We start from the raw sequence: 115343 nt of genomic DNA on the forward strand, positions 1-115343 counted from the left end.
CCCAGGCTCCCGCCAAGGCACCTCCGCCCGCGCCCCGGACCGCGTCGGTGCCTGGAGCCCCTCCGCCCATCCCCCGCGCGTCGAGGGCGCAGCCGCTGCCGCTCTCCTTCCCGCAGGAGCGGCTCTGGTACCTCCAGCAGTTGGATCCGGCGAACGTCGCCTACAACAACGCCGTCAACTTCCGCCTCACGGGCGCGCTGGACACGAAGGCCCTCCAGGCGGCGCTGGACGAGCTGGTGAAGCGGCACGAAGTGCTGCGCACCACGTACGCGCTGTCGGAAGGCGGCCCGGTGCAGGTGGTCCAGCCGACGGGCGGGCTGCCCATGCCGTTGGAGGAGATCCCGGGTGACACGCGCGAGGAGCGCGAAGCGGAGCTGCTGCGCCGCTGCCGGCAGCTCGCGGACATCCCCTTCGACCTGGCGCGGGGGCCGGTGGTCCGTGCGCGCCTGATGCGGCTGGGCGCGGAGGAGCACGTGCTGGGACTGGTGCTCCACCACGTCGTCTCCGATGCGTGGTGCACGCTGGTGCTCGCGCAGGAGCTGACCGTCCTCTACGCGTGCTTCGGCGCGGGCCTGCCTTCGCCGCTCCCGGCTCTGCCGGTGCAGTACGCGGACTTCGCGGTCTGGCAGCGCAAGTGGCTGGAAGGCGCGATGTTGGATGAGCAGCTGCGCTGGTGGAAGGCGCAGCTCACCGGGGTGCCCGCGCTGGAGCTGCCGACGGACCGGCCGCGTCCCGCCGTGCAGTCCTACGCGGGCGACGTGCACCGCTTCCACATCCCCCGGGAGGTGTCGGAGCCCCTGCTCGCCCTGGGGCGCAAGGAAGGCGCCACGTCGTTCATGGTGTTGATGGCGCTCTACCAGACCGTGCTGGGGCGCTACGCGAACCAGGACGACTTCGCGGTGGGCACGCCCATCGCCGCGCGCACGAGGCCGGAGGTGGAAGGCCTCATCGGCTGCTTCGTCAACACGCTGGCCTTCCGCGCGAAGCTGGAGGGCGCACCCACCTTCCGTGAGCTGGTGGGCCGCGTGAGGCAGCAGGCCCTGGGCGCGTACGCGCGCCAGGAGGCCCCCTTCGAGCGACTGGTGGACGTGCTCCAGGTGCCGCGCGACCAGAGCCGTACCCCGGTCGTGCAGGTGCTGCTCAACGTCCTCAACACGCCCGACTCGGACGCCGCCGCGCCCCAGTCGCTCCAGTTGAGCCAGGTGGAGGTGCCCACGGGCACGTCGAAGTTCGACCTGGGCCTGGACGTGTACGAACAGCGCGCGGGCCTGTACTGCCGGCTCGAATACGCCACCCACCTCTTCGACGAGGCCACCGTCGCACGCCTCGCCGGACACCTGACCCTGCTGGCCCAGGCCGTCGTCGCATCGCCGGACCTGCCCCTCTCCCGCGTGCCCCTGCTCACGGAGGACGAGCGGCAGCAGGTCCTGGTGCGCTGGAACGACACGCGCGTGGAGTATCCGCAGGGCGAGCGCATCCACGACCTCTTCGCGCAGCAGGTCGCGAAGACTCCGGACGCCGTCGCCGTCGTGTTCGAGGGACAGCAGCTCACCTACGCGCAGCTCGACGCGAAGGCCAACCAGCTCGCGCACCACCTGGGCTCGCTCGGAGCGGGCCCCGAGTCCCTGGTGGGCGTGTGCCTGGAACGCTCGCTGGAGATGGTCGTGGCGTTGCTGGGCGTGCTCAAGGCGGGCGCGGCCTACGTGCCGTTGGATCCGGCCTACCCGCGCGATCGCCTCCAGTGGATGTTGGAGGACACCGCGGCCCCCGTGCTGCTGGTGCAGGAGCACCTCGTCTCCAACCTGCCCCTGAAGGGTTCGGGGACCCAGGTCGTGTGCCTGGACACCGGCTGGGAGCGGATCGCACGTCACCCCACGACGCCTCCGGCGCCGCGCGCCACCGCCGATTCACTGGCCTACGTCATCTTCACCTCGGGTAGCACGGGCCGTCCGAAGGGCGCGATGAACGCGCACGCGGGCGTCGTCAACCGCCTGCGCTGGATGCAGCAGGAGTACGGCCTCACGTCGGAAGACACGGTGCTGCAGAAGACGCCGTTCAGCTTCGACGTGTCCGTCTGGGAGTTCTTCTGGCCGCTGATGACGGGAGCGCGGCTGGTGGTGGCGCGTCCCGGTGGCCACCAGGAGCCGGCGTATCTGGTGCGGCTCATGGCCGAGCAGCGCATCACCACCGCGCACTTCGTGCCGTCCATGCTGCGCGCCTTCGTGGAGGAGCCGGGCCTGGAGGGCCTGACGCACCTGCGCCGCGTGGTGTGCAGCGGCGAAGCCCTGCCCGCGGACCTCGTGCGCCGGGCCCACGCGCGGCTGCCCGTCGCGGAGGTGCACAACCTCTACGGCCCCACCGAGGCCGCGGTGGACGTCACGTACTGGCACTGCCCGCGCACGGAGGACCTGCGCCGCGTGCCCATCGGTCGTCCCGTGGCGAACACGCGACTCCACGTGCTCGACCGCCATGGCCAGCCCGTGCCAGTGGGTGTGCCCGGTGAGCTGTTCCTCGCGGGCGTGCAGGTGGGCCGGGGCTACTGGCGCCGCCCGAACCTGACCGCCGAGCGCTTCATTCCGGATCCGTTCAGCCCCACGCCCGGCGCGCGCATGTACCGCACGGGCGACCTGGCGCGCTGGCTGTCCGACGGCACGGTGGAGTACCTGGGCCGCGCCGACTTCCAGGTGAAGCTGCGCGGCTTCCGCATCGAGCTGGGCGAAATCGAAGCCGCGCTCCAGGCGCACCCCGGCGTGCGCGAAGCCGTGGCCGTGGTGCGCCCGGATGCCTCTGGCGACGCGCGACTGGTGGCGTACGTCACGGGGGACGCGGGCCCGCTGGAAGCGGCGACGCTGCGAGCCTTCCTGCTGGAGCGCCTGCCCGAATACATGGTGCCGTCGGTCTTCATGCACCTGGGCGTGCTGCCGCTCACTCAGAGCGGCAAGGCGGACCGCAAGGCCCTGCCCGCACCGGAGGTTCAGGTGACCCAGCGAGGCCGGTACGTGGCCCCGCGCGGCGCCGCCGAGCAGACGCTCGCCGGAATCTTCACCGAGGTGTTGGGCGTCGAGCGCGTGGGCGTGAACGACAGCTTCTTCGAGCTGGGCGGACACTCGCTGCGCGCGACCCAGGTCGTCGCGCGCGTGCGCACGGCCTTCGGCGTCGAGCTGGGCCTGCGCGTCCTCTTCGAGGCGCCCACCGTGGCCGCGCTAGCGCAGCGTCTCCAGGCGCTCCAGGATCCCAGCCGTCCGGCGTTCGTGGCCCCTCCGCTGGCGGTCGCGGACCGGAGCGCGGTGCTTCCCCTGTCCTTCGCGCAGCAGCGCCTGTGGTTCATCCACCAGCTCGACCCGACGGACACGACGTACAACATCCCCGCCGCCCTGAAGCTGGAGGGCACGCTGGACGTGGGCGCGCTCCAGCGCAGCTTCGAGGAGCTGGTGCGTCGCCACGAATCCCTGCGGACCACCTTCCGCACCGAGGCGGGAGAACCCTTCCAGGACATCCACTCGCCTGCGCCGCTGTCGCTCCCGGTGACGGACCTGACGCACCTGCCCGATGCGCCCTCGCGTCAGGCGGAGGCCATGCGCCTCGCCACCGCGGAGGCCCGCGGTCCGTTCAACCTGGAGCAGGGACCGCTCCTGCGCGCCCTGCTCCTGAAGCTGGGCGACACCGAGCACGTGCTGGTGCTGAACATCCACCACATCGTCTCCGATGGCTGGTCCGTGGGCGTGCTGGTTCGGGAGATCGCGGCGCTGTACGCGGCCTTCCTCCAGGGCCGTTCCTCACCGCTGCCGGAGCTGCCGGTGCAGTACGCGGACTACTCGGCGTGGCAGCGGAACTGGCTGCGGGGCCCGGTGCTGGACGCGCAGCTCGACTACTGGCGCGGACAGCTCACGGGAGCCTCTCCGCACCTGGAGCTGCCCACGGACAAGCAGCGTCCGGCGCGGCAGTCCTTCCAGGGCGCGGTGGTGCCGGTGCGCCTGCCGCGAGCGCTGAGTGACGCGGTGGAGGCCCTGGCGAAGCGAGAGGGGGCCACGCCCTTCATGGTGCTGCTGGCGGCCTGGCAGCTCGTGTTGCAGCGCTACTCCGGGCAGGAGGACATCTCGGTGGGTTCGCCCATCGCGGGTCGCCGGCACGTGGAGTCCGAAGCGTTGATCGGCTTCTTCGTCAACACGCTGGTGCTGCGCGCGCACGTGAAGGGCGACGCCAGCTTCCGCCAGCTCCTGGCGCAGGTGCGCGACACCACGCTGGGCGCGTACGAGCACCAGGACCTGCCGTTCGAGAAGCTGGTGGAGGTGCTGCATCCGGCGAGAGATCTGAGCCGCAGCCCGCTCTTCCAGGTGCTCTTCGTCCTGCAGAACGCGCCGGTCTCCGAGCTGTCCCTGCCCGGGCTCACCCTGCGGGCCGTGGACGTCAACAGCGGGATGGCGAAGTTCGATCTGGACCTCACGCTCCAGCGAGAGGAGCAGGGCTTCACGGGCAGCCTCACCTACGCCACCGCCCTGTTCCAACCGGACACCGCGGCCCGCATGGTCACGCACCTGCAAGTGCTGCTGGATGCAGCCATCGCCGCGCCGGAGCTGCCGCTGTCCCAGCTTCCGATGCTGACGCCGGAGGAGCGGCACACGCTGCTCGTCGAGTGGAACGACACGCGCACCCAACTGCGTCGCGGCCTCCTCCACGACCTCGTCGCCCAGCAGGCGGCTCTCACTCCCGACGCCACCGCCCTCGTCGTCGGCACCCGGCGCCTCTCCTACGCCCAACTGGACGCACGCGCCAACCAGCTCGCCCACCACCTGCGCTCCCTCGGCGTCGGGCCCGAGGTCCGCGTCGCCCTCTGCCTCGAGCGCTCCGAGGACCTCCTCCTCTCACTCCTCGCCATCCTCAAGGCCGGCGGCACCTACGTGCCCCTCGACCCCGCCTACCCCCGTCAGCGCCTCGACTTCACCCTCGCGGACTCCGGCGCACGGCTCCTGCTCTCCCACCAGTCGCTGCTCGACTCCCTCAAGCTCGACACCCAGGGGCTCGACACCCTCTGCCTCGACGCGCTTCCTGAAGCCGTCGCCGCGCGGCCCACCTCCGCCCCGCGCTCCGACGTCTCCGAGGCCAACCTCGCCTACGTCATCTACACCTCCGGCTCCACCGGCAGGCCCAAGGGCGTCTCCATCTCCCACGCCAGTGCCTCCGCCTTTCTCGACTGGGCCCTGCGCACCTTCTCCCCGGCCCAACTCAAGGGCACCCTCGCCGCCACCTCCGTCTGCTTCGACCTCTCCGTCTTCGAGCTCTTCGCGCCCCTCTCCTGCGGTGGCGCCGTCCTGCTCGCTGACAACGCCCTCGCGCTGGCCGGCCTGCCCGCCGCCTCCGAGGTGACGCTCATCAACACCGTCCCCTCCGCCATCGCGGAGCTGCTGCGCCTCGGCGCCATTCCTCCCGCCGCGCGCACCATCAACCTCGCCGGCGAGCCCCTCCCGGGCACCCTCGCTCGCGCCCTCTACTCCACCGGCTCCGTCGAGCATGTCCTCAACCTCTACGGCCCCACCGAGGACACCACCTACTCCACCTTCACCCGCGTCCCTGAAGGCCCCGCCGAGCCCACCATCGGCCTGCCCCTTCCCGAGACGAGCGCCTACGTCCTCAGTCCCCATTTCTTCCCGCAGCCCATCGGCGTGCCCGGGGAGCTGTACCTGGCGGGCGCCGGCCTCGCGCGCGGATACCTTGGACGAGCGGACCTCACCGCCGAGCGCTTCGTCCCGGACCCCTTCAGCTCCACGCCCGGCGCTCGCATGTACCGCACCGGAGACCTCGTGCGCCGTCGCGCCGATGCGCAGCTGGAGTACCTGGGCCGCACCGACTTCCAGGTGAAGCTGCGCGGCTTCCGCATCGAGCTGGGCGAAATCGAAGCCACCCTGCGCCAGCACCCTTCCGTCCAGCAGGCACTCGTCCTCGCTCGCCGAGATTCATCCACCGGGGACCCGCGTCTCGTCGCGTACGTCGTCGCGTCCAACGCCAACCCCAACGAACTGCGCACCCACCTCCAGCAGAAGTTGCCGGAGTACATGGTGCCTTCCGTCTTCATCCCCCTCGCGGCCTTCCCGCTCACGCCCAACGGCAAGGTGGACCGCAACGCCCTTCCCGCACCGGAAGCTGGCGCCGCGCAGCGCGAGCGCTACGTCGCGCCGCGCACGCCGACGGAGCAGCATCTGGCCGCGCTCTGGGCCGAAGTGCTCCGCGTCGAGCGCGTGGGTCGGGAAGATCATTTCTTCGAACTGGGAGGCCACTCGCTCCTCGCCACCCAGGTGGTGGCGCGCGTCCGCTCCACCTTCGGCGTGGAGCTGCCCCTGCGCGCCCTCTTCGAAGCCCCGGTCCTCGAACAGCTCGCGCAGCGAATCGATCAGGCCGGGACCACCACCGCGCTGCCCGCCCTGACGTCCACGCCGAGGACGGACGAGGCCCTGCCCCTGTCCTTCGCGCAGCAGCGCCTCTGGTTCCTGGATCAGCTCCACCCCGGGTCCGCGGCCTACAACATGCCGTTCGCCCTCCGGCTGGACGGATCCCTTGACGCAGCCGTGCTGGAGCAAGCGTTCACGGAGCTGGTGCGGCGCCACGAAGCCCTGCGCACCACCCTGGGTGATGAGGCCGGCACGCCCGTGCAGCGCATCCACGCGCCCGCGCCGTTCCCCCTCACGATGAGGGATCTGCGCACGCACGAAGCCCCCGAGGGTGAAGCGCGCCGACTGGCCCGCGAAGATGCCAGCCGTCCATTCGATCTCGCCCGGGGCCCGCTGCTGCGAGCAACCTTGTTGCGCCTCGCCGAACGCCGGCACGTGTTGTTGCTCAACCTGCACCACGTCATCTCCGACGGCTGGTCCACCGGAGTGCTGGTGCGTGAAGTGGCCGCCCTCTACGAGTCCTTCCGCCAGGGCCAGCCCTCGCCCCTGCCGGAGCTGCCCGTGCAGTACGCCGGCTATGCCACGTGGCAGCGCCGGTGGCTGGCGGGCGACGTGCTCGCACGGCAGGTCTCATGGTGGAAGCAGCAGTTGGAAGGAGCGCCCACGCAGTTGGAGCTGCCCACCGACTTCCCCCGTCCGCCGGAGCTCTCCGGTCGAGGCGCCCGGTTCCCGGTGCGCCTGTCGCGCGAACTGAGCCGGGCCGTCGAAGCGCTGGCGCAGCGCGAAGGCTCCACCCCCTTCATGCTGTTGCTGTCCGCCTTCCAGCTCCTCCTGTCGCGCTACAGCGGCCAGGACGACCTCCTCGTGGGCACGCCCATCGCGGGCCGCCGTCACGCGGAGACGGAGGGCCTCATCGGCTTCTTCGTCAACACGCTGGTGCTTCGCGCTCGCGTGGATGCGGCCAGCACCTTCCGCCAGCTCCTGGCCCAGGTGCGCGAGTCCACCCTCGGCGCCTTTGAGCACCAGGACGTCCCCTTCGAGAAGCTGGTCGAGGAACTCCAGCCCCGAAGGGACCTGGGCCGCTCCGCGCTCTTCCAGGCGTTCTTCGCGCTGCAGAACGCGCCCATCCAGCCCCTGTCCCTGCCCGAGCTGTCCCTGCACGCGTTCGAGGACGAAGGCGAGCCCGTCACCAAGTTCGAACTCTCCCTGGACCTGAGCGAGACGCCGGAAGGCTTCATGGGCGCGCTCAAGTACAGCGCGGAGCTGTTCGCACCGGCGACCGTGAGCCGCATGGCCCGACACTTCCAGGCCCTGCTGGAAGCCCTCACCACCCGCCCGGACGTGCGCCTCTCCGAGCTGTCCCTGCTGACGCCCGATGAGCGCCAGCAACTGCTCCACACCTGGAACGACACCGCGGCCGAGCCGGTCCCGACGACCACGTTCCCCGCCGCCTTCGAGCACCAGGCCGCGCTCACGCCGAGCGCCCCCGCCGTGCGCTACGAGGACACGGTGCTCTCGTTCGCCCAGCTCAACGCTCGGGCCAATCAGCTCGCCCGTCACCTGCGCACGCTGGGCGTGGGGCCCGAGGTCCGGGTCGCGCTGCGCATCGAGCGGTCGGTGGACATGGTGGTCGCCGCGCTCGGCGTGATGAAGGCGGGCGGAGCCTACGTCCCGCTGGATCCCTCCTGGCCCACGCAGCGCCTGGACTTCGCGCTCCGGGACAGCCAGGCCCCGGTGCTCCTCACGCAGCGCGGCCTCGTCACGTCCTGGAAGCCCGAGGGCGTCACGGTGGTGAGCCTGGATGCGAGCGAGCAGCCCGGGTCCACGCTGTCCGCGGAGGACCTGGCGCCGCTCGCCACGGCGGAGACGCTCGCGTACGTCATCTACACGTCCGGCTCCACCGGCACGCCCAAGGGCGTGATGGTGCGGCACGGCTCCGTGCTCAACCTGCGCGCCGCGCTGAAGCGGACCGTCTACCAGGGCCTGCCCACCGGCTCGCGCGTCAGCGTCAACGCGCCGCTCGCGTTCGACGGCTCCGTCAAACAGCTCGTCCAGTTGCTGGACGGTCACTGCCTGTGCATCGTCCCCGAAGCCACGCGAGTGGATGCGGAGGCGATGGTGGCGTGGCAGCGCCAGCACCAGGTCGCCGCACTGGACTGCACCCCGTCCCTGCTGCGGCTGCTGCTCCAGGCCGGCCTGTTGGAGGGAGAGAACGCCCCGACCCTGCTGGTCCCCGGCGGTGAAGCCCTCGACGAGGCCACGTGGGACACGCTGGCCGCCTCCGAGCGCACGCGCACCTTCAACGTCTACGGGCCCACCGAGTGCACCGTCGACGCCACCGCCTTCGCGGTCCGCCAGGGCACGAAGCCCACGCTGGGCGGCCCGCTGCTCAACGTGCGGACCTACGTGCTGGACACGCACCTGCAGCCAGTGCCGGTGGGCGTGGCCGGAGAGCTGTTCATCGCGGGCGAAGGGCTCGCGCGGGGCTACCTGGACCGCCCGCACCTCACCGCCGAGCGCTTCGTCCCGAACCCGTTCGGAGCAGGCCCTGGCGCGCGCATGTACCGCACCGGCGACAAGACCCGTTGGCGGGAAGACGGCACGCTGGAGTCCCTGGGCCGCATCGACTTCCAGGTGAAGCTGCGTGGCTACCGTCTGGAGCTGGGCGAAATCGAAGCCGCGCTCCGGAGCCACGCCACCGTCCAGGACGCCGCCGTCCTGGCCCGGGAAGACGTGCCCGGGGATCAGCGCCTCGTCGCCTACGTCGTGCCGGCGCCCGGCTTCGACGCGAACGATCTGCGCGCCGTCCTCAAGCAGAAGCTGCCCGAGTACATGGTGCCCGCGACCTTCGTGACGCTGGACGCCTTCCCCCTCACGTCCAACGGCAAGGTGGACCGCAAGGCCCTGCCCAAGCCGGAAGCCTCCGCCACGAGGCGCGATCACTACGTCGCCCCGAGCACGGCCACGGAGCAGCGGCTCGCGGTCCTATGGGCCCAGGTGCTGCGAGTCGATCGCGTCGGCCGTCAGGACCACTTCTTCGAGTCGGGTGGCCACTCGCTCCTGGCCACGCAGTTGGTGTCCCGCATTCGCACCGCCTTCGGAGTCGAGCTGCCGCTCCGAGCCCTCTTCGAAGCGCCGGTCCTGGAGCAGCTCGCCCTGCGAGTGGAGCAGGCCCACAGCACCACGGTCCTGCCCGCCCTGGTCGCCGCGCCGAGGACAAGCGCGGCCCTGCCCGTGTCCTTCGCGCAGCAGCGCTTGTGGTTCCTGGATCAGCTCCAGCCTGGAAGCTCGTCCTACAACATCCCGTTCGCCCTCCGGCTGGACGGGGCCCTGGACACCGCCGCGCTGGAGCAGGCCTTCACAGAACTCGTGCGCCGTCACGAGTCCCTGCGCACCACCCTGCATGACGAGGGCGGCACGCCCGTGCAGCGCATCCACGCGCGCGCGCCCTTCGCCCTCCCCGTGCGCGACCTGAGCAGCCACGAGGCTCCAGAGGCCGAGGCCCGCGAACTGGCCCAGGCCGATGCACGGCGTCCGTTCAACCTCGCGCGCGGTCCGCTCGTGCGCGCCCAACTGCTGCGCTTGTCCGCACAGCAGCACGTGCTGCTGCTCAACCTGCACCACGTCATCTCTGATGGCTGGTCCAGCGGGGTGCTGGTGCGCGAAGTGGCCGCCCTCTACGAGGCCTTCCGCCAGGGCCGTCCCTCACCGCTGCCCGAACTGCCCATGCAGTACGCCGACTTCGCCGTCTGGCAGCGCCAGTGGCTGGCCGGCGACGTGCTCGCGCGGCAGGTGGCGTGGTGGAAGCAGCAGCTCTCGGGTGCTCCCACCCAGTTGGAACTGGCCACGGACTTCCCTCGTCCCTCGGTCCCGTCCAACCGTGGCGCAAAGGTGCCAGTGCGCCTGTCCCGCGAGCTGAGCCAGGCTGTCGAGGCGTTGGCGAAGCGTGAAGGCGCTACCCCGTTCATGCTGTTGCTGTCCGCGTGGCAGCTCCTGCTCTCGCGCTACAGCGGACAGGATGACCTCCTCGTCGGCACACCCATCGCTGGGCGCCGTCAATCAGAGACCGAGGGCCTCATCGGCTTCTTCGTCAACACGCTGGTGCTGCGCGCCCGCGTGGACGCGGCCAGCACCTTCCGCCGATTCCTGGCCCAGGTGCGCGAATCCACCCTCGGTGCCTTCGAGCACCAGGACGTCCCCTTCGAGAAACTGGTCGAGGAGCTCCAGCCCCAGCGCGACCTGAGCCGCTCGGCGCTCTTCCAGGCGTTCTTCTCGATGCAGAACGTACCGGTGCAGGCCCTGACCCTGCCCTCGCTGTCCCTGCATCCGCTCGGGGACGAAGCGGAAGGCCTCGCCAAGTTCGAACTGTCCCTCGACCTGAGTGAGACGCCGGAAGGGCTCATCGGCGCGCTTCAGTACAGCGCCGACCTGCTCACGCCGACCACCGCCGGCCGCATGGCCAGGCACTTCCAGGTGCTGCTGGAAGCCCTCACCGCTAGCCCGGACGTGCGTCTCTCCGAGCTGCCCCTGCTGATGCCCGATGAGCGTCAGCAACTGCTCCACACCTGGAATGAAACGAACGAGGAGTTGCCTCCCTCCACGTTCGCCGTCGCCTTTGAGCAGCAGGCCGCGCGCACGCCGCAAGCGCCCGCCGTGCGCTTCAACGACACGGTGCTCTCGTTCGCACAGCTCAACGCCCGCGCCAACCAGCTCGCCCGTCACCTGCGCTCCCTGGGCGTCGGGCCCGAAGTCCGCGTCGCGCTCTGCTTCGAGCGTTCCGCGGACATGTTCGTCGCCCTCCTCGGCGTCCTGAAGGCCGGCGGCGCCTACGTCCCGCTGGAGCCCTCCTGGCCCGAGCAGCGCCGCGCTTTCGCCCTCCGCGACTGCGCGGCACCGGTACTCCTCACCCAGTGGCGCCTCTCCGCCTCCGGGCTTCCGGACGGCCTGACGGTGCTCACCGTCGATGCGCAGGAGACGCCTTGGGCCTCACTGGCCGAGCACGACCTGGAGCCCATCGCTGCTCCTGAGCACCTCGCGTACGTCATCTACACCTCCGGCTCCACGGGCACGCCCAAGGGCGTGATGGTGCGGCATGACTCCGTGCTCAACCTGCGCGCCGCGCTGAAGCGGACCGTCTACCAGGGCCTGCCCACCGGCACGCGTGTCAGCCTCAATGCACCGCTGGCCTTCGACGCCTCCGTGCAGCAGCTCGTCCAACTGCTCGACGGCCACTGCCTGTGCATCGTCCCCGAAGCCACACGACAGGACGCCGAAGCAATGGTGGCGTGGCAGCGCCAGCACCAGGTTGCCGCGCTGGACTGCACCCCGTCCCTGCTGCGACTGCTGCTCCAGGCCGGACTGCTCGAAGGTGAAGCCGCGCCCACCCTGCTGGTGCCCGGTGGCGAAGCCCTCGACGAGGCCACCTGGAACATGCTGGTCGCCTCCGAGCACACCCGCTCCTTCAACGTCTACGGGCCCACCGAGTGCACCGTCGACGCCACCACCTTCGCCGTCCGTCAGGGCACGAAGCCCACGTTGGGCGGCCCGCTGCTCAACACGCGGACCTACGTGCTGGACTCACGCCAGCAACCGGTTCCGGTGGGCGTGGCTGGAGAGCTGTTCATCGCGGGTGAAGGCCTCGCACGCGGCTACCTCGGCCGCGCCGACCTCACCGCCGAGCGCTTCGTCCCGAATCCCTTCGGCACCGACTCCGGCGAGCGCATGTACCGCACCGGAGACAAGGCCCGCTGGAGGGAGGACGGCACGCTGGAGTACCTGGGCCGCATCGACTTCCAGGTGAAGCTGCGCGGCTTCCGCATCGAACTGGGTGAAATCGAAGTCGCCCTCCAGAGCCATCCCGCCATCCAGGGCGCCACGGTCCTGGTCCGCGAGGACGTCCCGGGAGATCAGCGCCTCGTCGCCTACGTCGTCGCTTCCAACCCCGACCCCAGCGACCTGCGCGCGTTCCTCAAGCAGAAGCTGCCCGAGTACATGGTGCCCGCGACCTTCGTCGCGCTGGCCACCTTCCCCCTCACGCCCAACGGCAAGGTGGACCGCAAGGCCCTCCCCAAACCGGAAGCCTCCGCCACGAGGCGCGATCACTACGTCGCCCCAAGCACGGCCACGGAGCAGCGGCTCGCCATCCTGTGGGCCCAAGTGCTGCGAGTCGATCGCGTCGGCCGTCAGGATCACTTCTTCGAGTCGGGTGGCCACTCGCTCCTGGCCACGCAGCTGGTGTCCCGCATCCGCACCGCCTTCGGAGTCGAGCTGCCCCTCCGAGCCCTCTTCGAGGCGCCGACCCTCGATCAGCTCGCACTGCGCATCGACCACGCGGACCCCACCACCGCACTGCCCTTCCTACGGCCCACGCCGAGGACGGATGCAAGCCTGCCCCTGTCCTTCGCACAGCAGCGCTTGTGGTTCCTGGATCAGCTCCAGCCCGGGGATGCGTCCTACAACATCCCGTTCGCCCTCCGGCTGGACGGGGCCCTGGACACCGCCGCGCTGGAGCAGGCCTTCACGGAGCTGGTGCACCGTCACGAATCCCTGCGCACCACCCTGCATGACGAGGGCGGCACACCCGTGCAGCGCATCCACGTGCCCGCCCCCTTCGCCCTTCCCGTGCTCGACCTGAGCACGCACGAAGCCGCGGAGGCAGAAGCCCGCCGACTGGCCCAGGCCGATGCACGGCGTCCGTTCGACCTCGCGCACGGTCCGCTCGTGCGCGCTCAACTGCTGCGCCTCTCCGCGCAGCAGCACGTGCTGCTCCTCAACCTGCACCACGTCATCTCCGACGGCTGGTCCAGCGGGGTGCTGGTGCGTGAAGTGGCCGCCCTCTACGAGGCCTTCCGTCAGGGCCGTCCTTCTCCCCTGCCCGAGCTGCCAGTGCAGTACGCCGACTACGCCGTCTGGCAACGCCAGTGGCTGGCCGGCGACGTGCTCGCGCGGCAGGTGGCGTGGTGGAAGCAGCAGCTCTCGGGTGCCCCTACTCAGTTGGAACTGCCCACGGACTTCCCGCGTCCTCCGGCGATCTCCAGCCGGGGCGCCCGGATCCCGGTGCGCTTGTCCCGTGAGCTGAGCCGGTCCGTCGAAGCGTTGGCGAAGCGTGAAGGTGCCACCCCGTTCATGCTGTTGCTGTCCGCGTGGCAGCTCCTGCTCTCGCGCTACAGCGGACAGGATGACCTCCTCGTCGGCACGCCCATCGCGGGCCGCCGTCACTCGGAGACGGAGGGCCTCATCGGCTTCTTCGTCAACACGCTGGTGCTGCGCGCCCGCGTGGATGCGGCCAGCACCTTCCGCCAGCTCCTGACCCAGGTGCGCGAGTCCACCCTCGGAGCCTTCGAGCACCAGGACGTCCCGTTCGAGAAGCTGGTCGAAGAGCTTCAGCCCCAGCGCGACCTGAGCCGTTCCGCGCTCTTCCAGGCGTTCTTCTCGCTGCAGAACGTGCCCGTGCAGGCCTTCGCCCTGCCCTCACTGTCCCTGCATCCGCTCGGTGATGACGCGGAGAGCCTCGCCAAGTTCGAGCTCTCCCTCGACCTGAGTGAGACGCCGGAAGGCATCCTCGGTTCACTCCAGTACAGCACCGACCTGCTCGATCCGGCCACTGCCGGCCGCATGGCCCGGCACTTCCAGGTGCTGCTGGAGACCCTCACCACCCGCCCGGACGTGCGTCTCTCCGAGCTGCCCCTGCTGACGCCCGACGAGCGTCAGCAGTTGCTCCACGCCTGGAATGAAACGAACGAGGAGCTGCCTCCCTCCACGTTCGCAGCCGCCTTCGAGCAGCAAGCCTCTCGCACGCCGGAAGCGCCCGCCGTGCGCTTCAACGACATGGTGCTCTCGTTCGCGCAGCTCAACGCCCGCGCCAACCAGCTTGCACGTCACCTGCGCTCCCTGGGCGTCGGGCCCGAAGTCCGCGTCGCGCTCTGCTTCGAGCGTTCCGTGGACATGCTCGTCGCACTCCTCGGAGTCCTGAAGGCGGGCGGCGCCTACGCCCCGCTGGAGCCCTCCTGGCCCGAGCAGCGCCGCGCCTTCGCCCTCCGCGATTGCGCGGCCCCGGTACTCCTCACCCAGCGGCACCTCTCCACCTCCGGGCTCCCGGATGGCCTGACGGTGCTGACCGTCGATGCGCAGGAGACGCCTTGGGCCTCACTGCCTGAGCACAACTTGGAGTCCACCACCGCCCCTGAGCACCTCGCGTACGTCATCTACACGTCCGGCTCCACCGGAACGCCCAAGGGCGTGATGGTGCGGCATGACTCCGTGCTCAACCTGCACGCTGCGCTGAAGCGGACCGTCTACTGGGGCCTGCCCACCGGCACGCGTGTCAGCCTCAATGCACCGCTGGCCTTCGACGCCTCCGTGCAGCAGCTCGTCCAACTGCTGGACGGCCACTGCCTGTGCATCGTCCCCGAAGCCACGCGACAGGACGCCGAAGCAATGGTGGCGTGGCAGCGCCAGCACCAGGTTGCCGCGCTGGACTGCACCCCGTCCCTGCTGCGACTGCTGCTCCAGGCCGGACTGCTCGAAGGCGAAGCCGCGCCCACCCTGCTGGTGCCCGGTGGCGAAGCCCTCGATGAGGCCACCTGGAACGTGCTGGCCGCCTCCGAGCGCACGCGCACCTTCAACGTCTACGGGCCCACCGAGTGCACCGTCGATGCCACCACCTTCGCGGTCCGTCAGGGCACGAAGCCCACGCTGGGCGGCCCGCTGCTCAACGCACGGACCTACGTGCTGGACTCAAGCCAGCAACCGGTTCCGGTGGGCGTGGCTGGAGAGCTGTTCATCGCGGGTGAGGGCCTCGCACGCGGCTACCTCGGCCGCGCGGACCTCACCGCCGAGCGCTTCGTCCCGAATCCCTTCGGCACCGACTCCGGCGAGCGCATGTACCGCACCGGCGACAAGGCCCGCTGGAGGGAAGACGGCACGCTGGAGTACCTGGGTCGCATCGACTTCCAGGTGAAGTTGCGCGGCTTCCGCATCGAGCTGGGCGAAATCGAAGTCGCGCTCCAGAGCCATCCCGCCATCCAGGGCGCCACGGTCCTGGTCCGCGAGGATGTGCCGGGAGATCAGCGCCTCGTCGCCTACGTGGTGCCGACCTCCGCGTTGGCGCCCAACGACCTGCGCGCGTTCCTCAAGCAGCGGCTGCCCGAGTACATGGTGCCCGCGACCTTCGTGACGCTGGCCACCTTCCCCCTCACGCCCAACGGCAAGGTGGACCGCAAGGCCCTTCCCAAGCCGGAAGCCGGCACCTCGCGGCGTGCGAACCACGCCACCCCCAGAACGTCCACGGAGCAGCGGCTCGCGGTCCTGTGGGCCCAGGTGCTGCGAGTCGATCGCGTCGGCCGTCAGGATCACTTCTTCGAGCTGGGAGGCCACTCGCTCCTGGCCACGCAGTTGGTGTCCCGCATCCGCACCACCTTCGGCGTGGAGCTGCCGCTCCGCGCCCTCTTCGAAGCGCCGGTCCTGGAGCAGCTCGCCCTGCGAGTGGAGCAGGCCCATAGCGCCACGGCCCTGCCCGCCCTGGTCGCCACGCCGAGGACGAACGCCTCCCTGCCGCTGTCCTTCGCCCAGCAGCGGCTGTGGTTGCTCGATCAGCTCCAGCCCGGGGGATCGGCCTACAACATCCCGGCGGCGCTCCGACTCGAGGGTGCGCTGGACGCAGCCGCGTTGGAGCAGGCCTTCACGGAGCTGGTGCGCCGTCACGAATCCCTGCGCACCACCCTGCATGAAGAGAACGGCGCGCCCGTGCAGCGCATCCATGCGCCCGCGCCCTTCGCCCTTCCCGTGCTCGATCTCAGCACGCACGAAGCCGCGGAGACCGAGGCCCGTCGTCTGGCCCAGGAAGAAGCCGGGACGCCGTTCGATCTTGCCCAGGGCCCGCTCATGCGAGCCCGCCTGCTGCGCCTCTCCGCGCACCAGCACGTGCTGCTGCTCAACCTCCACCATGTGGTCTCCGACGGCTGGTCCGGAGGCGTGTTGGTGCGCGAGGTGTCCGCGCTCTACGAGGCCTTCCGCCAGGGCCGGCCCTCGCCGTTGCCCGAGCTGCCGGTGCAGTACGCCGACTACACGGTCTGGCAGCGTTCGTGGTTGCAGGGCGAAGTGTTGGAGCGGCAGGTGGCCTGGTGGAAGCAGCAGCTCACGGGTGCGCCTCACGCACTGGAGCTGCCCACCGACTTCCCGCGTCCGCCCGTGCAGTCCGCACGAGGAGGGGCCGTCCACTTCCGCCTTCCCGTGTCGGTGAGCCAGGCACTGGAGACCCTGGGGCAGGAGGAGGGAGCCACCCTCTTCATGGCCCTGCTGGCCTCCACGCAGGCACTGCTCGGGCGCTACTCCGGTCAGGATGACGTCGTCGTCGGGACGCCCATCGCCGGTCGTCGCTTCGCCGAACTGGAAGGCCTCATCGGCTTCTTCGTGAACACGCTGGCGCTGCGAGCCCGTCTGGACGACGCGCCTACCTTCCGCCAGTTGCTCGCCCGAGCGCGGGAGACGACCCTGGGAGCCCAGGCCCACCAGGACGTGCCGTTCGAGAAGCTCGTCGAGGAGCTGCATCCTCGACGTGACCTGAGCCGCACGCCGCTCTTCCAGGCCATGCTCCTCGTGCAGAACACGCCCACGTCGAGCCCCGTCGCGCCCCAGGGAGCGCTGTCCATCCACCCCGTGGAGGTGGAGGACCACGCGGCGAAGTTCGACCTCACGTTCGCCTTCACGCCGTCACAGCAGGGGCTGCAAGGCACCATCACCTACAGCGCCGACCTCTTCCGCGAAGAGACGATCCAGCGGCTCGTGAAGCACCTCCAGGTGTTGATCGAGTCCGCGGTCGCCAGCCCGGACACCCGGATCGTCGAGCTTCCGATGCTGACGCCGGACGAGCGGCACACGCTGCTCGTGGAGTGGAACGACACGCGCACCCAACTGCGTCGCGGCCTCCTCCACGACCTCGTCGCCCAGCAGGCGGCTCTCACTCCCGACGCCACCGCCCTCGTCGTCGGCACCCGGCGCCTCTCCTACGCCCAACTGGATGCACGCGCCAACCAGCTCGCCCACCACCTGCGCTCCCTCGGCGTCGGGCCCGAGGTCCGCGTCGCACTCTGCCTGGAGCGCTCCGAGGACCTCCTCCTCGCCATCCTCGCCATCCTCAAGGCCGGCGGCACCTACGTGCCCCTCGACCCCGCCTACCCCCGTCAGCGCCTCGACTTCACCCTCGCGGACTCCGGCGCACGGCTCCTGCTCTCCCACCAGTCGCTGCTCGACTCCCTCAAGCTCGACACCCAGGGGCTCGACACCCTCTGCCTCGACGCGCTTCCTGAAGCCGTCGCCGCGCGGCCCACCTCCGCCCCGCGCTCCGACGTCTCCGAGGCCAACCTCGCCTACGTCATCTACACCTCCGGCTCCACCGGCAGGCCCAAGGGCGTCTCCATCTCCCACGCCAGTGCCTCCGCCTTTCTCGACTGGGCCCTGCGCACCTTCTCCCCGGCCCAACTCAAGGGCACCCTCGCCGCCACCTCCGTCTGCTTCGACCTCTCCGTCTTCGAGCTCTTCGCGCCCCTCTCCTGCGGTGGCGCCGTCCTGCTCGCTGACAACGCCCTCGCGCTGGCCGGCCTCCCTGCCGCCTCCCAGGTGACGCTCATCAACACCGTCCCCTCCGCCATCGCGGAGCTGCTGCGCCTCGGCGCCATTCCTCCCGCCGCGCGCACCATCAACCTCGCCGGTGAGCCCCTCCCGGGCACCCTCGCTCGCGCCCTCTACGCCCCCGGCTCCGTCGAGCATGTCCTCAACCTCTACGGCCCCACCGAGGACACCACCTACTCCACCTTCACCCGCGTCCCTGAAGGCCCCGCCGAGCCCACCATCGGCCTGCCCCTTCCCGAGACGAGCGCCTACGTCCTCAGCCCCCACCTCTTCCCGCAGCCCATCGGCGTGCCCGGAGAGCTGTACCTGGCGGGCGCCGGCCTCGCGCGCGGATACCTCGGACGCGCGGACCTCACCGCCGAGCGCTTCGTCCCCGACCCCTTCAGCTCCACGCCCGGCGCTCGCATGTACCGCACCGGAGACCTCGTGCGCCGTCGCGCCGATGCGCAGCTGGAGTACCTGGGCCGCACCGACTTCCAGGTGAAGCTGCGCGGCTTCCGCATCGAGTTGGGCGAAATCGAAGCCACCCTGCGCCAGCACCCTTCCGTCCAGCAGGCACTCGTCCTGACTCGCCGCGACTCACCCACCGCGGATCCGTTCCTCGTCGCCTACGTCGTCACCTCCAGCCCCGACACCACCGCACTGCGCACCTTCCTCCAGCAGAAGCTGCCCGAGTACATGGTGCCGTTCTTCTACGTCCCCCTCGCGGCCTTCCCGCTCACGCCCAACGGCAAGATCGACCGCGCGGCGCTTCCCACGCCCTCGGCGGGCCTCTTCGGCCCCCCGGGGTCCTACGAAGCCCCGAGAGATCATCTGGAGCAGGAGCTGGTGGCGATCTGGGAAGAGGTGATCGGCATCAAGCCCATCGGGGTCACGAGCCACTTCTTCGAACTGGGAGGCCACTCGCTCCTCGCCGTGAGGCTCATGGCCCGCATCCGTGAGCGCATGAAGCGGGAGTTGCCGCTGGCCTCCCTGTTCCAGGCGCCCACGGTGGAGCAACTGGCCGGACTCCTGCGCAAGCTGCCCGAGCCCTTCTCGCCACTCGTGCCCATCCGGCGCGAGGGCGCGCGTCGCCCGTTCTTCTGCGTCCACCCCGTCGGCGGCAACGTGCTGAGCTACGCGGAGCTGGCGCGGGGCCTGGGACCGGATCAGCCCTTCTACGCACTCCAGTCGCCGGGGCTGGATGGGAAGCCGCTCTCACCGAGCACCGTCGAGGAGATGGCGGCGACCTACGTCGAACTCATCCGCACCGTCCAACCCCAGGGCCCCTACCGCCTGGGAGGCTGGTCCATGGGCGCGCTGGTGGCCTTCGAGATGGCCCGCCAGTTCCAGGCCCACGGCGACACCGTGGAGGTGCTGACCCTCATCGATCCGAGCAGCGCCACCGAAGCGCGCGTCAGCATCGACGTCGACGATGCCAGTCAGGTGTTGGCCCAGTTCGCCAGCGACCAGGGCCAGCTCGCCGACCAGGGCGCGTGGATTCCCGACCCTGCGTTGCTCGAACGAGGCCTGGACGCGGCGCTCGAGGACCTGATGGTCAAGGGACGTGAGTCGGGCCTGCTCGTCCCCGAGGTGCAGCTGCCGCAGCTGCGAACCCTCTTCGAGGTCTTCGCCAACAACCTGCGCGCCATGAAGCACTACCGGCCCCAGCCCCTTCCGGGCCGCATCGTCGTGCTGCGCGCCAGTGAGCGCTTGGCGGAGGAGCAGAACGACCGGGGCTGGAGCGCGCTCGCCCCCGACGGGCTCCTGCTCCTGGAAGTGCCCGGCAACCACTACAGCGCGCTGCGCGCACCGAACGTGCAAACGCTGGCGGAGCGGCTGATCCGATTGCTTACATAGACGCCCAACCCCAGACGTCGCACGCGCACGCGGCTGCCGACTGGTCGAATGAGCTCGCTTACACGGTGCGTGACGCCACCGAAGGCAACGACCGGTTCGCGGAGCACTGGCTGCGGATGAACGTGGCCCACAGCATCGAGGAGGCCACGAACGTGGAGCGCACGGTGCGGGGCGCGCCCTGGGTCAACACCCTCCTGGCGAACGCGGACGGCGACACGCGCTACGTGGACGCGTCCCCCGTCCCCGCGCTGAGCGCACAGACCGTGGAGGCCTACCGCGCGTCGCTGGAGAACACGCCGGACGCCCCGGTCTTCGCATCGCTGGGGTTGATCCTGCTGTGTGGCGCGAGTTCCTGAACGGGTTCGACCGTTCAGCCCTCACCCAGAAGAGCGTGCTCTTCGCACAGCCGTTCGATCCGCTCCAGGCCGCCACCACGCCGTCAGGGCTGACGCCAGCCCCGGCGGAAGGGCCGGATCCGGTGAACCAGAAGCTGGGTGAGGCCGTGGCGATCCTGACGCAGGCGGGCATCCCGGTGAACTCCCGCCTGGGAGACGTGCAGTTCGCGCGCAAGGAGAACCGGGTCATCCCGATGCACGGAGGCGCAGCCTTCGAGGGCGTCACCAACGTCGTCGGCTATTCCGGAGCGAACTCGACGCTGCTGCCCCAGTCCCAGCAGCAGGGAGAGCTCGTGTCGCCCGGCACGGGGCTCACCTCGAAGGAGGGCTACCTGGTCGACTTCGGCACAAGCTTCCTGATGGTGATGGAGTTCACGCCCCAGGGTCCGCGCGCGAACGCGGTGCTCTCCTACTCCGAGAACACCGACCCCGCCTCGCCCCGGTTCGCGGACCAGACGGACCTCTTCGCCGGAAAGCACCTGAGCCCCATCCTCTTCAACGAGGCGGACATCCTCGCGGATCCGGAGCGGGTGACGACCGAGCTCCAGGTGAGCAACACCTCCAAGCTGGAGTAGCGCGGGAGGGCGCCGTGGGGCCGGAAGCCGCATCCGTGCCCCGCGGCTCGCACCAGCGAGGATGGAAGCCTCCGGTGCCCTGGCGGCTCCTGGGCCACGTAGCACGGCAAGCGGTGGTGAGCGGTTCACGACCCACTGACCATGCACACCCTTGAGGTGGAGCCTTCGCGCCGTTGCCTCGTGCGCGCCCGGTGCGGCCATCCTTGCTTGCGCGCGCACGGGGAGCGCCCGCCATGGAACCCACGACCCAAGCCATCGTCCTCCTGCCCGGTCAGGTCGTCGTCTCGCTGAACTTCGACGATTGCCTGGCCAGTCAGAGCCAAGGCGCCGCCATCCTGCAGGCCCGGGGGATGCGGGGGACCTTCTTCGTCCACAGTACGCGGATGGGCCAATCCGGCCGCCTCACGCTCGCCCAGGTGCGAGCCCTCCGAGACGCCGGCCATGAGATTGGCGGCCACACGCTGACCCACCCGCACCTCAGTGAGCTTCCCCCGGACGAGCAACGCAAGGAGATCTGCAATGACCGGGTCGCCCTGCTGAACGCCGGCTTCCGCGTCACGTCCTTCGCGTACCCGTTCGGTGACAAGGACGCGACCACGCGGCAGATCGTCATCGACTGCAATTACAACTCAGCGAGGGAGAGCGGCGGCCTGCGCACCGCGACCGGCGGCTCCAGCAACCCCTACGCCGAGCCCGTGCCACCCGCCGACCCGTACGCCATCCGGACCCACGGCTCCGTGCAGGACACCACCACGCTCACGACCTTGAAGAACTACGTCCTGCGCGCGGAGGAGTCGGGAGGCGGCTGGGTGCCCATCGTCTTCCACCACATCTGCGGGCCGTGCAATCCGCCGCAGACCTACTCCATCGCGCCCGCCACGCTGACGGCGTTCGTGGAGTGGCTGGCCACCCGCGCATCGAGGGGCACCACCGTCGCCACGATGGACGCGGTCATCGGCGGCGCGCTGAAGCCGCCCGTGAGCTGGCCGCCTGCGCAGCTCTTGAAGAACCCTTCGCTCGAAACGGACCTCAATGGGGACGGGACGCCGGATTGCTGGCAGCGCGGAGGCTTCGGCTCCAACACCTTCACGTGGACGCGGACACAGGACGCCCACGGTGGGACCTGGGCCCAGCAGGTGCGCATCACGCAGATCACCAGTGGAGACCGGAAGCTCATCACCCGGCAGGACGACAGCAGCTGCACGCCCACCCCAACGACGGGGCATCACTACCGTATCTCCGCCTGGTACAAGGCCACGACGCAGGTGCGGTTCAAGGCGTACTACCGCGACAGCGCAGGCGCGTGGATCTACTGGTCCCAGGGGCCCCTCCTGCCCGCGCGCAGCAGCTACACCTTCGCCGAGTGGACGACGCCCGCTGCGCCCTCCGCGGCCCGGGCCCTCAGCGTTGGGCTGTCCATCGATCAGGTCGGCACGCTCACCATGGATGACTTCGCGCTCTCGGACGTGGAGGCGAGCGCGTCACCGTGAGCCCGTAGCGCGGGAAGACGACGGCCCTGGAGTCAGCGGTTCGCACCGGAGACTCCAGGGCCTCGCTCAGGAGGGCTATCGAAGTTTCTCCGCGAGCACATCGAGCGCTGGCGTCCGGAGGATGGAGTGGTGGTCCCCGGGGATTTCGTGCACCTCCACACCGCCTGTGGCCAGAGCGGCCCAGCCTCCATCGGCTCCTGTAGGGACCTGCGTTTCGCTCGCGCGCAGCAGGGTGACGCGGCCTCCGTAGCGGCCCGGTGTGTACTTCCAGAGGGCGCGGAGGTTGCTCTCGTAGACGCGGTACAGGGTGTGGAGCTGCTCGGACCCGAGTCCCTGGGGCAGCACGCCGGTGCTCCTTCCCAGTTCCAGCAGGCGGTCCAGCAGCACGGCCTCGCTTGTGGGTTCACCTCCGGCCATCAGCTCAGGCACGGGCAGACCCAGGAGCTGGGCCGTGAACTCCACGAAGCGTGCAGCGATCCACTCGGCCCCCACGGCCTCCGACGGACGCTGGTCGAAGGCATAGGCGTCGATGAGCAGGAGCTGCTCCACCTGCTCGCCCTGCTGTTCAAGCTGTCGTGCCATCTCGAAGGCCACCACGCCTCCCAGGGACCAGCCGCCCAGCCGGTAGGGGCCTGCGGGCTGGATGGCTCGCAGCGCCTCCACGTAGCTCGCGGCCATGGCCTCCACCCTCTCCAGCGGCGCGCGCTCTCCTTCGAGGCCCGGTGACTGGAACGCGTAGAACGGTTGATCCGGTCCGAGCCTCCGCGCCAGCTCCAGGTACGGCAGGACGTTTCCGCTGACCGGATGGACGCAGAAGAAGGGACGCCGTGAGCCCGTGCGGGTGATGGGCACCAGGGGGGACAGATGTCCCGGGGCCTGACGCAGCCGCGCGGCCAGTTCCTCCAGCGTGCCTGCCTGGAAGAGCGACACCACCGGCAGGGTGCGCCCCAACCGCTCGCGGATGAGCGACATCATCCGCATGGCCAGGAGTGAGTGGCCGCCCAGTTCAAAGAAGTCGGATGTGATGCCGATGGGCCCTGCGCCCAGCAGCTCCTCCCAGATGCGGACGAGCAACAGCTCCAGCGCGTCGCGTGGCGCGACATGCGCTCGCGTTGAATGCAGACGGAGGGCCTCCGGCTCGGGGAGCGCCTTGCGGTCCACCTTGCCATTGGGCGTCAGCGGCAGCGCGGTCAGCACCACGATGGCCGAGGGCACCATGAAGTCCGGCAGCCGCTCCTTCACGAAGCGCCGCAGGCTGGCCGTATCGGGCACGGCTTCCGGCGGGGGCACGACGTAGGCCACCAGCCGCCTGCCCTCGCTCGCCTCCTCGCGCGCGAGCACCACGGCCTCGCGCACGTCCGGGTGTCGGCGCAGGGCCTCCTCGATCTCTCCCAGCTCGATGCGGAAGCCGCGCACCTTCACCTGCTGATCGATGCGGCCCAGATACCGGAGTACACCCTCGGGCAGCCACCGCACGCGGTCGCCCGTGCGGTACAGCCTTGCCCCCGGTCGCTGGCTGAACGGATCCGGAACGAAGCGCTCCGCGGTCAGTTCGGGCCGGTCGACATAGCCACGGGCCAGACCAGCGCCTCCCAGGTACAGCTCTCCCGCCACGCCCTGGGGCACGGGCTGGCCCAGTGCATCCAGCACGTACGCGCGCGTCCCATCCAGCGGCCGGCCCACGGTGGGCTCTCGCGTGGCCCCTTGAGGTGCCAGCGCCCAGGTCGAGTACGTCGTGTCCTCGGTGGGGCCATAGAGGTTGAGCACCCGCTCCACGCCGGGCGCGGCCTGATGGATGGCTTGCACCAGCGAGTTGGCGAGCGGCTCTCCGGCCAGGTTCACCGTGCGCACCGAGTCCGGCACGGCGTTGGCGCGCACCAGCTCCGCCATCGCGGACGGCACGGTGTTGATCAGGGTCACCCGCCCAGCCGCCGGAAGCGACGGCAGCTCCAGCGCGTTGCGAGCCATGACCACGGCGCCGCCTCGGGTGAGCGGCGCGAACAGCTCGAAGACAGACAGGTCGAAGTTGAGCGACGTGGAGGCCAGCACGCAGGCCAGCTCGGACGGAGCAAAGGCCCGTGCAGTCCAGCGCAAGAAGGCCACGGCGCTCCGGTGCTCCAACGCCACGCCCTTGGGGCGGCCCGTGCTGCCCGACGTGAAGAGCACGTAGGCCAGATGATCCGGAGCGGTGACGGAGGCGGGAGCATCCCAGGACTCCGCCGCGAAGACGTGCGCCTCATCGAGCGCCACGTGGGCCGCATCCACGGGAGGCAGCGAGTCCAGCAATGTGCGCTGGCCCACGAGCACCCGGGGCTTCGCATCCTCCAGCATGAAGGCCAGCCGTTGACTCGGGTACGCCGGGTCCAGCGGCACGTAGGCGCCACCTGACTTGAGGATGCCGAGCACCGCGACCACCAGGTTCGCGTCGCGCTCCGCGCAGAGCCCCACGCGCACCTCTGGCCCCACGCCCAGCGCGCGCAAGCGCCGCGCCAGTTGGTTCGCCCTCTCGTCCAACTCGCGGTACGTCAGCGACACGTCTCCAGACACCACCGCCACCGCGTCGGGGGTGGCGGCTGCCTGACGTTCGACGAGCGTGTGGATGCATGCGTCCGCGGGCCCGCCGGAGCCGGTGTCGTTCCACTCCACCAACAGCCGCCGTCGCTCCGCCTGTCCCAGAAGCGGGAGCGCGAACACGGGGCGCCCGGGTTCGGCGGTGGCGCCTTCGAGCAGCGCCTTCAGGTGTCCCAACAGCCGCTCCACCGTCGCGGGCTCGAACAGGGCGGTGCTGTACTCCAGCCCACCGGTGAAGCCGTCCTCACCGTCCACCAAACCTAGCGTGAGGTCGAACCGGGCCACCCGGTGCTCCACCTCCACAGGCTGGAGTGACAGGCCGGACCGGCCCTGCCCTGCTGCCCTGGGTGTGCTGTCGAAGGTGAGCATCACCTGGAAGAGGGGCGAATGGCTCAGGCTGCGCTCGGGACGCAGCTCCTCCACGAGCTTCTCGAACGGCACGTCCTGGTGCGCATACGCGCCGAGCGTCACCTCTCGCACCCGGGCGAGCAGCTCGCCGAAGGAGGGATGGCCGTCCAGCCGCGTCCTCAACACCAGCGTGTTGACGAAGAAGCCGATGAGCCCCTCCGTCTCCGCCCGCGTACGGCCCGCGATGGGCGAGCCGACGCACACGTCCTCCTGCCCTGAGTAGCGCGCCAGCACCGCCTGGAACGCCGCCAGCAGCACCATGAACGGCGTCACGCCCTCACGGCGGCCCAGTGCCTGCACGGCATCGGACAGCTCGCGGCCCAGTGCGAAGGGAGCGAACGCGCCCTCCAGGGACTGCACCGCCGGACGGGGATGATCCGTGGGCAGCTCCAGCAGGCGGGGCGCTCCTTCCAGCAGCTGCTTCCAGTAGCCGAGCTGCGCCTCCAGGACCTCGCCCTGGAGCCATTCCCGCTGCCAGACCGCATGGTCCGCGTACTGGACGGGCAGTGCCGGCAGCCGCGACGGCTGTCCCTGGGAGAAGGCCTCGTAGAGCTCCGTCAGCTCGTGGACCAGGATCCCCATGGACCAACCGTCGGAGATGATGTGGTGCAGCACCAGCACCAGCACGTGCTCCTGTTCGGACACGTCGAGCAGCGTGGTCCGCAGCAAGGGACCGTGCTCCAGGTTGAACGGGCGCTGCGCGGCCTCCTGCGAGAGACGCCTCGCCTCCGCTTCACGTTGGGCTTCCGGAAGCGTGCCCAGGTTCACCCTGTCGAGCCGTGCCCTGCCCTCCGGGTCGATGACCTGCACGGGCGAGCCGCCCTCGATTCGGAAGGTGGTGCGCAGGGACTCGTGCCGGCGAATCAGCGCGTCGAGACCGTGCTCCAAGGCGGCCACGTCCAGGGTGCCGCTCAGCCTCACCACCGAGGGCACGTTGTAGACGGTGCTGCCCGGCTCCAGTTGATCCAGGAACCACAACCGCTGCTGCGCGAAGGACAGGGGGAGTGCCCCGTCGCGAGCTGCCCGCTTCAAGGGCGGAGCCTGGATACCTGCCGCGTCAGCCCGTGCGACGTCCACTCGCTGCGCCAGTCGAGCGACCGTCGGTGATTCGAACAGCTCGCGCAGCGGCAGCTCTACCTGGAGGGCTTCACGGATCCGCGAGACGAGCTGTGTCGCCAGCAGGGAGTGCCCACCCAGCTCGAAGAAGTCGTCGTGAATCCCCACCCGCTCCTTGCGGAGGACCCCAGCCCACATTCCGGCCAGCAGCTCTTCCGTGAGCGTGCGAGGCGCTTCGTAGTCACGCCGCGCTCCGGCCGCGGCGGACTCCGATGCTGGCAGGGCCTTGCGGTCCACCTTGCCGTTGGGCGTCAGCGGCAGTGCGTCCAGCACCACGTACGCCGACGGCACCATGTACTCCGGCAGCCGCCGCTTCACATGGCTCCGAAGCTCGCTGGCCTCCAACTCCGCTCCTGCGCGGGCCGTCACGTACGCCACCAGACGCTTGCCTTCGGCTCCGTCGTCTCGGGCCACCACCACGGCCTCACTGACTCCGGCGTGTTGGGTCAGCGCCGATTCCACTTCGCCCAGTTCGATGCGGTAGCCCCGCACCTTCACCTGCGTGTCCTTGCGGCCCGTGAACTCCAGCGTGCCGTCGCTCAACCACCGCACCACGTCACCCGTGCGGTACAGCCGGTCGCCTTGGCCGAAGGGATTGGGGACGAAGCGCTCCGCTGTCAACTCGGGGCGGCCGACATACCCGACGGCCAGGCCCTCTCCGCCCACGTACAGCTCACCCGGCACTCCCACCGGCACCGGCCGCATCGTCGCGTCCAGCACGTACGCCGTCGTGTTCGGAATCGGCCGGCCGATGGACACCGTCGTACCCACCTCTTCGGGTCTCTCCATCCGGTGCGTGCTGGAGAACGTCGTGTTCTCCGTCGGGCCGTATCCGTTGATGAGCACGCCTCCCGAGGCAAGCCGCTCCTTCACGCGGCCCACTGGCAGCACGTCTCCACCGGCCAGCACCTGCTTCACGTTCGCAAGGGCTTGCGGCTGACGCGCCTGCATCTGCTCGAAGAGCGCCGCCGTCAGCCACAGCGACGTGATGCCCGCCTCCTCCAGCTTGCGACCCAACTCCTCCAGCGACGGCGTCCCCGCCGGGTACACCACCAGCTTCGACCCGTGCAGCAGCGAGCCCCACACTTCCAGCGTCGAGGCGTCGAAGGAGATGGGTGCCAGTTGCAGCCACACCTCTTCCGGTCCGAAGTGCGCGAAGTCCGTTCCCAGCACCAGCCGCGACACCGCCCGGTGCGGCACGCCCACGCCCTTCGGCTGGCCCGTGCTTCCCGATGTGAACATCACGTACGCCAGATTCCCCCCGCCCACTTGGGCAGGCAAGTTGCTCACGGGCTGGCTTGCGATGAGCGTGTCCCACTCGGTGTCCACGTTCACCACCGATGTGCCTTCTGTGAGGCCCATGGGCTGGAGCAGCTTCTGTTGGCCGACGAGCAGCGTCACCCCGGCCTCTCGCTGCATCCACCGCAATCGCTCCAGCGGGTAGCTCGCATCCAGCGGGACGTACGCACCTCCCGCCTTCAGGATACCCAGCACGCTCACCACCAGCTCCAGCGAGCGCTCCACGCACAGGCCCACCCTCACCTCGGGCCCTACTCCCATCCCCTTCAGGTGGTGCGCCAGTTGGTTGGCCCGCAGGTTGAGCTGCGCATACGTCAGCCGCTGCGCTCCGTACTCCACCGCCACTGCTTCCGGCGTCTTCAGCGCCTGCGCTTCGAACAGCTCCGGCAGCGACTTCTCGCGTGGGTACTCCGCCGCCCTGCCGCTCCAGGCCTTCACCAATCGCTGCTGCTCTTCGTGACCCATCAGCGGCAGTTCCCACAGCCGCGTTTCGGGGTTGGCGATCGCTGCCTCCAACAGCACGCGCAGGTGAGCCAGCAGCCGATCCATCGTCTCGGCTTCAAACAGATCGCTGTTGAACTCCAGACCGCCCGACAGGCCTTCTTCCGATTCGCCCAGGCCCAGCGTCAGGTCGAACTTCGCCGTCTTGCCTGACGACTCCGCCGCCTCCAGCTTCAGCCCCGGCAGGCTCACCGCTGAGCCCGGCGCGTTCTGCAGCACGAACATCACTTGGAAGAGCGGGCCCCGGCTCAAGTCACGCTCCGGTTGCAGCTCCTCCACCAGTCTCTCGAATGGCACTTCCTGGTGCGCGTACGCACCCAGCGTCGTCTCCCGCACCTGCGCCAGCAACTGCCGGAAGCTCTCCTCCGGCTTCAGCTTCGCCCTCAACACCAGCGTGTTCACGAAGAAGCCAATCAGCCCCTCCGTCTCCGCCCTCGTGCGGTTCGCGATGGCAGAGCCCACGCTCACGTCCTCCTGCCCCGCGTACCTCCCCAGCACCGCCTGGAACGCCGCCAGCATCACCATGAAGGGCGTTGCGTTCTCCCGCTGCGCAAGCCCCTTCACCGACTCCCACAGCGCCCTCGGCCACTGCACCGGTCTCGTGTCTCCCCGGTACGTCTGCACCGCCGGGCGCGGCTTGTCCGTCGGCAACTCCAGCGCTCGCGGCGCTCCCTCTAGCTGGTGCTTCCACCACGAAAGCTGCGCCTCCAGCACTTCGCCCTTCAGCCACTCCCGCTGCCACACCGCGTAGTCCGCGTACTGCACCGGCAACTCCGGCAGTGGCGAGGCACGGCCCTGCGAATGTGCCTCGTACAGCGCCACCACTTCCCTCACCAGCACACCCATCGACCAGCCGTCCGACACGATGTGGTGCATCACCAGCACCAACACGTGCTCTTCCTCCGTCAGCCTCAGCAGCGTCGCCCTCAACAGCGGGCCCTGCTCCAGACTGAACGGGCGCACGGCTTCTTGTTCCGCGAGGCGCTTCGCCTCCAGCGCACGCTCGGAGGCGGGCAGCGTCCTCAGCTCCACCACCTTCAGCCGGGCCTGAGACCTGGCGGCGATGACCTGGACGGGCGACCCGCCCTCGGTGTGGAACGTGGTGCGGAGCGATTCGTGCCTGCGCACGAGGTCGTCGAAGCTCCGCTCCAGCGCTTCAATGTCGAGCGTCCCCGTGAGCTTCACCGCCACGGGCACGTTGTAGAAGGAGCTTCCTGGCTCCAGCTGATCCAGGAACCACAGCCGCTGCTGCGCGAACGACAAGGGCAGAGCCCCCTCGCGCAAGGCCCGAACCAACGGCGGCCCGTGCACTGCCAATCCAGGCCCTGACGTGCGCTCCAGTTGGTGCGCCAGCTTCTCCACCGTGGGGGCTTCGAAGATGTCGCGCAGCGGCAGCTCCACCTGGAACGCCTCGCGCACGCGAGACACCAGCTGTGTCGCCAGCAGCGAGTGACCGCCGAGTTCGAAGAAATCTCCGTCCAGGCCGACGCGCTCCACCATCAGCACTTCAGCGAAGATGGCTGCCAGCTTCTCCTCGGTCACCGTGCGCGGCGCCACGAATCGCGCGAGGGCCGTCCCCGCCACGTCGGGCGCAGGCAGGGCCCTGCGGTCCACCTTGCCGTTCGGCGTCAGCGGCAGTGCATCCAGCACCACGTACGCCGACGGCACCATGTACTCCGGCAGCCGCTGCTTCACGTGACTCCGAAGCTCGCTGGCCTCCAACTCCGCTCCTGCGCGAGCCGTCACGTATGCCACCAGCCGCTTGCCTTCGGCTCCGTCGTCCCGGGCCACCACCACCGCTTCGCTGACTCCGGCGGATTGGCTCAGCGCCGATTCCACTTCACCCAGTTCGATGCGGTAGCCCCGCACCTTCACCTGCGTGTCCTTGCGGCCCGTGAACTCCAACGTGCCGTTGCTCAGCCACCGCACCACGTCGCCCGTGCGGTACAGCCGTGCCCCTTCCGCGAAGGGATTCGGGACGAAGCGCTCCGCGGTCAACCCGGGCTGTCCCAGGTAGCCTCGCGCCAGGCCCTCTCCGCCCACGTACAGCTCACCGGGTACGCCCACCGGCACCGGCTGCATCGTCCCATCCAGCACGTACGCCGTCGTGTTCCGGATGGGTCGGCCGATGGACACCGTCGTGCCCACTTCCTCCGCCGTCTCCATCCGGTGCGTGCTGGAGAACGTCGTGTTCTCCGTCGGGCCGTACCCGTTGATGAGCACGCCTCCCGAGGCAAGCCGCTCCTTCACCCGGCCCACCGGCAGCACGTCTCCTCCAGCCAGCACCTGCTTCACCTTCGCCAGGGCTTGCGGCTGACGCGCTTGCATCTGCTCGAAGAGCGCCGCCGTCAGCCACAGCGACGTGATGCCCGCCTCCTCCAGCTTGCGGCCCAGCTCCTCCAGCGACGGCGTCCCCGCCGGGTACACCACCAGCTTCGACCCGTGCAGCAGCGCGCCCCACACCTCCAGCGTCGACGCATCGAAGGAGATGGGGGCCAGTTGCAGCCACACCTCTTCCGGTCCGAAGCGCGCGAAGTCCGTTCCCAGCACCAGCCGCGACACCGCCCGGTGCGGCACGCCCACGCCCTTCGGCTGGCCCGTGCTTCCCGACGTGAACATCACGTACGCCAGATTGCCGCCGACGACACTCGGGCTCGGGTTGCTCTCAGGGTGGCGCGTGATGGCACCCCACTCGGTGTCCACGCTCACCACCAGCTCGCCACCCGACGCGACTTCGTCCGCCAGCTTCTCCTGGGCGACCAGCAGCGCGACTCCGGCTTCGCGCTTCATCCACGAGAGGCGCTCCAGCGGGTAGCTTGCATCCAGCGGGACGTACACGCCTCCCGCTTTCAGGATGCCCAGCACACTCACCACCAGCTCCAGCGAGCGCTCCACGAACAGGCCCACCCTCACCTCGGGCCCTACTCCCATTCCCCGCAGGTGGTGCGCCAGTTGGTTGGCCCGTCGGTTCAGCTCTCCGTACGTCAGCCGCTCGCCTTCGTACTCCACGGCCACCGCTTCCGGCGTCTTCGACACCTGCGCTTCGAAGAGGCCGTGCAGACTGGAGTCACGCGGGTACTCCGCTGGCGTGCCACCCCACTCCCGCACCAACCGCTGCCGCTCTTCCTGACCCATCAGCGGCAGTTCGCACAGCCGCTTCTCGGGCTGCTCGACCGCCGCATCCAGCAGCACCCGCAGGTGCTCCAACAGCCGATGCATCGTCTCTGCATCGAACAGGTCGCTGTTGTAGTTCACCGCCGCCACCACGCCTTGCGGCACCTCCTCCACCACCAGCGACAGGTCGAACTTCGACGTCTTCCCTTCCGACTCCAATCCGGAAAGCGTCAGTCCCTGCGCCAGCTTCACCTCCGTCACTGGCGTGTTCTGCAGCGTCAACGTCACCTGGAAGAGTGGACCCCGGCTCAGGTCACGCTCCGGCTGCAGTTCCTCCACCAGCTTCTCGAACGGCACCTCCTGGTGCGCGTAGGCGCCCAGGGTCGCCTCGCGCGTCTGCGCCAACAGCTCACGGAAGCTCTGCCCGGGCGTCAGCTTCGCTCGCAGCACCAGCATGTTGGCGAAGAAGCCGATCAGCCCTTCCGTCTCACCCTGCGTGCGCCCCGCGATGGGCGCGCCCACGCTCACATCCTCCTGCTCCGAGTAGCGCGACAGCACCGTCTGGAACGCCGCCAGCACCACCATGAACGGTGTCGCGCCTTCTCTCTGTGCCAGGGCCTTCGCGCGTTCCCACAGCGGCTTGGACCACTGGTGTTCGAAGTGCCCTCCGCGGAAGGTCTGCACCGCCGGACGCGGCCGGTCGGTGGGCAGCTCCAGTGCTCGCGGCGCGCCCTCCAACCGCCGCTTCCAGTAGTCGAGCTGCGCCTCCAGGACCTCGCCCTTCAACCACTCGCGCTGCCACACCGCGTAGTCCGCGTACTGCACTGCGAGCTCCGGCAACGGCGCCGGACGTCCCAGCGAGAAGGCCTCGTACAGCGCGGCCACTTCTCGCACGAGGACGTTCATCGACCAGCCATCCGACACGATGTGGTGCATCACCAGCACCAGCACGTGCTCCTCCTTTGACAGCTTCAGCAGCGTCACTCGCAGCAGCGGGCCACGCTCCAGATCGAACGGCTGGTGCGATTCCTGCTCCGCCAGACGCGTGGCCTCCGCCGCACGGAGTCCTTCCGGCACGGGCCCCAGCTCCACCAGTCGGAAGGCCAGCACCGGCTCCGACGTGATGATCTGGACGGGCTTTGCGTTCTGGGTACTGAACGTCGTCCGCAGCGACTCGTGGCGGCGCACGAGTTCCTCGAAGCTCCGCCGGAGCACTTCGGTCTCCAGGACACCCTCGACCCGCACCACCGCGGGCACGTTGTAGAAGGCACTGCCTGGTTCCATCTGATCCAGGAACCACAGCCGCTGCTGCGCGAACGACAGCGGCAGGGCCGCCTCGCGGTCCACGCGCTGCTTCAGCGGTGGAGCCGTGAGCGACTGGCCCGCACGAGTGGCCTCGTCGATGCGCTCGGCCAGGGCCGCCACCGTGGGCGCTTCGAACAGCTCCCGGAGAGGCAGTTCGATGCCGAAGGCGCCGCGGATCCGCGAAATCACCTGCGTTGCCAGCAGCGAGTGCCCACCCAGCTCGAAGAAGTGATCCTTCGAACCGATGCGCTCGACTCGCAGCACCTGGGAATAGAGGCCCGCCAGCAGTTCCTCGGTGGGCGTACGGGGGGCCTCGTAGTCGGAGCCGGTCGTGCGATGCGCCGCTGCCGGTGCGGGCAGGGCCTTGCGGTCCACTTTGCCGTTGGGCGTCAGCGGTAGCGCGTCCAGCACCACGTACGCCGACGGCACCATGTACTCCGGCAGCCGCTGCTTCACGTGACTTCGAAGCTCGCTGGCCTCCAACTCCGCTCCTGCGCGGGCCGTCACGTATGCCACCAGCCGCTTGCCCTCGGCTCCGTCGTCTCGGGCCACCACCACGGCCTCGCTGACTCCGGCGGATTGGCTCAGCGCCGCTTCCACTTCGCCCAGCTCGATGCGGTAGCCCCGCACCTTCACCTGCGTGTCCTTACGGCCCAGGAACTCCAGACGCCCGTCGTCCTGCCACCGCGCCATGTCTCCCGTGCGGTACAGCCGGTCGCCTTGGCCGAAGGGATTCGGGACGAAACGCTCCGCCGTCAGCTCCGGCCGGCCCACGTATCCACGGGCCAGGCCCTCTCCGCCCACGTACAGCTCACCCGGCACTCCCACCGGCACCGGCTGCATCGTCCCGTCCAGAACGTACGCCGTCGTGTTCCGGATGGGTCGGCCGATGGACACCGTCGTGCCTACTTCATCGGGCCCCTCCATCCGGTGCGTGCTGGAGAACGTCGTGTTCTCCGTCGGGCCGTACCCGTTGATGAGCATGCCCCCGGAGGCAAGCCGCTCCTTCACGCGGCCCACCGGCAGCACGTCTCCTCCAGCCAGCACCTGCTTCACCTTCGCCAGGGCTTGCGGCTGCCGCGCCTGCATCTGCTCGAAGAGCGCCGCCGTCAGCCACAGCGACGTGATGCCCGCCTCCTCCAGCTTGCGGCCCAACTCCTCCAGTGACGGCGTCCCCGCCGGGTACACCACCAGCTTCGCTCCGTGCAGCAGCGCGCCCCACACCTCCAGCGTCGAGGCGTCGAAGGAGATGGGGGCCAGTTGCAGCCACACCTCTTCCGGTCCGAAGCGCGCGAAGTCCGTTCCCAGCACCAGCCGCGACACCGCCCGGTGCGGCACGCCCACGCCCTTCGGCTGGCCCGTGCTTCCCGACGTGAACATCACGTACGCCAGGCTCCCCCCGCCCACTTGGGCAGGCAGGTTGCTCACGGGCTGGCTTGCGATGAGCGTGTCCCACTCGGTGTCCACGTTCACCACCGATGTGCCTTCTGTGAGGCCCATGGGCTGGAGCAGCTTCTGTTGGCCGACCAGCAGCGCTACCCCGGCCTCTCGCTGCATCCACCGCAATCGCTCCAGCGGGTAGCTCGCATCCAGCGGGACGTACGCGCCTCCCGCCTTCAGGATGCCCAGCACGCTCACCACCAGCTCCAGCGAGCGCTCCACGCACAGGCCCACCCTCACCTCGGGCCCCACTCCCATCAACCGCAAGTGGTGCGCCAGTTGGTTGGCCCTTCGGTTCAGCTCCCCGTACGTCAGCCGCTGCGCTCCGTACTCCACCGCCACTGTTTCCGGCGTCCTCTGTACCTGCGCCTCGAAGAGGACTTGCAGACTGGAGTCACGCGGATACTCCGCTGCCGTTCCGCTCCAGGCCTTCACCAGCCGCTGCTGCTCCTCCGGACCCATCAGCGGCAGTTCCCACAACCGCTTCTCCGGCGCCCGCACCGCCTCTTCGAGCAATACGCGCAGGTGCCCCAGCAACCGCTCCACCGTGCGGCCCTCGAACAAGTCGCTGTTGAACTCCAGCGCGCCCGACAGGCCCTCTTCCGATTCGCCCAGACCCAGCGTCAGGTCGAACTTCGCCGTCTTGCCTGACGACTCCGCCGCCTCCAGCTTCAGCCCCGGCAGGCTCACCGCCGAGCCCGGCGCGTTCTGCAGCACGAACATCACCTGGAAGAGCGGGCCCCGGCTCAAGTCACGCTCCGGTTGCAGCTCCTCCACCAGTCTCTCGAATGGCACTTCCTGGTGCGCGTACGCACCCAGCGTCGTCTCCCGCACCTGCGCCAGCAACTGCCGGAAGCTCTCCTCCGGCTTCAGCTTCGCCCTCAACACCAGCGTGTTCACGAAGAAGCCAATCAGCCCCTCCGTCTCCGCCCTCGTGCGGTTCGCGATGGCCGAGCCCACGCTCACGTCCTCCTGCCCCGCGTACCTCCCCAGCACCGTTTGGAACGCCGCCAGCAGCACCATGAAGGGCGTTGCGTTCTCCCTCTGCGCAAGCCCCTTCACCGACTCCCACAGCGCCCTCGGCCACTGCACCGGCCTCGTGTCTCCCCGGTACGTCTGCACCGCCGGACGCGGCTTGTCCGTCGGCAACTCCAGCGCTCGCGGCGCTCCCTCTAGCTGGTGCTTCCACCACGAAAGCTGCGCCTCCAGCACTTCGCCCTTCAGCCACTCCCGCTGCCACACCGCGTAGTCCGCGTACTGCACCGGCAACTCCGGCAGCGGCGAGGCACGGCCCTGCGAATGCGCCTCGTACCGCGCCACCACTTCCCTCACCAGCACACCCATCGACCAGCCGTCCGACACGATGTGGTGCATCACCAGCACCAGCACGTGCTCTTCCTCCGTCAGCCTCAGCAGCGTCGCCCTCAACAGCGGGCCCTGCTCCAGGTTGAACGGGCGCTGGATCTCCTCTTCGACCCACCGCTGCGCCGTGGCGTCACGCTCCGCAGCCAGCTCGCTGACATCGAGCAGAAGGAAGGATTGGGCCGGCGCCTCCGCGATGACCTGCACCGGCTCGCCGCCCTCTGCGCGGAACGTCGTGCGCAGCGATTCGTGCCGGCGTACCAGCTCGCGGAAGCTGGTCTCCAGCGCCGTGGTGTCCAGGCGCCCCGTGAGTTTCACCACCGAGGGCACGTTGTAGAAGGAACTGCCCGGCTCCAGTTGATCCAGGAACCACAGCCGCTGCTGCGCGAACGACAACGGCAGTGGCTTGTCCCGAGGCGCTCCCCTCAGTGGCGGTGCTCGGACCGCGGACTCCTCCTGCCCAAGTTTCTCTTCGATGCGCAGGGCCAGCTTCTCCACCGTGGACGCCTCGAAGACGTCGCGCAGGGGGAGCTCCACACGCAACTCTTCCCTCACCCTCGACACCAACTGCGTCGCCAGCAGTGAGTGCCCGCCCAGTTCGAAGAAGTCTCCGTCCAGGCTGATGTGCTCGACGTTCAGCACGTTGGCGAAGATGGCCGCCAGCTTCTGCTCGGTGTCCGTGCGCGGTGCCACGAAGCGCTCGGGCTCCGGGCTTCGGGCCTCCGGCGCGGGCAGCGCCTTGCGGTCCACCTTGCCGTTGGGCGTCAGCGGCAGCGCGTCCAGCACCACGTACGCCGACGGCACCATGTACTCCGGCAGCCACTGCTTCACGTGATTGCGCAGGGCGCTGGCCTCCAGCTCCGCGCCCTCCTCCGCAGTCACGTACGCCACCAGTCGCTTGCCTTCGGCTCCGTCGTCTCGGGCCACCACCACGGCCTCGCTGACTCCGGCGAGTTGGCTCAGCGCCGATTCCACTTCACCCAGCTCGATGCGGTAGCCCCGCACCTTCACCTGCGTGTCCTTGCGGCCTGTGAACTCCAGCGTGCCGCTGCTCAGCCACCGCACCATGTCCCCCGTGCGGTACAGCCGTGCTCCTTCCGTGAAGGGGTTCGGGACGAAGCGCTCCGCGGTCAACTCGGGGCGGCCGACATATCCGACGGCCAAGCCCTCTCCGCCCACGTACAGCTCGCCCGGCACTCCCACCGGCACCGGCTGCATCGTCGCGTCCAACACGTATGCCGTCGTGTTCGGAATCGGCCGGCCGATGGACACCGTCGTGCCCACTTCCTCCGCCGTCTCCATCCGGTGCGTGCTGGAGAACGTCGTGTTCTCCGTCGGGCCGTACCCGTTGATGAGCACGCCGCCTGCGGCAAGCCGCTCCTTCACGCGGCCCACCGGCAGCACGTCTCCTCCGGCCAGCACCTGCTTCACCTTCGCCAGGGCTTGTGGCTGCCGCGCCTGCATCTGCTCGAAGAGCGCCGCCGTCAGCCACAGCGACGTGATGCTTGCCTGCTCCAGCTTGCGGCCCAACTCCTCCAGCGACGGCGTCCCCGCCGGGTACACCACCAGCTTCGACCCGTGCAGCAGCGCGCCCCACACCTCCAGCGTCGAGGCGTCAAACGAGATGGGGGCCAGTTGCAGCCACACCTCTTCCGGTCCGAAGTGCGCGAAGTCCGTTCCCAGCAACAGTCGGGACACCGCCCGGTGCGGCACGCCTACGCCCTTGGGCTGGCCCGTGCTTCCCGACGTGAACATCACGTACGCCAGATTGCCGCCGACGACACTCGGGCTCGGATTGCTCTCAGGATGGCGCGCGATGGCACCCCACTCGGTGTCCACGCTCACCACCAGCTCGCCACCCGACGCCACCTCGTCCGCCAGCTTCTCCTGGGCGACCAGCAGCGCGACTCCGGCTTCGCGCTTCATCCACGAGAGGCGCTCCAGCGGGTAGCTCGCATCCAGCGGGACGTACACGCCTCCCGCCTTCAGGATGCCCAGCACACTCACCACCAGCTCCAGCGAGCGCTCCACGCACAGGCCCACCCTTACCTCGGGCCCCACTCCCATCAACCGCAAGTGGTGCGCCAGCTGGTTGGCCCGCCGGTTCAGCTCTCCGTACGTCAGCCGCTCGCCTTCGTACTCCACGGCCACCGCTTCCGGCGTCTTCAACACCTGCGCTTCGAACAGCTCCGGCAGCGACCTCTCTCGCGGGTACTCCGCCGCACTGCCACTCCACTCCCGCACCAGCCGCTGCTGCTCAGCCGCCTCCATCAGCGGCAGTTCCCGCAGCCGCTTCTCTGGCGTCCTCACCGCCTCTTCGAGCAACACGCGCAGATGCCCCAACAGGCGCTGCATCGTCGCGGCTTCGTACAGGTCGCTGTTGTAGTTCACCGCCGCCACCACGCCTTGCGGCACCTCCTCCACCACCAGTGACAGGTCGAACTTCGACGTCTTCCCTTCCGACTCCACTCCCGCGAGTCGCAGCCCCCGCGCGAGCTTCACCTCCGTCACTGGCGTGTTCTGCAGCGTCAACGTCACCTGGAACAGCGGACTGCGGCTCAAGTCACGCTCGGGTCGCAGTTCCTCCACCAGCTTCTCGAACGGCACCTCCTGGTGCGCGTACGCGCCCAGCGTCGCCTCACGCGTCCGCGCCAGCAGCTCACGGAAGCTCTGCCCGGGCGTCAGCTTCGCTCGCAGCACCAGCATGTTGGCGAAGAAGCCGATCAGCCCCTCCGTCTCCCCGTGCGTGCGCCCCGCGATGGGCGCGCCCACGCTCACGTCCTCCTGCCCCGCGTAGCGCGACAGCACCGTCTGGAACGCCGCCAGCAACACCATGAACGGGGTTGCCCGCTCACGCCGGCCGAGCACCTCCAGGTCACGCCACAGCGCCCTGGGCCACAGCACATGCCGCAGCTCTCCGCGATACGTCTGCACCGCCGGACGTGGCTTGTCCGTGGGCAACTCCAGCGCGGCCGGGGCTCCCTCCAGCCGCTGCTTCCAGTAGCCGAGCTGAGCCTCCAGGACCTCGCCCTTCAGCCACTCGCGCTGCCAGACCGCGTAGTCCGCGTACTGCACCGCGAGCTCCGGCAGCGGCGCCGCACGCCCCAGCGAGAAGGCCTCGTAGAGCGCGGCCACCTCGCGGACGAGCACGTTCATCGACCAGCCGTCCGACACGATGTGGTGCATCATCAGCACCAGCACGTGCTCCTGACTCCCGAGCCGCAGCAGGGTGGTCCGCAGCAGCGGCCCCTTCTCCAGGTCGAACGGTCGGAGGGACTCGGCTTCCGCGCGGCGCCGGGCCTCCTGCTCACGCTCGGCTCCCGGCAATCCACCCAGATCCACCAACTCCAGCGCGACCCGGCCCGCGGGCGAAATGACCTGCACGGGCAGACCGCCCTCGGAGCGGAACGTCGTCCGCAGGGATTCGTGGCGGCGCACCAGCGCTTCAAACCCACGCTCCAGTGCGACCACATCCAGCGGCCCCGTCAGCCTCACCACCGCCGGCACATTGTAGAAGGCACTGCCGGAGGCGAGCTGCTCCAGGAACCACAGCCGCTGCTGCGCGAACGACAGCGGCAGGACGGCCTTGCGGTCCGCCCTCGGCTTCAGCGGAGGCGCCACGAAAGCCGCGTCGGACCGCGCCGAGCGATCCACCCGTTCGGCGAGCATCGCCACCGTCGGCGCTTCGAAGAGTTCCCGCAGGGGCAGCTCGATCCCGAAGGCACCCCGGATCCGTGAGATGGCCTGCGTCGCCAACAGTGAGTGCCCACCCAGCTCGAAGAAGCCGGCGTGGACGCCCACCCGCTCCAGCCCCAGGACCTCCGCGAAGAGACCCGCCAGGACCTTTTCCGTGGCCGTGCGCGGTGCGACGAAGGCCTCTGGCTCCGTGGCCTGGAAGTCCGGTGCCGGCAGCGCTCCCCGGTCCACCTTGCCGTTGGGCGTCAGGGGCAGCGCCTCCAGCACCACGAAGGCCTGCGGCACCATATAGTCGGGCAGCGTGCGGCCCAGGTAGTCGCGGAGGGCCTCGGCCTCCAGGGACCGGCCCGGCTTCGGCACGGCGTACGCCACCAGGCGCTTGCCGCCCGTCACGGCCTCGCGCGCGACCACCACCGCCTCACGCACGTCGGGGTGCCGCTCCAGCGCGGCTTCCACCTCTCCCGGCTCCACGCGGTAGCCGCGGACCTTGAGCTGGTGATCCACGCGACCGAGGAACTCCACCCGGCCCTCCGCCAGCAGGCGGACCCGATCCCCCGTGCGGTACATCCGCGCTCCCGGCACGTCCGAGTGCGCATCCGGCACGAAGCGCTCGGCCGTCAGGTCCGGGCGGCCCAGGTATCCCCGGCCCACCGCGCTCCCGCCAATGCACAGCTCTCCCGGGATGCCCGCGGGCACCGGGCGCAGGTGCGCGTCCAGGACGTAGATGCGCGCATTGGGAATGGGCCGGCCGAGCGGTACGGACGCGGACACGCGCCCCTCCGTGCCGCGCTCCACCCGCTGCGTGAGCACGCCCACCGTCGTCTCGGTGGGCCCGTAGTGGTTGAACACCACCAGCTCCGGCGACAGCGCGTGCACCCGGTCGATCAGCGCCCAGTCGGAGACATCGCCGCCCAGCACCAGGCGCTGGCGCGGCAACACCCGCTCGGGGTTCCCGGACGCCAGGAGCGCCTGCAGGTGCGCGGGGACGATCTTCAGGCAGTCCACCGACTCGTGCTCGAAGAGCGCGGCCAGCGCGGACGGATCCGACGCACGCTCGCGCGACACGAGGTGCAGCGCGCCACCACGGCAGAGCGTCGGGAACACGGCGGTGTGGCCCAGGTCCGCGGCCAGCGTGGACACGGAGGCGAACGACGCGCCTTCCGGAAGCTCCAGCCGTTGCGACACGCCTTGTACGTAGTTGACGAGCTGCCGGTGCTCGATGGCCACGCCCTTCGGTCGGCCCGTGGAGCCGGATGTGAAGATGACGTAGGCGAGGTTCTCCGGGGCCGCCGTGGGCACCGGGCTGCCTTCACTCCGCTCCATCAGGCGGCCCGCGTCCGCATCCAGGCGGATCACCGCTCCGCCGTCCCAGCCCAGGGCTTCCGCCAGCGCCGACTGCGTGACGAGCACCCGCGCCCCCGCGTCCGCGAGCACACCCCGGAGGCGTTCAGCGGGAAACGCGAGGTCCAGGGGCACGTAGGCGCCGCCTGACTTGAGGATGCCCCACAGGCCCACCAGGGCACTGGCCGAGCGGTCCAGGTACAGGCCCACCACGACGTCCGGGCCTACGCCCAGCGAGCGCAGGTGGTGCGCCAACTGGTTGGCTCGTAGGTTCAGCTCGCGGTACGTCAGGCGCGAGTCCTCGGCCACGACGGCGAGCGCATCCGGGGTCCGCTCCACCTGAGCCTCGAAGAGGGCCTGGACGGTAGCGGGCGCGAAGGGAGTGCGGGTGTCGTTCCACGCCACGAGCACCCGGCGCTGCTCGTCCTCGCCCAGCAGCGGCAGCTCCGCCAGCCGGACGTCGGGAGTCCGCAGGGCGGCCTCCAGCAGTACGCGCAGGTGCCCGAGCAGCCGGTCCATCGTCCCGGGCTCGAAGAGGTCGCTGTTGTACACGGCGCTGACCGAGAGCCCTTGCGGCGTCTCGGTCAGCTCCAGCGTCAGGTCGAACTTCGACGTCCGGGCCTCCCCGTCCATCCCCTCCAGGGTGAGGCCCGGCAGGCGCAGCTCCACCGTGGGCGTGTTCTGCAGGATGAACATCACCTGGAAGAGCGGACTGCGGCTCAGGTCGCGGTCTGGCTTGAGTTCCTCCACCAGCCGCTCGAAGGGGATGTCCTGATGCGCATACGCCCCGAGCGTCGTCTCCCGCACCTGCGCCAGCAGCTCACGGAACGTGGGGTTGCCACCGAGCCGTGCCCGCAGCACCAGGGTGTTGATGAAGAAGCCGATGAGCCCTTCTGTCTCGGCCCGGGTGCGATTGGCGATGGGAGAACCCACGCACACGTCGTCCTGTCCCGAGTACCGCGACAGCACCGTCTGGAACGCCGCCAGCACCACCATGAAGGGCGTCGAGCCCTCCCGGTGCGCGAGCGTCTTGACCGATTCCCACAGCGCATGGGGCCACCGGACGTCGCGGCTGTCGCCCCGGAACGTCTGGACCGCGGGGCGCGGTCTGTCCGTCGGAAGCTCCAACGCACGGGGCGCTCCCTGGATCTGTTCCTTCCACCAGGCAAGCTGGGCTTCCAGCACCTCGCCCTGGAGCCACTCGCGCTGCCACACCGCGTAGTCCGCGTACTGGAGGGGAAGCTCGGGCAGCGGCGACGGCAGGCCCTGCGAGCACGCCTCGTAGAGCGCGGCCACCTCGCGGACGAGGACGCCCATCGACCAGCCGTCCGACACAATGTGGTGCATCACCAGCACCAGCACGTGCTCCTGCTCCGACAGCTTCAGCAGCACCGTGCGCAGCAGCGGCCCCTGCTCCAGACTGAACGGGAGCGAGGCCTCCTGGCCGACCCGACGCTGCGCCTCCGTGGTGCGCTCGGCCGCTGGCAGTCCACTCAGGTCCACGACGGGCAGCCGCACCCGCGAGTCCTGGGAGGTGCGCTGCACGGGCGCTCCGCCCTCGGCATGGAACGTCGTGCGCAGGGATTCATGGCGATGTACCAACGCGTCGAAGGCGTGCTCCAGCGCGTCGACCCGCACCGTTCCCGTCAACTTCACCGCCACCGGGATGTTGTAGGACGGGCTGCCTGGCTCCAGCTGATCCAGGAACCACAGCCGCTGCTGCGCGAACGACAGTGGCAGCGCGTCCGTGCGCGGCACCCGCTTCAGCGGTGGCACCTGGAGGCCCGGCGCGAGGGTGAGCACGCCTTCCAGCCACCGGGACAGCTTCTCGACCGTGGGGGATTCGAAGACGTCCCGGAGCGGCAGCTCCACCTGGAACACTTCGCGCACACGAGATACCAGCTGTGTCGCCAGCAGCGAGTGACCGCCCAGTTCGAAGAAGTCTCCGTCCAGACCGACGCGCTCCACCTTCAGCACTTCGGCGAAGATGGCTGCCAGCTTCTGCTCGATGGTCGTGCGCGGTGGAATGAACCGCGCGCTCGCAGTGCCCTCCGCGTCCGGTGCGGGCAGGGCCTTGCGGTCCACCTTGCCGTTGGGCGTCAGGGGCAGTGCATCCAGCACCACGTACGCCGACGGCACCATGTACTCCGGCAACCGCTGCTTCACGTGACTCCGAAGCTCGCTGGCTTCCAGTTCCGCTCCTGCGCGGACCGTCACGTATGCCACCAGCCGCTTGCCCTCGGCTCCGTCGTCTCGGGCCACCACCACGGCCTCACTGACTCCGACGGACTGGCTCAACGCCGATTCCACTTCGCCCAGCTCGATGCGGTAGCCCCGCACCTTCACCTGCGTGTCCCTGCGGCCCACGAACTCCAGCGTGCCGTCGCTCAGCCACCGCACCATGTCTCCCGTGCGGTACAGCCGTGCTCCTTCCGCGAAGGGATTGGGGACGAAGCGCTCCGCCGTCAGTTCTGGGCGGCCGACGTATCCGACAGCCAAGCCCTCTCCGCCCACGTACAGCTCACCGGGCACTCCCACCGGTACTGGCTGCATCGCTCCGTCCAGCACGTACGCCGTCGTGTTCTGGATGGGCTGACCGATGGACACCGTCGTGCCTGCCTCTTCGGGCCCCTCCATCCGGTGCGTGCTGGAGAACGTCGTGTTCTCCGTCGGGCCATATCCGTTGATGAGCACGCCGCCTGCGGCAAGCCGCTCCTTCACGCGGCCCACCGGCAGCACGTCTCCTCCGGCCAGCACCTGCTTCACCTTCGCCAGGGCCTGCGGCTGCCGCGCCTGCATCTGCTCGAAGAGCGCCGCCGTCAGCCACAGCGACGTGATGCCCGCCTCCTCCAGCTTACGGCCCAGCTCCTCCAGCGACGGCGTTCCCGCCGGGTACACCACCAGCTTCGCTCCGTGCAGCAGCGCGCCCCACACTTCCAACGTCGACGCGTCGAAGGAGATGGGTGCCAACTGCAGCCACACCTCCTCTGGCCCGAAGCGCGCGAAGTCCGTTCCCAGCACCAGCCGCGACACCGCCCGGTGCGGCACGCCCACGCCCTTCGGCTGGCCCGTGCTTCCCGACGTGAACATCACGTACGCCAGGTTGCCGCCGCCGGCACTCGGGCTCGGATTGCTCTCAGGGTGGCGCGCGATGGCACCCCACTCGGTGTCCACGCTCACCACCAGCTCGCCGCCCGACGCCACCTCGTCCGCCAGCTTCTCCTGGGCGACCAGCAGCGCGACTCCGGCTTCGCGCTTCATCCACGCCAAACGCTCCAGCGGGTAGCTGGCATCCAGCGGGACGTACACGCCTCCTGCCTTCAGGATGCCCAGCACGCTCACCACCAACTCCAGCGAGCGCTCCACGCACAGGCCCACCCTCACCTCGGGCCCTACTCCCATCCCCTTCAGGTGGTGCGCCAGTTGATTGGCCCGTCGGTTCAGCTCCCCGTACGTCAGCCGCTGCGCCCCGTACTCCACCGCCACCGCGTCCGGCGTCTTCAACACCTGCGCTTCAAAGAGAACAGACAGGCTGGAGTCACGCGGATAGGCCACCGCCGTGCCGCTCCAGGCCTTTACCAGTCGCTGCTGCTCAGCCGCCTCCATCAGCGGCAGTTCCCACAGCCGCTGCTCCGGACGCGCGACCGCCTCCGTGAGCAACACGCGCAGGTGCCCCATCAGCCGGCGCATCGTCTGCGCTTCGTACAGGTCGCTGTTGTAGTTCACCGCCACGGCGAGTCCGTGCGGCGCCTCTTCGACCAGCAGTGACAGGTCGAACTTCGAGGTCTTCTCCTCGGAGTCCATGCCCTTCAGCGTCAGCTCCCGCAGACGGAACTCGGACGCGGGGGTGTTCTGCAACGTCAACGTCACCTGGAACAGCGGGCCCCGGCTCAGGTCGCGCTCCGGATGGAGTTCTTCCACCAGCTTCTCGAACGGCACGTCCTGGTGCGCGTACGCCCCCAGCGTCACCTCGCGCACCCGCGCCAGCAGCTCACGGAAGCTCTGTCCGGGCGACAGCTTCGTGCGCAGCACCAGCGTGTTGACGAAGAAGCCGATGAGCCCTTCCGTCTCCTCGCGCGTACGGCCCGCGATGGGCGCGCCCACGCTCACGTCGTCCTGCCCTGCGTAGCGCGACAGCACCGTCTGGAACGCCGCCAGCAACACCATGAAGGGCGTCGCACCCTCCTTCTGCCCGAGCGCCTTCACCGCGGCCCACAGCTCCGCCGGCCACATCGCTTCCAGCAGACCGCCGTGGAACGTCTGCATCGCCGGACGCGGCTTGTCCGTGGGCAGCTCCAACGCCCGCGGTGCCCCTTCCAAGTGCTGGCGCCAGTACGCGAGCTGCGTCTCCAGCACCTCACCCTTCAGCCACGTGTGCTGCCAGACCGCGTAGTCGCCGTACTGGAGCGGCAGCTCCGGCAGCGGCGAGCGCTGTCCCTGGGCCAGCGCCTCGTAGAGCGCCGCCACCTCACGCACGAGGATGCCCATGGACCACTCGTCCGACACGATGTGGTGCATCACCAGCACCAGCACGTGCTCCCGTTCGCGCAGGCGCAGGAGCGTGGCCCGCAGCAACGGCCCCTTCTTCAAATCGAAGGGACGTTGGGCCTCCTCCTCGGCCCACCGCTTCGCCTCCGCGTCGCGGCCTGCTTCCGGCACCTCCTCCAGCGACACCACCGCGAAGGCGAGCTCCGGCTCCGGCGCGATGACCTGCACCGGCGTGCCGCCCTCGGCGCGGAACGTGGTGCGCAGCGATTCATGCCGGCGCACCAGTTCCTCGAAGCTCCACTCCAACGCGCGCGCATCCAGCGGCCCGGTCAGCTTCACCCCCGCGGGCACGTTGTAGAAGGCGCTCCCGGGCTGGAGCTGATCCAGGAACCAGAGGCGCTGCTGCGCGAACGACAGCGGCAGCTCACGGGCGTGTGACTGCGACTGACTCCGGGGCACCACCGGCAGTCCGGGCCCGCGCCGCTGGGCCTTGTCCACCCGCAGCGCCAGCTCGGCCACCGTCGGCGCTTCAAACAGCTCTCGCAGCGCCAGCTCCACCCGGAACGTCGATCGCACCCTCGACACGAGCTGGGTCGCCAGCAGCGAGTGCCCCCCCAATTCGAAGAAGCCGTCGTGCACGCCCACGCGCTCGACGCCGAGCAGCCGGCTGAAGAACCCGGACAGCAGCTCCTCGGTGGGCGTACGCGGTGCGATGTACTCGCGCTCGGTGACGTCCACGTCCGGCGCGGGCAGGGCCTTGCGGTCCACCTTTCCGTTCGGCAGCAGTGGCAGGGATGCCAGGACCACGAAACGCGAGGGCACCATGGGCGGTGGCAGGCGCCGGCCCAGGTGGGTCCGCAGCTCCGCTGCGTCCAGTCCGTCCGCGCCTTCCGTGGACGGGGCTGGTGTCCTGGAGACGCGAGGCACCACGTAGGCCACGAGCCTCGTGTCACCCGGCACGTCCTCGCGCGCCACCACCACCGCGACGCGCACGGCCGGGTGCTCCGCCAGCACCGCTTCCACCTCGGCCAGTTCGATGCGGTAGCCCCGCACCTTCACCTGCGTGTCCACCCGGCCCAGGAATTCCAGCGTGCCGCCCGCGAGCCAGCGCGCCCGGTCTCCGGTGCGGTACAGCCGTGCGCCCGGATCTCCTCCGAAGGTGTCCGGCCCGAAGCGCTCCGCCGTCAGGTCCGGACGGCCCACGTAGCCGCGCGCCAGCCCCTCGCCGCCGATGAACAGCTCTCCAGGGACTCCTGCGGGAACCGGCTGGCCCCGGGTGTCCAGCACGTACGCCCGCGTGTTCCCGATGGGACGGCCAATGGGCACGGTGGGGCCTTCGCCCGGATCGCCTCCGAGCCACGCCGTCGCGTCGACGGTGGTTTCGGTGGGCCCATAGGCATTGACGAAGAGCGTGGACGGCAGGCGCTCATTCACCTGGCGGACGAACTCCACCGGGAGCGCCTCGCCTCCGGACAGCAACACGCGCAGGCCCGCCGCGCGCTCCACGCGCGCATCCTCCAGCAGGACGCGGAGCTGCGACGGCACGAGTTGGAGCACCGTCACCCGCAGGCGCTCCAACGAGGCCAGCAGGGCGTCCGTGTCGCTCTCCGCCTCGGCCGGCGGGAGCACCAGCCGGGAGCCGGACACCAGCGTGGCCAGCACCTCCGGCACCGAGGCGTCGAAGCCGAGCGAGGCCTTCTGCAGCACCCGGTCCTCGCCCCCCAGCGCCAGCGCGGCGCTGTACCACGCCGTGTGTCGCGCGAGCGCGCGGTGGGAGACGAGCACGCCCTTGGGACGGCCCGTGGAGCCGGAGGTGAAGAGGACATAGGCGGCGTTGTCCGCCACCACTCCGGAATCCCACGCCTCGAAGGACGCTGGCTCCAGGTACTCGTCGAGCAACACCACGGGCGTCGCGCTCGCGGGCAGCACGTCCCGCAGGGCGCGCTGGGTGAGCAGCACCGCGGGCCTGGCGTCCTCCAGCATGAGGGCCAGGCGTTCGCTCGGAGCGTCCGGCTCCAGCGGCACCCAGGCACCACCTGCCTCCAGGATGGCGAGGAGCCCCACCACCATCTCGGGCGAGCGGCGGGCGCACAGGCCCACGCGCACCTCGGGCCCCACGCCGAGCTTCCGCAGGTGTCCGGCCAGCGAGCGCGACCGGGCCATCAGCTCCGCGTAGGTGAGCTGCCCTTCGTCCCAGGAGAGCGCCACGGCCTCCGGGATGCGGGCCGCGAGCGCCGCCACCTGCACGTGCACGGGCGTGTCGCGGGGGTACTCCAATGAGGTGTCGTTCCACTCCACGAGCAGCCGGTGTCGTTCCTCGGACGACAGCAGCGGCAATCCGGCCAGGCGCTGCTCCGGCGTGGCCACCGCAGCTTCCAGCAACGTGACCCAGTGCGCGGCCATGCGCTGGACGGTGGCGGGCTCGAAGAGGTCGGAGTTGTACTCGAACACCCCGCCGAAGCCGTCCGCCTGGTCCTCCAGCGCCAGCGTCAGGAAGAACTTCGCGGCGCCCAGCTCCATGTCCATCGCGCTCATTTCGAGCCCGGGCAGCAACGCCTCCGGCATGGGCGTGTTCAGCAGGGAGAACATCACCTGGAACAGCGGCGAGTGGCCGAGGCTGCGCTCCGGCTGGAGCTCCTCCACGAGCTGCTCGAAGGGAACGTCCTGGTGCGCGTAGGCACCGAGCGCGACGTCCTTCACCTCCCGCAGCAAGGAGAGGAACGGCTTCTCCGCGGACGGACGGGCCCGCAGCGCCAGCGTGTTGACGAAGAAGCCGATGAGCCCTTCCGTCTCCGCGCGGTTGCGGCCCGCGACGGGCACACCCACGACGAGGTCATCCTGGCCCGAGTAGCGGGACAACAGCGCCTGGAAGCCCGCGAGCAGCACCATGAAGGCCGTGGCGCCTTCCCGCTGGGCCAGGGCCTTCACCGCCGAGGAAGTGGCCTGGGACAGGCGCACCGGGACGGTGGCTCCCCGGAAGGTCTGCATCGCCGGCAGCGGCCGGTCGGTAGGGAGCGCGAGCACCTGGGGCGCGCCCGCGAGCTGCTGCCGCCACCAGTCGAGCTGACGTCGAAGCGCGCCACTTCTCAGCCAGGCGCGCTGCCAGGCGGCGAAGTCGGCGTACTGCACCTCCAGCTCGGGCAACGGTGAGGGCCGCCCTTCGCGGAACGCTCCGTAGAGCGCGGAGAGCTCCCGGACGATGACGCCCATGGACCAACCGTCCGAGACGATGTGGTGCATGTTCGCGAGCAGCACGTGCTCCTGCTCCGAGCGCTTCAGCAGGCGCGTGCGGAGCAGTGGACCGCTGGAGAGGTCGAACGCGCGGAGCGATTCCTCGTGGAGCAGTCGGTGGACTTCCTCCTCGGCCTGTTCCGGGGGAAACGAGGACAGGTCCACCACCATCAAGGTGAACACGGGAGGATGGGAGATGATCTGCACCGGCGTGCCGCCCTCGGTGCGGAACGTCGTGCGGAGCACCTCGTGCCTGCGCACCAGCTCGCGCAGGGCATGTTCCAGGGCGTCCACGTGCAGCTCACCCGACAGCCGGATGGCCAGGGGGATGTTGTAGAGGGGGCTGCCCGGCTCGAGCTGGTCGAGGAACCACAGCCGCTGCTGCGCGAACGACAGTGGCAGCGCGCCCAGGCGCGGCATCCGCTTCAGCGGCGGTGCCTGGACTGCCGCGATTCCCGCCTGGGTTTGCTCCACCCGGAGGGCCAGCTTCTCCACCGTGGGGGATTCGAAGACGTCTCGCAGGGGTAGCTCCACCTGGAACGCTTCGCGCACGCGTGACACCAACTGTGTCGCCAGCAGCGAGTGTCCGCCCAGTTCGAAGAAGTCTCCGTCCAGACCCACCTGCGCGGTGTTCAGCACCTCGGTGAAGATGGCTGCGAGCTTCTGCTCGGTAACCGTGCGCGGTGCCACGAAACGCTCGGGCTCCGGGCTTCGGGCCTCCGGCGCGGGCAGCGCCTTGCGGTCGACCTTGCCGTTGGGCGTCAGCGGCAGCGCATCCAGCACCACGTACGCCGACGGCACCATGTACTCCGGCAGCCGCTGCTTCACGTGATTGCGCAGGGCGCTGGCTTCCAGCTCCGCGCCCGCCTGCGCCGTCACGTACGCCACCAGCCGCTTGCCTTCGGCTCCGTCGTCTCGGGCCACCACCACGGCCTCACTGACTCCGGCGGATTGGCTCAGCGCCGCTTCCACTTCGCCCAGCTCGATGCGGTAGCCCCGCACCTTCACCTGCGTGTCCTTGCGGCCCGTGAACTCCAGCGTGCCGTTGCTCAGCCACCGCACCACGTCGCCCGTGCGGTACAGCCGCGCTCCTTCCGCGAAGGGGTTCGGGACGAAGCGCTCCGCTGTCAACTCGGGGCGGCCGACATATCCGACGGCCAGACCCTCTCCGCCCACGTACAGCTCGCCCGGCACTCCCACCGGCACCGGCCGCATCGTCCCGTCCAGCACGTACGCCGTCGTGTTCGGAATCGGCCGACCGATGGACACCGTCGTGCCTACTTCATCGGGCCCCTCCATCCGGTGCGTGCTGGAGAACGTCGTGTTCTCCGTCGGGCCGTACCCGTTGATGAGCACGCCTCCCGAGGCAAGCCGCTCCTTCACCCGGCCCACCGGCAGCACGTCTCCACCGGCCAGCACCTGCTTCACCTTCGCCAGGGCTTGCGGCTGACGCGCTTGCATCTGCTCGAAGAGCGCCGCCGTCAGCCACAGCGACGTGATGCCCGCCTCCTCCAGCTTGCGGCCCAGCTCCTCCAGCGACGGCGTCCCCGCCGGGTACACCACCAGCTTCGCTCCGTGCAGCAGCGCGCCCCACACTTCCAGCGTCGAGGCGTCGAACGAAATGGGCGCCAGTTGCAGCCACACCTCTTCCGGTCCGAAGCGCGCGAAGTCCGTTCCCAGCAACAGCCGCGACACCGCCCGGTGCGGCACGCCCACGCCCTTCGGCTGGCCCGTGCTTCCCGACGTGAACATCACGTACGCCAGGTTGCCGCCGCCGACACTCGGGCCCAGGTTGCTCTCCGGTTGGCGTGCAATGGCACCCCACTCGGTGTCCACGCTCACCACCAGCTCGCCGCCCGACGCCACCTCGTCCGCCAGCTTCTCCTGGGCGACCAGCAGCGCGACTCCGGCCTCTCGCTTCATCCACGAGAGGCGCTCCAGTGGGTAGCTCGCATCCAGCGGGACGTACACGCCTCCTGCCTTCAGGATGCCCAGCACGCTCACCACCAACTCCAGCGAGCGCTCCACGCACAGGCCCACTCTCACCTCGGGCCCCACTCCCATGGACCGCAAGTGGTGCGCCAGCTGGTTGGCCCGCCGGTTCAGCTCCCCGTACGTCAGCCGCTGCGCCCCGTACTCCACCGCCACCGCGTCCGGCGTCTTCAGCACCTGCGCTTCGAACAGCTCCGGCAGCGACTTCTCGCGCGGGTATTCCGACGCGCTGCCGCTCCACTCCTTCACCAGCCGCTGCTGCTCCTCCGGCCCCATCAACGGCAACTCCCACAGCCGTTGCTCCGGACGTGCGACCGCCGCCTCCAACAGCACCTTCAAGTGCCCGAGCATCCGGTCCATCGTCCCGGCCTCGAACAGGTCGCTGTTGTAGTTGACCATCGCGACCACGCCGTCCTGCACCTCCTCCACCACCAGCGACAGGTCGAACTTCGACGTCTTCTCCTCCGCCTCCATCCCCTTGAGGGTGAGGCCCAGCAGCCGGACCTCGGACGCGGGGGTGTTCTGCAGCGTCAACGTCACCTGGAAGAACGGGCTGCGGCTCAGGTCGCGTTCGGGCCGGAGCTCCTCCACCAGCTTCTCGAACGACACGTCCTGGTGCGCGTACGCGCCCAGCGTCACCTCACGCACCTGCGCCAACAGTTCACGGAAGCGCTGCCCGGGTGCCAGCTTCGCCCGCAGCACCAGCGTGTTGACGAAGAAGCCGATGAGCCCCTCGGTTTCCGAGTGCGTACGGCCCGCGATGGGCGCGCCCACGCTCACGTCCTCTTGCCCCGCGTAGCGCGACAGCACCGTCTGGAACGCCGCCAGCAACACCATGAACGGCGTCGCACCCTCGCGCCGACCGAGCGCCTCCACCTCGCGCCACAGCGTCTTGGGCCACCGCACGAGCCGGTTCGCGCCCCGGAACGTCTGCGCCACGGGGCGTGGCTTGTCGGTGGGCAACTCCAGCGCTCGCGGCACCCCTTCCAGTTGCTGGCGCCAGTACGCGAGCTGCGTCTCCAGCACCTCGCCCTTCAGCCACTCGCGCTGCCATACCGCGAAGTCCGGGTACTGCACGGGCAGCTCCGGCAGCGGCGACGGCAGGCCCCGCGACAGGGCCTCGTACAGCGCGGACACCTCGCGCACGAGGATGCCCATGGACCAGTAGTCCGACACGATGTGGTGCATCACCAGCACCAGTACGTGCTCCTGCTCGGACACCTTCAGCAGCACCGTGCGCAGCAGCGGCCCCTGCTCCAGCAGGAACGGGCGACGCACTTCTTCCTCGGCCCGGGCCTTCGCCGCGGCCTCGCGTTCGCCCTCGGGCAGCGAGCCCAGGTCCACGACCTCCAGCGGCACCCGGGCCTCGGAGGTGATGAACTGCACGGGCGAGCCGCCCTCGGTGCGGAAGGTGGTGCGCAGCGATTCATGCCGCAGCACCAGTGACTCGAAGCTCTGCTCCAGCGCACGTACGTCCAGCGCACCCGTCATGCGCACCGGGGCCCAGAGGTTGTACGACGTGTTCGTCGGATCGAGCTGCGCGAGGAACCACAGGCGCTGCTGCGCGAACGACAGCGGAGCCGTGCCGTCCTCGCGCGCCGTCCGCTTCAGCGGAGGCGCCTGGATGCCCGCGACAGCCACCACCCTCGCGATCCGCTCCGCCAGCGCCGCCACCGTGGGCGACTCGAAGACGTCGCGCAGCGGCAGGTCCACCCGGAAGGCCTCGCGCACCCGCGCGACCAACTGCATGGCCAGCAGCGAGTGGCCGCCCACCTCGAAGAAGTTGTCGTAGAGGCCCACCGATTCCAGGCGCAGCACCTCCGCCCAGAAGCCCGCCAGCATCTGCTCCGCTGGCGTGCGCGGCGCGACGTGCGCCTGCTTCCGGGGCTCCCGCACCGCCTCCGGCGCGGGCAGGGCCTTGCGGTCCACCTTCCCATTCGGAAGCAGCGGCAGCCGCTCCAGCACCACCACCGCCTGCGGCACCATGAACCGGGGCAACCGCTGATCCAGCCCCGCGCGGACGTCGCCGCCCTCCAGCGCCTGCCCGTCGCGAGCCACCACGTAGGCCACCAGCCGCTTGTCGCCCGGAGCATCCTCGCGCACCACCACGAGGGCCTCGCGCACGCCCGGCTGCCCGAGCAGCGCGGCCTCCACCTCGCCCGGTTCGATGCGATGGCCCCGCACCTTCACCTGCGTGTCGCCACGGCCCAGGTACTCCAGGACGCCGTCCCGCCTCCAGCGCGCCTTGTCGCCGGTGCGGTACAGCCGCTCTCCGTCTCCGAACGGGCCCGGCACGAAGCGCTCCGCCGTCAGCTCCGGCCGGCCCAGGTAGCCGCGCGCCACGCCTTCGCCGCCGACGTACAGCTCTCCCGTCACGCCCGCCGGAACAGGCTCCCGCTCACCATCGAGCACGTAGATCCGGACGTTGTTCAGCGGCCGGCCGATGGCCACTTCCCGCCCGGGCTCCTCGGGCCCGGCGGACAGATCCACCGACGTGGCCACCGCCGTCACCTCGGTGAGTCCGTAGGTGTTCAGCAGGGGCACCGTGCTCCCCACGCGGCGGCGCCACTGCGCCACCCGCTCGGGCACCGCCCGCTCGCCACCGATGACCACCCACTTCAACCCTGGAGGCAGCCGGGCCTTGCCCGCGTCCAGGCTCGCCGTCACCTCGTGCCAGAAGGCCGTGGGCAGGTTGAGCTGGGTGATGCCCGCCGCCTCGCACCGGGCCAGGAACGCGTCCGGTACGTCCAGCATCTCCGGAGTGCGCAGCACCAGCGTGCCGCCCCGCGTGAGGCATGGGTAGATCTCCTCCGCGCTCGTGTCCCAACTGATGGACGCGAACTGGAGCACCCGGTCTCCCGGCTCCACCGGGCAGATGCGCCACTCCGCCCGGATGAAGCTCGTCAGCGAGCGGTGCTGCACCACCACGCCCTTCGGACGTCCCGTGGAGCCCGACGTGTACAGCACGTACGCCGCTGCCTCCGGCGGGACCTCCACGCCCGGCGCCGTCGCATCGCCCACCTGCCTGAGCGATTCCACGTCCAGCCACACACAGCCCGGCGCCCCGCCCAGCTTCTCGCGGAACGACTCGCGCGACACCACCACGCGCGCGCCGCTGTCCTCCAACATGAAGCCCAGCCGCTCCGTCGGGTACTCCGGATCCAGCGGCACGTAGGCACCGCCCGCCTTGAGCACGCCCAGGAGCGCCGCCAGCATCTCCACCGAGCGCTCCACGCACACGGCCACCCGGGACTCCAGCCCCACCCCATGCTCCCGCAGCCGCCTCGCCACGCGGTTCGCCCGCGCATCCAGCTCGCGGTACGTCACGGACTCGGGGCCTGAGACCACGGCCGTGGCCTCCGGCGTCCTCGCCACCTGCGCCTCGAACAGCGCATGGGCCCGGGCGTCGCGAGGCAGGGCTTCGCTCGCCCCGTTCCACTCCACCAGCAGCCGGTGACGCTCCGACGCCCGGAGCAACGGCAGGGCCTCCATCGCGCGGTCGGGAGACTCCACCGCCGCGTCGAGCAGCGACTCCAGGTGGCTCAACATCCCCTCGATGGTGGCCGCGTCGAACAGGTCCGCGTTGTACGTTGCCGCCAGCGTGATGCCTTCGGGGCCTCGCGCCATCATCAGCGTCAGGTCCAGCTCCGTGCTCGTCACGTCCGCGTCGAGCATCCGCACAACCAGCCCCGGCACCTCGCGGACCCGAGGCAGCGCATCCAACTGCCCGAAGAGCACCTGGAACATCGGCGCGCGCGTCAGGTCGCGCTCCACACCCAGCGCCTTCAGCAGCGGCTCGAACGGGACGTGCGGGTGCGCGAAGGCCTCCACCGTGCCCGCCTTCGCGCGGCGCAGCAGCTCGCGGAAGTCCGGGCGGCCTGACAGGTCCGCGCGCAGCACCAGCGGTTCGAAGAAGAGGCCGATGAGCCCCTCCGTCTCCTTCCGGCTCCGGTTCGCGTATGGGGCACCGATGAGCAGGTCCTGCTGTCCGCTGTACCGGGACAGCAGCGCCTGGAGCCCGGCCAACACGGACATGAAGAGCGTGGCGCCCTCGTTCCGCGCCAATGCCTCCAGCCGCTCCACCAACGTCAGGGGCAGCACGGCCTTGCGCTGCTCCGCCCTCCCCGTCGCCGAGCGCCTGGGTCGATCCGTGGGCAGGTCCAGTTCGTGCGGCGCGCCCTCCAGCCGCTTGCGCCAGAACTCGAGGTGCGCGTCCAACGCCTCACCGCGCAACTGCCCCCGCTGCCACGCCGCGTAGTCCGCGTACTGGAGCGGCAGCTCCGGCAGCGGAGAGGGCTGGCCCTGGGAGAAGGCCGCATGGAGCGCCACCACCTCGTGGGTGAGCACGCCCATGGACCAGCCGTCGGAGATGATGTGATGCACCACCACCAGGAGCACGTGCCGCTCCGGCGTCACCCGCAGCAGCACCACCCGGACCAGCGGGCCGCGCGCCAGGTCGAATGGCGTCTGCATCTCCCGCTGGATGCGCTGGCGCACCGCGGCCTCACGCTCCTCCGCCGGGACGTCCTCCAGCCCTTCCACGGTGAAGGGAAGCCGGGCTTGCGCTTCCACGAGCTGCACCGGCGTTCCGGACACCTCACCGAAGTGCGTGCGCAGTGCTTCATGGCGGCGCGCCACCTCCTGGAAGCTGCGCTCCAGCACGGCCACGTCCAGGCGCCCCGACAGCTCCACCACCAGCGGCAGGTTGTAGGCCGGGAGCCCGGGAGAGAGCTGCTCCAGGAACCACATGCGCTGCTGGGAGAACGTCAGCGGCAGCGCGGGCCGGGGCTTCTTCTCCAAACGCTTCGCGAGCAGCGCGAGCTTCTCCTCGCGCGTGAGCGTGGGCTTCTTGTCCGTCTCGTTCCCCATGGCTCAGCTCTCCGCCTCGGTCGCGTCCAGCAGTGCGTCCAGTTCCTCGTCCGACAGCTGATCCAGCGAGGCCGGATCCAACTCCCTCGACACCCGTGCGATGGGCGCGTCCGCGAGTTGCTGCATCGAGCCCGCCATCCGCGACACCACCTCCGCCAGCCCCGCGAGCGTGGGTGACTCGAACACCGCCGTGAGAGGCAGCTCCACGCCCAGGGCCTCGCGCACGCGCGAGACGATCTGCGCGGCCATCAGCGAGTGGCCTCCCAGGGCGAAGAAGTCATCCCGAGCACCAATGCGCGGACGTCCGAGCAGCTCCGTCCAGATGCCCGCCAACGCCAGCTCCTCCGGCGTCGCGGGGGCGACGTACTCCGCGGCGTTGCCCATGGGGGCCACACGCGCACGCAGCAGCCGCCGGTCCACCTTCCCGCTTGGTGTCAGCGGCAGTGACTCCAGCGCCTCGAAGGCCGAGGGCACCATGAAGTCCGGCAACCGTTCCTTGAGGAACGCGCGCAGCGCTGATGCGTCCAGCACCTGTTCCGGCTTCAGGACGACCCACGCCACCAACCGGGCCTCGCCGGGCGCGCTCTCGTGCGCCACGACGGCCACGCGGGCCACTGCCGGATGGAGCGCCAGCGACGCCTCCACCTCGCCGGGTTCTACCCGGGCGCCGCGCACCTTCACCTGATCATCCGCCCGGCCCAGGTACTCCAGCCGGCCGTCCATCCGCCACCGCGCCACGTCTCCCGTGCGGTACATCCGCGCGCCGGGCTCCTGACCGAACGGCTCCGGCATGAAGCGCTCCGCCGTCGCCTCCGGCCGGCCCAGGTAGCCCCGCGCCACGCCGGGCCCCGCCACGTACAGCTCGCCCCGCACGCCGGGCGGTACGGGCCGAAGCGAACCATCCAGGACGTACGCTCGCAGGTTGTCGATGGGCCGCCCGATGGAGACCGGGCCCGCGGTCACCTCGTCCGCCGTCGCGTCCGCCGCGACCTCCGAGGAGCCGTAGAGGTTGAGCAGCCGCGCATGAGGCATCCGCTCGCGGAAGCGCGCCGCCAGCTCGTCCGGCAGCCGCTCGCCGCTCGTCACCCAGGAGCGCAGCGAAGGCAGGCGCCGCGCCACGTCCGGCACCTCCAGCAACGCCCGCAGCAACGAGGGCACCAGCACCAGCCGCGTCACCCGGCCTGCTTCCAGTGCGTCCACCAGCCGCGCCGGATCCTTCACCGTGTCGTCCGGCAGCAGCACGGAGGGCACGCCCGCCAGCAGCGGCCCCAGCAGCTCCCACACCGAGTCCACGAAGCTCAGCGCCGTCTTCACGACGCACACCTCGCCGGGCTCGAACGGGAACGTGCGCCACATCCAGGCGAAGCGGTTGAGCGTCGCGCGGTGCGTGGCCATGACGCCCTTGGGCCTGCCCGTGGAGCCAGAGGTGAAGATGACGTACGCGAGCGCGTCACCTCCTGGCGCCGATGGCAGCGGCTCGCCGCCTTCCGGCCCGTCCTCCTCCAACCACAGCGTGGGCGTGCCCGCATGCGGAGGCAACCGGTCCGCAAGGTGCCGTCGTGCGAGCAGCACTGATGGCCGGCTCTCCTCCACCATCCACGTCAGCCGCTCACGCGGATACGCGGGATCCAACGGCACATAGGCGCCGCCCGCCTTCAACACGGCCAGCACCGCCGCCACCATCTCCACCGATCGGTCCGCGCACAGGGCCACCCGTGATTCGGGCCCCACGCCCACGCTGCGCAGCCGACGGGCAAGCCGCTCCGCCCGGGCCGACAGCTCCCGGTACGTCACGCGCATGTCTCCCGCCCTCAGGGCCAGCGCGTCCGGCGTCCGAGCCACCCGCGCGTCGAAGAGCGCCGACAGACTGGCGTCCTCGTCGAAGGGGATGCGCGGCCCGTTCCAGTCCTCCAGCACCCGCCGCCGCTCCTCGTCGCGCAGCATCGCCACGTCGGCGATCCGCTCCACTCCGGAGGCCAGTCCCTCCAGCAGCACGCGCCAGTGCTCCAGCAGCCCGGCCACCATCTCCGCGCCCAGGAGCGCGGGGGCGTAGGCCAGACTCAGGCGCAGCTTCTCGCCGGGAACCACGTAGGCGATGAGCGGGTAGTTGCCCTGCTCCTGGCTCTCCACGTCCCGCACTTCCAGGCCCGGGACGTTCTGGCCCAGCGAGGTGTCGAGCGGGTAGTTCTCGAAGATGAGCAGGCTGTCGAAGAGCGGCAGCCCGCGCGGCACCTCGCTCCAGCCCTTCACCTGGACCAGAGGACTGTGCTCGTACCGGCGCAGCTCCAGTTGGCGGGCCTGGAGCTTCTGCAGCCAGGGCACCACCGCCTCACCGGAAGGCAGTCCCACGCGGATGGGCAGCGAGTTGATGAACAGGCCCACCATGGACTCGGCGTCCGGCAGGTCCACCGGGCGGCCGGAGACGGTGGCTCCGAACACCACGTCCTCCTCTCCTGCGTAGCGGCCGAGCAGCAACGCCCACGCACCCTGCGCCAGCGTGTTGAGCGTCACCGCGTTGCGCCGCGCGAAGGCCTGGAGTGACGCGGTGGCATCTTGCGACAGCCACAGCTTCTCCTCGCCCGTGACAGCGGCCTCCACTCCGGGCGCCACGGGCCGCGCGCCCGGCAGCGGTGTCGGCGTGGTGAAGCCCGCCAGCTCCTTGCGCCAGAACGCCTCCGCCAGCGACAGGTCCTGCCGCTGCACCCAGGCCATGTAGTCGCGCCAGGCGGGAGGACGCGGCAGCGAGGGTTCGCGGCCTTCGGTGAGCGCCGCGTAGCAGGCGAATACCTGCTGCAGCATCAGGCCCACGCTCCATCCGTCCATCACCAGGTGGTGGTGGCTCCAGAGGAAGCGGTACTCCTCCTCGGCCACCCGGACCACCTGCATCCGGGCCAGCGGTGCGGGCGACAGCTTGAAGCCCCGGGTGCGGTCCTCGCGGATCAGGGCCGCGATTCTCGCGCGCTGCTCCTCCGCCGGGACGCCCCGCAGATCATGCTCCGTCCAGGGCAGCTCCACCTTCGCGTGAACCACCTGGAGGGGTTCGGGCAGGCCTTCGTGGACGAACGACGTCCGCAGGATGGTGTTGCGCGCGATGACCTCCGACCACGCCCTTCGCAGCGCGGCGACGTCCGCCTTGCCGCGCGACGTCCACGCGAGCTGCTCGTGGAAGACGCCCGATCCCGGTGGGGCCAGCGCCACGTGGAAGATCATGCCCTGCTGGAGCGACGTGAGCGGATACAGGTCTTCGACGTCCGGGTATTGCCGCAGCAGACGCTCCAGTGACGCGGGCGACAGCCGGGCGAGCGGGAAGTCACCGGGCGAGCGGCGCTCCGCATCCTGCGTGCCCCGGCCTGCCATCAGCTCGCGCAGTGACGCCACGAAGTCGCCCGCCACTGCTTCGATCGTGGCTCGATGATGAACGCTCGTGCTGAAGGCCCAGGAGACCTTGAGGCGGCCCTCGCTCACCACCGCGTTCACTTCCAGCCGGTGGGGCCGGCGACCTCCCGGTCCATGCCATGGTCCGCTCGGCTCCTCCGTGAGGACGAAGCGCTCCGAGCCCCGGGCCGCCGCGTCGAGCTGGCCCAGGTAGTTGAAGCCCACCTCCGCGTGCGGCGAGGAGCGCAGCGCCTGGGCCGTGTCCTGACGCAGATGGCGCAAGAGCCCATGGCCGATGCCGTTCGCTGGCAGCCGCCGCCGTGCGTCCCGCAGGGCCCGCAGCCCATCACCGGGACTGCCGCCCTCCGGCAACTCCACCTCCAGCGGGAAGGTGCTGGTGAACCAGCCCACCGTGCGCGATAGGTCCACGTCACCGAACAGCGCCTCGCGCCCGTGGCCTTCCAGTTCCAGCCGCACCTTGCGGCCTCCAGCCCAGTTCGCCACCGCCCGAGCCACCGCCGCGAGCAACACTTCGTCCACGCGCGCCCGGTACGCCGTGGGCACCTCGCCCAGCAGCGCCTTCGTTTCCTCCGCGCCGAGCGTCACCGTCACCAGCGCTTCCGAGCCCGGCGTGTCCTCCCCTCCCGGCAGGTCCACCGGCAGCGCAGGGACATCACTCGCGGCCTTCCACAGCGGCAGCTCGCGACCCAGGGCTTGCGAGTCGGCGTGCTGCATCAGCCGCTCCGCCCAGGACTTGAAGGACGTCGTCTTCGCCGGCAGTACCACCGGTTCACCACGCTCCAGTCGCGTGTAGGCCGCCTCCAGGTCCTCCAGCAGCGGACGCAGCGAGACTCCGTCCACCGCGAGGTGGTGCACCACCAGCAGCAGCCGATCCATCCGGCCCGCGCCCCGCTCGAAGAGGGCCGCGCGCAAGAGCAGCCCTTCGCCCAGGTCCAGGCTCCGGTGGACCTCCGCGCCCACGGCCTCCAATGCCCCGCCCTGCTCCGACTCCGGCACGGACGACAGGTCCACGCGCCGCACGGGGACGCGTTCGGGCACGCCCGCGAGGGACTGGCGCCAGCCCTCCGACGTCCGCGTGAAGCGCAGGCGGAGCGCGTCGTGGTGCGACACCAGCGCGCGCAAAGCCTCCTCCAGCAGCGCCGCGTTCACCGGCTGGCGCACCTCCAGCACCGCCGCCAGGTTGTAGTGGTGCGGCTCCGGCAGCGCCCAATCGTCGAAGAAGACGCGCTGCATGGGCGTCAGCGGCACGGGGCCTTCCACCAGCCCCTGCTCCGCCGTTCCCGCCTTCGCCGTCCCCGCCGCCGCGGCCAGCTCCACGAGCGTCTGCCGCTCGAAGAGCATGGCCGGCTCCAGCGCCAGCCCCGCCGCCTTCGCGCGGGAGACGATCTGGATGCCGAGGATGGAGTCGCCGCCCAGCTCGAAGAAGTTGTCGTGCAGGCCCACGCGCTCCACGCCCAGCACCTGGGCCCAGAGAGCCGCCAGCGTCTTCTCCGCTTCGGTGCGCGGTTCGCTGAAGGCCTTTGTGGTCCCCATGCGCGCGGCGTCCGGAGCCGGCAGCGCCCCCCGGTCTACCTTGCCGCTGGGAGACAGCGGGAGTGACTCCAGCGCGACAAAGGCCGCAGGCACCAGGTGCTCCGGCAGGCGCTCCTTCATGAAGGCCCGCAGCGCGGTCGTGTCCAGGTCGGCGGCGTGCACGACGTAGCCCACCAGCCTCCGCGTCCCCGGCGGATCCTCGCGCACGATCGCCACGGCGTCGCGCACTCCGGGGTACTGGCGCAGCGTGGCTTCCACCTCGCCCAGCTCGATGCGGAACCCGCGCAGCTTCACCTGGAAGTCGGTGCGGCCCAGGTACTCCAGGCGCCCGTCCTCGCGGTAGCGGACCCGGTCGCCCGTCCGGTACAGGCGCGCGCCGGACTCACCGGAGAACGGATCCGGTCCGAAGCGCTCCGCCGTCAGCTCTGGCCGGCCCAGGTAGCCGCGCGCCACGCCCGGCCCGCCCAGGTACAGCTCGCCCGGGATGCCCGGAGGCACGGGCTGTCCCCGCGCGTCCAGCACGTAGGCGCGCATGTTGGCGATGGGGCGGCCGATGTCCGGGCGCTCCACGTCCAGCTCGGTGGAGACGGTCGCGCAGACCGACGCCTCCGTCGGGCCATAGCCATTGAGCAGCCGCCGGCCCGGCTTCCAGCGCCGCGCCAGCTCCGGGGTGCAGGCCTCACCGGCGGAGATGATCGTCTCCAGCGCGGGGAGCCCGTCCGGCTCCAGTTGCGACAGCGACGACGGCGTGAGCGTCACCGTGGTGATGCCCCGCCCTTCCAGCACCGCGCGCAGCGGAGCGCCAGGCAGCAACGACTCACGCGGGACGAGGTGCAGCTCCGCTCCGGCCACCAGCGTGGACAGCACCTCCAGCACGGACGCGTCGAACCCGAGCGCCGCCGCTTGGAGCACGCGCCGCCCCGGGCCCACACCATGGGCCCGGGTGATGGAGTGCAGCGTGTTGCCAAGGCCCTGGTGCGGCACCAGCACGCCCTTCGGTGTCCCCGTGGAGCCAGACGTGTAGATGACGTATGCCAACTGGGACGGCAGCGAAGCCACGCGAGGCGGCTCCGAAGGATGGCGCGCGATGCGGCTCCACTCCGTGTCCACGGCGACGAGCAGCTCACCGCCCGCGGGGAGCACATCCACGAGGGCATCCTGCGTCACCACCACGGACAGCGCGGCGTCCCGCATCAGGTAGCTCAGCCGCGCCGTGGGGTACGCGGGATCCAACGGGACGAACGCACCGCCCGCCTTCAGCACGCCCAGCAGCCCGACCACCAGCTCCACGGAGCGCTCCGCGCACAGGCCCACCCGCACCTCCGGGCCCACGCCCAGGGTGCGCAGGTGGTGCGCGAGCTGGTTGGCCCGGGCATCCAATTCGGCGTACGTCAGGCGCTGGTCCTCGGCCACCACCGCCACGGCGTCCGGCGTCCGCGCGGCCTGGGCCTCGAAGAGACCGTGCAGGCTCACGTCCTGCGCGAACGGTTCGCGGGTGTCGTTCCACGTCACCAACATCCGCTGACGCTCGGCCTCGGACAGCAGGGGCAGTTCCGCCACGCGCTGGGACGGATTCGCGGCGATGCCCTGCATCAACCGCACGAAGCGCTCCCACAGCAGCTCCACGGTGGACAGGTCGAACAGGTCCGCCGGGTACTCCAGGGCGCCCGAGAGGCCGTCCGTCGTCTCGCGCAGCTCCAGCGACAGGTCCACCTTGGTGGCGCCGATGTCGAGTTCGATCATCTTCACGCCGAGTCCCGGCGTGCGGACCTCCACCGTGGGCGTGTTGTGGAACGTGAGCATCGCCTGGACCAGCGGCATGCGGCTGGGATCGCGAGGCACGCGCAGCTCGTCCACCAGTCGTTCGAACGGAATCTCCTGGTGGGCATACGCACCAATGGACGCCGTCTTCACGCGGCGGAGCAGCTCCACGAAGGTGGGCGCGCCCGACAGGTCGCCCCGGATGGCGAGCGTGTTGAGGAAGCAGCCGATGAGCCCCTCCAGCTCCGGGCGGTTGCGGCCCGCGGCGGACGTGCCGACGATGATGTCGTCCTGGCCCGAGTACCGGTGCAGCAGCGTCTGGAACGCCGCCGTCAGCACCATGAACGGCGTGGCGCCCTCGCGGCGGCCCACGGTCCACAGCGCTTCCATCAACGGCCTGGGTACCGCGACCTGGAGGCGGCCACCCCGGCCCGACCAGCGCGCGGGGCGAGGACGGTCCGTCGGAAGCTCCAGCACCTGCGTACCCGCGAGCTGCTGCTTCCAGTACGCGAGCTGGGCCTCCATGCCCGGCCCTCGCAGCCAGCCTCGCTGCCACACGGCGTAGTCCGCGTACTGCACCGGCAGCTCCGGCAGCGGCGATGGGCCGCCCGACGCGAGCGCGAGGTAGACCGCCACCAGTTCGCGGAAGAGGACGCCCCCGGACCAACCGTCCGAAGCGATGTGGTGCAGCGTGAGGTGCAGCACCGAGTCCGTCTCACCGATGCGGATCAGCGCGGCCCGCATCACCGGGCCGTGCACCAGATCGAAGGGCTTGCGCGCTTCGACCAACGCCAGCTTCAGGGCAGCCGCTTCGCGCGCCTCGGCCGTGCTGCCATGGGCCTCCAGCCGCTCCAGCACCAGGGGCATGGACGTGGCGATCACCTGGTGCGCGCCGCCGTCCTCCAGCGCGAACGTGGTGCGAAGGACCTCGTGCCGGCGCACCAGCACGTTCAGCGAGGACTCCAGCAGCGTCACGTCCACCGCGCCATCCAGGCGCAGGGTGACGGTGTTGTTGTACGCGATGCCCGCCGGGTCGAGCTGGTTCAGGTACCAGATGCGCTGCTGCGGGAAGGACAGCGGCAGCGGCCGGTCGCGCGGCACGCGAACCACCGGCGTGGCCAGCGCGGAGGGAAGCTCCGCGGTCGGCGTGCGCACGGCGGGAACCTGGGTCGCCACCGTGTCGCGAGCCGTCTTCACGGCCGGGCGGCGCACCTTCGCAGCGCGAGCAGGCGCCACCAGCTCCACGACTCCGGTGTCCCGGAAGCGGGCTCGCTGCCCCGTCAGGAAGAAGCGTTCGTCGGAGCCGGGCGGGGAGATGAAGCGCGCACGGGTGGCCTCCAGGTCGTTCCAGAAGCCGAGGGGAATGGCGGCGCCCCCCATGGCCAGCTCCCCCACCACGCCGACGGGCACCGGCCCGCCGGACGCATCGCGCACATACACGGGCGCGGACGCGGGGGAAGGCCAGGCCGCGCCCACCAGGGAAGCCTCCAGTTCCACGGCGGGCCGTGCGGAGACATCTTGCGGCTCACCGCCCAGCATCCACTGGCGCACGCTGTCCAGGGAGCTTCCTGCTCCGGTGAGTTCCTCCAGGGCACGGGCCTGCGATGGAGCGCAGCGCAGCGTGGTGACCCCCTCGCTTCGGATGAGTTCCAGCAGCTCTCCGGGCTCGGAGGCACCCTCGGCCAGCGCTGTTTCGGCGGGCCGCACCTGGCTGCGCTTCCGCAGCACATCCAGCAGACGCAGGCTGGACATCATCGGCTCCAGCTCCACGCCGAAGTCCACGAGGCACGCGATCTCGTCCACATCCAGGGAGCGCACGCGCTCCACCACGCGCGCGCAGTCCTCGACCGAACCGAAGAGGCCGCCCTCGCGGATGTAGTGCTCCACGCCCTGCGCGAGCATCACCTCCACGTCCTCCGGGGTGAGTCCCCGCACGTCCACCTGGAGTCCCTGGCTCGCCACCAGGTTGGCGAAGACGTCCACCGAACTGCGGAAGTAGCGCAGCAACGGTTCGCGCACGGCCTCTCGCACCGCGTCCAGGTCCTCGCCGAGGAAGGTGTGGAGCATCAGCGTGACCTGGCCACTGCCGGGGCCATGCCCTGCCTTGCGATACGTCTCGCGGTACAGCGCCACCTTCGCCGCGAGTTCATCCAGGCTGGAGCCCAGCCCGAGCACGTTGGTGAGGATGCCCGCGCCCACCTCGCCAGCCTTGCGGAACGTCTCCGGGTTGCCCGTGGAGGTGAGCCACACCGGCAGCTCCGCCTGCTTCGGCCGGGGCCGCAGCGCCAGCTCCACCTCGTTGCCCGCGCCGTTGCGGCGCTTCACCGTGCCGCCGCGCCACAGCCTCCGCACTTCCTCCAGCCGCTCGATGAGCACCTCGCGCCGCCGGGCGAAGGTGTCCGGAGACAGCGAGAAGTCATTCGCGTGCCAGCCCGTGGCGAACGAGATGCCGACGCGTCCCTTCGACAGGTTGTCCACCACGGACCACTGCTCGGCCACCTCGATGGGATCATGGAGTGGCAACACCACGCTGCCCGCGCGGATCTGCACGTTGCGCGTGAGCATGGCCAGCGCACCGCCCACCACCGAGGGCTGGGGATACAGGCCGCCGAACGAATGGAAGCGCCGCTCCGGAGTCCAGACGGCGGAGAAGCCGTGCGCGTCCGCGAACTTCGCGCCCTCCAGCAGCAGTTCGTACTTCTCCTCGCCCAGCGAGTCCTCGTCGTTGGCGAAGTAGGACAGGCTGAAGTCGAGGGGCCGGCGGGTGTCCGGCTTCCGACCCAGGACGGCGAAGCGCGCGGCCAGCCGCTCGGGCGGGAGGACGACGCGCATGCCTCGGGCCAGTGGCCACAGCAGGTCCAGCCCTGCTGGGTCCGCGGAAGGCCCGCCCGCCGCCAACCACACCCCACCCTCGTTCGCGCCCATTCGCGCGTCCAGCGAAGCCAGCACGTGCGCGATGTTGCGATGGGACAGCATCACGCGGCCACGCCCACCCAGTGCATCAGGCGAGGGAACAATGAACGCCAGGCGCTCGGGGGGCACGGCCTGCGGCGCTGTCGCCTCACCTGCTTCCACGGACTCCACCGCCAGCGCGCGGAAGCCCTTGGGAAGCGAGGGAACGTCACCGGACCGGGCCACCAACAACAGCCGGGGCCCTTGCACGGGAAGGAGGGACGCCAGCTCCGCGACCTCTCCCGCCGTCACGGGAAGGCATGCCCCACCCGCCTCCAGCACGCCCCAGAGCGCGATGACCGACTCGACCGATGGCTCCATCCGCACGGCCACCGGAACCTCCACGCCCACGCCCTCCTGCTTCAGCCGGGCCGCGATCCCCCGGGCCCGTGCAGCCAGCTCCCCCCAGGTGAGGCGGCGAGTTCCCGTGCTGATCGCCACCGCGTCAGGTGTCCGCTCCACACGGGCCTCAAGCCGTGACAGCAAACCGGAAGCGGACGCCTCCACGACCACTGGCACCGGAACGCTCCGCTCCTCGGGAGCCGCAAGCGGCATCCGCGATACTCGCAGCTCCGGATCCGCGAGGACCGCGCCGAGCAGTGTCTGGAGGTGCCCCGCCAGCCGCGCGACGCGCGACTCGTCATAGAGTTCGGTGGCGTACTCGATGAAGCCGTGGAAGCCGCCGCTGTCGCTCTCGTTCAAGAGCAGCGTCAGCTCACCGAGCGTGGCGCCAAACTGCGCGGGCGTGCCCGGCACCTCGACCAGACGGATGCCCAGGCCGCCCACCGACGGAGCCGCCGTGGCGATGTGCGCGTGCAGCACCAGGGCCGCGTCACACAGACGCGAACGTGCCGGATCCCTTCCAGGCGCCACGAGGGGCAGCAGGTGTTCGAAGGGGACGTCCTGATGGCTGGACGCACCAATCGTCGTCTCGCGCGCCCGCGCCACCAGCTCGCGGAACGACGGATCGCCCGAGAGATCCGTACGCAGTGCCATCGCATGGGCGACGAAGCCGATGAGCGGCTCCAGCTCGCCCCGTGCGCGGTTGCCCACGGGCGTGCCCACCACGATGTCCTCGCGCCCCGAGTAGCGGGCCAGCACCGACGACAGCGCCGCCAGCAGCGTCATGAAGGGCGTCACGCCCTCGCGCTGGCTGAAGGCCATCAACGCGTCGCTGAGTTCCTGAGACAGGACCACCGGGAAGCGGGCCCCGCGCAGGCGCAGGTTCGTCGCGCGCGGACGATCCGAGGCCAGCTCCAGGGACGGAGGAAGCTCCGCCAACACCTCGCGCCAGTACGCCTCCTGGGCCGCCAGCTTGCCCCCGGCCAGCGAGCGGCGCTCCCACGCCGCCGCATCCACGTACTGCACGGCCAGTTCCGGCAGTGGCGCCGGCTTGCCTTCGAGGAACGCGTGGTAGTTCGCCGCCATCTCACGGAAGAACGCCACCATGGACAGCGTGTCCGCGGCGATGTGGTGCACCGTGAGCAGCATCAGGTGCTCCGCCTCCTCCAGCCGCAGCAGGCTGGAGCGGACGATGGGCCCATGCTCCAGCGAGAACGGCCGCACCGCCTCCTCCAGCGCCAGACGCAGCGCCTCCGCCTCACGGTCCCCACCGTGTCCACGCAGGTCCACCACGGGCACCTGGATGCGGACCTCCGCCGCGAAGCGCTGGATCACGCGCCCGTCCTGCACGCGGTACGTCGCACGCAGCATCTCGTGCCGGCGGATGACCTCGTTGATGCTCCGCGCCAGGACCGCGACGTCGAGCACCCCGGAGAGCCGTACCGCCAGCGGCATGTTGAGGGACGGATTGCCCGGGTCGAGCTGCTCCATCCGCCAGACGCGCTCCTGCACCACGGACAGGGGCAGCTCACCCGTGCGGTCAATGCGCACCATCAGCTCGGACGCCGCCATGCCGTCCGAGGGATGGGAGGCCTGGAGCATGGCCTCGATGCGCTTGGAGATGCCCGCCACGGTGGGGGCTTCGAACAGCGCGCTCAGCGGGAGCTGCACGTTGAACGTCTCACGCAGACGCGTGAGCATCTGCGCCGCCATCAACGAGTTGCCACCCAGCTCCAGGAAGTCGTCATCCGGGCCCATCTCCACCGCGCCCAGTCGCTCGCGCCAGATGTCCATGACGCGTTGCTGGATCTCCCCCACGGAGGCGGGGACCTCGGTGACGAGAGGGGGTTTCTGCGTAGGGCTTTGCTCCGAGGGACGGAACACCGTCGCGGACGGCGCCGGCAGCACGAGCGGCGCGCCCTGTGACTCCAGGCGGCAGGACTTCTCCTCGAACGGGTACGTGGGCAGCGGAACGCGGCGGCGCTGCTCCCCGCCGTGGAACTTCTGCCAGGCCACGTCGACACCCGCGGACCACAGGTCGCCCAGCGATTGCAGCAACCCACGATGGTCCCCTTCCGTGGGCCGGCGGCGCAGCGACGGAGCGGCGAGCAGGTGTTTCTCCTGCCGCGTCCGCGCCCGGACCAGCGAGGTGAGGTCCGTTCCCGGGCCCACTTCCAGCAGGACGCTGCACCCCTCACCGAGCAGAGCCTCCACGCCCTCGGCGAAGCGGACCGGCTGGCGCATCTGACGGGCCCAGTACGTGGGGTCGGTGGCCTCCTCGGGACGGATCCACGTGCCCGTGAGGCTGGACACGAACGGCAGCTCCGGCTTCTTCAGGCGCAGCGAGGACACCGCCCGCGCCAGGTCCGGCATCAGCGGCTCCACCGCGCTGGAGTGGAACGCATGGGCCGCGGGCAGGCGCACCACACCCACGCCGCGCTCCGAGAGCACGCCCTGCAACTTCGCGATGGCCTCCACCGGCCCGGAGACGACGCACCGGCCCTGCCCGTTGACGGCCGCCAGCGCGAGCCCGTCCCCGAGCAGCGGAAGCACCTCCGCCTCCTCCAGCCCCACCGCGAGCATCGCGCCGGGAGGCAACCGCGCCATCAGCGCGCCCCGAACCACCGCGAGCCGCAATCCGTCCTCGGGCGACAGCACGCCGGCCACACAGGCCGCCGCGTACTCGCCGTAGCTGTGCCCCAACAGCGCATGGGGCTTCACGCCCCAGGACATCCAGAGCCGGGCCAGCGAGTGCTCGACGATGAAGAGCGCGGGAAGCGCCACGCGCGGATCCGAGAGCTTCCGGGCCGCGGACTCCTCCTGACCCTCGGCGGGCAGAAGAAGCGCACGCACCTCGGCCGCGAGCGACGGCTCCAATCGGCCCAGCGCGGCGTCCACGTCCTTGCGGAAGCCCGGCTCGGCGGCATGAAGCTCGCGCCCCATGCCCACCGCCTGCGCGCCCTGCCCCGGGAACAGGAAGGCCACCCGGCGATTGCGACCCGCCTCCACCGTCGCGGGCTTGCGCAGTCGCTCCGCCAGCTCGGCCCCGTCCGCCGCCACCACCGCGCGGCGATGCTCGAAGGCGCGGCGGCCCACGTTGCGCGTGAAGGCCACATCCGCCAGCGACAACCCCGGCGCGGCCTCCACATGCGCGGCCAGCTCGCGCGCCATCGCCTCCAGCGCGGAAGGCGTACGCGCGGACAGCGTCACCACGTGCCGCGGTCGAAGGCTGCGCGGGCTCACCGCGTCCGGAGGCGCCTCCTCCACCACCACGTGGGCATTGGTGCCACCGATACCGAAGGAGCTCACGCCCGCGCGGCGCGGTGCATCGCCTCGCGGCCAGGGCTTCAGTGCCGTGTTGACGAAGAAGGGACTGCGCTCGAAGTCGATCTCCGGGTTGGGGCGCTCGAAGTGGAGGCTCGGCGGCAGCTCGCCGTGCTGGAGCGACAGCACCACCTTGATGAGCCCGGCCACGCCGGCCGCCGCGTCCAGGTGCCCCAGGTTCGTCTTGAGCGAACCGATGCCGCAGAAGCCCGTGCGCTCCGTCGTCTTGCGGAAGGCCCGCGTCAGCGCGGCGATTTCAATGGGGTCCCCGAGCGACGTACCCGTGCCGTGGGCCTCCACGTAGCTGATGTCGTCACCTTCCAGGCCCGCGTAGGCCAGCGCATCCGCGATGACCTCCGTCTGACCCTCGATGCTCGGCGCGGTGTAGCCGACCTTCTGTTGGCCGTCGTTGTTGACGGCGGAGCCCTTGATGACCGCGTGGATGTGGTCTCCGTCCCGCAGCGCGTCCGCGAGCGGCTTGAGCACCACCACGCCCACGCCGTTGCCCGCGACGGTGCCCCCGGCCTGATGGTCGAAGGCGCGGCAGTGACCGTCCGGCGAGAAGATGAGTCCGTCCTGGTGCAGGTAGCCCGTGCGCTGGGGGCTGGCGATGCGCACCGCGCCGGCCAGCGCGATGTCCGACTGCCGCGTCAGCAGGCTCTGGCAGGCCATGTGGATGGCGACCAGGCCGGTGGAGCACGCGGTGTACACGGCGATGCTCTCGCCCCGGAGCTGGAGCTTGAAGGACGCCTTCATCGCCAGGCTCTCCGGGCCGGCGGTGGCCAGCTCCAGTCCGGCCCCCGGGTCCTTGCGCGCCTCGTTCAGCAGGTTCAGCAGGTGGCCCGAAGCGCCCGCGCCCGCGTAGAGCGAGATGCGGCCCTTGTAGCGCGTGGGGTCATACGCCGCGTCCTCCAGCGCCGCCCAGGCGCACTGGAGGAACACACGCTGCTGCGGATCCATCCACTGCGCCTCGCGCAGGGGGATGTCGAAGAAGCCGTGGTCGAAGCCGTCCGCGCCTTCGAGGATGCCGCCTGCGCGGATGAAGCGCGGGTGTTTCCACAGCTCCTCCGGAATGAGCGGCGAGCGCTCCAGCTCGGCCTCGGAGAAGAACGAGATGGACTCCACGCCCCCTCGGACGTTGTTCCAGAAGTCCCCCAGGTCGCGAGCGCCCGGGAAGCGGCCGGCCATGCCGATGACCGCGATGTCGTTGCCGGTGTCTTCGCCCTGCACGTCATCTGCCTCAGTCATTGTCGTGATTTCCTCGCCGGCCCTGCCGCCGGATCGCCTGCCGCCGCTGCTGGGCGCGATCCACGTGGGCCTCGTTGTCCTGGGTGTCCGCCGCCGGTTCGCCGTCCCGCTCCAGGGACATGACGAACGCGCGGACGGTGGGATGTTCAAAGAAGCGCGTCGCCGGGATGTCGCGCTTCAGGGTGTCGCGCAGCAATGCGCACGCCTTGACCACGGACATGGAGCTGCCGCCCAGGTCCGCGAAGAAGTGGTCCTCCACGCCGACCCGCTCCACGCCGAGCACCTTCGCCCAGAGCTCCGCCACCTGGCGCTCCAGCGCCGTGCTCGGCTCCGCGAACGTGCTCCCAGCCGGGCGTGCCACGTCCGGCTCCGGCAGCGCCGCGCGGTCCAGCTTGCCCACCGGGGTGAGCGGCAGCGCGGACAGCGGCACCAGCGCTGAAGGCACCATGAACTCGGGCAGCGCCTCCGCCAGGAAGGCCCGCAGCACGCGAGGCTCCAGCATCTCCCCTGCCCTGGGCACGGCGTAGGCCACCAGCCGCTTGCCACCCGCGGGGTCCGGCCGGGCCACCACCACCGCCTCGGCCACCGCCGGGTGCGTGCGCAGCGCCTCTTCCACCTCGCCCGGCTCCACGCGGTAGCCGCGCACCTTCACCTGAGCGTCGAGCCGTCCGAGGAACTCCAGCGTCCCGTCCTCGCGGTAGCGCACGCTGTCGCCGGTGCGGTACAGCCGCCCGCCCGCCTCCGTCCCGAAGGGGTCCGGAACGAAGCGCTCCGCCGTCAGCTCTGGCCGTCCCTGGTAGCCCCAGGCCAGACCGTCCCCGCCGATGAGCAACTCGCCCGGCACGCCCACGGGCACCGGCAGCAAGCCACCGTCCACCACGTACACGCGCGTGTTCGCGATGGGCCGGCCGATGGGGATGGCTCCGTCCGTGACGGCGCCCTCCATCACATGGCAGCAGGTGAAGGTGGTGCCCTCGGTGGGCCCATAGCCGTTGATCAGGACGCCACCGCGTGCGAGCCGCTCGCGCACCACGGTCGGAGGCAGCACGTCTCCGCCCGCCAGCAGCTGCCGCACTCCGTCCAGCGCGTCCGGCCTCGCGGCGCTGATGGCCTCGAAGAGCGCGGCCGTCAGCCACAGCGTGGTGACTCCGTGGCGAGTGATCACATCCTTGAGCGAGTCCACCGTGGGCGTCTGGGGAGGAAAGAGGACCAGCTTCGAGCCGTGCAGCAGCGCCCCCCACAGCTCGAAGGTGGCGGCGTCGAAGCAGATGGGCGCGAGTTGGAGGAAGACCTCCTCCGGTCCCCACCGTGCGAACCGCGAGCCCAGCACCAGCCGCGACACCGCGCGCTGCGGGACGCAGACGCCCTTGGGCCGTCCCGTGGAGCCCGACGTGTACATGACATACGCCAGCGACTCCGCGGGCACCGTCACCTGCGGCGAGGCTTCGGACTCGCGCGCCACCTCACTCCAGGCTTCGTCCAGCAGCACCACCGCCGCGCTCCCCGAGGGCAGCAGCTCCAGCACCGACCGCTGCGCCAGCACCACGGGCAGACGCGAGTCCTCCACCATGAAGGCCAGCCGCTCGCGCGGATAGGTGGGGTCCAGCGGCACGTACGCACCACCTGCCTTGAGGATGCCCAGCATCCCCACCACCAGTTCGAGCGAGCGCTGCACGCCCAGGCCCACGGGAGTCCCCGGCCCGATGCCGCGCTTGCGCAGGTAACCCGCGAGCTGATTCGCCCGCCGGTCCAGCTCGCCGTACGTCAACCGCGAGGCCTCGCACTCCACCGCCACCGCGTCGGGCGTGCGTGCCGCCTGCGCCTCGAAGAGCTCCGCGAGGCAGGCCTCACGGGGGTAGTCCACCGCGGTGTCGTTCCACTCCACGAGCACGCGCTGGCGCTCCGCCGCGTCCATCATCGGCAGCTCGCCCAGACGCTGGCCGGGGTCCGCGACCGCGCCCTCCAGGAGCACCTGGAGCTGCTTCATCAGCCGCGCGGCCGTCTCCGAAGTGAAGAGGTCCGCGTCGTACTCCAGCGTTCCCCCAAACCCTTCCGGCGTGTCGGAGAGGGAGAGCGTGAGGTCGAACTTCGCCGTGCCCGAGCCCAGTTCCACGGGGCGCAAGGCCAGCCCCTCGGGCGAGACATCGCGCCGTGTGCCCTCCTGAAGCGCGAACACCACCTGCACCAGCGGCGCGTGGCTCAGGCTGCGGGGCGGATGCAGGGCCTCCACCAGCTTCTCGAACGGCACGTCCTGGTGGGCGTACGCATCCAGGGTCGTCTCCCGCACCTGCCGCAACAGCTCACGGAAGGTGAGCGTCCGAGGCAGGCGCGAGCGCAGCACCAGCGTGTTGACGAAGAAGCCGATCAGCTCCTCCAACCCGGGCTGTTGCCGTCCGGCGATGGGCGAACCCACGCACACATCCTCCTGGCCCGACACACGGGACAGCAAGAGTTGGAACGCCGCCAGCAGGCCCATGAAGGGGGTGATGCCCTCGCGGACGCAGAGGGCGCGAAACCTGTCCGACAGTCGGACAGGAATGTGCACGGGCAGCAGGTCCCCCCGGAAGCGCTGGAGGCCAGGACGGGGGAAGTCCCTGGGCAGCTCCAGGACCGCGGGCGCCCCCGCGAGTTGCTTCCGCCAGTAACCGACCTGCGCGGTGAGGGCTTCACCCTGGAGCCACTCGCGCTGCCACACCGCATGGTCCACGGGTTGGAGCGTGGGCTCGGGAAATGGTGAGGCCAGGCCGCGCAGCCGTGCCCCGTACAGCGTCGACAGCTCCCGGACGGCCACGCCCAGGGACCAGCCGTCGGAGATGATGTGGTGCAGCGTGAGGACCAGCAGGTGCGCACGCTCGTCCGTGCGGACCAGCAGGGCTCGGATCAGCGGCCCGTGGGCGAGGTCGAACGGACGGCGCAGTTCCTCCGAAGCGGCGCGCAGGGCCTGGGCGTCGCGCTCCGTCTCCGGCAGGCCCCGCAGATCGACCACGGGCAGGGACAGCGCCACGCTCGGGTGGATGACCTGTACCGGCTCACCCGCATGGCTCGAGAAGGTGGTCCGCAGCGCCTCATGACGGAGGACCAGGTCAAACAGGGCCTGCTCCATCGCGGACACGTCCAACGCCCCGGTGAGCCACGCGGCCCAGGGGACGTTGTAGAGGGCCGTCCCCGGCTGGAGCTGCTCCAGCAGCCACAGGCGCTCCTGCATCGCGGACAGCGGCAGGGGCCCGTTCCTGGGCACGCGGACGATGGGCGGCGGACGCTCGGACCCGATGGACCTCCGGGCGACACGGATGCGCTCGGCCAGCCGCGCCACGGTCGGATCATCGAACAGCTCACGCAGCGACAGGGACACGCCGAAGTGGGCGTGGATCCGCGCGACGACCCGCGTGGCCAGCAGCGAGTGACCGCCCAGGTCGAAGAAGCTGTCGTGGGCCCCGACGCGGGAGACACCGAGCAGTTCGCTCAGGAGCCCAGCGACCCATTCTTCTTCGGGGTCCCGGGGCGCGATGAAGTCCACGGTCGGATCATTCGCGAACTCGGATCCGGTGGGGTCCGGCAGCGCGCGGCGATCCACCTTGCCGTTGGGCGTGAGCGGCAAGCGCTCCAGCACCATGAACGCGGAAGGAACCATGTACGCGGGCAGGTGCACGCCGAGGAAGGCGCGCAGGAGCGAAGTCACCGGAGCGTCGTCCGCCGAAGCCACGACATAGGCCACGAGCCGACGCGATCCGCCCACCGAGTCCTCTCGCGCGAGCACGGCCGCCTGCCGCACCGACGGATGGCGCAGCAACACCGCTTCGATTTCCGCTGGCTCCACGCGGAAGCCACGCACCTTCACCTGCGTGTCCGCGCGGCCCACGAACATCACCGCGCCATCGTCCAGCAGCCGGACCCGGTCGCCCGTCTTGTAGAGCCGAGCGCCGGGGCGCGTGCTGAACGGATGCGGCACGAAGCGCTCCGCCGTCAGCTCCGGGCGTCCCAGGTAGCCTCGGGCCAACCCATCTCCGCCGAGCCACAGCTCCCCCACTCCGCCCGGCGGCACCGGGGTCATGGACGCGTCGAGCACGTACTGCACCGTGTTCGCCAGGGGCCTGCCAATGGGAATGGAAGTGGCCCCCTCCGCCACCTCCGTGACGAGGTGCCACGTGGAGAAGGTGGTGCTCTCGGTGGGACCGTAGACGTGCAGCAGCCGCTCGGGCGGCCCATCGCGAAGGACCTGGCGCACGGGCCTCGGGTCCACCGCCTCGCCACCGAAGTGGAGCTGCCGCAGACCACGGAAGGCGTCCGGCGCCTCGGCGACCACCTGGTTGAACCAGGCCGTGGTGAGGAAGAGGACGCGGATGCCCTCGTCCTTCAGCCACGCGGCAAAGGCCCTGGGTGCGAGCGCCGTCTCGCGGTCCACGCCGACCACGCGCGCACCATTCAGGAGCGCGCCCCAGATCTCGAACGTGGCCGCGTCGAACGAGGCGTTGGACGCCTGCGCCACGCGGTCCTCCGGCACCACATGGATGAAGTCCGTCTCCACCACCAGCCGGACCACGGCCTGATGCGAGACACAGACGCCCTTGGGCGTCCCCGTGGAGCCGGACGTGTAGATGACGTACGCGGCATCGTCCGGGCCCGCTCCGGACGTGGTGACCGCCGTCGCAGGAGCGTCCTCCAGCGCTGGATCACCGTCCAGCGCGAGCACCCGCACGCCCTCCGTGGGCAGCGCATCCCGCAGCCCTTCCTGGGTGAGCAGCACCTGGGCCCCGGCGTCCGCGAGCATCCACGCCAGTCGCTCGCGCGGATACGCCGGATCCAGCGGCACATAGGTCGCACCGGCCTTGAGGATGCCGAGCATCCCCACGACCAGCTCAACGGAGCGCTCCACGCAGAGGCCCACGGTGGAGCCGCGCCGGACGCCCAATGCGAGCAACCGGTGAGCCACCTGGTTCGCCCGCGAGTCCAGCCCGGCATACGTGAGCGAGCTCCCGCCGTAGACCACCGCGAGGGCGTCGGGCGTCCGGGCAGCCTGCGCCTCGAACAGCCCATGCACCGTGGCCTCGCGCGGATACGCGGTCGCCGTGGCATTCCACTCCACCAGCACACGGTGGCGCTCCACCTGGGACAGCAGCGACACGTCACCGAGCCGCTGCTCCGGCCTGGCGATCATCTCCTGCAGGAGCGTGCGCCAGTGCGACAGCAGCCTCGCGGCGGCGTCGCCCCGGATGCGCTCCGGTCGGTATTGCAGCTTCAGGCGCAGCGAGCGGCCCGGCAGCGCCACCGCGGTCAACGGATAGTGCGTGCGCTCGAAGACCGTGACGTCACGCACCTCCAGCCCGGCCACGCCTCGCGCGAGCGCCGCATCCACCGGGTAGTTCTCGAAGACGAGGAGGCTCTCGAAGAGCGGCGTGCCCCGGGGCACCTCGCTCCATCCCTGGAGGCGGGTGAGCGGGACGGGCTCGCGCTGGTTCAGCTCCACCAACACGGACTGGAGTTCACGCAACCAGGGCAGCAGTCCCACCGCAGGCCGGACGCGGGTACGCACGGGAAGCGAATGGATGAACAGGCCTACGGCCTCCTCGATGCCCGGCACTTCCGCGGGCCGTCCCGCGAGCGTCGTCCCGAAGACGGCATCCTCCCCACCGCCATACCGGGACAGCAACAGCGCCCACGCGCCGTGGACCAGCGTGCTCGGCGTCAGCCGGTGGCGACGCGTGAAGTCCTGGAGCGCGGTGGTCTCCGCTTCGCTCAGTGCCAGTTCGTGTTCGCCCGGGTCGCGCTCGTTCGCGGAGCCACCCTCCGCTGGCAATGGCGTCGGAGCGTCGATGCCAGCGAGCTGTTCCCGCCAGAAGGAGGCCTCCTGCTCCGGGCTGCGCCGACCCCGCCACTCGAAGTAGGCGCGGAAGTCCGCCACGGCGGGCGGACGCCAGGTCCCGCCACGCGAATTCACCGCGTACGCGTCGAGCACTTCACCCAGCACCCGCGCCAGGCTCCACCCGTCCAACAGCAAGTGGTGGAAGCTCCAGACACACCGCCAGACGTCGTTCCCAAGGCGGACCAGTGCCAGACGCATCAGCGGCGCACGTGACAACTCGAAGCCTTGCGCCCGGTCCTGGCGCAGGAAGATGGCCATGGCCCGGGACTGATCCTCGGAGGAAAGACCGCGCCAGTCGTCCTCGGACCAGGGTACTTCCGCGCGCGAGTGGATCACCTGGAGCGGCTCCTCCAGGCCTTCCCACAGGAAAGATGTCCGCAGTGCCGGGTGGCGCTCGATGACCGCATCCCACGCGTTCCGCAACGCGTCGGTATCCAGAGGACCTGCGAGCGTCCAGCTCAGCTGCTCGAAGTACGCGTCCGTGCCGGGCTCCAGCAACACCTGGAACAGCAATCCGTGCTGGAGAGGCGACAGCGGGTAGCGCTCTTCGCCCAGCTCCGCGAGTTCCGTCAGCGCCCGCACGCAGTCCTGAGCAAGGGTCTCGACGGTCCCGCGCGCGTGCAGCGCCTCGCTGTAGTGCCACGTCAACTCCAGGCGACCGCCAATCAGACGGGCCACCACCTCCAGCACATGGCTCCGCAGGCCACGCGTTCCTTGAGAAGCGCCGATGGATCCGGAGGCGAGCGTGAACAGCGCCGTGTCACGCGTGCCGGAATCAAGCTGGCCCAGGTAGTTGAAGAGAACTTCTGAAGAGGCGCGCGCATCCCGCAGCGGCGCGACATCGTCACCGTGGCGCAGGTAGCGCAGCAGGCCGAACCCAAGGCCCCTGCCCGCCCGGCGCTCACGTGCGGCACGGACCCGTTCGAGCACCGCCACGGACTCCGAACCCTCCGGCAGTTCCAGCCGCACGGGATACAGCGCGGTGAACCACCCCACCGTGCGCGAAAGGTCCACGTCCTCGAACAGCTCCTCGCGACCGTGGGCCTCGACGTCGATGCGCAGCCGGCGACCGCCGGTCCACCACGCCAGCGCCCTCGCCACGCCCGCGAGCAGCGCATCCTCCACGCCAGGACGCGGTCCGGAGGCCGAAGTCCGCAGCAGCGCACGCGTCACCGCGGGCTCCAGCGCCACCGTGACGGTGCGCTCCGACTCCTGCGTATTCACCCCGTCCGGAAGGTCGCGGGGAAGCAGGGGCACGTCCGCGCCCAGCTCCTCGCGCCAGAAGGACAGCTCCTCCGCGAGGGCCGACGACGCCGCATGCGCCTCCAACCGCTGTGCCCATGCCTGGAACGAAGTCGTCTTGGCCGGAAGCGCCACAGACCCGCCACCACCGAGCTGGCGCAGCGCCGTCTCCAGATCCTCCAGCAGCACGCGCCAGGAGACGCCATCCACCGCGAGGTGGTGGATGACCAGCAACAAACGGCCGGTCAGCCCCGCACCCCGGTCGAACAGCACCGCGCGCACGAGACGCCCTTCGCCCAGGTCCAGCCCCGCCTGCGCTTCCGTGGCGATGCGCTCCATCGCCACGGCCTGCTCCGACTCCATCAGCTTGGACAGGTCCACCTGACGCAGCGGAACCTCACGTCCAGGCTCCGCGCACGCCTGCTCCCAGCCCGCAGCGTTCAGGGTCAGCCGCATCCGGAGCGCATCGTGATGGTCCACGAGGGCCCGCAGCGCCCGAGCCAGCACCTCGGCGTCCACGGGCTCGCGCGTCTCCAGCAGCAGTGCCTGGTTGAAGTGATGCGCCTCGGGCAGCTCGCGTTCGAGGAACCACCGTTGGATGGGCGTGAGCGGAACGGGGCCCACCACCGGCCCCTGTTCGCCCGCGCGTCGGGCGCTCACCGCCACCTGGGCCAGACCGGCCACTGTCGGAGACTGGAAGAGCTGCCGCGCCGTGAGGTGGATGCCCGCTTGCCGTGCGCGAGCAATCACCTGCAGCGCGAGGATGGAATCTCCACCCAGCTCGAAGAAGCGATCATTCGCCCCGACGCGCTCCACCCCCAGCACGCTCGCCCAGATGCGCGCGAGCTGGTGCTCCAGTTCACTCCGGGGTTCAACGAAGTCCTCACCGCCAGCGAGCGGGCCCCGCTCCAGCGCGGGGAGCGCGCGGCGGTCCAGCTTCCCGCTGGGAGACAGTGGAAGCGCATCAAGGGTGACGAAGGCCGAGGGCACCATGTGCTCGGGCAACCGCTCAACCAGGAAGGCGCGCAGCTCCGAAGCCGGAACTTCCGAGGAGACCACGTACGCCACGAGGCGCCGGTCCCCCGGGATGTCCTCTCGCATCGACACGGCCGCCGCCCGCACGGCCGGGTGCTGGGACAGCACCGCTTCAATCTCCCCAAGCTCGATGCGGAAGCCGCGCACCTTCACCTGGTCATCCAGCCGCCCCAGATACTCGATGGAGCCATCCGCCAGGAAGCGTGCCTTGTCACCCGTGCGGTACAGCCGCGCGCCCGGCATGGAGGCGTAGGCATCCGGGATGAAGCGCTCGGCGGTCAGCTCCGGGCGTTGCCAGTAGCCGCGCGCCAGCGGAGTGCCCCCGATGAACAGCTCGCCTGGTACGCCCGTCGGCACCGGACGCAGGCGTGCATCCAGCACATACATCCGCGCGTTGGCGATGGGACGTCCGATGGGAACAAGAGGCCTCCGGTCCTCGCGCACGCAGGTCCACGCCGTCACGTCGACCGCGGCCTCCGTGGGGCCGTAGAGGTTGTGCAGCTCCGCCCCCACGCACGCGAAGAAGCGATCGCGCAGGTCCGGAGCCAGCGCCTCGCCACTGCAGAACACGCGCCTCAGACTGGCGCAGGACTCGGCCAGCGACGGCTCCTCCAGGAAGGGACGGAGCATGGACGGCACGAAGTGCAGCGTGGTGATGCGCTCGCGATTGATGGTGTCCGTCAGGTACGCGGGCTCGCGGTGGCCTCCGGGCCGAGCCAGCACCAGCCGCGCGCCCGTCATCAGCGGCCAGAAGAACTCCCACACGGAGACGTCGAAGCTGAACGGCGTCTTCTGGAGGACGCGGTCACTTGCGTCCAGAGCGTAGGCCTCCTGCATCCAGTGGAGCCGGTTGCAGATGGCCGCGTGCGTGTTCATCGCGCCCTTGGGCCGTCCGGTGGAGCCCGAGGTGTAGATGACGTAGGCCAGTCCCCTGCCCTCCACCGCGACGTCGAGACGCTCCGCACCCTCGCGCGCCACCGCCTCCCAATCCGAGTCCAGGCACACCACCGCCGCGCCGCCGTGAGGCAGTCCCGCCGCGAGCCGAGCCTGGGTGAGCAGTACCGGTGCCGCCGCGTCCGCGAGCATGTACTCCAGCCGCTCGCGCGGGTACTCCGGGTCGAGCGGCACATAAGCCCCGCCCGCCTTGAGGATGCCGAGCAACCCCACCACCATCTCCAGCGATCGCTCCAGGCACAGCGCGACCAACCGGTCCGGTCCCACGCCCAGGGTACGCAGGTGATGCGCGAGCTGGTTCGCACGCCGGTCCAGCTCCCGATACGTGAGTGCTTCGCCTTCGAAGCTCACCGCCACCGCATCCGGCGTGCGGTCCGCCTGCGCCTCGATGAGCCGGTGCAGGACGTCCCCTTCCGCACGGGGGCGCACGGTGTCGTTCCACTCCACCAGGATCCGGTGCTGCTCCTCTGGAGGCATCAGTGCCAGGTCGCGCACGCGCTGCTCGGGATCGCGCACGCCCGCGTCCAGCAGCACGCGCAGGTGCCCCAGCAGGCGCGAAGCGGTGTCCGGCTCGAACAGGTCGGTGCTCAGCTCCAGGTTCGCGACGAAGCCCTCCGCGGTGTCCGTGAGGATGAGCCGAAGGTCGAACTTCGCCGTGTGACTCTCCTGTTCCAGGACGCGCAGCCGGAGGCCCGGCATCGCGATCTCCGGCAGGGGGTCCTCCTGAAGCACGAGCATGGCCTGGAAGAGCGGGCTGCGGCCCAGGTCGCGCTCGGGCTGGAGCGCCTTCACCAGTTCCTCGAACGGCGCGTCCTGATGCGCGAAGGCGCCCAGCACCGTCTCCCGAGCCCGGGCAATCAGCTCCCGGAAGGAAGGCTCCCCGGCGAGTGACACCCGGAGCACCAGCGTGTTGACGAAGCAGCCGATGAGCCCTTCCAGCTCGGTCCGGTCGCGACCGGCCACCGGGGTGCCGACGCACAGGTCGTCCTGACCTCCCTCACGGGACAGCAGCGCGGAGAAGCCCGCCAGCAACACCATGAAGGGCGTAGCACCCTCGCGCTGGGCGAGCGCCTTGAGCCCACGCGACAGCTCCGCGCCCAGGAGCACGCTCCGGTTCGCGCCGCGACTGCTGCGCACCGCGGGACGCGGATGATCCGTGGGCAGTTCCAGGGCCCGGGGCGCGCCGTCCAGCCGGGCCCGCCAGTACGACAACTGGGCCTCCAGTGTCTCGCCGCGAAGCCAGGCACGCTGCCACGCCGCGTAGTCCACGTATTGGAGCGGCAACTCCGTCAGCGGCGAACCCTTGCCCTCGGAGAAGGCGCGGTAGAGCGCTGCCACCTCGCGCACCAGCACGCCCAGGGACGCGCCATCCGTCACCAGGTGGTGCAGCACGAGCAGGAGTACATGCTCCCTCGCTTCCAGGTGGATCAGCGTGGCCCGCAGCGGCGGCCCCGAGCCGAGGTCAAAGGACCGCAGGGCCTCCTCCCGCGTCCGCCGTGAAAGCGCATCCGCACGGGCAGAGCCAGCGAGCGCCGACAAGTCGACCCGAGTCAGCGAGAGCCGAGCGTCGGGAGCGATGCGCCACGAGGGAATGCCATCCTCGTCACGGAAGGTGGCCCGGAGGACCCCATGGCGCCGGACCACCTCACGGAGGCAGCGCTCCAGCACCTGCGCATCGAGCGAGCCCTCCACGCGGACGGCCACCGCGTCGTTGTAGGCGGCACCGCCCGGTTCAAGCTGTTCCAGGAACCACAGCCGCTGCTGGGCGAACGACAGGGGCAGCGCACCCTCGTGCGCGCGAGGCACCAGTGGGGGCACGCGAGACATCACCCGGGGGAGCGAATCCAGGCGCGCGGCCAGTGCTGCTGGGGTCGCGGACTCGAAGAGTTCGCGCAGGAGCAGGTCCACCCCGAACGACTCGCGGATCCGGGACGCAGCGCGAGTGGCGAGCAGCGAGTGCCCGCCCAGCGCGAAGAAGTCGTCCTCCACGCCAACCCGCTCCACTCCCAGCAGCGAGGCCCACAGCTCCGCCACGCGACGTTCCGTCTCCGTCCGAGGCGCCACGTACTCGCGAGCCACGTCACGGGCGCCCTCCGGAGCAGGCAGCGCCTTGCGGTCCACCTTCCCATTGGGCGTCAGCGGGAGCGCCTCCAGCACAACCACCGCCGAGGGCACCAGATGCTCGGGCAACGACCGCCGGGCGAAGGCTCGCAGCGCCTCCACCGAAAGCGCCGCATCCGGCCCGGGCACGACATACGCCACCAGCCGGGCACTCCCGGGCACATCCTCCCGAGCCACCACCACCGCCTGCGCCACACCCGGGTGACGAACCAGCGCGGACTCGATCTCTCCGGGCTCCACACGGAAGCCACGGACCTTGAGTTGGTGGTCCACGCGCCCCAGGAACTCCACCGTCCCATCCGACCGCCACCGCGCGCGATCACCCGTCCGGTACATCCGAGCACCGGGGTGGCCGCCAAACGGATCCGGCAGGAAGCGTTCGGCGGTCAGCTCCGGCCGAGCGTGGTAGCCCCGGGCAACTCCAGCACCGCCAATGAACAGCTCACCGGGCACGCCGATGGGCGCGGGCAGGAGCGCCGCATCCAGCACGTACAGCGAGGTGTTGGCGATGGGCGTGCCAATGGGAACCGGCCCCGGCGCACCGTCCACACGATGCGTGGAGGACCAGATGGTGGTCTCCGTGGGGCCGTACATGTTGATCAGGGCACCACCCACGGTGTCGCGCAGCCGTGCCGCCAACTCGGGCGGAAGCGCCTCGCCTCCCACCATCAGCCGCTCCAGGCCCGCGAGCGCCCCCGTTGCACCGGGCTCCAGCAGCAGGGCCTGGGCCAGCGAGGGAGTGCACTGCAAGTGGGTGACACCGTGACGCTCAAGCTGCGCGGTCACCGTGCCGCCGTCCTGCGCCTGGAGGAGGAAGTCCCGCTCGGAGCGCTGCCGCACGGCATCCAGCGCGGGCAGGCTGGCGAGCACCGCGTCCGTGTCCACGCCGAAGTCGATGAGGCACGCGACCTCATCCACGCCCAGCGACTCGATCCGGGCCACCTGCTCACGACAGGTGCGCGGAGTGCCGAAGAGCCCGGCTCCCTCGAAGAAGCGCCCGAAGGCGCGCCCCACGAGCGCTTCCAGATCCGCCGGAGGAACAGAAGCCGGATCCAGATCGAGCCCGAGCGTCCGCCCCAGCCCGCGCATCAGATCCGCGGAGGTGCTCAGGTAGCGGCGCAGAGGACCTTCCACCGTCTCGCGCACGCGCTCCAGGTCATGCCCCACGAACGTGTGGAGCATCAGCGTCACGTGGCCCTCGCCCTCATGGCCCGCCTCGCGCCAGGCCTCTCGGTACAGGGCAATGCGCTCCTTGAGTTCTTCCCAGCGCTGGCCCAGCAGGTGCGTGAGCACGCCCGCGCCCAGCTGGCCCGCCTCGCGGAAGGTGTCCGGATTGCCGGCGGCGGTGAGCCACACGGGCAGCTCCCGCTGCACGGGAGTCGGTCGGATCCGAATCTCCACCGGGTTGCCAGTGCCGTTGGGCAGGCTCAGGGCCTCGCCACGCCAAAGCCGCCGCACGGTGTCCAGGTCCTGGCGCGATTGCTCGCGACGGTCCGCATACCGGGCCGGAGCGAGGACGAAGTCATCCGCGTTCCAGCCCGGAGCCACGGAGATGCCCACGCGCCCCCTGGAGATGTTGTCGACGAGCGACCACTCCTCCGCGACGCGCACCGGGTGGTGCAGTGGCAGGACGACGCTGCCGGCGCGGATGGCCACGCGGTCGGTGATGGCGGCGAGGGCAGCGCCCGTCAGGGAGGGGTTGGGATAGAGCCCACCGAAGGAGTGGAAGTGACGCTCCGGCGTCCACACCGCCTCGAAGCCATGGCGGTCCGCGAAGCGCGCGGACTCCAGCAGCAGACGGTAGCGCTCCGCGCCCGAATCACCCTCGTCCGCGGCGAAGTAGAAGAGGCTGAAGCCCAAGGGCTTGCGACGCGAACGGGTCGCCCGGCGAGGTGCGGCCCCCAGGCTCCCCTGCTCTCCCTGCACGACGACCTTGAAGCCACGCGCCAGCGTCCAGAGCAGCTCCAGCACGGAGATGTCGAAGGACACGCTGGTCACCGCGAGCCAGGTGCCCGGCGTGGCGCCCACGCGCGTGTCCATGCCCGTGAAGAAGCTGGCCACGTTGCGGTGCGGAATCAGCACGCCCTTCGGCCTGCCCGTGGAGCCGGAGGTGTAGAGGACGTAGGCGAGGTTGTCGGGCCCCACACCACAAGGAGGCGCCGCGTCCGCCTCCCCCGGAGCATCAAGCAGCACCACGGTCCGTCCACCGAACGGGAGTGCTCCCGCCAGATGCCGGTGCGCGAGCACCACCGAAGCGCCGGAGTCCTCCAGCATGAGGGCGAGCCGGGCCTCGGGATACGAGGGATCCAGCGGCAGGTACGCACCACCCGCCTTGAGGATGCCCAGCAGCCCCACCACCAGCTCCGCCGAGCGGTCCGCGCAGAAGCCAACGATGCACTCCGGCCCGACGCCCTGTTCACGCAGGCGCCATGCGACCGCGTTGGCCCGCCGGTCCAGCGCCCGGTACGTGAGCACCTCGTCACCGCACACCACCGCGACAGCTTCGGGAGTACGCGCGGCCTGGGCCTTGATGAGCGTGTGGAGGCACGCATCCGGGAAGTCCGTGCGCGTGTCGTTCCAATCCAGCAGCACCTGACGGCGCTCGGGGTCTGGCAGGAGCGCAAGCGAGGAGAGCCGCTGATCCGCATCCGCGACGATGGACTCCAGGAGCACGCGCAGCCGAGCCACCAGCCGAGCCGCGGTGTCCGCATCGAAGAGGTCCGTGGCGTACTCGAGCCATCCGTCCAGACCCTGCGCGCCCTGAGCGAGGGACAGGGTCAGGTCATAGGGCGTGGCGCCAGGATCGATGTCCACGCGACGGGCGTCCAGACCGGGCAGCGCGAGTCCGGCACCGGGCTCCGGCTGGAGCACGAACAACACCTGGAACAGTGGAGCACGGGTGCGGTCCCGCGCGGGCTGGAGGGCCTCCACCAACCGCTCGAAGGGAACATCGCGGTGGGCGAATGCGTCGAGCGCAACCTTTCGGGTCCGCCCCAGCACCTCACGGAAGGAAGATGCTCCGGAGAGGGACGCGCGAAGGACGACAAGGTCGAGGAAGCAGCCAATCAGCCCTTCCAGTCCAGCCCGCTCACGCCCATTGATGGGGGTCCCGACACAGAAGTCCTCCTGGCCCGAGTGACGCGCGAGCAGCACCTCGAAGGCCGCCAGCAGCGTCATGAACAACGTGGCGCCTTCGCTGCGGCCCAGTTCCTCCAGCCGGGCCGTGAGCGACTCCGGAAGATTCAGCGCCACGCGGCCACCACGGTAGGACGGCGTGGGTGGACGAGGACGATCCGTCGGAAGTTCCAGCGCGACGGGAACACCGGCCAGCCGCGCCTTCCATCCGTCGAGCGAAGCGGCCAGCGCGCTGTCCGTCTCACGCTCCCGCCGCCAGCGAGCGAAGTCGGGATACTGGAAGGACAGAGGGGCCAGCGAAGTCCCGCCCCCGTAGAGCGCGCTCAACTCCCGGGCCAGGATGCCAAACGAGGCTCCGTCGGAGGCGAGGTGATGCATCACCACGATGAGCAGGTGCTCGCGCGTGTCCAGTTGGACCAGCGTGGTCCGGAGCAGCGGCCCGCGCACGAGGTCGAAGGGAGCACGCGCTTCCTCGCGAGCCACCTGGAGTGCCGCCGCCTCGCGGTCCCCTACCGGAAGCTCGCGGAGATCCACACGCCGGAATGAAGAAGCCGGTTCAGAAGCGGTCACCTGCCAGGGAGTGCCATCCTCCTCACGGAACGTCGCCCGAAGCGCCTCGTGCCGAAGAACGAGCGCTGCGAAGGCACGCTCCAACGCCACGTCATCCAGGGCTCCCGTGAGCCGGACCGCCGCAGGGAGGTGATACGCGGGGCTCCCACGCTCCAACTGCTCGAAGAGCCACAGCCGCTGCTGCGCGGACGAAAGCGGAGCGGGCGTCCCCTCCTCCGCGCGGATCAGTCCCGTGCCAGTTGCATCGCCACGCGCCGCGAAGACCGTGCGCGCGAGCTGCGCCACGGTAGGCCCCTGGAGCAGGACCTCCATGCGCAGAACGGTGCCCAGGGATTCGACGTCATTCGCAAGCTCCACGGCGCCCAGCGAGTCCAGACCGAAGGACGTGATGGGCACGTCCCGAGCCAGCGTCTCCGGACGCACGCGGAGCCGCGAGGCGATCCGCGCCAGCAGCCACGTCTCCAGTTCCTCCACGGTGACCGGTTCGGCAGCGACAACGGGAGCACTTCCCTCCCCGAGGGAAACCTCCGCGTCCGCCTCGCGCCAGGTCAGCAGCGCCCGAGCCGTCCCCGCGAGCAGCTCCGCCCGACAGGCTCGCCGCTGGATCTTCCCACTGGACGTCTTGGGCAGAGCGCCCGGCTCAATCAGGACGAGCGTGTGGAGCTGCACCTCGTGCGCCTCGGACAGGCCCCGGCGGACGGCGCCCACCACGTCGTCCGCTGTCCACGGCTTGCGAGGATCCACCTCGTACATCACCGCGAGCCGCTCCTCGCCGCCCACCTCGATGGAGAACGCCGCGCCACAGCCGGGCCGCAACGCGGGGTGACTGCGTTCGAGCGTCAACTCCAGATCCTGAGGGTGCAGGTTCCGGCCGCGCAGGATGACGAGGTCCTTGCGGCGACCCGCGACAAACAGCTCACCGTCCCGCATCAGGCCCAGGTCGCCGGTGCGCAGGAAACGCCTCCCATCCTCTGAGTCCGCCAGGCGCGCGCCGAAGGCCGCCTCGCTCTCCTCGGGTCGCTCCCAGTAGCCCTGGGCCACGCTCGGGCCGGAGACCCAGATCTCCCCCACCCGTTCGGGGGGGCACGGTCGCCGCGTCTCCGGGTCCACCACCAGCAGCGTCTGATCCGGCAGCGTCCGGCCACACCCCACCAGCGGACGAGCACCGGAGCCTTCAGGGGCCTCCAGGGCTTCATTGCGCTCCAGCGCCGCGGAGTCCCAGGTGCGGGTGAGGACGCCCTCCCCCTTGCGCCCGCCAGAGGCGATCAGCGTGCCCTCCGCGAGCCCATAGCAGGGATAGAACGCCTGGCCCTGGAAGCCCGAAGGCGCGAAGGCCTCCGCGAAGCGCGTCATGACTTCCGGGCGGATGGGCTCCGCGCCGCAGAACGCCAGCTCCCATCGTCGAAGGTCCAGGCCCTCGCGCTCCGCAGGAGGCACCTTGCGCACGCACAGGTCGAAGGCGAAGCACGGACCGCCACTGATGGTGCCACCGAAGCGGGACAGCGACTCCAGCCAGAAGCGAGGGCGGCGAAGGAACGCGAGCGGCGACAGCAACGCCACGGGGAAGCCCGCGTACAGCGGCTGGAGCACTCCGCCGATGAGGCCCATGTCGTGGTACGGCGGCAGCCAGATGACACCCACGCTGTCCGAGCGGACTTCGAACGCGTGGGAGATCAATCCCAGGTTGTGCAGCAGGTTGCCGTGGCTGAGCTGTACGCCCTTCGGATCGCCCGTGGATCCGGAGGTGTACTGGAGGAAGGCCAGCGTGTCCGACGTGGGAGCCGGGCGCCGCCAGCCCGCTTCGGTCCCTTCGGGCAGCGCATCGGTGGCGACCCAACGCAGGGCCGCCAGTTCGGGGGCACCCTCGAAGAGCCCCTCACCCATCTCCTGGATGAAGGACGTGGTGAGCACGACGCTCGCGCGGGCGTCGCGGATGATGGCGCGCAGCCGGGGCAGCGTCCGATCCAGGCGCGTGGGGTCCGGGGGATAGGCGGGCACGGCGACCAGCCCGGCGTACAGGCAGCCAAAGAAGCCCGCGACGTACTCCAAGCCCGGCGGGTAGAGGAGCACCGCCCGCTCGCCCGCCTTCGCCAGTGACTGGAGCGCGGCGCCGATGCGCCGGGCCCGCAGGTCCAACCCGGCATGGCTCAGGACCTCATCGTCCCCGCCATCTTCCAGGAAGGTGTAGAGGGGCCGTTCTCCGAGAGCGTGGGCCCGGGTTTCGAGCAGCTCCAGGAGGGTCGCGGCTGGGGAGGTTCGCGCGGAGAGAGGTGCCATGGTGCGGGGCGGGTGAGAGGCCTGGATCCCTTCGCTGGAGAGCGGCGCGCAGCATAAGCTAAGGGCGCTCGGAAGCCGGTTCTCGTACTGGCGGAAGGAACCGACGGCGTGAACCTGCTCATCCTGTTGCTGCGCAGATCCCGTGGGGCCGTGGCGCTGGCGGTGTTCTTCGGGCTCTTGACAGGTGCCGCGAGCGCCGGGCTCATCGCGCACATCAACGCGGTCCTCACCAGTGGCGGCACGCTCGCGGATCGTGCCACGGTCCTCGGCTTCGCCGCGTTGGGAGCCCTGATGCTGGGTTCACGCATCGGCTCGCAGCTGCTGCTGACGCGGCTCCAGACGCGCACCACGTTCGCACTGCGGGATCAGTTGAGCCAGCGCATTCTCGCGACGCCGTTGCGCCAGTTGGAAGAGCTGGGCAATCACCGACTGCTGGCCACGCTGATCGACGACGTCCAGGCCGTCACCCAGGGCCTGCTGTGCATTCCGCCGCTGCTGATCCACGGCGGCATCATCGTGGGCTGCATGACGTACCTCGCCATCATGTCGCCGATGGTGTTCGCCGCACTGCTCGTGTTCGCGATGCTGGGAGTCGCCAGCTACCTGCTTCCCATGCGGCACATCATGGGGCTCCTGCGACACTCGCGGCAGACGAATGACCGGTTCTTCCGAGACCTGCGCTCGCTCACCCAGGGATTGAAGGAACTGAAGCTGCACGGAGGTCGGCGCACGGCCTTCCTCAAGCAGGAGCTGTTCCCCACGGCAGAGGCACTGAAGCAGCTCCAGGTGAAGGTCTCCACGCTCCACACCTTCACGACCAGTTGGAGCATGAGCCTGTTCTTCTTCTTCATCGGTCTGCTGCTCTTCGCACTGCCGGGGCTGACGCCGGTGTCGACCTCGACGCTGGTGGGCTACACGCTCGCCGTGCTCTACCTCCAGCAGCCGCTGGAGTCGTCCATGACGATGCTCCCCATGCTGGGAGCCGGCACGGTGGCACTCCGCCACATCGACACGCTGGAGCTGGCGGCCGCAGGCAGTCCGCTCCCGCTCAGCAGTGGGGAGCCCCCTGCCCCGCCGTCACGCATCGACCTGGCGGGCGTCACGCACGCGTACCGCCGCGAGGGCGAGGACACGCCCTTCACGTTGGGCCCCATCGACCTGACGCTCCGGCCGGGGGAAATCCTCTTCGTGGTGGGCGGCAATGGCAGCGGCAAGACGACGCTGGCCAAGCTCATCACCGGCCTCTACACGCCGGAGTCCGGGGAGATCCGCGTCGATGGGTGGTCCGTGACGGAAGGCGACCGGGAGCGCTACCGCCAGTTGTTCGCGACGGTGTTCTCCGACTTCCACCTCTTCGACTCGCTGCTCGGGCTGGCCGAGGGAGACAAGGCGGACAAGGCCCGTGCGTACCTGACGCGGCTCCAGTTGGACCGCAAGGTGCGGATCAACGACACGGGAGCGCTCTCCACCACGGACCTGTCCGCAGGCCAGCGCAAGCGACTGGCGCTGCTGACGGCGTATCTGGAGGACCGCCCCGTGTACCTCTTCGACGAGTGGGCGGCGGATCAGGATCCTCTGTTCAAGGAGGTCTTCTACCGGGAGCTGCTGCCGGACCTGAAGGCCGCGGGGAAGGCCGTGGTCGTCATCAGCCATGACAACCGGTACTTCGACGTGGCGGACCGGCGGGTGCGGCTGGAGTCCGGCGCCATCGTCGCGGAGGAGTCCGCGGCAGCCCCGACGCTCAGCGCTCGACCTCGTAGCGCGCTGTAAGGCAACGGCCTGGAGGTCCGCGTGGAAGCGGGCCTGCGTCCCGGCGAGCGCGCCATCCTCCACCCAGGAGACGCCGTGCGTGAGAGCGCCCGCGTCATGATCCGGCAGGCCTGCCCGGGGGCGACACGGAGGGCCCCTGCCTTCCGGCACGCTCCGAGGGGGATTGGCACAGGGTCCTGACACGCCCCACCGTTTCAAGGCAGGCCCGTCCGCGAGGCGGCTCCGTGTGGCCTCGCGATTCCCGAAAGGGGTGCCGCCCCATGCCGGTCCACGCACTTTTCTGTCGTAAGTGCCAAGAGCTCCTGAGCGTCAGGGTGGAGAAGCACAGCTGCGCCATCCACGGGGTGGCGAGGCGAAAGTGGCTCACGTCATGAGGGCCCCCCTGTATTTCGAGGACCGGGTGGACGCGGGCCGACAGCTCGCGCAGGCGCTGCTCGCGCGCGGGTACACCGCGGAGGACACCCTCGTGCTGGGCCTGCCCCGAGGAGGCGTCTCCGTGGCGTACGAGGTCGCGGAGGCGCTGGGCGCTCCGCTGGACCTCTGGGTGGTGCGCAAGGTGGGCGCGCCGAACTACCAGGAGCTGGGTTTGGGGGCGGTGGCGGAAGGGGGCATCACCTACCTCGACCGCGAGCGGATGGCGCGCATGGGCGTGTCGGAGGCCACCGCGCGGAGGCTCGTCCAGCGCAAGGCCGCCGAGGTGAAGGAGCGCGTGGCCCGCTTCCGCGGTGGGGACGCCCCGCCCGACGTCCAGGGCAAGACGGTCATCCTCGTTGACGATGGGATCGCGACAGGAGGCACCGTGCGGGCGGCGCTCCAGTCGCTCCGGATGCGGCGGCCCGGCCGCATCGTCCTCGCCGTGCCAGTGGCTGGGAACGAAATCCTCGAGGAACTCCGACCCATGGTGGAGGACCTGGTGTGCGTCCTCGCGAGGCCCGACCTGGACTCCATCGGCCAGTGGTACGCCTCGTTTCCCCAGGTCCCCGACGAGGACGTGAAGCGGTTGATGAACGAGGCACGGGCTCAAGCGCTCGACGGGGGAGTTTCCGCCCGGCCCTGAGGATGAAACAGCAGTGCCTCAAGGCCCCCGGTTCTCACGGACGACGGCGGCGGTCTGGTCCAGCTCCGCAGCCAACAGCACCAGCAAGTCGTCGAGGGACACGAGTCCCGCCAGGCATCCCTGCCCATCCACGATGGGCAGGCGGCGCACGCCCAGTTGCCTGAGGGTGATGAACGTCTGGTCGAGCCGGTCGTCCACGTGGGCGACCACGGGCTGGGGCGACATGACGTCCAGGACGGAGACGGCCCGGGCGTCCTTCCGCTCGGCCACCACCCGGGTGACGATGTCCCGGTCGGTCAATATGCCCACCGGTCGGGGCTCCTCGCCAACGACGACGAGCGCACCGACGTGCCGGTCGCGCATCTGCTCGGCGGCTTCGGCCACGCTCTGCATGGGCTGGATGATGGCCACCTTCTTGCGGCAAAACCTTGCGAGGGACATGGCACCTCCCTGGACGCCCAGGCCGTGCGCCCGGTCGCACGGGTGGATGGCGGGAGGTCCCCGCGAACGTCCTCCTCCCAGCAAACCAGCGCACCCTGCCCACGAGATGCAACCCGTGAGGATGGAGCAGCGCGACGAGCCCCCACCCTCTCCGCTGGAACGGCATGGCGGGGCCCCGGGCGGTCAGGACGGCGGCGCGGCGCTCAGGTGCGCACCTTGGGCCCTCCGGCGGGCGAGCCCACGGGAGTGGCACATGCGGTCACCGCGCCGCATCGTTTCTCGTAGGCCACCGGCAGTCGCGGCATGGCCTCGCACCTCCAGAGAGGAACAGGTCCATGCCTGTCTACGAGTTCTTCTGTCGCAAGTGCCAGGAGCCGTTCACCGAAAACATGAGCATCAAGGAGCACGACGAGCGGACGCCGAAATGCCCGCGCAACCACGAGGCGAAGGAGGTGGAGAAGCGCATCTCCTCCGTCCACACGGTGACCACCAAGAAGTCGCTCACCTACTGAACGTCGTCCCCGGCGATGTCGGGCCAGAAAGACTAAAGGCCCTGGAGTCACCGGCTTGCACCGGAAACTCCAGGGCCTTCATTTTGGTCGGGGCGACAGGATTTGAACCTGCGACCACTTGCACCCCAAGCAAGTGCGCTACCAGGCTGCGCTACGCCCCGAAAACCGCCGTCGTGAAACGGTGCGCCCTTATGCCCTCGCCGCTCTCCTGGGTCAAGCGCGAGGTGAAGGGTTCCGTGGGAAAACTTACTCGTCGCCTTCTTCCATTCCCTCGTCGAAGTCCTCGCCCCGGGCTTCCGCCGCGTCCGCCGCCGCTTCTTCCTGGGCGTCGATCTCCGCGTGGTTCTCCGGAGGGGCCTCGCCGTTCAACGCGCTCTTCAACACCTGGCTCGGCCGGAAGGTCAGCACCCGACGCGCGCTGATCTCGATCTCCTTGCCCGTCTGCGGATTGCGCCCCACGCGCGCCTTCTTCTGGCGCACCTGGAAGTTTCCGAACCCGGAGATCTTGATCTTGTCCCCGCGCTCCAGCGTCTCCTTCACGGTGTCGAACACGAGCTCGACGATCTCCGCCGACTCCTTCTTCGAGAAGCCGACCTTCTCGTAGACCCCCTCGATGATGTCCGCTTTCGTCATGCGAGTCCTCTGGCACCCGTGATGGCCGGTGAACGCGGGGCATGGTGTCAGCCTTCCCCGAACCGTGTCAACGTCCTGACTTCACTCAGGAATTCAGGCGCGCAGGGCCGCCCCCAGCCGCTGGTTCACCTCGGTGATGATGCGCTGGTGCGCCGTGGTGACCTCCACGTCGGTCAGCGTCCGCTCGGCCGAGCGATACCTCAGGGCGTACGCCAGGTTCTTCTTCCCCTCGGGGATGGGCTTGCCCGTGTACACGTCGAACACCAACGCGTCCTCCACCAGCGGCGCCCCGACCTCCAGGATGACCTTGCGCACTTCCTCGTTGCGCAGCTCCACCGGCACCACCACCGCCAGGTCGCGCAGCACCGCCGGGTACTTCGGCAGCCCCGCCGCCTGAGGCACCAGCTTCGCCGCCGCGTACAGCGGCTCCGTGTCCAGCTCGAACACGAACACGCCCTCCGGCAGCCCCAGCGCCTTCGTCACCCGAGGGTGCACCTCACCCACGTGCCCCAGCACCGTCCCGTCCGCCAGCGACACCTGCGCGCTGCTGCGCGGGTGGTACGCCGGAGGCTCGGCCGGCGCGAACGTCGCGCCCTCCACGTGCAAGGCGTGCAGCAGCGCTTCCACCGCGCCCTTCGCGTCGTAGAAGTCCACGCGCGCGTCCTTCTGCGTCCAGCTCCGGCCGCCCCGGACGCCCCACACCAAGCCCGCCACGCGCGGCACCTCGCGTGACGCGGGCTTCATCCCCTGCCCGCCCTGTGCGTCCCGGAAGTACGCCCGGCCCGTCTCGTAGAGGCCCACCGTCTCCACCTGGTGGCGCACGCTGCGCGACAGGTTCTCCAACAGGCCCGGCAACAGGCTGGTGCGCATCACCGACTGCTCGACGCTCAGCGGGTTCATCAGCGCGATGGGCGCTTCCTTCCCGCCCAGCACCTCAAGCGACTTCGGCGCCACGAACGAGTAGTTCACCACCTCGTTCAGCCCCACCCCGCCCAGCGAGTGGCGCAGCCGACGCTCGGCTTCCATCTGCAGGGGCTCCGGCGCCAGCGTGTCCAGGCCGCGCGGCAGCCGGGCCGGGATGTTGTCGTAGCCGAAGACGCGGGCGACCTCCTCCATCAGGTCCTCCTCGCGCTCCACATCCACGCGCGCCCGGGGCACCTCGAACGTCGTCTGCCCCGCGCCGTCCTCCACGTTCTTGAACCCCAGCGCCCCGAGGATGCGCCGGCACTCCGCCTCCGCCACCGCCACGCCCAACACCTTCTCCACCCGCCCGTAGCGCAGCGTCACCCGACGCGGCGGCTTCGGAGAAGGCTGCACGTCCACCCGGCCCGGCGCCACCGTGCCACCCGACAGCTCCGCGATGAGCTGCGCGGCGCGGTCCACCGCCGGCAGCACCGCGTCCAGGTCGGATCCACGCTCGAAGCGGTGCGACCCTTCCGTGTGAAGGGCGTGCCGCTTCGCCATCCGGCGCACGCCGGAGCCGACGAAGTGCGCGGACTCGATGAGGATGCGCTTCGTCCCCTGAGTCACCTCGCTGTCCGCGCCGCCCATCACTCCTCCCAGCGCCTGCGCCCGGTCCCGGTCCGCGATGACCAGGTCGTCCGCATCCAGCGTGCGCTCCTTGTCGTCCAGCGTGCGCAGCTTCTCGCCCGCCTTCGCGGTGCGCACGACGATCTCCTGGCCCGCCATCTTGTCCAGGTCGAACGCATGCAGCGGCTGGCCGTACTCCAGGAGGACGAAGTTGGTGGCGTCCACCACGTTGTTGATGGCGCGCACGCCGCACGCCTTCAGCCGGTCCTGCATCCACTGCGGCGACGGCTGGACGGTGATGCCTTCCACCACCCGCCCCGCGTAGCGCGTACACCGCTCGGGCGCGTCGATGCGCACCTTCACCAGCTCCGCCACCGGGCGGCCGGACTCCGCGGGCTTCGGCTCGGGCACCTTGAGCGCCGCGCCCGTCACCACGCCCACCTCGCGCGCCACGCCCAGGTGGGAGAGCGCGTCCGGCCGGTTCGGCGTGACGTTCACCTCCAGCACCGAGTCATCCAGCCCCAGCGCCTCCGCGATGGGCACGCCCAGCTTCGTGTCCGCCGGAAGGATGAGCAGGCCCGCCGAGTCCTCGGTGATGCCCAGCTCCTTCGCCGAGCAGAGCATGCCGAAGCTGTCCACGCCCCGGAGCGCGGCCTGCTTGATCTCCATGCCGTTGGGCAGCTTCGCGCCCACCGTGGCCAGCGGCACCTTGTCGCCGACCTTGAAGTTCTTCGCGCCGCACACCACCTGGAACAGCGCCGAACCGCCGATGTCCACCTGCGTGACGGAGAGCTTGTCCGCGTTGGGGTGCTGCACCGACTCGCGGATCTGCGCCACCACCACGCCGCGCAGGCCCTCGCCGGGGCGCTCCACGCCCTCGATCTCCAGCCCCGCCGCGGTCAGCTTGCGCGCCAGCTCGTCCACCGACGGCGGCAGCGCCACGTAATCACCCAGCCACTTCACCGAAATCTTCACAGGTCCACCCTCTTGCCCATCCGGCTGGAATCAGAACTGCGCGAGGAAGCGTGCGTCGTTCTCGAACATCATCCGCAGGTCGTCGATGCCGTAGCGCAGCATGGCCAGGCGCTCCACGCCCATGCCGAACGCGTAGCCCGTGACTTCCTTCGGGTCGTAGCCCGCCGCGGTGAAGACGTTCGGATGCACCATGCCGCTGCCCAGCACCTCCAGCCACCCCGTCTGCTTGCAGACGCGGCAGCCCTTGCCACCGCACGACGCACAGGTGACATCCACCTCCGCCGACGGCTCGGTGAAGGGGAAGAACGACGGACGGAAGCGCGTGCGCGTGTCCGAACCGAAGAAGGCCCGCACGAACGCGTCCAGCGTCCCCTTCAGCTCCGCGAAGCTCACGTCCTTGTCCACCAGCAGGCCTTCCACCTGGTGGAACATGGGCGTGTGCGTGATGTCCGAATCCCGTCGGTACACCCGGCCCGGCATCACCGCGCGGATGGGCGGATTGCGCGACAGCATGTGCCGCACCTGCACCGGCGACGTGTGCGTGCGCAGCAGCGAAGGGCTGTCCGCCTTCTTCGCGTGACCCAGCGTCGGCTCGTCCACGTAGAACGTGTCCTGCATGTCCCGCGCGGGGTGGTCCTTGGGCAGGTTCAGCGCCTCGAAGTTGAAGTAGTCGAGTTCAATCTCCGGCCCGACGGCCACTTCGAACCCCAGCCGCGCGAACGTGCGGACGATGTCCTCCATCGTGCGGGACACCGGGTGCCGGCCACCGGGCAGCACCGCGCGCCCGGGCAGCGTCACGTCCAGCCTGGGGCCCTTGAGCTGGGCCTCCAGCGCGGCGTCCTCGGCGCGGCGCACGGCATCCGACAGGAGCTGCTCCAGCTCCGCCTTGACGGTGTTGGCCACCTCGCCCAGCGCTCTGCGCTCATCCGGGGGCAGCTTGCCCATGCCGCCCAGGATGGCGGACAGCTCGCCCTTCTTGCCCAGGTAGCGGATGCGCAGCGCCTCCACCTGAGAAGGCTCCGACACGCCCGCGATCTCCTGGCGCGCCGCGTCCGCCAACGCCTGCAACCGGTCTCGCATGGTCCTCTTCCCGCCTTCCGTTACGCGCCCCGGGCGCCATCCGACGCCGGGCAAAAAAAGAGGGCCGCCCCCGTGTTGGAGGCAGCCCGTTTGTCTTCAGGGGGCCGGCTTCAGGAGCCGGCCGGGTCTCAGGCTGCCTTCGCGATGTTGGCGACGGCGGCAAAGCCCGCGGGGTCCGCGATGGCCATGTCGGACAGGACCTTGCGGTCCAGGCCGATCTTCGCCTTCGCCAGACCGGCGATCAGCTTCGAGTAGGACAGGCCCACCGTGCGCGCCGCCGCGTTGATGCGGACGATCCACAGCGAACGGAAGTTGCGCTTGCGCACCGCGCGGTCGCGGGTGGCGTAGTCCAGGGCGCGTTCCACGGCCTGGTTGGCGCGCTTGTAGCAATTCTTGCGGCGGCCACGGAAACCCTTGGCCAGCTTGAGAATGCGATTACGACGACGACGAGCCTTGAATCCCTTTTTGACGCGCATGACACACTCCTGACTTCTTGAAGGTGACCCTGGGGTGCCGGCCTCACGCCGCTCCGCCAGGACTCACGGATGGTCCAAGCCCGAGGAAAAACTCAGGCCCCGTAGGGGAACAGCTCCTTGATGACCTTCTTCGCGTCCATGTCGCGCAGGTGACCGGTACCCCGGTTACCGCGCTTCTGCTTGGGCGACTTGGAGAAGGTGAACAGGTGCTTGCTGAAGGCCTTGCCGAACTTCACCTGGCCGCTCTTCTTCACCTGGAAGCGCTTCTTCGCGCTGCTGCGGGTCTTCAACTTGGGCATGGTCCCAATCCTTCCTTCTGCTTCCTGTCGGCACGGCAGCCATCGCGGCTGACGGCGGTTCGCGACACACGGTTCGCGGACGCTTTGAGCGGAAGCCTCTATCACTCTTTCGAGGCGTTGGGGGTAGCGTTTCCTACAGCCACCGCTGAAACCCCCGCCGTCCCACGTACTCCCCGTTCCTACAACCTCCTACCCCGGGTCAGGGCAGGGCCGCTTCCTTGGCCAGCAGCGCCTCGAAGTCGACGAGCTTCATCGACTTGAGGTCCTCGCCGCCGTAGCGACGGGGGGACACGGCGCCGGCTTCCACCTCGTTGTCGCCCACGACCAGGGTGAACGGGATCTTCTGGAGCTGGGCCTCGCGGATCTTCGCGTTGAGCGTGATGCCGCGCTCGTCCAGCTCCACCCGGTAGCCCTTGGCGCGCAGGTCGTCCCGCACCTTGCGGGCGTAGTCCAGCTGACGGTCCGCCACGTACACGAGCGTCGCCTGCACCGGGGCGAGCCAGGCCGGGAACGCGCCGGCGAAGTGCTCGATGAGGATGGCGGTGAAGCGCTCGAAGGAGCCGAAGATGGCGCGGTGGAGAACCACGGGGCGGTGCGGGGCGTTGTCCTCGCCCACGTACGTCAGGTCGAAGCGCTCCGGGGCCAGGTAGTCCAGCTGCATGGTGCCCAGCTGCCACCGGCGGCCGATGCTGTCCGACACCGCGAAGTCGATCTTCGGGCCGTAGAAGGCGCCGTCGCCCGGGGCCAGCTCGTACTCCAGGCCCAGCGATTCCAGCGCGGCCTTGAGGCCGTCCTCGGCGCGATCCCAGAGCGAGTCATCGCCCAGGCGCTGCACGGGACGCGTGGACAGCTTCACAGCGTAGGTGAGGCCCACCGCCTTGTAGACGCGATCCAGCAGCTTCACGAAGCGCCGCACCTCGTCGGTGATCTGGGCCTCCGTGCAGTAGATGTGCGCGTCGTCCTGCGCGAACTGGCGCACGCGGGTGAGGCCGCCCAGGGAACCGGCTGCCTCGTTGCGGTGCAGCACGTCCTGGGTGTGCAGGCGCAGGGGCAGGTCGCGATAGCTGTGCTTCTTGAAGCCGTAGAACAGGTGGTGCGACGGGCAGTTCATCGGCTTGAGGGAGAAGTCGTGCTCGCCGGACTCACTGTCGAGCACCAGGAACATGTTCTCCTTGTACTTGCCCCAGTGGCCGCTGGTCTCCCACAGCCCCTTGTTGAACATCAGGGGCGTCTTGATCTCCACGTAGCCGTCGCCGGCCGTGAGCGAGCGCATCCAGTCCGACAGCGTCTGGTAGAGCGTGGTGCCCTTGGGCGTCCAGAAGGCCGCGCCCGGCGCGTACGGGTGGAAGTGGAAGAGGTCCAGCTCCTTGCCCAGCTTGCGGTGGTCGCGCTTCTTCGCTTCCTCGATGCGCGTCATGTACGCATCCAGCGCCTTCTTGTCGAAGAACGCCGTGCCGTACACGCGCTGGAGCATCGGGTTGCGGTGGTCGCCGCGCCAGTAGGCGCCGCTGGAGGAGAGGATCTTGATGACGCCGATCTTCCCCGTGCTGGGCGCGTGGGGCCCCAGGCAGAAGTCCACCCAGTCACCGTGGGTGTAGAGCGTGAGCGTCTTGGCGCCCTTGGCGGCGATGTCCTTGACGATCTCCACCTTGAAGGTCTCGCCCTTCTCCTCGAAGAGACGCACGGCGTCCTCCATGGAGATCTCCGTGCGCACGAAGGGGGCGTCCTGCTTGAGCTCCGCGTTGGCGGCCGCCTCGATCTTCTCCAGTTCCTCCGGCGTGAAGGGCTTCTCGCGGAAGAAGTCGTAGTAGAAGCCCTCCTCCGTCGAGGGACCGATGGTCACCTGCGTGCCGGGGAACAGGCGCTGCACGGCGCTGGCGACCACGTGCGCGGCGTCGTGGCGGATGAGGTCCAGGCCTTCCGGGCTCTTGGGCGTGAAAATCTGGAGCTTCGCGTCCTCGTCGAGCGGGCGCGACAGGTCGACGTCCTGACCGTTCACCCGGGCGAACAGGGCCGCCTTCGCGAGCCCCACACCGATGCTGCCCTTCACGAAGTCCGCGATGGTCGTCCCGCGAGGCGTCTGCTTCTGGCTGCCGTCGGGGAGCGTCACCGTGATGGATTCGGACATGGCTTGAAAACCCCTGCGCTGGAAAAGCCACGGGCGGCAGGCTCTTTGGAAGCCTGCCGCCCGCGAGATGGAACGCTTACTGATGATGGGTCGTAGTGGGATCGAACCACTGACCCCTACCGTGTCAAGGTAGTGCTCTACCGCTGAGCTAACGACCCGTCGTGCGGATGGCGCGGGGAATAACAGCGGGCTCCCACACCTGTCAAGGAAACACGAACGGAGGGACTTCTGTTCCCTACTCCCTCGCGTCCAACAACACCCGGATCCGTTTCATCACCGTGTCGAACATGGCGGGCGTGAGCCTCCCCGTCTGGGTGTTCTGCTGGCTGACGTGGTAGCTGCCCACGAGCCACCGGCCGTCCGGCAGCCGGAACTCCGCGCCATGGCCGAAGGCGGGCCGGGGCGGAGGGATGACGCCGCCCGTGCGGGTCGCCGACGCCAGCGCGGCGTTCCACCCGATGGCCCCCAGGGCGAGCAGCACCCGGCCGGGCAAGAGGGCCATCTCCCGGTCCAGGAACGGCGCGCACCGGGCCAGCTCCTCCGGCAGGGGCTTGTTGTCCGGCGGGGCGCAGCGGGCGGCCGCGACGATGAAGGCGTCCGTCAGCTTGAGCCCGTCGTCGATGCGATCGCTCCGGGACTGGTTGGCGAAGCCCGAGCGGTGCAGGCCCGCCATGAGGAACTCCCCGGAACGGTCCCCGGTGAAGTACCTGCCCGTCCGGTTGGCGCCGTGCGCCGCGGGGGCCAACCCCACGATGATCAGCCGGGCCTGCGGATCCCCGAAGCCGGGGACGGCCCTGCCCCAGTAGTCCCAGTCCCGGTAGGCCCGCCGCTTCACCCGGGCCACCTCTTCGCGCCACTCGACGAGCCGGGGGCAGGCCCGGCACGCGATGATCTCCTGGTGCAGCTTCTCCAGCTTCGTCACGGACCGCCGGCTCCCCCCTTGTAGAGGTCCGTGCGGCGGTAGCGCTGGATGACCACGCTCAGGACGACCTTGAGGATGGCGCTGGCCGGCACCGCCAGCAGGATGCCCACGAAGCCGAACAGCTCCCCGAACGCGAGCACGGCGAGGATGACCACCACCGCCGACAGGCCCACCTTCTCGCCCACGACGCGCGGGGTGATGACGAAGCCCTCCAGCATCTGCCCCACCACGAAGGTCGCCGCCACCACCGCGAGCTGCCACGGCCCCTGCCACGACAGCAGGACGCCCAGCACCGCGAGCACCACACCGATGCCCGTGCCCAGGTACGGCACCATGTTGCCGAAGCCCGCGATGAGGCCGATGGCGATGGCCAGGTCGATGCGGGCCACGGACAGGCCCACCGCGTAGATGACCGACAGGATGGCGCCCACCGAGAGCTGGCCCTGGACGAAGGCGGACAGCACCTCGTCCACCTCGCGGAACCGCTGGCTCACCAGCGCCACCGAGCGGCGCGGCAGCAGGTCCTGGATGTTCCGCATGAGGCGCGGGTAGTCCTGGAGGAAGAAGAACGCCAGCACCGGCACCACCGACAGGCCCAGCAACGTGGCCACGAAGCGCGCGGTGTTGCCGGCGAAGCTCGCCACCAGCCGCGCCGCCGTGGGGCCCGCGCTCTGGAGCAGCTCGGAGGCCTTCTCGCCCAGTTCCGCGGTGCGCTGGCTCACCAGCTCCGGCAGCGACATGCCCAGGAGCGACTCCACCTGCGGCACCACCTGGGTGCTGGCCCGCGAGAAGAAGCCGGGCAGCTTCGCCGCCTCGTCGCGGAACACCGGCACCAGGTAAAGCCCCGCGCCCACCATCAGCAGCGTGCCCGCGACGAAGAGCAGCGACGTGCCCAGCGTGCGGTCCAGGCCGCGCTTCTCCAGCAGCGTCACCACCGGGTTGAACGCGTACGCGCCCGTCAGCGCCAGCAGCACCGGCACCGCCACCCCGCCGAACACCGACAGGAGCGCGAACACCAGCGCCAGCGAGCCCACCATCGCGCCGGACCACACCAGGTCCACCCTGCGGGCCGCCGCCTCGTCCAGGGCCGAGGGGTCACCGGCCGGGGGCACGGGCTCCGGGTGCACGACGTGCAGGACCGGGGACACCTCCGGGGACGCGGTGACCACCTGGGCCCGAGGGGCGACCTTCACCGCGCGCTCACTGCCTTTCTTGCGACGTCCGATGACCGGCCTCCCTGTCCCCGCCCATCCTACGGCGTCTTGGGCCCCTGATTGCGGGTGACGAACCGCCCGAAGGCGTCGCCCGCCACCTTGCGGTCCAGGGTGCCGACCTTCGCGGTGCCCAGCTCCGCGTCCACCACCACCTGCCGGTCCGCCTGGAGCTGGATGATCCTCTCCGTCCACTGCTCCTGCGTCACCTCCTGGGGCCCCGGCACCTGGGTGCGCTCCTTGCTGGCCTTCTCCAGGGGGGTGGACCTCACCAGCATCCGCGGCATCACCTGCACCTGGCCCTCCGCCACCTGCACCAGCGTGCGCGGGGAGAGGGCCCCCATGTACGTGGGCGCCGCGGCGTCCACCCGGAAGCGCGTGCCCCGGACGCCGGCCACCGCCCGGTCCGTCTCCACTTCGAACTTCGCGTCGGAGCCCGCGAGGGCCTTCTTGACGCTCGCCCAGAGCTTGCCCAGGCCCAGCCTCGCCACGAAGCCCTTGCGCTCCTGGCCCTCGAAGTCCGCCACGTTGATGAACAGCTGGCTGCCCTCCCCCAGCATCAGGACGCTGCCGTCGTTGAGCGTCAGCTTGAGGTTGGACTTCGGTCCGACCTCCAGCGTGTCCTTCACCTCTACGTCCGCGCCCACCGCCAGCGGCCGGGACACGCCACCCATGGGGTGGCGCGATGCCGTGCCCTCCAGCACCTCCACCCGGCCAATGGCCCCGAACGCCAGTCCCGGCAACAGGCCCGCCAGCACCGCCCACGTCCCGCGCAGTCGCTTCACGGAGCACCTCCGCCCGCCTCGGGGACGACGGGACGCAGCTTGACCTTCAGCGTCACCCGCGCCCCGCTGGGCTCGTAGTAGGTCGTGTACGGCCAGAAGCCCCGCTTCTTCACTTCCACCTGGTGGAAGCCCGAGTCGCCCAAGCGCAGGCTGCGGGACACGCTGGAGAAGTCGCTGCACAGGCCCTGCTGCACGCCGTCCAGCAGCACCTCCGCGTCCGCGGGTTCGCACCGGAGCACCAGGTCGCCGCGCTTGCCCTCGGCGGAGGCCATCAGCTCCCGCGCCCGGGCCACCGTCGCGGGCTGTTCCTGCTCCTGCTTCGCCGCGCAGCCGACCGCCAGCGCCGCCACCAACGGGCCCACCGCCGTCCACCGGACGCGCATCACAGCGCCACGGTCAGTTCAACGGTGTTGCCCGTCACGCCCGTCATGTGGACCTTCCGCTTCTGGAACGCCTTGTCCCCCAGTGGTCCGGCCAGCCCAGCGTGGGCGGAGGTCGTCAGGAACAGGCAGAGCAGGGAGCGTTTCAGGAGCATCGGCGTTCCTCGGGCTGCCACGGAAGTTCGCGGCTACTGCGTGACGATGGCGACCCGGCCCTCGGCCAGGAAACGCATGTTCGCCTCGGTGAGCGCGCGAGCCCCTTCCGCGTTGAGGACCAGGTCGGATCCCTGGAGCTGCGCGGCCTTCACCACCAGGGGCTTGTCGCCCACCAGCGTGGCCTTCTTGGCGGCGTCCAGGCTCTCGAACCAGGCCGCCACGCCCGTGGCACCGCGCGCCTCCTCGGTGAGCACCGTCGCGCCGTAGAGCGCCTTGCCCGCCGCGTCCACCAAGCGGGGCGCGAGCACCGGCTTCAGCCCCAGGCCCCGCGCGTCCACCACGAGGCCCGTGTACTTCGTCGCGCCCTCGGCATTGAGCACGATGGCCACATCCTGCGCGGGCGTCAGCGCCGCGGAGAGCGCCGCCAGCGGCACCTCCACGTCCAGCTCCACGCCGCTGTCGGAGAAGTAGCGCTTGGCGACGACCTTGTAGCCCTTGATGGCGCCTTCGACGCGGCCCTTCACCTCGTCGCGTGCCCACTCGTCGGCCACGGTGCGGCCCGCGCTCACCTGGATGCCCTTGGCCTGCTCCAGCAGGTTGCGGAACGCGTCCAGCTTCGCGGCGCGCTCGGCGCCCAGTCGCGCTTGCGCGGGATTGGCCGCCTTCAGGTCCGGGGCCCCGGCGCCCGTGGCGCGCAGGACCTGACCTTCCCAGTTGATGCCAGCACTGACGACGGCGCGCGCGGCTTCACCCGCGGCGGGCGTGGCGGGTGCGGCGACCTTCGCTTCCTTGCCCTGGCCCAGCGCCGTCAGCGGCACGACCAGCAACAAACCCCACAGCGAACGCCTCACGGAGCACCCCTCCCGCTGTCGCCGAGGATCCGGCGAGCGCACAGGAAACCACTCCGGTCATTCAAGGGGGCCACTCCGCGCGAAGTCAAGGCGACCCGGGGCATGGGCGGATCCACCGGACCCGACTTCCATGCGCACCGCGAACCGCCGGTGGCACCGCGTAATCACGGTGGCACACCCGCAGGGTAACGCCGAGCCTCAGTTCTCGTTCGCGTGACGGTCGACGTAGGCGTCGATCATCTTGCGGTGCCGCTCGGTGAGGAGGGTAAAGCGCACGCCCGACTGCTCGCGGCGGCCCAACTCCTTCCACTCGCGTACGACTTCACCCTCGGCGTAGATGATCTCCTCGGAGCCGGGGAGCTGGAACTGGAGGCCCACGCGACGCGCTTCGTGCTGGGGCTCGATGAGGCGAGACAGGCTGACGCCTTCCTGGCTGATGTCCGCGGCGCGGGTCATGTACGGCACGCCGCCCATGTACTTGTTGAGGTAGATGTCCAGGGGCGCTCGATTGGCCTTCCGCTTCTCGCTCATTGGCTCATGACCTCCGGCTGGTGCAACAGGCTGCTGCGGGGGTGCAGCGACCTGGAGGCACAGTACGGTCAGTCGTCATGCGCGCAAGAAAACGGCGCGCTCCAGGCGCGGTAGGCTGGGCATCATGCGCCGCGTTTTTCCGCTCGCTGGATTCTTCGCGCGGATCTGTGCGTGCGGTCTACCAGCGCACGTTCTTCCCGTCCCCGAGGGCACGTTGGCGCTGGAGGCGGGCGTCGGTGGGCCCGCGGTGCGGCTGGAGGGCGCGCCCGTTCCCCTGCCCCTGTCCACACTGGGCGCGAGCTACGGCCTGAATGGACGGTGGGACCTGCACGCCCATGCGCACCTCACGCCGCTGCTCGGCGTTGCGGGGGCGACGTGGCTCGCGCTGGATCAGGACGTGGTGGATATAGTCCCCCCATTCTCGTGAAAGGCGGAAGCATGCGTATGCAGTGGATGGCGGCCCTGGTGCTGGCGCTCGGCGCTCCGGGCTTCGCCCAGGCACAGCCCCCGACGAAGACCTCCAAGCCGGCCGCCGCGGCCGAGGCCAAGGCGCCCGCCGCGGCCCCCCTGGAACTCCAGACGGAGGACCAGAAGACGGTCTATTCGCTCGGCGTGTCGCTGGGGCAGAACGTGACGGCGCTCGCCCTGACGCCCGAGGAGATCCAGATCCTCCAGCGCGGCCTCCAGGATGCGCTCAGCGGCGCGGCGCCCGCCGTCGACCCCAAGGAACTCTCGCCCCGGCTCCAGACCTTCGCCAAGAACCGGCAGGCCCAGGCCAACGTCGCCACGCTGGAGCGCGCCGCGAAGGAACCCTCCACCACGAAGCTGCCCTCCGGCGTCCTCTACCGCGAGCTGACGGCCGGCACCGGCAAGAGCCCCCGCGCCACCGACACCGTGAAGGTGCACTACCGGGGCACCCTGGTCGACGGCACGGAGTTCGACAGCTCCTTCAAGCGCGGCGTGCCGGTGGAGTTCCCGCTCAACGGCGTCATCCCCTGCTGGACCCAGGGCGTGCAGAAGATGAAGGTCGGCGGCAAGGCGAAGCTCACCTGCCCCGCCAACACCGCCTACGGGGACCGTCCTCCGGCGGGTTCGCGCATCCCGCCGGCCGCCGTGCTCCAATTCGAGGTGGAGCTGGTGGAAGTGCCCGGCAACACCGCCGTCGGCCAGTAGGGCCGCACCGCTCGAAACACCGGGGGCCCGCGTCACTCGCGGGCCCCCGCTTCAACGTCACACCGGCGAGCGCACCGACCGGCCGCCGAAGGGCGGGTCCGCCATGATGGCCTGGGCCAGCCGGTCCGCGAAGGCACGCCCCTCCCGCGCGAAGGACTCGGACTCCTCTTCGTTCAGGAGCACGCGCACTTCGAACTGGACGATGCCGCCCACCACCACCTCGATGGACAGCGCTCCGTCCCGACCGCGCAGCACGCGGTACAGGAGCGGGCTCTGGAGGAGCACCTCCTCGTCGCTCACGGGATTTCCGCCACCTGGGCGTCGACCACCGGGGCGTTGATGACCATGATCTCCGGCACGCCGCCCGACGTGTAGCCGCCGAACTTGAAGCAGTCCTTGTCCTCGGGCGTGGTGCACTTCCACACGCCGGGGTCCGCGTCCACCGGCAGCCGCGCGCAGACCTTCCGGTCCGCCAGATCCAGCGTCATCATCCGCAACGGGCCTTCGAAGTTCTTCGCCGGCAGGCCCAGCGCCTGGCCCAGCACCGCGGGGTCGTGCTTCCCGTCCGCCGTCTTCGACTTCTCCACCGCGCCCTGGATGGTCTCCGACGGCGCCGCGAACAGGTAGCAGGCCACGTCGTTGCAGCGGCCGAAGTTCTTCGCGCCCGTCTGCACCACGAACTTCTGGTACGCGCTGTCCGTCATCAGCCAGGACACCTTGCCGTTCGCGAAGTTCTTCGCCACGTGCTGGTCGATGCCGTACGGGGTCGCGAGCGCGTCGGCCTGCTTGGAGATCTCCTTCTGCGTGGGATCACAGTTGTCGACCAGCGACGCCGCGGGAGGCTGCTCCGTCGGCTCCGGCGGCGGCTTCGTGCCGCCCTTCATCGAAGCACAGCCAACCACCGTCGACAGCGAGCCCAGCAACACCGCACGGAAAATAGGATTCATGGCCATTCCTTCAGTAGAGGTGAATGAAGAAAGGCCCGGATATCACAGGGCCGCTGCGGTGGCGCGCAACAACGACTCCGCGCTGACGGGGGCGCCGGTGGCGTGGCGCATCCATTCATCCGGCGTGACGGAGCCGTAAACGGCCATGCGTTCGAACTCCGCGCCCAGCGGGCCGTGCTGCTTCAGGTGCTCTTCAATCTGGAAGGCGATGAGGTGCCCGAGCGGGTAGTCCGGCAGGTAGAGCGGGTAGCTGATCATGTGGCTGTAGATGCCCAGCAGCGGGCTGTCCTTCCGGCCCAGCACCGGCGCGTAGTACTGGTTCCACACGTCGCGCGACACCTGGGCCACCGCGTCGCGCAGCTGCGCGGGCGTGGCGTCCGGGTGTTCGTACATCCAGTGCCACGTGGCCATGTCCACCAGCGCCACGCCGGCGATCTCCCAGGACTGCCAGAAGTCGTTGAGCACTCGCTCGCGCTCGCTCGCCGCGTCGGGCTTGCCCAGGCCCAGCAGCTCCAGGTCGCGCGCCTGGAAGACGAACGCGAGCGCTTCGGTGAAGGCGTTGTTGGGGACGCCGGACAAGAGCGTGTGGTCCACCTGGTACAGGCTGAAGACCTGCTCCACGTTGTGCCCCAGCTCGTGCACCGCGATGTTGTAGCCCTTGTAGTCCATGCCCCCCTTCTCCACGCGCGTGCGCAGGCGCGGGAAGTCCCCCCGGCGCAGCGCCTGCTGCGCATGGCCCGCGCCCCGGGACGCATCCACGCGGATGTACGAGGCCAGCATGTCCGCCTTCTGCTTCGTGAAGCCCAGTCCCTGGAGGATGCGGGGGATGTCGCGCGCGAACGCGTCCGCCGTGGGGTAGCGCTTGCGCGTCAGTTCATTCAGCTGCGCCTCCGGCATCTTCGCGCCCGGACGAAAGCCGGGATACCAGAGGTCCTGCGGCTCCAGCGGGCGGCCCAGCCGGGACTCGATGAGCTTCGCCACGCGCGGCACCAGCGGCGACGCGAGCAGCTCCGTGAGCAACGCGCGCACCCGCGCCTCCGGAAGGCCCCGCTCCAGCTCGAAGCTGCGCGCGATGCGCGTGGGGGCCACCGGTGAATACGGATCCGCCCGCCGCGAGGCCTGGAACGTGGCCAGCAGCCGCGCGTAGCGCGTGTCCGGCTCCGGGGCGACGTCCGCCTTCGCGGGACGCTCCGGGGCGTTGGGCTCCACCGACTCCGGCGGGGCCACCGTCACCGCGTTGGTGAACGGATCCCAGTCCACGCGCGGGTTGTCGATGACGGCCGCGGGGATGGACTGGGTGACGATGCGCTCCATCACCTGGACGATCATCCGCTGCTTCGCGAGCCCCGCCGCGTCCGTGTAGTCCGCCTTCAGCTCGTCGCGCAGGTTCCAGTGGCTGATGAGCCGCAGGCCCTTGGGGAACAGGCGCTGGCCCTTCGCGTCCACCAGGTGGTGCATCCAGACGTTGTATTCGGCGATGTAGAGGTTCGCGGCCGCGATGGCCTTCGACACCTGCTGCTCCACCTCCGCCGGCACGCGCCGGTTGAAGCGCGAGGCCAGCTTCGCCTCCGCCCACTGCCGCCGCGTCCACGAGGGGCCCGCCTTCACGCGCTCCTCCAGCGTGGTGAGCGGGAAGTTGAGCAGCGCGACGAAGCCCGGCTTCGCCTGGAACAGGTCCGACGTGACGTTGGAGGACGGATCGTACGCGGCCAGCAGCGGCTCCACCGGCAGGAGCGGCCCCAGGTCCAGGTCCGTGAACCACTGGAGCTCCCGGCCCAGCTCGTTCATGTGCCCGTCGAACTGTTCGAACAGGCCCTCCATGCGCCGGAACGTCGCGTCCAGCTGCGGCCCCTCCGGCAGGAACTGCTCGCGCACGAAGGCCGCCAGGTCCCCGTCGTCCGCGCGCCACAGCGAGGCCACCTGCTCCACGCCCCGCTCGATGCGGGCCCGCTGCGCCTCGCCGTGCTTCGCGACCAGCTCCGCCTTCAGCGCGGACAAGGCCTCTTTCGTCACGGGCGCGGACGGGGCGATGGCGCTCCGGGCGTCCGCCGGGAAGGGGGCCGTGGGGGTCGTGGAGGTGGCGCAGCCGAGGACGGCCACCAGCGGGAGGAAGCGCAGGCGCGAGACGCGCGAGGTAGGGGCGGGCATGCGGGCTCCGGAAAATACAAAAGGCCCGACCCGGGAGGATCGGACCTTCTGTGGGTGCATCAGGACGTCGTCACGAAGACGACGACGCGCTCAGATCGGGCGAACGTTCTGCGCCTGCAGGCCCTTGGGGCCGCGGGCGACGTCGAACTCCACCTTCTGGCCTTCGGCCAGCGAGCGGAAGCCATCCGCCTGGATCGACGTGTGGTGGCAGAAGAGATCCTCGCCCCCGCCGTCCTGCGTGATGAAACCGAAGCCCTTCGCATCGTTGAACCACTTCACGGAACCGGTAGCCATTGCCTGTTCTTCTTTCATCACGGATGGGCAGAGACGCCGTCCGGTCCTTACAGAGAGTCAACCCTACAAGACGGGCGCACACTAAGCACCGGTCCCACCGGAAGTCCACCCCACAAAATACAGAAGGTCCGACCCTGGGGGACCGGACCTTCCGGGGTGCTGCAAGAAGTCGTCAGGATGACGACAGGCTCAGATCGCGCGAACGTTCTGCGCCTGCAGGCCCTTCGGGCCCTTGGTCACTTCGAACTCCACCTTCTGGCCTTCGGCCAGCGAGCGGAAGCCGTCCGCGTTGATCGCGGTGTGGTGGCAGAACACGTCCTCGCCGCCGCCGTCCTGGGTGATGAAGCCGAAGCCCTTCGCATCGTTGAACCACTTCACGGTACCGGTCGCCATTGCCTTGTTCTTCTTTCATCTCGGACAGGGAGAGTCGCCGTCCGGTCCCACAGAGAATAACCCTACAAGACAGCAAGCAGCCTAGACGCCCCTCCCGGAACCTGTCTACTCCCTGTTCACGTCACCAGCCGCACTTCTGGCCCTTGTTCTGTTCCTGGAGCCAACGACGCAGTGGGGCGAAGTACTCCAGCATGGGCGTGGCATCCATCTGCTTGCCGCCCGTCATCGCGGACAGCGCCTCCGGCCAGGGCTTGCTCGAGCCCAGCTCCAGCATCGCCTGGAGCCGCTGACCCGCCGCCTTGTTGCCATAGATGGAGCACTCGTGGAGGGGGCCCTTGATGCCGGCCGCCTCGCAGAGCGCCTTGTGGAACTGGAACTGGAGGATCCGCGCGAGGAAGTAGCGCGTGTAGGGCACGTTGGAGGGCACGTGGTACTTGGCGCCCGGGTCGAAGTCCTGCTCCGTGCGGGCCGACGGCGCGCTCACGCCCTGGTACTTCTGGCGCATCGCCCACCAGCTCTTGTTGTAGTCCGCCGGCTTCACCTTCCCGCTGAAAACATCCCAGCGCCACTGGTCCACCAGCAGGCCGAAGGGCAGGAAGGCCACTTTCTCCAGAGCGTCCTTGAGCTGCAGGTTGATGACGTTCTTGTCGTTCTTTTCCACCGCGCTCAGCAGGCCCGCCTGCTGCAGGTAGGCCGGGGTGATGGAGAGCGTGAGCGCGTCGCCAATGGCCTCGTGGAAGCCGTCGTTGGCGCCGGCCTGAAAGAGGACGGGGAGCTTGTAGTAGTACGTGTAGTAGTAGTTGTGCCCCAGCTCGTGGTGGATGGTGACCAGGTCCTCCTCGGTGGGCTTGATGCACATCTTGATGCGCAGGTCGTTCTCGTACGTCACGTCCCAGGCGGAGGCGTGGCAGACGACGTCGCGGTCCTTCGGCTTGGTGAACTGCGAGCGCTCCCAGAACGTCTGGGGCAGCGGCTTGAGGCCCAGCGAGGTGAAGAACTTCTCCCCCAGCTTCACCATCTTCTGCGAGTCATAGCCCTGCTTCACCAGCGTGGCGCTGACGTCCAGGTCGGCCTGGCCGGGGAACGGCTCCACCAGCGGGTAGATGTTGTTCCACTCCTGCGCCCACATGTTGCCCAGCAGGTGCGCGGGGATGGGCTTGCCGGCGGGCACCTTCGCCTCGCCGTACTGCTTCGCGAGCCGGCCACGCACGTAGCAGTGCAGCTCGTCGTACATGGGCTTGACCTGGCCCCAGAGCCGCTGCGCCTCCTGTTCGAACTCCGCGGGCGGCATATCGTAGGACGACCGCCACAGGGTGCCCAGGTCACTGAAGCCGATGTCCTTCGCGCCCGCGTTGGAGAGGTTCACCAGCTGCGTGTACAGCGGGCGCATGGGGCGGCTGATGGAGTGCCAGCCCTGCCACGCGTCGAGCAGCGCGGCCTCGTCGCGGCTCTCCGCCATCACGTCGGACAGCTCCTCCAGGTCGCGGCACTTCGCCTTGCCGTCCTTGCCGCAGTACTTGCCCTTGCCGTACAGGCCCTCCAGCTTCGCGGCGGTGGCGGCCAGCTCCGCGCGCTGGGTGGCGTTGGCCGGGGCGGGCAGCGTCTGGGAGACGCGCAGCAGGTGCAGCATGCGCGCGGTGTCCGCATCCAGCGTCAGCCCGTCGAAGCGGCGCGAGTCCTTGATGGCGCCATTCACGTAGGCCATCACCTCCTCGTTGACGGAGGCCGCGTTCCGCTCCGTGTCGTCGGTGATGTAGGTGGACTTGATCCACTCGGCGGTGGCCTGCCGGGTCCAGAGCTGCTTCAGGTCCGCGTTGAGCTTCTGCGCGAACTGCTTCGCCTCGGCGGGCGTGGCCTTGGTGGCCGGAGCAGCCGGGGCCTTGGGGGTCGCGGCGGGCGTGGTCTGCGCGCCGGCGGTGGTGGCCGCCAGCGACAGGGCGGCCAGGGCCGCGCGCATCAGGGGCTGAGGGAGGAGGGTCCGGGTCATGGGCGCGGACACTAGGGGAACTGGCGGGCCATCGCACCCGTGAAGTAGGACGCCGCGGTGCGTCCATGATGGCCCGCGAAGAGGGACGGCGCGGGTCGAACGGGGAGCAGCCAGCCATGACAAGCCGTCCCTGCCGCGCAGCTACAGGGAGTGACAGCTTTCTTCCATGCTGCTCGGACACACCAGGGATGCCAGTTGGCCCGCTCCGGAGCCGGAGCTGGCGAAGGCCCGGCGGTTCCTGGAGGACTGCCGGGGCAAGCACGTGCTGGTGGTTCCGCACCCGAGCGCGGATGGGCTCGCGTCCGGCGTGCTGATGCTGCGAGCGCTCCAGTCCCTGGGTGCACGCCCGACCGCTCGGCTGCCGGGCAAGGGAGAGGACCTCCACTCCGAGACCTTCCTGGAGCGCCTGGGCACGGCTCCGGCGGAGGCGATGGTGGTGCTGGACATGGGCAACCGCTGGGGTGGGCCCCTCTTGCCCGGCGTTCCCACGCTCGTCGTGGATCGCCATGACCGTCAGGGAGCGAACGGATTCCCACCGGAGGTCCAGGTGCTGAGCGCGCACGGCCACGAGCCCGTCGCCAACACCAGCGTGCTGACCTACGTCCTGATGTCGCACTTCGTCGTGCCGGGGCCGCTGGAGTGGCTGGCCGCGCTGGGCACCGTGGCGGCACTGGGCCCGGATGCGCCGATGCCCTTCCTCAAGGACGCGCTGCGGCGGGCGAAGCGGACGGCGGTGGTGGAGACCGTCTCGCTGTTGAACGCGGCCACGCGCTCCCACCGCGTCGCCACCCCGCTGGCGATGCAGGTGCTGCTGCGCGCGGGGAGCGCGTCGGACATCCTCGAGAGCCGCGTGCTGGGCGTGGATGCGCTGCGCGACTGCCGGCTGGAGGTCCAGCGTGAGGTGGTGCGCTGCGCCAAGACGCCACCGCGCTTCGCGGGCAAGGTGGCCCTGCTGCTGTTCAGTTCCGAAACCCAGGTGCATCCGCTGGTCGCGGTGCGATGGGCGCAGCGGATGCCCGACCATGTCGTCATCGCCGCGAACACCGGCTACCTGCCCGGCCGCGTGGACTTCACGCTGAGAAGCCGCGCGCCGTTGAACCTGAAGGGCCTGATGCGGGACTGGGAGCGGCCCACGCTGGAAGAGACCTCCGAGGAAGGCGATGTCCGGCACGTGGCCAGTGGCAGCCTGCCGCCCGCGGACTTCCTGCGCATGATGGAGGGCATGGGCTTCCGTGGACTGAACGGCCGCGACGTGGAGCGACGCGGCGTCGCGCCCGGATGATTGCGATATGACAGGGCGGATGCTTCGCGCCCTCCCTGCCCTCCTCCTCGCGTCGTGCCTCGCTTGCGGTTCCACCACCGATGACCCGACTCCGGGCGGAGAGGCTTGTGAGCGCTTCTCCTTCCCACTGTCCGCCGTCACCGCGTCCAACCACGTGAGTTCGTGCGGCAGCACCGCGTGCGGCAACGGCGAGAACCCGCCCAACTCCGGCATGCACTGCCCCACATGGCTGCAGTGCCAGAGCTACACCACGGAGCAGCCGCGCTGCTCGTGGCTGCACAACCTGGAGCACGGGCACGCGGTGTTCCTCTACAACTGCCCGGAGGGTTGCGCCGACGAGGTCGCGAAGCTGGAGGCCGCGCAGGCCCGCGCCGCGCAGGGCAGCAACGGCGTTCGTCGCGCGCTCGTCGCTCCCGACGCGCAGCTTCCCCAGCGCTTCGCCGCGATGTTGTGGCGCCGCACGTACCTGATGGACTCCGTGGATCCGGAGGCCCTCGCGTGCCTCCTGGCGTTGCAGGATGCGGATGCGCCCGAGCCCGGTCTGCTCTGCTCTCCGTGAAACAACCGTGACGCCGGGATGGAATTTAGACGCATGAGGGCATCCTCCCCGCCACGGTGGTGGGTGGCGTCCGACCTTGCGCGCATTGCATCAACGTCTCTTTAATTCGAAACACGCGTCGCCCCTCTTGCATCCGCCACCGTGCCTGACGCGGCGGCACTGGTCCCCCCGCCTCCTGGGGGTGGCGCGACGACATGATCGACACCGTCGACGCCTCCCCGTCCCCCCGGGGCCTGTCTCCTCGCAGCATCGCCGAGGCCTTCGAGACGCAGGTCGCCTTGCAGCCCCAGGCCATCGCCGTCCGTTGTGATGGGCAGCAGCTCAAGTACGCGGAGCTGGACGCGCGGGCGAACCGGCTCGCGGGAGCGTTGAAGGCGCGGGGCGTGGGCCGTGAACAGCCACGGGTGGGCGTGTGTCTGCCGCGCTCGGTGGATCTGCTCGTCGCGCTGTTGGGCATCCTCAAGGCGGGCGGTGCGTATGTCCCGCTCGATCCGGAATACCCCGCGGAGCGGCTCGCCTTCATGGCCACGGATTCGCGCGTGCGGATCATCCTCACGCACGCGGCGCTGGAGTCGCGGCTGCCCGAGGGTGACTGGCACACGCTCTGCCTGAACGCGCACGCGGACACCGTGGCGGCCTTCAGCGACACGCCGCCTGGGTGCGACGCCGTCCCGGAGGACCTGGCGTACGTCGTCTTCACGTCGGGCTCCACGGGCCGGCCCAAGGGTGTCTGCGTGCCACACCGGGGCGTGCTGCGGCTGGTGCTGGACGCGGACTACGTGCACCTGGGACCGGACGAGGTGCTGTTGCAGCTGGCGCCCGTGGCCTTCGACGCGTCCACGTTCGAGATCTGGGGAGCGCTGCTCAACGGTGGCCGCGTCGCGGTGTTCTCCCGGGGCGCGTCGGCGCTGGACGAGCTGGGCGACTTCCTGCGCACGGAGCGCGTGACGACGGCGTTCCTCACCACCGGCCTCTTCAACAACCTGGTGGACCTGGGCCTGCCGGGCACGGAGACGCTGCGGCAGCTCTACACGGGCGGCGAGGTGATGTCGCTGCCCCACGCCCGACGCGCGCTGGAGGCCCTGCCCCACACGCGCGTCATCAACTGCTACGGGCCCACGGAGAACACCACGTTCACGAGCTGCCAGCCCCTGCGGGCGCCGCTCGGCTCCGAGCCCGCGCCCATCGGTCACGCCATCTCCGGCACGCGGATGTACGTGCTGGACGAAGCGGGCCGCGAGGTGCCCCCAGGCACCGTGGGCGAGCTGTACACGGGCGGCAGCGGCGTCGCGTGGGGCTACTGGGAGCGACCCGACCTCACCGCCGAACGGTTCCTGCCGGATCCCTTCAGCACCGAACCGGGCGCGCGGATGTACCGCTCGGGAGACCTGGCGCGGAGGCTCACGGACGGCGCGGTGGACTTCGTGGGACGCAGCGACCACCAGGTGAAGGTGCGCGGCTTCCGCATCGAACCGGGAGAGGTTGAAGCAGCGCTGCGCCTTCACACGTCCGTGCAGGAGGCGGTCGCGCTCGTGCGCGAGGATGTGCCGGGAGACAAGCGGCTGGTCGCGTATGTGACGGCCAGCGAGCCCCTGACATCGGCCCTGCTGCGAACGCACCTGAAGGCCCACCTGCCCGCGCACATGCTGCCGTCGGCGATCGTCGTGCTGGACGCGATGCCGCTCACGGCCAACGGCAAGGTGGAGCGCAAGGCCCTTCCGGATCCCCGCGACTGCCCCGGTGCCGAGGACGACTTCGTCGCGCCTGAGACCGCGCTGGAGCGGGCCATCGCCAGGGTCTGGGCGGAGGTGCTGCGCGTGGACGCCGTCAGCGCCACCGCGGACTTCTTCGAGTTGGGAGGACAGTCGCTCCTGGCCACGCGGGCCATCGCGCGATTGGGGGACCTGCTCCAGAGGCCCGTGGCCCTCCGCACCCTCTTCGAGCACCCCACCCTGCGCGCCTTCTCCGCTGCCGTGGAGACAGGGCACCCGACGTCCGGGCACACCGAAGCGCCCATTCCCCCGTGCACAGGTGCGGCGCGGGAGCAGTTGTCGTTCTCGCAGCAGCGGCTGTGGTTCCTCGATCGCTGGATGCCGGGCTCGCCGCTGTACTCGCTGCCGATGGCGTTCCGGCTGGACGGGGCGCTGGAAGCTTCCGTGCTGGAGCAGGCCCTCCAGGCCCTCGTGGATCGACACGAAGCCCTGCGCACGACCTTCCCCGGTGACGGCGTTCCGGTGCAGCGGGTCGCTTCGCGCCTGACCGTGCTCCTGGCGTGCGTGGAGTCGCACTCCGAGGAAGAGACCGCCGAGTGGATGCAGCGTGAGGCGGAGCAGCCGTTCAATCTGGCGGAGGGCCCTCTCTTCCGCGCTCGGCTCATCCGGGAGGGGGAACGCAAGCAGGTGCTGGTGCTCAACCTGCACCACATCATCTCCGACGGGTGGTCCTTCGGCGTGCTGTACCGCGAGCTGTCCTCGGAGTACCGGACGCGGAGCCTGGGAGAGGACTCCGCGCTGGAGCCCCTACCACTCCAGTATCCCGACTACGCGGCGTGGCAGCGCCAGTGGCTCCAGGGCGATGTGCTTACACAGCAGCTCGGGTTCTGGGAGCAGCAGCTCGCGGATGTGCCGCACGTGTTGGAGTTGCCGACCGATCGGCCGCGTCCCACCGTGCAGAAATTCGCCGGAGCCATCCACCGTTTCAAGGTCCCCACGGAGCTTCGCCACGCCCTGGACGGCGTGGCACGACAGGAGGGCGCCACGCTGTTCATGGCCCTGCTCACCGGCTTCCAGGTGCTGCTGTCGCGCTACAGCGGTCAAAGCGACTTCGTGGTGGGGACGCCCATCGCCAACCGCACGCGTGAAGAGCTGGAGGGACTGATCGGCTTCTTCGTCAACACGCTTCCGTTGCGTGTCCGCTTCGAAGGCATGCCCTCCTTCCAGGACGTGCTGCATCAGGTGCGGGACCGCGCGCTGGGGGCCTACGCGCATCAGGACCTACCGTTCGAGAAGCTGGTCGAAGCCCTCCAGGTCGAACGGGAGCAGAGCCGCACGCCGCTCATCCAGGTGCTGTTCGCGCTCCAGAACGCGCCGGCCGGGCAGCTCCAATTCCCGGGCGTGGCCGTCACCCCACTGACGCTGGACACACGGACATCCAAGTTCGAGCTGTTCCTCGCGCTGGAGGAGGCTGGTGACGGACTCGTGGGAACGCTCGAATACGCCACGGCGCTCTTCGATGCGTCCACCATCCAGCGCCTGTCCGAGCACTACCTCCAGGTGCTGCGGCGCTTCGTGGAAGCACCGAACCGGGCCACGGCGGACGCGGTCTTCCTCTCGCAGGCCGAGCAGCATCAGGTGCTCCGGGACTGGAACGCGACGGCGCGTCCCTACCCTTCCGACCTGTCGATCGTGGACGCCTTCGCGGCACAGGTCGCTCAGCGTCCCGAAGCCATCGCCGTGAGCCATGGCCCCAGGACGCTCACCTACGCGGAGCTGGACGCACGGGCGGACCGGCTCGCCATGAGACTGCGGGCAATGGGTGTCCACCGAGGCACGCCGCAGGTGGGCGTGTGCCTGCCCCGCTCCGTCGATCTCATCGTGTCGCTCCTGGCCATCCTCAAGGCCGGTGGCGCCTACGTCCCGCTGGATCCAGAGCATCCGTCGGAGCGCCTCGCCTTCATGGCCGGGGACGCGCGGCTCGTCGCCATCGTGACCCACGAGGCCCTGGCGTCACGGTTGCCCGGAGGCGCCTGGACGCCGATGTGCCTGGATGCTCCGGACGACACCATGGAGGGACCGTCCGGGTTGGACGCGGTGCTGCCGGTGGATCTGGCGCACATCATCTACACGTCGGGCTCCACCGGTCGGCCCAAGGGCGTGTGCATCCCGCATCAGGGCGTGGTGCGACTGGTGCTCAATCCCGACTACGTGCGGCTGGGCCCCGGCGACCGGATGGCGCAGTCCACGACCATCGCGTTCGACCTCTCCACACTGGAAATCTGGGGCGCGCTGCTCAACGGGGCCACGCTGGTCCT

34 protein-coding genes, 2 tRNA genes and 1 pseudogene (1 of these 37 running past the window's edge) are annotated in these 115343 nt (G+C 70.0%); 12 read left to right on the forward strand and 25 right to left on the reverse strand.

Annotation, left to right across the window (positions count from 1 at the left end; all coding sequences use genetic code 11):
* The first annotated feature begins 47 nt into the window (after positions 1 to 47).
* The 4 genes from D7X74_RS00700 (at position 48) to D7X74_RS00710 (ending at position 22310) form a co-directional block, all read left to right on the forward strand.
* A complete protein-coding gene (locus tag D7X74_RS00700; RefSeq protein WP_233601911.1) occupies positions 48 to 19850 on the forward strand; it encodes a non-ribosomal peptide synthetase in 19803 nt (6600 codons plus the stop codon).
* 65 nt (positions 19851 to 19915) lie between these two features.
* On the forward strand, positions 19916 to 20206 hold the full coding sequence (locus D7X74_RS43855; protein ID WP_233595283.1) for a penicillin acylase family protein: 291 nt from the start codon (positions 19916 to 19918) through the stop codon (positions 20204 to 20206).
* Positions 20188 to 20820 (forward strand): penicillin acylase family protein, encoded by a 633-nt coding sequence (locus D7X74_RS00705; protein WP_233601912.1) that lies wholly within the window; start codon positions 20188 to 20190, stop codon positions 20818 to 20820. The genes D7X74_RS43855 and D7X74_RS00705 overlap by 19 nt, the downstream gene beginning before the upstream one ends.
* Positions 20821 to 21053: 233 nt before the next feature.
* On the forward strand, positions 21054 to 22310 hold the full coding sequence (locus D7X74_RS00710; RefSeq protein WP_120530954.1) for a polysaccharide deacetylase family protein: 1257 nt from the start codon (positions 21054 to 21056) through the stop codon (positions 22308 to 22310).
* 75 nt (positions 22311 to 22385) lie between these two features.
* Here D7X74_RS00710 and D7X74_RS00715 read toward each other — a convergent pair whose 3' ends face one another.
* The 3 genes from D7X74_RS00715 to D7X74_RS00725 are packed head-to-tail and all read right to left on the reverse strand — an operon-like array spanning position 22386 to position 86793.
* The gene (locus tag D7X74_RS00715; protein WP_120530955.1) at positions 22386 to 55043 is read right to left on the reverse strand and encodes a non-ribosomal peptide synthetase; all 32658 of its coding nucleotides are present in this window, start codon (positions 55041 to 55043) and stop codon (positions 22386 to 22388) included.
* A 3-nt stretch (positions 55044 to 55046) separates the two neighbouring features.
* The gene (locus D7X74_RS00720) at positions 55047 to 69599 is read right to left on the reverse strand and encodes a non-ribosomal peptide synthetase/type I polyketide synthase (RefSeq protein WP_120530956.1); all 14553 of its coding nucleotides are present in this window, start codon (positions 69597 to 69599) and stop codon (positions 55047 to 55049) included.
* A complete protein-coding gene (locus D7X74_RS00725; RefSeq protein ID WP_120530957.1) occupies positions 69592 to 86793 on the reverse strand; it encodes a non-ribosomal peptide synthase/polyketide synthase in 17202 nt (5733 codons plus the stop codon). Before D7X74_RS00725 ends, D7X74_RS00720 begins: the two co-directional genes overlap by 8 nt.
* A 108-nt stretch (positions 86794 to 86901) precedes the next feature.
* Here D7X74_RS00725 and D7X74_RS00730 point away from each other — a divergent pair, with 108 nt between their 5' ends.
* The gene (locus D7X74_RS00730) at positions 86902 to 88563 is read left to right on the forward strand and encodes a cyclic peptide export ABC transporter (RefSeq protein WP_120530958.1); all 1662 of its coding nucleotides are present in this window, start codon (positions 86902 to 86904) and stop codon (positions 88561 to 88563) included.
* Positions 88564 to 88933: 370 nt separating this feature from the next.
* A complete protein-coding gene (locus tag D7X74_RS00735; RefSeq protein WP_233601913.1) occupies positions 88934 to 89620 on the forward strand; it encodes a phosphoribosyltransferase in 687 nt (228 codons plus the stop codon).
* An 18-nt stretch (positions 89621 to 89638) separates the two neighbouring features.
* Here D7X74_RS00735 and D7X74_RS00740 read toward each other — a convergent pair whose 3' ends face one another.
* The gene (locus D7X74_RS00740) at positions 89639 to 90061 is read right to left on the reverse strand and encodes a CBS domain-containing protein (RefSeq protein WP_120530959.1); all 423 of its coding nucleotides are present in this window, start codon (positions 90059 to 90061) and stop codon (positions 89639 to 89641) included.
* A 335-nt stretch (positions 90062 to 90396) separates the two neighbouring features.
* Between D7X74_RS00740 and D7X74_RS00745 the strand changes: the two genes are divergently transcribed.
* Positions 90397 to 90573, forward strand: a complete 177-nt coding sequence (locus D7X74_RS00745) for an FmdB family zinc ribbon protein (protein WP_120530960.1) — start codon at positions 90397 to 90399, stop codon at positions 90571 to 90573.
* An 84-nt stretch (positions 90574 to 90657) separates the two neighbouring features.
* Here the strand turns inward: D7X74_RS00745 and D7X74_RS00750 are convergent.
* From D7X74_RS00750 to D7X74_RS00815, 15 genes and pseudogenes are all read right to left on the reverse strand, one after another.
* Positions 90658 to 90734 (reverse strand) — tRNA-Pro (locus D7X74_RS00750).
* 193 nt (positions 90735 to 90927) lie between these two features.
* A pseudogene (locus tag D7X74_RS00755) lies at positions 90928 to 91206 on the reverse strand (integration host factor subunit alpha); the annotation flags it as partial.
* A 93-nt stretch (positions 91207 to 91299) separates the two neighbouring features.
* Positions 91300 to 93711 carry a phenylalanine--tRNA ligase subunit beta gene (pheT, locus tag D7X74_RS00760; protein ID WP_120530961.1) on the reverse strand — a complete coding sequence of 804 codons (2412 nt, stop codon included), beginning with the start codon at positions 93709 to 93711 and terminating at the stop codon, positions 91300 to 91302.
* A gap of 30 nt (positions 93712 to 93741) precedes the next feature.
* Complete coding sequence (pheS, locus tag D7X74_RS00765; protein WP_120530962.1) at positions 93742 to 94791, reverse strand: phenylalanine--tRNA ligase subunit alpha; 1050 nt, start codon at positions 94789 to 94791, stop codon at positions 93742 to 93744.
* A 128-nt stretch (positions 94792 to 94919) separates the two neighbouring features.
* On the reverse strand, positions 94920 to 95267 hold the full coding sequence (rplT, locus tag D7X74_RS00770) for a 50S ribosomal protein L20 (RefSeq protein WP_120530963.1): 348 nt from the start codon (positions 95265 to 95267) through the stop codon (positions 94920 to 94922).
* A 92-nt stretch (positions 95268 to 95359) separates the two neighbouring features.
* Positions 95360 to 95566 carry a 50S ribosomal protein L35 gene (gene rpmI, locus D7X74_RS00775; RefSeq protein ID WP_120530964.1) on the reverse strand — a complete coding sequence of 69 codons (207 nt, stop codon included), beginning with the start codon at positions 95564 to 95566 and terminating at the stop codon, positions 95360 to 95362.
* 199 nt (positions 95567 to 95765) lie between these two features.
* Positions 95766 to 97694, reverse strand: coding sequence for a threonine--tRNA ligase (gene thrS, locus D7X74_RS00780; protein WP_120530965.1), 1929 nt, complete (start codon positions 97692 to 97694; stop codon positions 95766 to 95768).
* Between the two features lie 86 nt (positions 97695 to 97780).
* Positions 97781 to 97852: transfer RNA gene (locus D7X74_RS00785), tRNA-Val, on the reverse strand.
* Between the two features lie 77 nt (positions 97853 to 97929).
* Positions 97930 to 98616, reverse strand: a complete 687-nt coding sequence (locus tag D7X74_RS00790; protein WP_120530966.1) for a uracil-DNA glycosylase — start codon at positions 98614 to 98616, stop codon at positions 97930 to 97932.
* Positions 98613 to 99752: an AI-2E family transporter gene (locus D7X74_RS00795; RefSeq protein ID WP_370450698.1), complete on the reverse strand. Its 1140-nt coding sequence runs from the start codon at positions 99750 to 99752 to the stop codon at positions 98613 to 98615. Before D7X74_RS00795 ends, D7X74_RS00790 begins: the two co-directional genes overlap by 4 nt.
* A 116-nt stretch (positions 99753 to 99868) precedes the next feature.
* On the reverse strand, positions 99869 to 100612 hold the full coding sequence (locus D7X74_RS00800; protein WP_120530967.1) for a FecR domain-containing protein: 744 nt from the start codon (positions 100610 to 100612) through the stop codon (positions 99869 to 99871).
* The gene (locus tag D7X74_RS00805) at positions 100609 to 100995 is read right to left on the reverse strand and encodes a PEGA domain-containing protein (protein ID WP_120530968.1); all 387 of its coding nucleotides are present in this window, start codon (positions 100993 to 100995) and stop codon (positions 100609 to 100611) included. The genes D7X74_RS00800 and D7X74_RS00805 overlap by 4 nt, the downstream gene beginning before the upstream one ends.
* Positions 100995 to 101147 carry a hypothetical protein gene (locus D7X74_RS42850; RefSeq protein ID WP_158622146.1) on the reverse strand — a complete coding sequence of 51 codons (153 nt, stop codon included), beginning with the start codon at positions 101145 to 101147 and terminating at the stop codon, positions 100995 to 100997. Before D7X74_RS42850 ends, D7X74_RS00805 begins: the two co-directional genes overlap by 1 nt.
* Positions 101148 to 101180: 33 nt before the next feature.
* On the reverse strand, positions 101181 to 101999 hold the full coding sequence (locus D7X74_RS00810) for an LPP20 family lipoprotein (RefSeq protein WP_120530969.1): 819 nt from the start codon (positions 101997 to 101999) through the stop codon (positions 101181 to 101183).
* Between the two features lie 198 nt (positions 102000 to 102197).
* Entirely contained in the window at positions 102198 to 102530 is a 333-nt protein-coding gene (locus tag D7X74_RS00815; protein ID WP_120530970.1) for a PilZ domain-containing protein, read from the reverse strand.
* Positions 102531 to 102654: 124 nt separating this feature from the next.
* Between D7X74_RS00815 and D7X74_RS00820 the strand changes: the two genes are divergently transcribed.
* A complete protein-coding gene (locus tag D7X74_RS00820) occupies positions 102655 to 102957 on the forward strand; it encodes a hypothetical protein (protein WP_147446417.1) in 303 nt (100 codons plus the stop codon).
* Between the two features lie 11 nt (positions 102958 to 102968).
* Positions 102969 to 103703, forward strand: a complete 735-nt coding sequence (locus tag D7X74_RS00825) for an FKBP-type peptidyl-prolyl cis-trans isomerase (protein WP_120530972.1) — start codon at positions 102969 to 102971, stop codon at positions 103701 to 103703.
* A gap of 57 nt (positions 103704 to 103760) precedes the next feature.
* Here the strand turns inward: D7X74_RS00825 and D7X74_RS00830 are convergent, their stop codons facing one another.
* The 6 genes from D7X74_RS00830 to D7X74_RS00855 all read right to left on the reverse strand — a co-directional run bounded on the left by D7X74_RS00830 (position 103761) and on the right by D7X74_RS00855 (position 109472).
* Complete coding sequence (locus D7X74_RS00830) at positions 103761 to 104003, reverse strand: hypothetical protein (RefSeq protein WP_120530973.1); 243 nt, start codon at positions 104001 to 104003, stop codon at positions 103761 to 103763.
* Positions 104000 to 104650, reverse strand: coding sequence for a hypothetical protein (locus D7X74_RS00835; protein WP_120530974.1), 651 nt, complete (start codon positions 104648 to 104650; stop codon positions 104000 to 104002). The genes D7X74_RS00830 and D7X74_RS00835 overlap by 4 nt, the downstream gene beginning before the upstream one ends.
* Before the next feature lie 42 nt (positions 104651 to 104692).
* The gene (locus D7X74_RS00840) at positions 104693 to 106798 is read right to left on the reverse strand and encodes a hypothetical protein (protein ID WP_199741735.1); all 2106 of its coding nucleotides are present in this window, start codon (positions 106796 to 106798) and stop codon (positions 104693 to 104695) included.
* 90 nt (positions 106799 to 106888) lie between these two features.
* On the reverse strand, positions 106889 to 107092 hold the full coding sequence (locus D7X74_RS00845; RefSeq protein WP_120530976.1) for a cold-shock protein: 204 nt from the start codon (positions 107090 to 107092) through the stop codon (positions 106889 to 106891).
* A 189-nt stretch (positions 107093 to 107281) separates the two neighbouring features.
* A complete protein-coding gene (locus D7X74_RS00850; RefSeq protein WP_120530977.1) occupies positions 107282 to 107485 on the reverse strand; it encodes a cold-shock protein in 204 nt (67 codons plus the stop codon).
* A gap of 121 nt (positions 107486 to 107606) precedes the next feature.
* On the reverse strand, positions 107607 to 109472 hold the full coding sequence (locus D7X74_RS00855) for a M2 family metallopeptidase (protein WP_199741736.1): 1866 nt from the start codon (positions 109470 to 109472) through the stop codon (positions 107607 to 107609).
* Positions 109473 to 109638: 166 nt separating this feature from the next.
* On the opposite strand from D7X74_RS00855, the gene D7X74_RS00860 reads away from it, so the two are divergent.
* From D7X74_RS00860 to D7X74_RS00870, 3 genes are all read left to right on the forward strand, one after another.
* Complete coding sequence (locus tag D7X74_RS00860) at positions 109639 to 110754, forward strand: DHH family phosphoesterase (RefSeq protein ID WP_120530978.1); 1116 nt, start codon at positions 109639 to 109641, stop codon at positions 110752 to 110754.
* Between the two features lie 19 nt (positions 110755 to 110773).
* On the forward strand, positions 110774 to 111313 hold the full coding sequence (locus tag D7X74_RS00865) for a DUF3105 domain-containing protein (RefSeq protein WP_233595426.1): 540 nt from the start codon (positions 110774 to 110776) through the stop codon (positions 111311 to 111313).
* Between the two features lie 194 nt (positions 111314 to 111507).
* On the forward strand, positions 111508 to 115343 hold the start of the coding sequence (locus tag D7X74_RS00870) for a non-ribosomal peptide synthetase (protein ID WP_120530980.1). 8299 nt of this gene lie beyond the right edge of the window; only the first 3836 of its 12135 coding nucleotides appear in the window; it begins with the start codon at positions 111508 to 111510; its stop codon lies off the right edge, out of view.

The sequence above is a fragment of the Corallococcus sp. CA047B genome, assembly GCF_003612065.1.
Lineage (GTDB): Bacteria > Myxococcota > Myxococcia > Myxococcales > Myxococcaceae > Corallococcus > Corallococcus praedator.

Bases quoted from the DNA above. Each gene is read 5' to 3' on its own strand.
- D7X74_RS00710 (WP_120530954.1), top strand. From the start codon at position 21,054: ATGGAACCCACGACCCAAGCCATCGTCCTCCTGCCCGGTCAGGTCGTC.
- D7X74_RS00715 (WP_120530955.1), bottom strand. From the start codon at position 55,043: ATGGGGAACGAGACGGACAAGAAGCCCACGCTCACGCGCGAGGAGAAG.
- D7X74_RS00720 (WP_120530956.1), bottom strand. From the start codon at position 69,599: ATGACTGAGGCAGATGACGTGCAGGGCGAAGACACCGGCAACGACATC.
- D7X74_RS00725 (WP_120530957.1), bottom strand. From the start codon at position 86,793: ATGGCACCTCTCTCCGCGCGAACCTCCCCAGCCGCGACCCTCCTGGAG.
- D7X74_RS00735 (WP_233601913.1), top strand. From the start codon at position 88,934: ATGAGGGCCCCCCTGTATTTCGAGGACCGGGTGGACGCGGGCCGACAG.
- D7X74_RS00740 (WP_120530959.1), bottom strand. From the start codon at position 90,061: ATGTCCCTCGCAAGGTTTTGCCGCAAGAAGGTGGCCATCATCCAGCCC.
- D7X74_RS00745 (WP_120530960.1), top strand. From the start codon at position 90,397: ATGCCTGTCTACGAGTTCTTCTGTCGCAAGTGCCAGGAGCCGTTCACC.
- pheS (WP_120530962.1), bottom strand. From the start codon at position 94,791: ATGCGAGACCGGTTGCAGGCGTTGGCGGACGCGGCGCGCCAGGAGATC.
- rplT (WP_120530963.1), bottom strand. From the start codon at position 95,267: ATGCGCGTCAAAAAGGGATTCAAGGCTCGTCGTCGTCGTAATCGCATT.
- rpmI (WP_120530964.1), bottom strand. From the start codon at position 95,566: ATGCCCAAGTTGAAGACCCGCAGCAGCGCGAAGAAGCGCTTCCAGGTG.
- thrS (WP_120530965.1), bottom strand. From the start codon at position 97,694: ATGTCCGAATCCATCACGGTGACGCTCCCCGACGGCAGCCAGAAGCAG.
- D7X74_RS00805 (WP_120530968.1), bottom strand. From the start codon at position 100,995: ATGCGCGTCCGGTGGACGGCGGTGGGCCCGTTGGTGGCGGCGCTGGCG.
- D7X74_RS42850 (WP_158622146.1), bottom strand. From the start codon at position 101,147: ATGCTCCTGAAACGCTCCCTGCTCTGCCTGTTCCTGACGACCTCCGCC.
- D7X74_RS00815 (WP_120530970.1), bottom strand. From the start codon at position 102,530: ATGAGCGAGAAGCGGAAGGCCAATCGAGCGCCCCTGGACATCTACCTC.
- D7X74_RS00820 (WP_147446417.1), top strand. From the start codon at position 102,655: ATGCGCCGCGTTTTTCCGCTCGCTGGATTCTTCGCGCGGATCTGTGCG.
- D7X74_RS00825 (WP_120530972.1), top strand. From the start codon at position 102,969: ATGCGTATGCAGTGGATGGCGGCCCTGGTGCTGGCGCTCGGCGCTCCG.
- D7X74_RS00835 (WP_120530974.1), bottom strand. From the start codon at position 104,650: ATGAATCCTATTTTCCGTGCGGTGTTGCTGGGCTCGCTGTCGACGGTG.
- D7X74_RS00840 (WP_199741735.1), bottom strand. From the start codon at position 106,798: ATGCCCGCCCCTACCTCGCGCGTCTCGCGCCTGCGCTTCCTCCCGCTG.
- D7X74_RS00845 (WP_120530976.1), bottom strand. From the start codon at position 107,092: ATGGCTACCGGTTCCGTGAAGTGGTTCAACGATGCGAAGGGCTTCGGT.
- D7X74_RS00850 (WP_120530977.1), bottom strand. From the start codon at position 107,485: ATGGCGACCGGTACCGTGAAGTGGTTCAACGATGCGAAGGGCTTCGGC.
- D7X74_RS00855 (WP_199741736.1), bottom strand. From the start codon at position 109,472: ATGACCCGGACCCTCCTCCCTCAGCCCCTGATGCGCGCGGCCCTGGCC.
- D7X74_RS00860 (WP_120530978.1), top strand. From the start codon at position 109,639: ATGCTGCTCGGACACACCAGGGATGCCAGTTGGCCCGCTCCGGAGCCG.
- D7X74_RS00865 (WP_233595426.1), top strand. From the start codon at position 110,774: ATGCTTCGCGCCCTCCCTGCCCTCCTCCTCGCGTCGTGCCTCGCTTGC.